The sequence below is a fragment of the Pseudomonas sp. GD04158 genome (assembly GCF_029834875.1).
GTDB lineage: Bacteria > Pseudomonadota > Gammaproteobacteria > Pseudomonadales > Pseudomonadaceae > Aquipseudomonas > Aquipseudomonas hydrolytica.
In genome coordinates, this window is record NZ_JAODYT010000008.1 from 1 (window position 1) to 109,872 (window position 109,872).

113 protein-coding genes are annotated in these 109,872 nt (G+C 64.5%); 46 read left to right on the top strand and 67 right to left on the bottom strand.

Annotation, left to right across the window (positions count from 1 at the left end; all coding sequences use genetic code 11):
• The 4 genes from N7333_RS05130 to N7333_RS05145 all read left to right on the top strand — a co-directional run.
• Positions 1-877, top strand: an 877-nt coding sequence (locus tag N7333_RS05130) for an insulinase family protein (RefSeq protein WP_347815285.1), incomplete at its 5' end; no start/stop codon positions are given.
• A gap of 288 nt (positions 878-1,165) precedes the next feature.
• Positions 1,166-2,350: a porin gene (locus tag N7333_RS05135; protein ID WP_279858560.1), complete on the top strand. Its 1,185-nt coding sequence runs from the start codon at positions 1,166-1,168 to the stop codon at positions 2,348-2,350.
• A gap of 308 nt (positions 2,351-2,658) precedes the next feature.
• Positions 2,659-3,144: a glutathione peroxidase gene (locus N7333_RS05140; protein ID WP_279858561.1), complete on the top strand. Its 486-nt coding sequence runs from the start codon at positions 2,659-2,661 to the stop codon at positions 3,142-3,144.
• Positions 3,141-3,599: a MarR family transcriptional regulator gene (locus N7333_RS05145; RefSeq protein ID WP_279858562.1), complete on the top strand. Its 459-nt coding sequence runs from the start codon at positions 3,141-3,143 to the stop codon at positions 3,597-3,599. The genes N7333_RS05140 and N7333_RS05145 overlap by 4 nt, the downstream gene beginning before the upstream one ends.
• On the opposite strand, the gene N7333_RS05150 is transcribed toward N7333_RS05145, so the two are convergent.
• Positions 3,589-5,910, bottom strand: coding sequence for a response regulator (locus N7333_RS05150; RefSeq protein WP_279858563.1), 2,322 nt, complete (start codon positions 5,908-5,910; stop codon positions 3,589-3,591). The genes N7333_RS05145 and N7333_RS05150 overlap by 11 nt on opposite strands.
• A gap of 108 nt (positions 5,911-6,018) precedes the next feature.
• On the opposite strand from N7333_RS05150, the gene N7333_RS05155 reads away from it, so the two are divergent.
• On the top strand, positions 6,019-6,909 hold the full coding sequence (locus N7333_RS05155) for an ATP-binding protein (RefSeq protein WP_003243774.1): 891 nt from the start codon (positions 6,019-6,021) through the stop codon (positions 6,907-6,909).
• Positions 6,906-7,388: a GAF domain-containing protein gene (locus N7333_RS05160; protein ID WP_003243776.1), complete on the top strand. Its 483-nt coding sequence runs from the start codon at positions 6,906-6,908 to the stop codon at positions 7,386-7,388. The genes N7333_RS05155 and N7333_RS05160 overlap by 4 nt, the downstream gene beginning before the upstream one ends.
• Before the next feature lie 38 nt (positions 7,389-7,426).
• Here N7333_RS05160 and guaD read toward each other — a convergent pair whose 3' ends face one another.
• The 5 genes from guaD to N7333_RS05185 all read right to left on the bottom strand — a co-directional run bounded on the left by guaD (position 7,427) and on the right by N7333_RS05185 (position 15,347).
• The gene (gene guaD, locus N7333_RS05165; protein WP_129483369.1) at positions 7,427-8,734 is read right to left on the bottom strand and encodes a guanine deaminase; all 1,308 of its coding nucleotides are present in this window, start codon (positions 8,732-8,734) and stop codon (positions 7,427-7,429) included.
• 117 nt (positions 8,735-8,851) lie between these two features.
• On the bottom strand, positions 8,852-9,682 hold the full coding sequence (gene xdhC / locus N7333_RS05170; protein ID WP_129483370.1) for a xanthine dehydrogenase accessory protein XdhC: 831 nt from the start codon (positions 9,680-9,682) through the stop codon (positions 8,852-8,854).
• Between the two features lie 281 nt (positions 9,683-9,963).
• Positions 9,964-12,360: a xanthine dehydrogenase molybdopterin binding subunit gene (gene xdhB, locus N7333_RS05175; RefSeq protein ID WP_279858564.1), complete on the bottom strand. Its 2,397-nt coding sequence runs from the start codon at positions 12,358-12,360 to the stop codon at positions 9,964-9,966.
• A gap of 27 nt (positions 12,361-12,387) precedes the next feature.
• On the bottom strand, positions 12,388-13,827 hold the full coding sequence (gene xdhA, locus N7333_RS05180) for a xanthine dehydrogenase small subunit (protein WP_129483372.1): 1,440 nt from the start codon (positions 13,825-13,827) through the stop codon (positions 12,388-12,390).
• A gap of 386 nt (positions 13,828-14,213) precedes the next feature.
• Positions 14,214-15,347, bottom strand: coding sequence for an alkane 1-monooxygenase (locus tag N7333_RS05185; protein WP_129483373.1), 1,134 nt, complete (start codon positions 15,345-15,347; stop codon positions 14,214-14,216).
• Between the two features lie 232 nt (positions 15,348-15,579).
• On the opposite strand from N7333_RS05185, the gene N7333_RS05190 reads away from it, so the two are divergent.
• From N7333_RS05190 to ligA, 4 genes are all read left to right on the top strand, one after another.
• Positions 15,580-16,239, top strand: a complete 660-nt coding sequence (locus N7333_RS05190) for a GntR family transcriptional regulator (RefSeq protein WP_012018967.1) — start codon at positions 15,580-15,582, stop codon at positions 16,237-16,239.
• A gap of 6 nt (positions 16,240-16,245) precedes the next feature.
• On the top strand, positions 16,246-19,734 hold the full coding sequence (gene smc, locus N7333_RS05195) for a chromosome segregation protein SMC (protein ID WP_129483374.1): 3,489 nt from the start codon (positions 16,246-16,248) through the stop codon (positions 19,732-19,734).
• 170 nt (positions 19,735-19,904) lie between these two features.
• The gene (gene zipA, locus N7333_RS05200) at positions 19,905-20,726 is read left to right on the top strand and encodes a cell division protein ZipA (protein ID WP_096826668.1); all 822 of its coding nucleotides are present in this window, start codon (positions 19,905-19,907) and stop codon (positions 20,724-20,726) included.
• A 60-nt stretch (positions 20,727-20,786) separates the two neighbouring features.
• Complete coding sequence (gene ligA / locus N7333_RS05205; RefSeq protein ID WP_129483375.1) at positions 20,787-23,147, top strand: NAD-dependent DNA ligase LigA; 2,361 nt, start codon at positions 20,787-20,789, stop codon at positions 23,145-23,147.
• Positions 23,148-23,288: 141 nt separating this feature from the next.
• On the opposite strand, the gene N7333_RS05210 is transcribed toward ligA, so the two are convergent.
• From N7333_RS05210 to nhaD, 6 genes are all read right to left on the bottom strand, one after another.
• Positions 23,289-23,657, bottom strand: a complete 369-nt coding sequence (locus tag N7333_RS05210) for a glutathione S-transferase N-terminal domain-containing protein (protein ID WP_003243796.1) — start codon at positions 23,655-23,657, stop codon at positions 23,289-23,291.
• 64 nt (positions 23,658-23,721) lie between these two features.
• Entirely contained in the window at positions 23,722-24,267 is a 546-nt protein-coding gene (folE, locus tag N7333_RS05215) for a GTP cyclohydrolase I FolE (RefSeq protein WP_003243798.1), read from the bottom strand.
• An 85-nt stretch (positions 24,268-24,352) separates the two neighbouring features.
• The gene (locus N7333_RS05220) at positions 24,353-24,910 is read right to left on the bottom strand and encodes a Smr/MutS family protein (RefSeq protein ID WP_012018962.1); all 558 of its coding nucleotides are present in this window, start codon (positions 24,908-24,910) and stop codon (positions 24,353-24,355) included.
• 109 nt (positions 24,911-25,019) lie between these two features.
• Complete coding sequence (locus N7333_RS05225; RefSeq protein WP_003243803.1) at positions 25,020-25,340, bottom strand: hypothetical protein; 321 nt, start codon at positions 25,338-25,340, stop codon at positions 25,020-25,022.
• An 80-nt stretch (positions 25,341-25,420) separates the two neighbouring features.
• The gene (locus N7333_RS05230; protein ID WP_003243805.1) at positions 25,421-26,017 is read right to left on the bottom strand and encodes a cysteine hydrolase family protein; all 597 of its coding nucleotides are present in this window, start codon (positions 26,015-26,017) and stop codon (positions 25,421-25,423) included.
• A 337-nt stretch (positions 26,018-26,354) separates the two neighbouring features.
• Positions 26,355-27,647 carry a sodium:proton antiporter NhaD gene (gene nhaD, locus N7333_RS05235; RefSeq protein WP_003243807.1) on the bottom strand — a complete coding sequence of 431 codons (1,293 nt, stop codon included), beginning with the start codon at positions 27,645-27,647 and terminating at the stop codon, positions 26,355-26,357.
• Between the two features lie 173 nt (positions 27,648-27,820).
• On the opposite strand from nhaD, the gene prmB reads away from it, so the two are divergent.
• Positions 27,821-28,741 carry a 50S ribosomal protein L3 N(5)-glutamine methyltransferase gene (prmB, locus tag N7333_RS05240; protein WP_096826665.1) on the top strand — a complete coding sequence of 307 codons (921 nt, stop codon included), beginning with the start codon at positions 27,821-27,823 and terminating at the stop codon, positions 28,739-28,741.
• Between the two features lie 53 nt (positions 28,742-28,794).
• On the opposite strand, the gene N7333_RS05245 is transcribed toward prmB, so the two are convergent.
• Both N7333_RS05245 and N7333_RS05250 read right to left on the bottom strand, forming a co-directional pair.
• Complete coding sequence (locus N7333_RS05245) at positions 28,795-29,601, bottom strand: hypothetical protein (RefSeq protein ID WP_129483376.1); 807 nt, start codon at positions 29,599-29,601, stop codon at positions 28,795-28,797.
• 36 nt (positions 29,602-29,637) lie between these two features.
• Complete coding sequence (locus N7333_RS05250; protein ID WP_129483377.1) at positions 29,638-30,630, bottom strand: alpha/beta fold hydrolase; 993 nt, start codon at positions 30,628-30,630, stop codon at positions 29,638-29,640.
• 123 nt (positions 30,631-30,753) lie between these two features.
• Between N7333_RS05250 and aroC the strand changes: the two genes are divergently transcribed.
• The 5 genes from aroC (at position 30,754) to N7333_RS05275 (ending at position 34,452) form a co-directional block, all read left to right on the top strand.
• Positions 30,754-31,845 (top strand): chorismate synthase, encoded by a 1,092-nt coding sequence (gene aroC / locus N7333_RS05255; RefSeq protein ID WP_129483378.1) that lies wholly within the window; start codon positions 30,754-30,756, stop codon positions 31,843-31,845.
• Positions 31,846-31,930: 85 nt separating this feature from the next.
• Positions 31,931-33,103 (top strand): MFS transporter, encoded by a 1,173-nt coding sequence (locus N7333_RS05260; RefSeq protein ID WP_129483379.1) that lies wholly within the window; start codon positions 31,931-31,933, stop codon positions 33,101-33,103.
• Positions 33,100-33,636 carry an acireductone dioxygenase gene (locus N7333_RS05265; protein WP_012018356.1) on the top strand — a complete coding sequence of 179 codons (537 nt, stop codon included), beginning with the start codon at positions 33,100-33,102 and terminating at the stop codon, positions 33,634-33,636. The genes N7333_RS05260 and N7333_RS05265 overlap by 4 nt, the downstream gene beginning before the upstream one ends.
• Positions 33,637-33,703: 67 nt before the next feature.
• Positions 33,704-33,895, top strand: a complete 192-nt coding sequence (locus tag N7333_RS05270) for a PLDc N-terminal domain-containing protein (RefSeq protein WP_129483380.1) — start codon at positions 33,704-33,706, stop codon at positions 33,893-33,895.
• A gap of 8 nt (positions 33,896-33,903) precedes the next feature.
• Positions 33,904-34,452, top strand: coding sequence for a histidine phosphatase family protein (locus N7333_RS05275; RefSeq protein WP_252576778.1), 549 nt, complete (start codon positions 33,904-33,906; stop codon positions 34,450-34,452).
• Positions 34,453-34,582: 130 nt separating this feature from the next.
• Here the strand turns inward: N7333_RS05275 and N7333_RS05280 are convergent, their stop codons facing one another.
• The 4 genes from N7333_RS05280 to N7333_RS05295 form a co-directional block, all read right to left on the bottom strand.
• The gene (locus tag N7333_RS05280; protein WP_003243825.1) at positions 34,583-35,035 is read right to left on the bottom strand and encodes a MarR family transcriptional regulator; all 453 of its coding nucleotides are present in this window, start codon (positions 35,033-35,035) and stop codon (positions 34,583-34,585) included.
• A 96-nt stretch (positions 35,036-35,131) separates the two neighbouring features.
• Positions 35,132-35,446, bottom strand: a complete 315-nt coding sequence (locus N7333_RS05285) for an I78 family peptidase inhibitor (RefSeq protein WP_252576779.1) — start codon at positions 35,444-35,446, stop codon at positions 35,132-35,134.
• Positions 35,447-35,478: 32 nt separating this feature from the next.
• The gene (locus N7333_RS05290; protein WP_012018875.1) at positions 35,479-36,129 is read right to left on the bottom strand and encodes a DUF480 domain-containing protein; all 651 of its coding nucleotides are present in this window, start codon (positions 36,127-36,129) and stop codon (positions 35,479-35,481) included.
• A 48-nt stretch (positions 36,130-36,177) separates the two neighbouring features.
• Positions 36,178-36,744 carry a TetR/AcrR family transcriptional regulator gene (locus tag N7333_RS05295; protein WP_012018874.1) on the bottom strand — a complete coding sequence of 189 codons (567 nt, stop codon included), beginning with the start codon at positions 36,742-36,744 and terminating at the stop codon, positions 36,178-36,180.
• A gap of 90 nt (positions 36,745-36,834) precedes the next feature.
• On the opposite strand from N7333_RS05295, the gene N7333_RS05300 reads away from it, so the two are divergent.
• From N7333_RS05300 to N7333_RS05310, 3 genes are read left to right on the top strand one after another with little or no spacing between them, the layout of a single operon-like run.
• Complete coding sequence (locus N7333_RS05300; protein WP_129483383.1) at positions 36,835-37,566, top strand: SDR family oxidoreductase; 732 nt, start codon at positions 36,835-36,837, stop codon at positions 37,564-37,566.
• Positions 37,567-37,609: 43 nt separating this feature from the next.
• The gene (locus N7333_RS05305; RefSeq protein WP_129483384.1) at positions 37,610-38,203 is read left to right on the top strand and encodes a 2-hydroxychromene-2-carboxylate isomerase; all 594 of its coding nucleotides are present in this window, start codon (positions 37,610-37,612) and stop codon (positions 38,201-38,203) included.
• Positions 38,204-38,249: 46 nt separating this feature from the next.
• The gene (locus tag N7333_RS05310) at positions 38,250-38,465 is read left to right on the top strand and encodes a DUF3820 family protein (protein ID WP_003243834.1); all 216 of its coding nucleotides are present in this window, start codon (positions 38,250-38,252) and stop codon (positions 38,463-38,465) included.
• A gap of 138 nt (positions 38,466-38,603) precedes the next feature.
• On the opposite strand, the gene N7333_RS05315 is transcribed toward N7333_RS05310, so the two are convergent.
• The 3 genes from N7333_RS05315 to N7333_RS05325 all read right to left on the bottom strand — a co-directional run bounded on the left by N7333_RS05315 (position 38,604) and on the right by N7333_RS05325 (position 41,489).
• Positions 38,604-38,852, bottom strand: a complete 249-nt coding sequence (locus N7333_RS05315; RefSeq protein WP_003243836.1) for a hypothetical protein — start codon at positions 38,850-38,852, stop codon at positions 38,604-38,606.
• A gap of 199 nt (positions 38,853-39,051) precedes the next feature.
• The gene (locus N7333_RS05320; protein ID WP_129483385.1) at positions 39,052-39,939 is read right to left on the bottom strand and encodes an SDR family NAD(P)-dependent oxidoreductase; all 888 of its coding nucleotides are present in this window, start codon (positions 39,937-39,939) and stop codon (positions 39,052-39,054) included.
• On the bottom strand, positions 39,936-41,489 hold the full coding sequence (locus tag N7333_RS05325) for an NAD(P)/FAD-dependent oxidoreductase (RefSeq protein WP_129483386.1): 1,554 nt from the start codon (positions 41,487-41,489) through the stop codon (positions 39,936-39,938). The genes N7333_RS05320 and N7333_RS05325 overlap by 4 nt, the downstream gene beginning before the upstream one ends.
• 116 nt (positions 41,490-41,605) lie before the next feature.
• Here N7333_RS05325 and N7333_RS05330 point away from each other — a divergent pair, with 116 nt between their 5' ends.
• Positions 41,606-42,313, top strand: a complete 708-nt coding sequence (locus N7333_RS05330; RefSeq protein ID WP_129483387.1) for a TetR family transcriptional regulator — start codon at positions 41,606-41,608, stop codon at positions 42,311-42,313.
• Between the two features lie 111 nt (positions 42,314-42,424).
• On the opposite strand, the gene N7333_RS05335 is transcribed toward N7333_RS05330, so the two are convergent.
• From N7333_RS05335 to fnr, 4 genes are all read right to left on the bottom strand, one after another.
• Positions 42,425-43,261 (bottom strand): metal-dependent hydrolase, encoded by an 837-nt coding sequence (locus N7333_RS05335; protein ID WP_129483388.1) that lies wholly within the window; start codon positions 43,259-43,261, stop codon positions 42,425-42,427.
• A 224-nt stretch (positions 43,262-43,485) separates the two neighbouring features.
• On the bottom strand, positions 43,486-44,304 hold the full coding sequence (locus tag N7333_RS05340; RefSeq protein WP_003243844.1) for an ion transporter: 819 nt from the start codon (positions 44,302-44,304) through the stop codon (positions 43,486-43,488).
• A 93-nt stretch (positions 44,305-44,397) separates the two neighbouring features.
• The gene (locus tag N7333_RS05345; RefSeq protein WP_012018866.1) at positions 44,398-44,946 is read right to left on the bottom strand and encodes an adenine phosphoribosyltransferase; all 549 of its coding nucleotides are present in this window, start codon (positions 44,944-44,946) and stop codon (positions 44,398-44,400) included.
• A 44-nt stretch (positions 44,947-44,990) separates the two neighbouring features.
• A complete protein-coding gene (fnr, locus tag N7333_RS05350; RefSeq protein ID WP_003243847.1) occupies positions 44,991-45,725 on the bottom strand; it encodes a fumarate/nitrate reduction transcriptional regulator Fnr in 735 nt (244 codons plus the stop codon).
• 152 nt (positions 45,726-45,877) lie between these two features.
• Here fnr and N7333_RS05355 point away from each other — a divergent pair, with 152 nt between their 5' ends.
• Entirely contained in the window at positions 45,878-46,321 is a 444-nt protein-coding gene (locus tag N7333_RS05355) for a hypothetical protein (protein WP_003243848.1), read from the top strand.
• A gap of 27 nt (positions 46,322-46,348) precedes the next feature.
• On the opposite strand, the gene hemN is transcribed toward N7333_RS05355, so the two are convergent.
• The 14 genes from hemN to ccoN (N7333_RS05425) form a co-directional block, all read right to left on the bottom strand.
• On the bottom strand, positions 46,349-47,731 hold the full coding sequence (gene hemN / locus N7333_RS05360) for an oxygen-independent coproporphyrinogen III oxidase (RefSeq protein ID WP_129483389.1): 1,383 nt from the start codon (positions 47,729-47,731) through the stop codon (positions 46,349-46,351).
• Between the two features lie 166 nt (positions 47,732-47,897).
• Positions 47,898-48,581 (bottom strand): sulfite exporter TauE/SafE family protein, encoded by a 684-nt coding sequence (locus N7333_RS05365; RefSeq protein WP_003243851.1) that lies wholly within the window; start codon positions 48,579-48,581, stop codon positions 47,898-47,900.
• Complete coding sequence (ccoS, locus tag N7333_RS05370; RefSeq protein WP_012018862.1) at positions 48,574-48,780, bottom strand: cbb3-type cytochrome oxidase assembly protein CcoS; 207 nt, start codon at positions 48,778-48,780, stop codon at positions 48,574-48,576. The genes N7333_RS05365 and ccoS overlap by 8 nt, the downstream gene beginning before the upstream one ends.
• Before the next feature lie 75 nt (positions 48,781-48,855).
• Positions 48,856-51,264 (bottom strand): heavy metal translocating P-type ATPase, encoded by a 2,409-nt coding sequence (locus N7333_RS05375; protein ID WP_279858568.1) that lies wholly within the window; start codon positions 51,262-51,264, stop codon positions 48,856-48,858.
• An 8-nt stretch (positions 51,265-51,272) separates the two neighbouring features.
• Positions 51,273-51,791, bottom strand: a complete 519-nt coding sequence (locus N7333_RS05380; protein WP_012018860.1) for a FixH family protein — start codon at positions 51,789-51,791, stop codon at positions 51,273-51,275.
• Positions 51,792-51,804: 13 nt separating this feature from the next.
• A complete protein-coding gene (gene ccoG / locus N7333_RS05385) occupies positions 51,805-53,217 on the bottom strand; it encodes a cytochrome c oxidase accessory protein CcoG (RefSeq protein ID WP_129483391.1) in 1,413 nt (470 codons plus the stop codon).
• 158 nt (positions 53,218-53,375) lie between these two features.
• Entirely contained in the window at positions 53,376-54,371 is a 996-nt protein-coding gene (gene ccoP / locus N7333_RS05390; RefSeq protein ID WP_003243861.1) for a cytochrome-c oxidase, cbb3-type subunit III, read from the bottom strand.
• Positions 54,368-54,562: a CcoQ/FixQ family Cbb3-type cytochrome c oxidase assembly chaperone gene (locus N7333_RS05395; RefSeq protein WP_003243863.1), complete on the bottom strand. Its 195-nt coding sequence runs from the start codon at positions 54,560-54,562 to the stop codon at positions 54,368-54,370. Before N7333_RS05395 ends, ccoP (N7333_RS05390) begins: the two co-directional genes overlap by 4 nt.
• Positions 54,563-54,568: 6 nt before the next feature.
• Complete coding sequence (ccoO, locus tag N7333_RS05400; RefSeq protein WP_012018857.1) at positions 54,569-55,177, bottom strand: cytochrome-c oxidase, cbb3-type subunit II; 609 nt, start codon at positions 55,175-55,177, stop codon at positions 54,569-54,571.
• Positions 55,177-56,619 (bottom strand): cytochrome-c oxidase, cbb3-type subunit I, encoded by a 1,443-nt coding sequence (gene ccoN / locus N7333_RS05405; protein ID WP_012018856.1) that lies wholly within the window; start codon positions 56,617-56,619, stop codon positions 55,177-55,179. Before ccoN (N7333_RS05405) ends, ccoO (N7333_RS05400) begins: the two co-directional genes overlap by 1 nt.
• A gap of 345 nt (positions 56,620-56,964) precedes the next feature.
• The gene (gene ccoP, locus N7333_RS05410) at positions 56,965-57,891 is read right to left on the bottom strand and encodes a cytochrome-c oxidase, cbb3-type subunit III (RefSeq protein ID WP_096826642.1); all 927 of its coding nucleotides are present in this window, start codon (positions 57,889-57,891) and stop codon (positions 56,965-56,967) included.
• A complete protein-coding gene (locus N7333_RS05415) occupies positions 57,888-58,067 on the bottom strand; it encodes a CcoQ/FixQ family Cbb3-type cytochrome c oxidase assembly chaperone (protein ID WP_012018853.1) in 180 nt (59 codons plus the stop codon). Before N7333_RS05415 ends, ccoP (N7333_RS05410) begins: the two co-directional genes overlap by 4 nt.
• Positions 58,068-58,072: 5 nt before the next feature.
• Entirely contained in the window at positions 58,073-58,681 is a 609-nt protein-coding gene (gene ccoO, locus N7333_RS05420) for a cytochrome-c oxidase, cbb3-type subunit II (protein ID WP_279858569.1), read from the bottom strand.
• Positions 58,681-60,120, bottom strand: a complete 1,440-nt coding sequence (ccoN, locus tag N7333_RS05425) for a cytochrome-c oxidase, cbb3-type subunit I (protein ID WP_279858570.1) — start codon at positions 60,118-60,120, stop codon at positions 58,681-58,683. Before ccoN (N7333_RS05425) ends, ccoO (N7333_RS05420) begins: the two co-directional genes overlap by 1 nt.
• Before the next feature lie 101 nt (positions 60,121-60,221).
• Here ccoN (N7333_RS05425) and N7333_RS05430 point away from each other — a divergent pair, with 101 nt between their 5' ends.
• From N7333_RS05430 to N7333_RS05450, 5 genes are all read left to right on the top strand, one after another.
• Entirely contained in the window at positions 60,222-60,896 is a 675-nt protein-coding gene (locus N7333_RS05430; RefSeq protein ID WP_279858571.1) for an alpha/beta family hydrolase, read from the top strand.
• 394 nt (positions 60,897-61,290) lie between these two features.
• Positions 61,291-62,700 carry a circularly permuted type 2 ATP-grasp protein gene (locus N7333_RS05435; RefSeq protein WP_003241025.1) on the top strand — a complete coding sequence of 470 codons (1,410 nt, stop codon included), beginning with the start codon at positions 61,291-61,293 and terminating at the stop codon, positions 62,698-62,700.
• Between the two features lie 3 nt (positions 62,701-62,703).
• Positions 62,704-63,654: an alpha-E domain-containing protein gene (locus tag N7333_RS05440; RefSeq protein ID WP_003241023.1), complete on the top strand. Its 951-nt coding sequence runs from the start codon at positions 62,704-62,706 to the stop codon at positions 63,652-63,654.
• Positions 63,651-64,448 (top strand): transglutaminase family protein, encoded by a 798-nt coding sequence (locus N7333_RS05445; protein WP_129483393.1) that lies wholly within the window; start codon positions 63,651-63,653, stop codon positions 64,446-64,448. Before N7333_RS05440 ends, N7333_RS05445 begins: the two co-directional genes overlap by 4 nt.
• Before the next feature lie 111 nt (positions 64,449-64,559).
• Positions 64,560-64,949 (top strand): VOC family protein, encoded by a 390-nt coding sequence (locus N7333_RS05450; RefSeq protein ID WP_129483394.1) that lies wholly within the window; start codon positions 64,560-64,562, stop codon positions 64,947-64,949.
• A 77-nt stretch (positions 64,950-65,026) separates the two neighbouring features.
• Here the strand turns inward: N7333_RS05450 and N7333_RS05455 are convergent, their stop codons facing one another.
• A complete protein-coding gene (locus N7333_RS05455; protein WP_177491226.1) occupies positions 65,027-65,806 on the bottom strand; it encodes a cytochrome c in 780 nt (259 codons plus the stop codon).
• 26 nt (positions 65,807-65,832) lie between these two features.
• Positions 65,833-66,192, bottom strand: coding sequence for a rhodanese-like domain-containing protein (locus tag N7333_RS05460; RefSeq protein WP_129483396.1), 360 nt, complete (start codon positions 66,190-66,192; stop codon positions 65,833-65,835).
• 688 nt (positions 66,193-66,880) lie between these two features.
• Here N7333_RS05460 and N7333_RS05465 point away from each other — a divergent pair.
• Together N7333_RS05465 and N7333_RS05470 are read left to right on the top strand one after the other, a co-directional pair.
• The gene (locus N7333_RS05465; protein ID WP_129483397.1) at positions 66,881-68,086 is read left to right on the top strand and encodes an acetyl-CoA C-acetyltransferase; all 1,206 of its coding nucleotides are present in this window, start codon (positions 66,881-66,883) and stop codon (positions 68,084-68,086) included.
• A gap of 161 nt (positions 68,087-68,247) precedes the next feature.
• Positions 68,248-70,392, top strand: a complete 2,145-nt coding sequence (locus N7333_RS05470) for a 3-hydroxyacyl-CoA dehydrogenase NAD-binding domain-containing protein (RefSeq protein ID WP_129483398.1) — start codon at positions 68,248-68,250, stop codon at positions 70,390-70,392.
• A 96-nt stretch (positions 70,393-70,488) separates the two neighbouring features.
• On the opposite strand, the gene N7333_RS05475 is transcribed toward N7333_RS05470, so the two are convergent.
• From N7333_RS05475 to N7333_RS05485, 3 genes are read right to left on the bottom strand one after another with little or no spacing between them, the layout of a single operon-like run.
• The gene (locus N7333_RS05475; RefSeq protein WP_003241009.1) at positions 70,489-70,755 is read right to left on the bottom strand and encodes a PepSY domain-containing protein; all 267 of its coding nucleotides are present in this window, start codon (positions 70,753-70,755) and stop codon (positions 70,489-70,491) included.
• Between the two features lie 54 nt (positions 70,756-70,809).
• Positions 70,810-71,010, bottom strand: coding sequence for a type III secretion system co-regulatory protein PtrC (gene ptrC, locus N7333_RS05480; RefSeq protein WP_003241007.1), 201 nt, complete (start codon positions 71,008-71,010; stop codon positions 70,810-70,812).
• Between the two features lie 21 nt (positions 71,011-71,031).
• Positions 71,032-71,145, bottom strand: a complete 114-nt coding sequence (locus tag N7333_RS05485; protein ID WP_277425981.1) for a PA2485 family small membrane protein — start codon at positions 71,143-71,145, stop codon at positions 71,032-71,034.
• A gap of 296 nt (positions 71,146-71,441) precedes the next feature.
• Between N7333_RS05485 and N7333_RS05490 the strand changes: the two genes are divergently transcribed.
• The gene (locus N7333_RS05490; protein ID WP_003241003.1) at positions 71,442-72,167 is read left to right on the top strand and encodes an amidotransferase; all 726 of its coding nucleotides are present in this window, start codon (positions 71,442-71,444) and stop codon (positions 72,165-72,167) included.
• Between the two features lie 42 nt (positions 72,168-72,209).
• On the opposite strand, the gene N7333_RS05495 is transcribed toward N7333_RS05490, so the two are convergent.
• From N7333_RS05495 to acnB, 9 genes are all read right to left on the bottom strand, one after another.
• Positions 72,210-72,452 (bottom strand): hypothetical protein, encoded by a 243-nt coding sequence (locus N7333_RS05495; RefSeq protein ID WP_129483399.1) that lies wholly within the window; start codon positions 72,450-72,452, stop codon positions 72,210-72,212.
• A gap of 8 nt (positions 72,453-72,460) precedes the next feature.
• Positions 72,461-72,655 (bottom strand): hypothetical protein, encoded by a 195-nt coding sequence (locus tag N7333_RS05500; protein ID WP_129483400.1) that lies wholly within the window; start codon positions 72,653-72,655, stop codon positions 72,461-72,463.
• Between the two features lie 145 nt (positions 72,656-72,800).
• Complete coding sequence (locus tag N7333_RS05505; protein WP_129483401.1) at positions 72,801-73,523, bottom strand: 1-acylglycerol-3-phosphate O-acyltransferase; 723 nt, start codon at positions 73,521-73,523, stop codon at positions 72,801-72,803.
• A gap of 161 nt (positions 73,524-73,684) precedes the next feature.
• Positions 73,685-74,914: an alanine transaminase gene (gene alaC, locus N7333_RS05510; protein ID WP_003240994.1), complete on the bottom strand. Its 1,230-nt coding sequence runs from the start codon at positions 74,912-74,914 to the stop codon at positions 73,685-73,687.
• A 153-nt stretch (positions 74,915-75,067) separates the two neighbouring features.
• A complete protein-coding gene (locus N7333_RS05515; RefSeq protein WP_003240992.1) occupies positions 75,068-76,180 on the bottom strand; it encodes a polysaccharide lyase family 7 protein in 1,113 nt (370 codons plus the stop codon).
• Positions 76,181-76,418: 238 nt separating this feature from the next.
• Complete coding sequence (locus tag N7333_RS05520; RefSeq protein ID WP_003240990.1) at positions 76,419-76,997, bottom strand: ANTAR domain-containing response regulator; 579 nt, start codon at positions 76,995-76,997, stop codon at positions 76,419-76,421.
• A 19-nt stretch (positions 76,998-77,016) separates the two neighbouring features.
• Complete coding sequence (locus N7333_RS05525; RefSeq protein WP_129483403.1) at positions 77,017-78,228, bottom strand: CmpA/NrtA family ABC transporter substrate-binding protein; 1,212 nt, start codon at positions 78,226-78,228, stop codon at positions 77,017-77,019.
• Positions 78,229-78,453: 225 nt separating this feature from the next.
• On the bottom strand, positions 78,454-78,663 hold the full coding sequence (locus N7333_RS05530; protein WP_003240985.1) for a YgdI/YgdR family lipoprotein: 210 nt from the start codon (positions 78,661-78,663) through the stop codon (positions 78,454-78,456).
• A gap of 144 nt (positions 78,664-78,807) precedes the next feature.
• Positions 78,808-81,408 carry a bifunctional aconitate hydratase 2/2-methylisocitrate dehydratase gene (gene acnB / locus N7333_RS05535; RefSeq protein WP_129483443.1) on the bottom strand — a complete coding sequence of 867 codons (2,601 nt, stop codon included), beginning with the start codon at positions 81,406-81,408 and terminating at the stop codon, positions 78,808-78,810.
• A 403-nt stretch (positions 81,409-81,811) separates the two neighbouring features.
• Here acnB and N7333_RS05540 point away from each other — a divergent pair, with 403 nt between their 5' ends.
• The gene (locus tag N7333_RS05540) at positions 81,812-82,288 is read left to right on the top strand and encodes a DUF1289 domain-containing protein (protein ID WP_003240981.1); all 477 of its coding nucleotides are present in this window, start codon (positions 81,812-81,814) and stop codon (positions 82,286-82,288) included.
• A gap of 58 nt (positions 82,289-82,346) precedes the next feature.
• Here the strand turns inward: N7333_RS05540 and N7333_RS05545 are convergent, their stop codons facing one another.
• Complete coding sequence (locus N7333_RS05545) at positions 82,347-83,210, bottom strand: universal stress protein (protein ID WP_012018837.1); 864 nt, start codon at positions 83,208-83,210, stop codon at positions 82,347-82,349.
• 157 nt (positions 83,211-83,367) lie between these two features.
• Between N7333_RS05545 and N7333_RS05550 the strand changes: the two genes are divergently transcribed.
• Positions 83,368-84,021 (top strand): tRNA-(ms[2]io[6]A)-hydroxylase, encoded by a 654-nt coding sequence (locus N7333_RS05550; RefSeq protein ID WP_003240976.1) that lies wholly within the window; start codon positions 83,368-83,370, stop codon positions 84,019-84,021.
• A 128-nt stretch (positions 84,022-84,149) separates the two neighbouring features.
• Here N7333_RS05550 and lpxH read toward each other — a convergent pair whose 3' ends face one another.
• Positions 84,150-84,878: a UDP-2,3-diacylglucosamine diphosphatase gene (lpxH, locus tag N7333_RS05555; RefSeq protein ID WP_129483404.1), complete on the bottom strand. Its 729-nt coding sequence runs from the start codon at positions 84,876-84,878 to the stop codon at positions 84,150-84,152.
• Positions 84,879-84,882: 4 nt separating this feature from the next.
• On the bottom strand, positions 84,883-85,380 hold the full coding sequence (locus N7333_RS05560) for a peptidylprolyl isomerase (protein WP_003240971.1): 498 nt from the start codon (positions 85,378-85,380) through the stop codon (positions 84,883-84,885).
• Between the two features lie 159 nt (positions 85,381-85,539).
• On the opposite strand from N7333_RS05560, the gene N7333_RS05565 reads away from it, so the two are divergent.
• Together N7333_RS05565 and cysS are read left to right on the top strand one after the other, a co-directional pair.
• Complete coding sequence (locus N7333_RS05565; RefSeq protein WP_129483405.1) at positions 85,540-87,207, top strand: glutamine--tRNA ligase/YqeY domain fusion protein; 1,668 nt, start codon at positions 85,540-85,542, stop codon at positions 87,205-87,207.
• Positions 87,208-88,593: a cysteine--tRNA ligase gene (cysS, locus tag N7333_RS05570; protein ID WP_129483406.1), complete on the top strand. Its 1,386-nt coding sequence runs from the start codon at positions 87,208-87,210 to the stop codon at positions 88,591-88,593. It begins immediately after the preceding gene.
• 93 nt (positions 88,594-88,686) lie between these two features.
• Here the strand turns inward: cysS and N7333_RS05575 are convergent, their stop codons facing one another.
• A complete protein-coding gene (locus tag N7333_RS05575) occupies positions 88,687-88,974 on the bottom strand; it encodes a DUF3509 domain-containing protein (RefSeq protein ID WP_003240963.1) in 288 nt (95 codons plus the stop codon).
• Between the two features lie 53 nt (positions 88,975-89,027).
• Positions 89,028-89,249 carry a hypothetical protein gene (locus N7333_RS05580; protein WP_003240961.1) on the bottom strand — a complete coding sequence of 74 codons (222 nt, stop codon included), beginning with the start codon at positions 89,247-89,249 and terminating at the stop codon, positions 89,028-89,030.
• A gap of 457 nt (positions 89,250-89,706) precedes the next feature.
• Here N7333_RS05580 and dnaX point away from each other — a divergent pair, with 457 nt between their 5' ends.
• The 4 genes from dnaX to N7333_RS05600 all read left to right on the top strand — a co-directional run bounded on the left by dnaX (position 89,707) and on the right by N7333_RS05600 (position 93,541).
• On the top strand, positions 89,707-91,779 hold the full coding sequence (gene dnaX / locus N7333_RS05585) for a DNA polymerase III subunit gamma/tau (protein ID WP_129483407.1): 2,073 nt from the start codon (positions 89,707-89,709) through the stop codon (positions 91,777-91,779).
• A 26-nt stretch (positions 91,780-91,805) separates the two neighbouring features.
• A complete protein-coding gene (locus tag N7333_RS05590) occupies positions 91,806-92,132 on the top strand; it encodes a YbaB/EbfC family nucleoid-associated protein (RefSeq protein WP_003240957.1) in 327 nt (108 codons plus the stop codon).
• A 209-nt stretch (positions 92,133-92,341) separates the two neighbouring features.
• On the top strand, positions 92,342-92,941 hold the full coding sequence (gene recR / locus N7333_RS05595) for a recombination mediator RecR (RefSeq protein WP_129483408.1): 600 nt from the start codon (positions 92,342-92,344) through the stop codon (positions 92,939-92,941).
• Between the two features lie 30 nt (positions 92,942-92,971).
• The gene (locus tag N7333_RS05600) at positions 92,972-93,541 is read left to right on the top strand and encodes a DUF4157 domain-containing protein (protein ID WP_096826624.1); all 570 of its coding nucleotides are present in this window, start codon (positions 92,972-92,974) and stop codon (positions 93,539-93,541) included.
• On the opposite strand, the gene N7333_RS05605 is transcribed toward N7333_RS05600, so the two are convergent.
• Both N7333_RS05605 and N7333_RS05610 read right to left on the bottom strand, forming a co-directional pair.
• Entirely contained in the window at positions 93,522-94,028 is a 507-nt protein-coding gene (locus tag N7333_RS05605) for a GNAT family N-acetyltransferase (protein ID WP_232460455.1), read from the bottom strand. The genes N7333_RS05600 and N7333_RS05605 overlap by 20 nt on opposite strands.
• An 8-nt stretch (positions 94,029-94,036) precedes the next feature.
• Positions 94,037-94,474, bottom strand: coding sequence for a rhodanese-like domain-containing protein (locus N7333_RS05610; protein WP_012018886.1), 438 nt, complete (start codon positions 94,472-94,474; stop codon positions 94,037-94,039).
• Between the two features lie 97 nt (positions 94,475-94,571).
• Between N7333_RS05610 and ftrA the strand changes: the two genes are divergently transcribed.
• Together ftrA and N7333_RS05620 are read left to right on the top strand one after the other, a co-directional pair.
• On the top strand, positions 94,572-95,540 hold the full coding sequence (gene ftrA / locus N7333_RS05615; protein WP_129483409.1) for a transcriptional regulator FtrA: 969 nt from the start codon (positions 94,572-94,574) through the stop codon (positions 95,538-95,540).
• A 76-nt stretch (positions 95,541-95,616) separates the two neighbouring features.
• Positions 95,617-96,765 (top strand): acyl-CoA dehydrogenase family protein, encoded by a 1,149-nt coding sequence (locus N7333_RS05620; RefSeq protein ID WP_129483410.1) that lies wholly within the window; start codon positions 95,617-95,619, stop codon positions 96,763-96,765.
• Positions 96,766-96,958: 193 nt separating this feature from the next.
• Here N7333_RS05620 and N7333_RS05625 read toward each other — a convergent pair whose 3' ends face one another.
• Positions 96,959-97,906, bottom strand: coding sequence for an AraC family transcriptional regulator (locus N7333_RS05625; protein WP_012018883.1), 948 nt, complete (start codon positions 97,904-97,906; stop codon positions 96,959-96,961).
• Between the two features lie 327 nt (positions 97,907-98,233).
• Here N7333_RS05625 and N7333_RS05630 point away from each other — a divergent pair, with 327 nt between their 5' ends.
• From N7333_RS05630 to N7333_RS05655, 6 genes are all read left to right on the top strand, one after another.
• Positions 98,234-98,380: a hypothetical protein gene (locus N7333_RS05630; RefSeq protein ID WP_177491211.1), complete on the top strand. Its 147-nt coding sequence runs from the start codon at positions 98,234-98,236 to the stop codon at positions 98,378-98,380.
• A gap of 19 nt (positions 98,381-98,399) precedes the next feature.
• Complete coding sequence (locus tag N7333_RS05635) at positions 98,400-98,699, top strand: antibiotic biosynthesis monooxygenase (RefSeq protein WP_129483411.1); 300 nt, start codon at positions 98,400-98,402, stop codon at positions 98,697-98,699.
• 114 nt (positions 98,700-98,813) lie between these two features.
• Positions 98,814-100,103, top strand: coding sequence for an FAD-binding oxidoreductase (locus N7333_RS05640; RefSeq protein WP_129483412.1), 1,290 nt, complete (start codon positions 98,814-98,816; stop codon positions 100,101-100,103).
• An 18-nt stretch (positions 100,104-100,121) separates the two neighbouring features.
• Positions 100,122-100,679, top strand: a complete 558-nt coding sequence (locus N7333_RS05645) for an XRE family transcriptional regulator (RefSeq protein WP_012018880.1) — start codon at positions 100,122-100,124, stop codon at positions 100,677-100,679.
• Between the two features lie 28 nt (positions 100,680-100,707).
• Entirely contained in the window at positions 100,708-102,054 is a 1,347-nt protein-coding gene (locus N7333_RS05650) for a glutamine synthetase family protein (RefSeq protein ID WP_129483413.1), read from the top strand.
• 23 nt (positions 102,055-102,077) lie between these two features.
• On the top strand, positions 102,078-103,445 hold the full coding sequence (locus tag N7333_RS05655; RefSeq protein ID WP_129483414.1) for an aspartate aminotransferase family protein: 1,368 nt from the start codon (positions 102,078-102,080) through the stop codon (positions 103,443-103,445).
• An 87-nt stretch (positions 103,446-103,532) separates the two neighbouring features.
• Here N7333_RS05655 and N7333_RS05660 read toward each other — a convergent pair whose 3' ends face one another.
• The 6 genes from N7333_RS05660 to N7333_RS05685 form a co-directional block, all read right to left on the bottom strand.
• Positions 103,533-104,549, bottom strand: a complete 1,017-nt coding sequence (locus N7333_RS05660) for an alpha/beta hydrolase (protein ID WP_129483415.1) — start codon at positions 104,547-104,549, stop codon at positions 103,533-103,535.
• A gap of 33 nt (positions 104,550-104,582) precedes the next feature.
• Positions 104,583-104,843, bottom strand: coding sequence for a DUF2790 domain-containing protein (locus N7333_RS05665; RefSeq protein WP_003240936.1), 261 nt, complete (start codon positions 104,841-104,843; stop codon positions 104,583-104,585).
• A gap of 57 nt (positions 104,844-104,900) precedes the next feature.
• Complete coding sequence (locus N7333_RS05670; protein ID WP_003240934.1) at positions 104,901-105,326, bottom strand: organic hydroperoxide resistance protein; 426 nt, start codon at positions 105,324-105,326, stop codon at positions 104,901-104,903.
• Between the two features lie 241 nt (positions 105,327-105,567).
• On the bottom strand, positions 105,568-106,065 hold the full coding sequence (locus N7333_RS05675) for a methylated-DNA--[protein]-cysteine S-methyltransferase (protein WP_003240932.1): 498 nt from the start codon (positions 106,063-106,065) through the stop codon (positions 105,568-105,570).
• 4 nt (positions 106,066-106,069) lie between these two features.
• On the bottom strand, positions 106,070-106,948 hold the full coding sequence (locus N7333_RS05680) for a DNA-3-methyladenine glycosylase (RefSeq protein WP_129483416.1): 879 nt from the start codon (positions 106,946-106,948) through the stop codon (positions 106,070-106,072).
• 241 nt (positions 106,949-107,189) lie between these two features.
• The gene (locus N7333_RS05685) at positions 107,190-108,203 is read right to left on the bottom strand and encodes an AraC family transcriptional regulator (protein WP_252576758.1); all 1,014 of its coding nucleotides are present in this window, start codon (positions 108,201-108,203) and stop codon (positions 107,190-107,192) included.
• A 101-nt stretch (positions 108,204-108,304) separates the two neighbouring features.
• On the opposite strand from N7333_RS05685, the gene N7333_RS05690 reads away from it, so the two are divergent.
• The gene (locus N7333_RS05690) at positions 108,305-109,780 is read left to right on the top strand and encodes an NAD(P)/FAD-dependent oxidoreductase (protein ID WP_177491213.1); all 1,476 of its coding nucleotides are present in this window, start codon (positions 108,305-108,307) and stop codon (positions 109,778-109,780) included.
• Positions 109,781-109,872 lie beyond the last annotated feature (92 nt).

Genomic DNA, 109,872 nt, shown 5'->3' on the forward strand with positions numbered 1-109,872 from the left:
GGGCGTCGCCTTGCAGCTGGGCGTCGAGCCGGGCGCCTGGAGCCTGGCGCTGCACGGCGCTGCGGCCCTGTTGCCGGCCTGTAGCGCGCGGCTGTTGCCGCTGTTGCTGGCGCCGCTGACCGAGGTGGCCGAGTCGGTGCCGGAAGGCCTGCTGCTGCGCCAGTTGCTGCAGCGCCTGCCGGAGCTGGGCGGTGCCCGGAGCGGCTTGGGCCTGCAAGGGCTCAGCGTCGGCCTGGGTGAGAGCGAGCGGGCGCAGTTGGAGGCGCTGTTCGCCGCGGTCGAACCCTTGGCCGCCGGGCAGCCGCAGGCGGCGTCAAACCACGAGCTGCTGTGGCGTGAGGTGGCGCAGCCGGGTGGTGATGCGGCGCTGGTGCTGCTATGCCCGCTGGCGGATGACGAGCCGCGCTGCGAGGCGGCCTGGCGCCTGCTCGGGCAACTGCTGCAGGGGGCTTTCTATCGCCGTCTGCGCGGCGAGCTGCAACTGGGCTATGCGCTGTTTGCCGGCTACCGCCAGGTGCAGGGCGAGCGCGTGCTGCTGTTCGCCCTGCAGTCGCCGATGTGCGATGCGGCCGGCATCTTCGCGCATATCCGCAGCTTTCTCGACCAGCAGCGCCAGCGGATCGCCGAGCTGCCGGATGCGGAGTTCGAGCGCTGCCGCGAGGAACTGGCGCAGGCTCTGCGAACGCCCAAGGGCAATGTGGCGCGTGCCGAGCAACTGTGGCAATTACAGCTGGCTGGACTGAATGAAGAGCGCCCGCAACGGGTGCGCCAGGCATTGGCTGAGCTGACGCAGGATGAGCTGCAGGCGGCCTATGCGCAGTTGTTGCAAAGCGGCAGCTGGCGGGTGCTGGCCAGCAGGCCTGGGCCACACGCCTAGGCGCGATTTTTCTTCTCCCTCGATTCCTCGGCGGCCTGTGGGGCGCGCAGCGCACCCAACGGGATGGATGCGCCGTGCGCTTCTACGCCCAAGGATTGTGTCGGTACTACGACCTTTCGCCCGCTACCGGTAGCAGCCCGGTCGCGGGTCGCCCGGGGCAAGCCGGGCAGGGCGCGCCAAAGCAGCAGGCAAACGCTGCCAAGGCAGCGTATGGCCTGCCCTGGCGCCTTTCGATAATCGCCTCCGACCCGACTGCCCTGGCGGTCGACCACTCAAGCGGAGAGCGTTATGCACAACAAGAAGATCGCCAACCCCCGGTTTCTGCCCCTTGCCCTGGCTGCGGCCGTAGCGCTGGTCGGCTCCCAGCAGGCCGCCGCCGAAATCGTCCTGTACGACAAGGACGACACCACCTTTTCCACCGACGGCTATATCAACGCCTTCTACGTCAACAGTGACGTCGATCGCGAGGGCGAGCAGTTCGACCGTCGTCAGTCGCGGGTGAAGATGGGCTTTCTGCCCAACTGGATCGGCTTCAACTTCGGCAAGCAGATCGACGATCTCAAACTGGGCGGCCGCTCCTCGTTCTGGGTGACCATCAACGACAGCGAAGCCAACGGCACCGACACCGCCATCGACGTGCGTCAGTTCTACGGCACCGTCTCCAGCCCGGAATGGGGCGAGGTGCTGGTGGGCAAGGACTTCGGTCTGTTCTCGCGCTCCAACATCTTCCTCGACGAGCTGCTTGCCGGGTACGGCAACGTCTCCGACACCCTTGGCCTGGTGGATGGCAACGGCGTGTCCTTCGGCAATATCGGCACCGGCTACCCGTATCCGTTCCCGACCTCGCAGATCACCTACCGCAACAACAACCTGGCCGAAGGCCTGCGTGTGGCGGTGGGCATCATGGACCCGGTCGACACCAACGACGACAGCCCGACCGGCAAGGCCTATCAGGAAAACCCGCGTTTCGAATCGGAAGTCAGCTACCAGTTCGATGTGGGCGGCTCGACCATCTACACCTGGGTCAACGGCGCTTACCAGACCTCCGAAAACACCGACGACACCGTCGACAAGGTCACCTCCAAGGGCCTTGGCTATGGCGTGCAGGCCAAGTTCGGCGGCCTGTCGCTGACCGGTTCGGGCTTCCAGGCCAAGGGCATCAACCCGTTCTTCACCAACAACCTGGGCGAGCCGACCCTGCGTGACATCGACAGCGACGGCTACCTGTTGCAGGGTTCCTACACCTGGGGCAAGAACCGCGTGGCGCTGTCCTACGGCAAGACCGAGGACGACGGCAACGGCCTGGGCGTGGCAGCGGACTACGAGACCCGCGGCATTGCCTACTTCCGCACCATCAACGACAACCTCAAGCTGGTGGCCGAGTACAACCAGTACCAGATCGATGCCGCCGCAGGCAGCGGTCTGAACGAGGACACCGACACCTTCGCCGTGGGTGCCGTGCTCAGCTGGTAAGCACCGTTGCACAAGGCCGGGCAGGGGGCGACCTCTGCCCGGTCTTTTTTCGGAACATGGGCACATGGCTCTGGCTTGGCGGCGTGCCCCCGGAACGACGAATGACTCGCAAGGCCCATCGTCTGGTGACTTGATCCTGTGCCCCTCAGATACAGGGCGGAGCCTCCATAGGTTCCTGTTGGCTGTCGGTCTCTTTGGGTTTGGATGAGGGGTAATCCACGCGCCTTATATTGCTGAAATTAAATTGCATGCAATTTAATTGCTCGCTATTTTGCTCCCAGCTTCCAGCCCACTCAGGACGATTCCTCATGAGCAACGCACTTTTCGATATCCCGGTCACCACCATCAAGGGCGAGCAGAAAACCCTGGCCGACTTCGGCGGCAAGGCCGTGCTGGTGGTCAACACCGCCAGCAAGTGCGGTTTCACTCCGCAGTACAAGGGCCTGGAAAGCGTCTGGCAGCAGTACAAGGACCAGGGCCTGGTAGTGCTCGGCTTTCCCTGCAACCAGTTCGGCAAGCAGGAGCCGGGTGACGAGGGCGCGATCTCCGAGTTCTGCGAGCTGAACTTCGGCGTCAGCTTCCCGCTGTTCAAGAAGGTCGACGTCAACGGTGCCGCCGCTCACCCGCTGTTCGTGCAGCTGAAGAAGCGCGCCCCCGGCCTGCTCGGCAGCCAGGGCATCAAATGGAACTTCACCAAGTTTCTGATCGGCAAGGATGGCCAGGTGGTCAAGCGCTTCGCCCCGACCACCAAGCCCGAAGAGCTCTCCAGCGAGATCGAAGCCCTGCTCAAATGACCGCTTTCGATACCGCCGGGCTGCAGCTGGACAACCAGCTGTGCTTCAAGCTTTACGCCGCCTCGCGCGCGGTCATACGCGCCTACAAGCCGATGCTCGATGCTCTCGGTCTGACCTACCCGCAGTACCTGGCGATGCTGGTGCTGTGGGAGTGGCAGGAGCAGGCCCCCGAGCAGCCGACGCTCAAGGCGCTCGGGCAACGCCTGCAGCTGGATTCGGGCACCCTCACGCCCTTGCTCAAGCGCCTGGAGCAGATGGGGCTGGTGCTGCGTCGCCGCGCCGAGGCGGATGAGCGTGAGGTGCATCTGACCCTGAGCGAGGCAGGCAGGGCGTTGCGGGCGCAGGTCGCGCCGCTCAAGGCGCAGCTGCTGTGTCAGCTGGGCGATGATGACCTGCTGGAAATGGATGGCCTGCGCCGCAGCCTGGATCGTCTGCTGGCCCGGTTCAGCGCGTGACTTCCACGGGCAGCCAGCTGTCGAGCATGGCGGCCAGTTCCTCGCGGCGGAAGGGTTTGGCCAGGTAGTCGTTCATGCCGGCGGCGCGGCAGCGCTCGCGTTCGTCAGACAGGGCGTTGGCGGTCAGCGCCACGATGGGCAGCTCCGGCCAGCGACCGTTGGCGCGAATGCGGCGGCTGGCCTCGTAGCCATCCATAACCGGCATGTTGCAATCCATCAGCACCAGATCGACGGGCTCCCGTTCGAGTGCTTCCAGCGCTTCGCCGCCATGGCCGGCGACCAGCACCTGGCAGCCCAGCTTGGCCAGCATGCCCTTGGCCACCATCTGGTTGACCGGATTGTCCTCCACCAGCAGCACGCGAGCCGAGCGCTCGCGCTGAGGCTGTGCCTGAGTCTGGCTCTGGGCGTCCGCGGTATCGCTGTGAAAGGTGTGCCGCAACACCTGCAGCAGCCCGCTGCGGGCCAGCGGCCGGGCGATCTGCTGCAGCGGGGCGAGACGCAGGGCTTGATCGTTGGGCAGGAAGTTGCCGTAGGCCGTGACCAGGAGGATGGGCGTGTCCACCGCAGGGCGTATGCCGAGCAGGCATTCGGGGCAATCGCTGATCAGCAGGTCGGCCTCGATGCCCAGCAGGCTGGCATCGGTGTCCAGGCGCTGGTAGTCCAGGCCCCAGGTCGGCAGCCATTGGCTGAGCATCTGCTGCAGGCCGCTGCTGGCGGGGGTCAGGGCGACGATACGACCTTGCAGGCGCGGTTGCGGGGCGGGCCCGCCATGGGCAGGTAGCGGCAGCTGCGCATAGAACTCGCTGCCGAAACCTTCTTTCGATTGCAGGCTGAGGCTGCCGTGCATGGCTTCGCAGAGGCGGCGGGTCAGCGCCAGGCCGAGGCCGGTACCGCCGTATTCGCGCGTGATGCCGACCTCGGCCTGGGCGAACGGCTGGAAGATGCGTGCCTGGGCATCTGCGGCGATGCCGATGCCGGTGTCGCGGACGCGGATGCCGACGCCTTCGGCAGTGCACACCACCTGCAGATCGACGCGGCCGAAACGGGTGAATTTCAAGGCGTTGGACAGCAGGTTGCTGACGATCTGGCGCACACGGGTCGGGTCACCGACGACCTGTGCCGGCAGCTGCGGATCGATCAGGCAGGTCAGCTCCACCGCGCCGGCGGCGTTCTGCGACAGCAGGCTGGCAGTTTCCTCGGCCAGCACGCCGAGGTCGAAGGGAATCTGTTCCAGCTCCAGCTGCCCGGCCTCGAACTTGGAAAGGTCGAGAATGTCGTTGAGCAGCTCCACCAGCACCTTGCCGGAGTCGTGGGCGATGCCCAGCTGCTGCCGTTGCTCGGCGCTGAGCGGGCCATCCAGGGCCAGGGCGAGCATGCCCAGCAGGCCATTGAGCGGGGTGCGAATCTCGTGACTCATGTTGGCCAGGAAGGCCGAGCGGGCCTGGGCCATGTTCAGCGCCGTGGTGCGCGCCACCTCCAGCTCGGCATTGGAGCGGCTGAGGCGGGCGTTGGTGGCCTTGAGTTCGGCGGTACGTGCCGAGACGATGTTTTCCAGCTCGGCCAGGTACTGGGTCAGGCGGTCTTCCGCATGGCGGCGCTGCTCGATCTCCTTGGCGATGCTCGACAGCTGGCGATTGGTGACCTCCACCAGCGTGCCGATCTCGTCGCGCTCATGGCCCTTGGGGCAGGGCACCGGGCGGTGCTGCGGGTCCTGCGGGTTGCGTTCGCTCAGCGCGCGGATCACGCCGACCAGGGGCTTGGTCAGCATGAAGTAGAACAGCACCAGAAGAATCAGCGAGAGCAGCAGGCTGCGGGCGAAGCCGGTCAGCAGGGTCAGTAGCGAGCGCCGCAGAAAGTGGCTGCCGAAGGCGTAGGTGTCCACCTCCAGATGCAGCACGCCAAGCGCCTCGTTGGGGGCATGGGCGACGTAGAGTGGATCGGAGAACTGTCGCTGGGCGCCGAACAGGCTGTCGCTGAACACCCGATAGCGGCTTTCGCGACGCGGGCGGCTGACACTGGCCAGCACCAGGCCGCTGTTGTCGATCAGTTCGGCGCGGGTGACGGCAGGCGAGCGCAGCAGGCCGAGCACCAGCTCCTGGGCCAGTTCGGCGTCGATGTTGTAGGCGATACGGGCGGCCGGGTTGTGGCTGATTTCCAGCAGCGCGCGAATCTCGCGGTTGATGGAGGCCTCTTCGCTGGCATAATCCACGGCCACTTGAGTGACGCTGAGCAGCGTGCCGAGGATAAACGCCACCAGCACGGTAAGGCCGGCCTGTTTGAATGACAGGCGGTGGGTGAGCGAAATATCCATCAAGGCGGTTATGGTCTCTGATCCTGAGCGCCTGCCAAGCATAGCCGATAGCGGCGCTATATCGCAGACTCCGCAACGTGCGGTTCTGCGCAAAAGGAGTAGTGGATCGTGGATTCCCGATTGCAGAGTTTTCTAATCCGCGCCGAGCAGGTGCTGGAGCGTCTCGAGCCCTTGTTGCCGGCTCTGCGCCCCGAATTGGACTGGCAGCAGTGCGTGGCGGCCCGCTGGGTGCGCGATGGGCGCAGCGGCTTTCTGCAGCCGTTGGACGTCAGCCTGGACCTGTCCTTGAGCGACCTGCTCGGTGTCGACGCCCAGCGCGAGCAGCTGGCGCGCAACACCCGCCAGTTCGTCAAAGGCCTGCCGGCCAATCACGCCCTGCTGTGGGGCGCGCGCGGCACCGGCAAGTCGTCGCTGGTACGGGCGCTGCTGGCCGAGCATGCCGCGGCCGGGCTGCGCCTGATCGAAATCGAGCGTGATCATCTGGCCGACCTGCCGCGCGTGGTTGCCTTGCTGGCCGGGCTGACGCAGCGCTTCGTGCTGTTCTGCGACGACCTGTCGTTCGAAGCCGGCGAGGGCGACTATCGCGTGCTCAAGACCGTGCTTGACGGTTCGCTGGAGCAGGCGCCGGACAATGTGCTGCTGTATGCCACGTCCAATCGTCGTCACCTGGTGCCCGAGCGTCAGAGTGACAACGAGAACTGGAAGATGGTCGACGGCGAGCTGCATCCCAGCGAGGCGGTGGAAGACAAGATCGCGCTGTCGGACCGTTTCGGTCTGTGGCTGTCGTTCTACCCCTTCAGCCAGGACCACTACCTGATCGTGGTGCGTCACTGGGTCGGCGTGCAGGCGCGCCAGGTGGGCCTGGACTGGGCCTGGGACGAGGCGCTGGAAAAGGCCGCCATTCGCTGGGCGCTGGCTCGGGGCAATCGCAACGGCCGCTGCGCTTATCAATTCGCCCGCCACTGGGTCGGGCTGCAACTGTTGGAGCAACAACCATGATCGACCTTTCCCAGACTGGCGCCGGGATGGATGGCTATCCGCTGCTGGCTGCGCAACTGGAGGCGCTGCTGGCGGGCGAGCGCGACTTCATCGCCAACGCCGCGCAGTTCTCCGCTTTTCTCTTTCATGAGCTGGCGGATCTGAACTGGGCCGGTTTCTATCTGGTGAAGGACGGCGAACTGGTACTCGGGCCGTTTCAGGGCAAGGTGGCCTGTGTACGCATTGCCTTCGGGCGTGGCGTTTGCGGCGCGGCAGCGGCCAGCCTGCAGACGCAGCGCGTGGAGGATGTGCATGCGTTCGCCGGCCATATCGCCTGTGACAGCGCTTCGAACAGCGAACTGGTGGTGCCGCTGGTCAAGGAAGGGCGCCTGATCGGGGTGCTGGACCTGGACAGCCCGTCGGTCGGGCGTTTCACCGAGGTGGATCAGGCGGGTATCGAAGCGCTGGCGGCGATCTTCCTGGCGGCCAGCGACTGCTGAGGCGCCGGCTTGAGGTGGCTGCGTTGTAGACCCGGTGTTCAGGCTTCGCGTTGGTGCACCGACACGCCAGTGGCGAAGGTTTCCTTCACTGCGCGGTCATCGCCGAGCATGGTCAGGGCGAACAGGCGTTCCTCCAGGCTTCTGGCCTGCTGCATGCGGTAGCTCATCAGCGGTGTGGCGTTGTAGTCCAGCACCAGGAAGTCGGCGTCCTTGCCGGGCAGGAAGTTGCCCAGCTTGTCGTCCAGATACAGTGCATTGGCACCGCCCAGGGTGGCCAGGTACAGCGACTTGAACGGGTCGAGTTTCTTGCCCTGCAGCTGCATGATCTTGTACGCCTCGTTCAGCGACTGCAGCTGGCTGAAGCTGGTGCCGGCGCCGACATCGGTACCCAGCCCGACGCGCACGCCATGGGCTTCCAGCTTGTTCAGGTCGAACAGGCCGCTGCCGAGGAACAGGTTGGAGGTCGGGCAGAAGGCCACGGCCGAGCCGGTTTCGGCGAGGCGCGTGCACTCGTCGTCGCACAGGTGCACGCCATGGGCGAACACCGCGCGCGGGCCGATCAGCTTGTGGTGGTCATAGACGTCCAGGTAGCCCTTGCGCTCGGGAAACAGTTCCTTGACCCATTCGATTTCCTTGCGGTTCTCGGACAGGTGGGTGTGCATGTACAGATCCGGGTACTCGCCCAGCAGCTTGCCGGCCAGCTCCAGCTGCTCTGGCGTGCTGGTGGGGGCGAAGCGCGGGGTGACCGCATAGTGCAGGCGGCCCTTGCCGTGCCAACGCTCGATCAGTGCCTTGCTCTCGGCGTAGCCGGACTCGGCTGTGTCGGTCAGGTAGTCCGGGGCGTTGCGATCCATCAGCACCTTGCCGGCGATCATGCGTAGGTTGAGCTTGTCGGCCTGCTCGAAGAAGGCGTCCACCGACTGCGGATGCACGGTGCCGAACACCAGGGCGGTGGTGGTGCCGTTGCGCAGCAGTTCCTTGAGGAAGATCGCCGCCACGTCGCTGGCATGGGCCTTGTCTTCGAACTGCCGCTCGGTGGGGAAGGTGTAGGTGTTGAGCCAGTCCAGCAGTTGCTCGCCGTAGGAGGCGATCATGCCGGTCTGCGGGTAGTGGATGTGGGTGTCGATGAAACCGGGGGTAATCAGCGCGTCGCGGTAGTGTTGAACCTCGACGCCGGCCAGCTTCGGCAACAGCTCGGCGGCGGGGCCAACCTGGGCGACCTTGCCGTTTTCGATCAGCAGGATGCCGTCCTCGAAATATTCATAGGACTGCTCGACACCGACCACGGCGGGGTCGGCGAGGCTGTGCAGGATGGCGGCGCGGTAGGCTTTGGTATTGATGGTCATCTGTTACGTCTCGATTGAGCGGGGCAGTGCGTAGGGTGTGCTGTGCGCACCACTGGCAATGCGGTGTTATTGGTGCGCGCGGCGCACCCTACTGGGCGCACTGCGAATTAGGCAGAGTCAGGACCGGCGCGAGGCGGGCAACAGCTTGGCGACGCTGGACTCACCCTTCTTCGCGTCCTGGCCGAAGCTGGCGTTATAGGTGGCGATCACCTCGCCGGCGATGGACACGGCAATCTCCACCGGCAGCTTGCCTTTCACTTCGGGCAGGCCCATGGGGCAGCGCATGCGCGCCATCAGGGTGTCCGCGAAGCCGCGTTCGCGCAGGCGGTGCTCGAATTTGACGCGCTTGGTCTTCGAGCCGATCAGGCCGTAGTAGGCGAAGTCGCCGCGTTTGAGGATCGCCGCGGTCAGCTCCAGGTCGAGCTGGTGGTTGTGGGTCATGACGATGTAGTAGCTGCCGGGCGGCATGTTCTCCACCTCGTCGACCACCTCGTCACCCACGATCTTCTCCACGCCGGCGGGGATGTGCTCGGGAAATTCGTTTTCCCGCGAGTCGATCCAGCGCACCTTGCACGGCAGGCTGGCGAGCAGCGGTACCAGCGCGCGACCGACATGGCCGGCGCCGAACACGGCGATCTGCGCCTGGGGCTGGCCCATGGGCTCGAACAGCAGCACGGTGGTGCCGCCGCAGCACTGGCCCAGGCTGGCGCCGAGGGAGAAGCGCTCCAGGCGAGTGTCCTGGCTGCGGCTGGCGAGCATCTCGCGGGCCATTTCCATGGCCTTGTATTCCAGATGGCCGCCGCCGATGGTCTCGAAGATGCGCTCGGCGGTGACCACCATCTTCGAGCCGGCATTGCGCGGCGTCGAGCCGCGTTCTTCGATGATGGTCACCAGCACGCAGGCTTCACCTTTTTGCTGCAGCTCGGCGAGGGCACTGATCCAGCTCATTTGCTCAGCCTCCAGGAAGGCGTGGTCTGTCCCGGGCGCGGCAGGCGCCAGTTGCTCGGCGACGGATCGAGAATCGGCTCCGGCGCCGGGCGAGCGGGGCGGTTATTCGGTTCGGTGTGTTTTGTCATTGTTGTACACCTGTTTAATTCGAACTACATGGCTGTTCACCCCTCTCCCGCTTGCGGGAGAGGGGCGGGGGAGAGGGTGGCCTGTTCGATCGAGTCGTCCGAGCCTCCCTCTCCCCAACCCTCTCCCATGAATGGGAGAGGGAGCCGATCGTGTTACGCCGGTTCAACCTCGGCAGCGCTGGCAGCCTTGGCCGTCGTCTTCAGCTTGCGCATCTGTTCCACACCCCAGAGCACGCGCTCAGGCGTGGCCGGGGCGTCGATCTGCGGTTGCACCTTGTAGTCGGCCAGGCTGGCCACGGCGTCCTTCAAGGCGCACCAGGCGGCGATGCCGAGCATGAAGGGCGGCTCGCCCACGGCCTTGGAGTGGAACACGGTGTCTTCCGGGTTCTTGCGGTTCTCCACCAGCTTCACGCGCAGGTCGATGGGCATGTCGGCGATGGCCGGGATCTTGTAGCTGGCCGGGCCGTTGGTCATCAGCTTGCCCTTGGCGTTCCACACCAGCTCCTCGGTGGTCAGCCAGCCCATGCCCTGGACGAAGGCGCCTTCAACCTGGCCGATGTCGATGGCCGGGTTCAGCGAATCGCCGACGTCATGCAGGATGTCGCCACGCAGCATGCGGTATTCGCCGGTCAGGGTGTCCACCAGCACTTCCACGCAAGCCACGCCGTAGGCGTAGTAATAGAAGGGGCGGCCGGCCGCCTTGTCGCGGTCGTAGTAGATCTTCGGCGTACGGTAGAAGCCGGTGGAAGACAGCGAGACCTGACCGAAGTAGGCCTTCTGGATCATCTCCTCGAAGGACAGGAAGTGGTCGCGCACGCGCACCTGGCCGTTGCGGAATTCCACATCTTCCGGGGTGACCTTGTACTCGCGCACCAGGAAGTCCACCAGGCGCTGCTTGATGGTTTCGGCTGCGTTCTTCGCCGCCATGCCGTTGAGGTCGGCGCCGCTGGATGCGGCGGTCGGCGAGGTGTTGGGCACCTTGTCGGTGTTGGTGGCGGTGATCTGGATGCGCTCGATATCGACTTGGAACACTTCGGCGACGACCTGGGCGACCTTGGTGTTGAGGCCCTGGCCCATCTCGGTGCCGCCGTGGTTCAGGTGGATCGAGCCGTCGGTGTAGATATGGATCAGCGCGCCGGCCTGGTTGAGGAAGGTGGCGGTGAAGCTGATGCCGAATTTCACCGGGGTCATGGCCAGGCCTTTCTTCAACACAGGACTCTTGGCATTGAAGGCGCGGATTTCTTCACGGCGCTTGGCGTACTCGCAGCTCTGCTCCAGCTCGGCGGTCATCTCGTGGATGACGTTGTGCTCGACGGTCTGGTGGTAGTGGGTGACGTTGCGCTCGGTCTTGCCGTAGTAGTTGAGCTTGCGCACTTCCAGCGGGTCCTTGCCCAGGCTGCGTGCGACGGCGTCCATCACTTCCTCGATGGCGACCATGCCCTGCGGGCCGCCGAAGCCGCGGTAGGCGGTGTTCGTGGCGGTGTTGGTCTTGCAGCGATGACCGTTGATGGTGGCGTTGCCGAGGAAGTAGGCATTGTCGGAGTGGAACATGGCGCGGTCGACGATGGAGCCGGACAGGTCCGGTGAGTAGCCGCAGTTGCCGGCCAGGTCCATCTCGATGCCATGCAGCAGGCCGTCGTTATCGAAGCCGACGTCGTACTCGACATAGAAGGGGTGACGCTTGCCGGTCATGCTCATGTCTTCCATGCGCGGCAGACGCATCTTGGTCGGCCGGCCGGTGAGGTGGGCGATCACCGCGCACAGGCACGCTGGGCCGGCGGCCTGGGTTTCCTTGCCGCCGAAACCACCGCCCATGCGGCGCATGTCGATGACGACCTTGTTCATCGGCACGCCGAGCACCTCGGCCACCAGCTTCTGCACCTCGGTGGGGTTCTGCGTCGAGGTGTAGACCAGCATGCCGCCGTCTTCGGTGGGCATCACCGAGGAAATCTGGGTTTCCAGGTAGAAGTGCTCCTGGCCGCCGATATGCAGGCTGCCCTGCAGGCGACGCGGGGCGCTGGCCAGCTTGCTGGCCGAGTCACCGATGCGGTGGGTGTGGCTGGCGAGCACGAAATGCTTCTTGCGGTAGGCCTCGACCACATCGAGCACCGGCTCCAGGTCCTCGTACTCGACGATCGCGGCCATGGCCGCCTTGCGTGCGGTCTCCAGGCTGTCGGCGGCCACTGCCAGCACCACCTGGCCAACGTACTCGACCTTGCCGTCGGCCAGCAGCGGGTCGCCGGCAACTACCGGGCCGATATCCAGCTGGCCCGGTACATCGTCCTTGGTGATGGCGATGGCCACGCCCGGAAACTCGTAGCAGGGGCGGGTGTCGATGCGCAGGATGCGCGCATGGGCGCGATCCGACTGGCGCGCATAGACGTGCAACTGGTTGGGGAATTCCAGACGGTCGTCGACATAGACCGCCTCGCCGGTGACATGCTTGTCCGCGCTCTCGTGCTTGACGCTGCGGCCGACGCCGCTGGTCATGCCGGCGCGGAACAGGGCGGCCAGCTCTTCCTGGGATTTGTGTTCGATATGACTGGACATCTTCGTCTCCAAAAAAATGCTGCGCGCTCAGGCGTAAGCCGTGACCCGGGTTTCGATTTCGGGTGACTGCTGTTCCAGGAAGAACTTGCGCAGCAGGTTCTGGGCAGTGAGCAGGCGGTATTCCTTGCTGGCGCGGAAATCCGACAGCGGGGTGAAGTCCTCGCCCAGTGCTTCGCAGGCGCGTTCGATCACGCCGGGATACCAGGCCGAGCCGACCAGGGCCGCTTCGCAGGCGCTGGCGCGTTTGGGGATGGCGGCCATGCCGCCGAAGGCGATGCGCGCGTCTGTCACCACGCCGTCGACGATAGTCAGGTTGAAGGCCGCGCAGACGGCGGAGATGTCGTCGTCCAGGCGCTTGGACACCTTGTAGGCGCGGAACGCCTGGTTGGCCTGGGAGCGCGGCACGATGATCTTCTCGATGAATTCGGCTTCCTGGCGGGCGGTCACCTTGTAGTCGAGGAAGTAGTCCTGCAGCGGCAGGATGCGTCGGGTGTTGCCCCGGCGCAGGGCGATCTGCGCGCCGAGGGCGATCAGCAGCGGCGGGGCGTCACCGATGGGCGAGGCGTTGCCGATATTGCCGCCCAGGGTGCCCTGGTTGCGGATCTGCAGCGAGGCGAAACGGTGCAGCAGCTCGCCGAAGTCCGGGTACTCGCGCGACAGCGCTTCGTAGCAGTCGGACAGCGCCGCGGCAGCGCCGATTTCGATGGCGCTGTCGGTCACTTCGATGCGCTTCATATCCTCGATATGGCCGACGTAGATCATCACCGGCAGTTCACGGTGGAACTGGGTGACTTCCAGGGCCAGGTCGGTACCGCCGGCGAGCAGGCGGGCTTCCGGGTTGGCGGTGTAGAGGTCGGCCAGGTCGGCCACGGTCAGCGGCACCAGGCAGCGCTTGTCGCCGCTGTTGAGCTCGGCGGTTTCGCGCGGGGCGATGGCCTTGAGCCGGGCCACGGTGTCGGCTTCGAAGGCGTCGAACTGGTCCGGCTGCTTCTGGCAGCAGGCCTGCTCGGCGGCGTCGATGATCGGGCGGTAGCCGGTGCAGCGGCACAGATTGCCGGCCAGGGCTTCCAGCGTGGCGCCCTTGTCGAAGCCGGTGGAGTTCTTCTGCAGGGCGAACAGCGACATGATGAAGCCGGGGGTGCAGAAGCCGCACTGCGAGCCATGGCAGTCGACCATCGCCTGCTGCACGCTGTGCAGCTTGCCCTGATGCTTGAGGTCTTCGACGGTGATCAGCTGTTTGCCGTGCAGGCTGGAGACGAAGGTCAGGCAGGAGTTGAGGGTGCGATAGCGCACGCGCTCGCCATCGAGCTCGCCCACCACCACGGTGCAGGCACCGCAGTCGCCGGAGGCGCAGCCTTCCTTGGTTCCGGTCTTGCCAACGTGCTCACGCAGATAGTTGAGCACGGTGACGTTGGGGTCCAGGGCATGCTCGGTGCGCAGCTCCCGGTTGAGTAAAAACTGGATCAAGGACGACCTCCAGGCACTTTATTGTTATGACTCGGTTGGCTGGCCAGGTGATGCACGCACTGCAGGGCCCTGGCGCGGGCTGCCATGGGGTCAATCTAGAGTTTTCTGACTTTTGGGTCAACAAATATTTGACCCTGTGGTCAGCTGCTTGTCATGCAAATCGGTTATGAGGCCGCCATGCGTTCAGCGTAGCGACTTTCATGCCAGCGCAGGCGCTGCCAGAGGGTAGGGTGCGCCATGCGCACCGCTGTTCAACTAAGCAGCAGGTGCGCACGGCGCACCCTACAAAGCCAAATCGCTGCATCAACAAGCAAATACGACATAGCCAAAACAAAACCCCGGGAGCCTGCGCTGCCGGGGTTGGGATGGGGAGGGTGGCTCAGGGCTTACGTCAGCTGCGATTCGCTCAGCTGATGTTCCTCGCCGGCGTAGTAGGCGCGGACCTTGGGGTCCATCACCGCGCGCCACAGCGGCGGGAAGAGGGCGAGTACGATCATCCCCGCATAGCCATTGGGCAACTGCGGGCTGTCGTCGAAATGGCGCAATACCTGATAACGGCGTTTGGCGTAGGCGTGGTGATCGGAGTGACGCTGCAGGTGGAACAGGAACAGGTTGGTAAGCAGGAAGTTGCTGTTCCATGAATGGTGCGGATTGGTGCGCTCGTAGCGGCCGTTGTCCAGTTTCCGCCGGTGCAGGCCGTAATGCTCGACGTAGTTGACGATCTCCAGCAGGGTGAAGGCCATCACCGCCTGGCCGAGGAAGAACAGCGCGCCGAGTGCGCCTAAGGCCAGGGTGAAGCCGAGCAGCAACAGCGCGCTTATTGCGTACCACCAGATCAGTTCGTTGCGCCAGTGCAGGGCCGGCAGGCCGCGGCGCCCCAGGCGCTCGGCCTCCAGCTTCCAGGCGTTGAGGAAGTTGTGCTTGTAGGCGTGCGGCAGAAAGGCGTACAGGCTCTGGCCGAAGCGCGAGGAGGAGGCGTCCTCGGGCGTGGATACGTGCACGTGGTGGCCGCGTACATGCTCCACCTTGAAGCCGGCGTAGCACACCGCCGCCAGCAGCAGGCCCCCGGCATTCTGTTCCAGACGCGGATCCTTGTGGATCAGCTCGTGCGACACGGTGATGCCGATGGCCCCCATCACCGTGCCGACCGACAGCACCCAGCCGAGCTGGCCGACCCAGCTCCAGCCTTCGTAACTGACGAAAATCCAGCCGCTCCAGATCAGCATCGCCAGCAGCAGCGGCACTGTCGCCAGGCTCAGCAGGCGGTAGTAGCCCTGAGCCTCAAGCGCCGGTACTTCCTCGCGTTCGTCCGGGTTGGCCGGGTCGCGACCCACGACGAAATCCAGCAGCGGAATGACGCCGAACACCACCGTGATCACCAGCCAGGCCCAGGCATCGGCGTGCGCGCTGCCCAGCGACCAGTAGTAGCTGAGGGGTATGCCGAGTACCGGGATCAGCCAGATCCAGTAGCCGACTTTCTTCAGTGCGATCATCCAGTGCGAGGGCAGGCGTTCGAACATGGGGGCTCCGCTTGATTCTTGTTATGAATGCATTGGTAGGATTGTAGGACAATCGTCTTCTGCGACTACCCCTGACAGCCCGACCTTTCGAACGGAAAGCACCGCGCCCGGACGCTTGGCCCGGTAACACCCTGTGTTACACTCGCCGCCAGTTTTTTTGGCTCCCGCCCAGCCGTGGCGGGGCTCCCAGACTCGACCGCCCGCCCCTGGATCGACGCAAATAAGGAATGTCATGACGTTCAAGGCCCCGGACAGCCTCGCCGAGCAAATTGCCCATTACCTGGCCGAACGCATCATTCGCGGTGAGCTCAAGGAACGCGAGCGCATCCAGGAGCAGAAGGTCACCCAGGCGCTCAATGTCAGCCGTGGTTCCGTGCGCGAGGCGCTGCTGATTCTCGAGCGCCGCCACCTGATCGTGATCCTGCCGCGCCGCGGCGCCCAGGTCACCGAACTGACTCCGCACAAGGTGCAGAGCCTCTACGGCCTGGTGATCGAGCTGTACATCCTGCTGGCGCGCGCGGTGGCCGACCGCTGGCAGGCCGAAACCGATCTGGCGCCCTTCCTCGATATCCAGCGACGTCTGCAGGACAGCCTCGAGCGCAGCGATATCGGCGCCTTCGTCGAGAACAGCTTCGACGTCATGCGCGCCGCCTTCCCCTTCGCCGACAACCCCTACCTGCAGGAAACTCTGGAGAACCTGCTGCCGGCCATCAGCCGCACCTACCACCTGGCGCTGGAGCGGCGCAAAGGCGAGATGGGTCAGTTCATGAACACCTTCGCCAGCCTGCTGCAGGCGATCATCGCCCGCGATCACGCCCGCGCCCGCGAAGTGCTGCAGGCCTACGGTCAGCACAACTGCCAGCTGGTGCTGGCGACCCTGGCCGAGCGCTAAGCCCAGATGCGCCTGAAAAGCATCAAGCTGGCCGGCTTCAAGTCCTTCGTCGATCCGACGACGGTGAGCTTTCCCAGCAACATGGCGGCGGTGGTCGGGCCCAACGGTTGCGGCAAGTCCAACATCATCGACGCCGTTCGCTGGGTGATGGGTGAAAGTTCGGCGAAGAACCTCCGTGGCGAGTCGATGACCGACGTCATCTTCAACGGCTCCAACACGCGCAAGCCGGTGACCCAGGCCTCCATCGAGCTGATCTTCGACAACAGCGACAACTCGCTGGTGGGCGAATACGCCGCCTTCGCCGAGATTTCCATCCGCCGCCGGGTGACTCGCGACGGGCAGAACACCTATTTCCTCAACGGCACCAAGTGCCGTCGCCGCGATATCACCGATATCTTCCTCGGCACCGGCCTGGGGCCGCGCAGTTACTCGATCATCGAGCAGGGCATGATCAGCAAGCTGATCGAGGCCAAGCCCGAGGAGCTGCGCAATTTCATCGAGGAAGCCGCCGGCATCTCCAAGTACAAGGAGCGCCGCCGCGAGACCGAGAACCGTATCCGCCGCACCCAGGAAAACCTGGCGCGCCTGACCGACCTGCGCGAGGAGCTGGAGCGCCAGCTCGAACGTCTGCACCGTCAGGCCCAGGCGGCGGAGAAGTACCAGGAATACAAGGCCGAGGAGCGTCAGCTCAAGGCCCAGCTGCTGGCCCTGCGCTGGCAGACCCTGAATCAGCAGGTCGGCAGCCGCGAGCAGGTGATCGGCGACCAGGAAGTGGCCTTCGAGGCGTTGGTGGCCGAGCAGCGCAGTGCCGATGCCGCCATCGAGCGCCTGCGCGATGGCCATCACGAACTCTCCGAACGGTTCAACCTGGTGCAGGGCCGCTTCTATTCCGTGGGTGGCGATATCGCTCGCGTCGAGCAGAGCATCCAGCATGGCCAGCAGCGTCTGCGCCAGTTGCAGGACGACCTGCGCGAGGCGGAAAAGGCGCGCCTGGAAACCGAATCGCACCTTGGCCATGACCGCACCCTGCTGGCCACTCTGGGCGAAGAGCTGGAGATGCTCCTGCCCGAGCAGGAGCTGACCACCGCCGCTGCCGAGGAGTCCGCCGCCGGCCTGGAAGAGGCCGAGGCCGCCATGCATGGCTGGCAGGAGCAATGGGACGGTTTCAACCAGCGCAGCGCCGAGCCGCGTCGCCAGGCCGAGGTGCAGCAGTTGCGCATCGCCCAGCTGGAGCAGAGCCTGGAGCGCCTGGCCGAACGCCAGCGCCGACTGAACGAAGAGCTGCAGCAATTGGCGGCCGACCCCGAAGACGCCGCCATTCTCGAACTGAACGAACAGCTCGCCGCCGGAGAGCTGGAGCACGAAGCCCTGCAGCTGGCCGAAGAGCAGCAGGCCGAGCGCCTGCAGCAATTGCGCGAGGAGTTGCAGCAAGCCGGCCAGGCGCAGCAGCAGGCTCAGGGTGAACTGCAGCGGCTGAACGGCCGTCTGGCGTCACTGGAGGCCCTGCAACAGGCCGCGCTCGATCCCGGGCAGGGCGCAGGCGACTGGCTGCGCGAGCAGAACCTGCTGCAGCGTCCGCGCCTGGCCGAAGGGCTGCGCGTGGAAGCCGGCTGGGAGCTGGCGGTGGAAACCGTGCTCGGCGCTGACCTGCAGGCCGTGCTGCTGGACGATTTCGCCGGGCTGGATTTTGCCAGCCTGGAGCAGGGCGAGCTGCGCCTGGCCAGCCCGGGCACCGCTGGTGGCCGTCGCGCCGGCAGCCTGCTGGACAAGATCGAGTCGAGCCACGATCTGTCGCCCTGGCTAGCCAGTGTGCGCCCGGTGGAGTCGCTGGAGCAGGCTCTGGCGGCTCGCGCGCAGCTGGCCGATGGCGAAAGCCTGATCAGCCGCGACGGCTACTGGGTCGGCCGGCATTTTCTGCGCGTACGCCGCGCCGCCGAGGCGGACAGCGGTGTACTGGCCCGCGGCCAGGAACTGGAACGCCTACAGCTTGAGCGCGAGGAGCGCGAAGCGGCCCTGGCGCAGCTGGATGAACGCCTGATGGCGCTACGCGACGAGCAACGCCGCCAGGAAGAACAACGCGAGCAGCAACGCCGCCAAGGCCAGGAACTGGCGCGCCAGGTGAGCGAGCTAAAGGCGCGCCTGTCCGCCAGCCAGGCCAAGGCCGAGCAGTTGGGACTGCGTCGCCGCCGTCTGCAGGACGAACTGCAGGAAGCGGCCGAGCAGCGCGAGATCGAGCAGGAGCAACTGGGCGAAGCGCGCCTGCAACTGCAGGATGCATTGGACGCCATGGCGCTGGATAACGAGCAGCGCGAAAGTCTGCTGGCCAGCCGCGACAGCCTGCGTGAGCGCCTCGACCGTGTGCGCCAGGAAGCGCGTCAGCACAAGGATCACGCTCACCAGCTGGCGGTACGGGTCGGTTCGCTCAAGGCGCAGCACGACTCCACCCGCCAGGCGCTGGAGCGTCTGGAGATGCAGGCCGAGCGCCTGCACGAGCGGCGTGAGCAGTTGTCGCTGAATCTGGAAGAGGGCGAGGCGCCTCTGGAAGAGCTGCGCATCAAGCTCGAGGAGCTGCTCGAGCGGCGCATGGCGGTGGACGAGGAACTGCGCCAGGCGCGCCTGGCGCTGGAAGATGCCGACCGCGAACTGCGCGATGCCGAGAAGCGCCGTACCCAGGCCGAGCAGCAGGCGCAGATGCTGCGCAGCCAGCTCGAGCAGCAGCGCATGGACTGGCAGTCGCTCAACGTGCGACGCAAGGCCCTGGCCGACCAGCTCGCCGAGGACAATTACGACCTGCACGGGGTGATCGCCACCCTGCCGGCCGAGGCCACGGAAAGCGCCTGGGAAGAAGAGCTGGAGCGCATGGCCGCACGCATCGCCCGGCTCGGGCCGATCAACCTGGCAGCCATCGACGAGTATCAGCAGCAGTCCGAGCGCAAGCGCTACCTGGATGCGCAGGACGCGGATCTGGTCGAGGCCCTGGAAACCCTGGAAAACGTCATCCGCAAGATCGACAAGGAAACGCGCAATCGTTTCAAGGACACCTTCGATCAGATCAATGGCGGTTTGCAGGCACTCTTTCCAAAAGTTTTCGGTGGCGGCAACGCTTATTTGGAACTCACCGGCGAAGATTTACTCGATACCGGTGTAACCATCATGGCGCGGCCCCCGGGCAAGAAGAACAGCACCATTCATTTGCTCTCCGGTGGAGAGAAAGCGCTGACGGCGTTGGCGCTGGTGTTTTCCATCTTCCAGCTTAATCCGGCGCCGTTCTGCATGTTGGATGAAGTGGATGCGCCGCTGGACGACGCCAACGTGGGTCGCTATGCGCGTCTGGTCAAGGAAATGTCGGCGACGGTGCAGTTCATCTACATCACTCACAACAAGATCGCCATGGAAATGGCCGATCAACTGATGGGGGTCACCATGCACGAGCCGGGCTGCTCGCGCCTGGTGGCGGTGGATGTCGAAGAGGCGCTGGCGATGGTGGAGAGCTGATGCGTCTGCCTGTGTAAAGTTGCCTTTCGTCGTGCTAGCTTATTGCCCACTTTTGTTACACGCGGAAAACGTCAGATAGAACATGGAGTTGGCGTCGCGTTTTATAGTCAAGTTGTGATCCGGTTGATTGGATCTTTTTTTCACCAGAATTTTTAGGGGTCGGGTATTTCATGGAATTCGGTCTGCGCGAATGGCTGATCGTTATTGGCATCATCGTTATCGCTGGCATTCTCTTCGACGGCTGGCGCCGCATGCGCGGTGGCAAGGGCAGGCTCAAGTTCAAGCTCGACCGCAGCTTCGCCAACATGCCCGACGATGACAGCGACCCCGACCTGCTCAGCCCGCCGCGTGTGGTCAAGCGTGAGATGGAGCCGCAACTGGACGAGGACGATCTGCCCTCGATGAGCGCCAAGGAGCTGCCGCGCCGCTCGCGCAACGAACCGCAGCAGGGCGACCTCAATCTGGCCGTCGACGAGCCGGTACCGACTCTGCTCAATCCGGTCGACGACAAACCCCAGGAGCCGAAGAAATCCGCCAAGCCCTCGGCCGAAGCCGCGCCGGTGGAGGAAGTGCTGGTGATCAACGTCGTTGCCCGCGACGACCTCGGCTTCAAGGGCCCGGCATTGCTGCAGAACATCCTGGAAAGCGGTCTGCGCTTCGGCGAAATGGACATCTTCCATCGTCACGAGAGCATGGCCGGTAACGGCGAGGTCCTGTTCTCCATGGCCAACGCGCTCAAGCCCGGTACTTTCGATCTGGACGATATCGAAGGCTTCAGCACTCGCGCGGTGAGCTTCTTCCTCAGCCTGCCCGGTCCGCGTCATCCCAAGCAGGCCTTCGACGTGATGGTCGCAGCTGCCCGCAAGCTGGCCCACGAACTGGGCGGCGAGCTGAAGGATGACCAGCGCAGCGTGATGACCGCGCAGACCATCGAACATTACCGCCAGCGCATCGTCGAGTTCGAGCGCCGGCAGCTGACACAGAAACGCTGACCCGTACACGAAGTCAAAAGAGAGCAGCCAAGGCTGCTCTTTTCGTTTGAGAGACCGAGCATGACCGACGCCGCCCAACGTATTTCCGAACTGCGCAACGAACTGGATGCGCACAACTACCGTTACTACGTGCTGGACGAACCGAGCGTGCCCGACGCCGAGTACGACCGTCTGTTCCGCGAGCTGCAGGCGCTGGAAGCCGAGCATCCGGAGCTGGTCACGCCCGAGTCGCCGACCCAGCGCGTCGGTGGTGAGGCGCTCAGCGCCTTCGGCGAGGTGCGCCATGAAGTGCCGATGCTCAGCCTGGGCAACGCCTTCGAGGAAGACGACCTGCGCGCCTTCGACCGCAGCGTACAGAGCGGCCTGGGCCTCGCTGGCGGGGACCTGTTCGGCGGCGGCGCCGAGCTCGAGTACAGTTGCGAACCCAAGCTCGATGGCCTGGCCGTCAGCCTGCGCTACGAGAATGGCCAACTGGTGCGCGGCGCCACGCGCGGCGATGGCAGCACCGGCGAGGACATCAGCGCCAATGTGCGCACTATCCGCAACGTGCCACTCAAGCTGCAGGGCGATGGCTGGCCGCAGGTGCTGGAAGTGCGTGGCGAAGTATTCATGCCCAAGGCCGGCTTCGAGGAGCTCAATGCACGCCAGGCCGAGGCCGGCGGCAAGACCTTCGCCAACCCGCGCAACGCCGCCGCCGGCAGCCTGCGCCAGCTCGACCCGAAGATCACCGCCAGCCGCCCGCTGGAGTTCTGCTGCTATGGCGTTGGCCAGGTCAGCGGCGAGCTGCCGGGCACTCAAGTGGCCATGTTGCAACAGCTCAAGGCCTGGGGCATTCCGATCAGTCGCGAGCTGAAACTGGCCAAGGGTGTGGAGGCCTGCCTGGATTACTACCGCGATATCGGTCAGCGGCGCATGAGCCTGGCCTATGACATCGATGGCGTGGTGTTCAAGGTCAACAATATCGAGGATCAGCAGCAGCTGGGCTTTCGCGCGCGCACGCCGCACTGGGCCATCGCCCACAAGTTCCCTGCGCAGGAAGAGCTCACCGAACTGCTCGACGTGGAGTTTCAGGTGGGGCGCACCGGTGCAGTCACCCCGGTGGCGCGGCTCAAGCCGGTCAAGGTGGCGGGCGTGATGGTGGCCAACGCCACCCTGCACAACATGGACGAAGTGGCGCGCCTGGGTGTGATGATCGGCGACACGGTGATCATCCGCCGCGCCGGCGACGTGATCCCGCAGGTGATGGCGGTGGTGCCCGAGCGTCGCCCGGCCGATGCGCGGCCCGTGCATATCCCCGAGCAGTGCCCGGTGTGCGGCTCGGCGGTGGAGCGCACGCAACTGATCAAACGCAGCAAGGGCAAGGCCAGCGTCAGCGAAGGTTCGGTATACCGCTGCGTCGGCCGGCTGAGCTGCCAGGCGCAGCTCAAGCAGGCGATCATCCATTTCGTCTCGCGTCGCGCCATGGATATCGAGGGCCTCGGCGACAAGACCATCGAGCAACTGGTGGACGAGAAGCTGATCGGCTCGCCGGCCGACCTGTACAAGCTGAGCTTCGAGCAGATCATCGGTCTGGAAGGCTTTGCCGAGGTTTCCAGCAACAAGCTGCTGGCAGCCATCGAGAACAGCAAGCGGCCGAGCCTGGCGCGTTTCATCTATGCCCTCGGCATTCCCGACGTGGGCGAGGAAACGGCCAAGGTGCTGGCCCGTTCGCTGGCCTCGCTGGAGCGTGTGCGTCAGGCGCTGCCCGAGGTGCTCACCTACCTGCCGGATATCGGCCTGGAAGTGGCCCACGAGATCCACAGCTTCTTCGAGGATGCGCACAACCAGCAGGTGATCAGCGCCTTGCTCGGCGAGTGCGGCCTCGAGTTGCAGGACGAAGGCGAGCTGAGCGCCGAGTTCTCCGCCGTGGCCACGCTCGGCGGCATGCTCGACAAGCTGAACATTCCCACTGTCGGCCCGGGAGCGGCGCAGAAGCTGGCCGAGCGCTTCGGCAGCCTGGAAGGCGTGCTCAATGGCGACTGGCTGGACATGCGCCAGGCACTGCCCGAGAGGCAGGCCAAGGCGGTGCGCGAGTTCTTCGACGAGACGGCCAACGCCCAGCGTGCCCGCGCCATCGAGCAGCAGCTGCGCGAGTTCGGCATGCACTGGGAAAGCGAGAAGAAGGTCGCCGAAGGTCTGCCTTTGGCCGGCCAGACCTGGGTGCTGACCGGCACCCTGGAGGTGATGAGCCGCGACGTCGCCAAGGAAAAGCTGGAAAGCCTGGGTGCCAAGGTGGCCGGTTCGGTGTCGGCCAAGACCCACTGCGTGGTCGCCGGCCCCGGCGCCGGCTCGAAGCTGGCCAAGGCCAGCGAGCTGGGGGTGAAGGTGCTGGATGAAGCGCAGTTTCTCGAGCAGCTCAAGAGCTACGGCATTGAAGCGTAGGGCGGGTGAACCCGCTCTACGACCTCCCGGATTGCATCCGGGCTACGAACTGAGCGATACGATCCCGGTGCGCACGGCGCACCCTACATCCGTCGACACCAACCGTAGGGTGCGCCATGCGCACCTTGGCCTCTGCGATCCTCAAGCGGCGAAGCGCTGATCCAGATAGGCGATGATCGCCTTGGACTCGTACAGCCAGGTGCTCTGGCCGTTTTCCTCGATGCGCAGGCACGGCACCTTGATGCGTCCGCCTTGCTGCTCCAGCGCCTGGCGGTGCTCGGCATCGTGCTTGGCGTCGCGCAGTTGTACCGGCAGGTTGAGGCGGTGCAGGGTGCGCCTGACCTTGACGCAGAACGGGCAGGCGTGGAACTGGTACAGCGCCAGATTGGCCGTGGCGCGCTCGACTTCGGCTTGCGCCTCGGGGCTGCGCTTGAGCTTGCGCGGGCGGCTGATCCAGTCAACGAACACGACCAGCTGGCCCAGGCCGATACGAAGGGCTTTGAGCAACATCTTTCTAACTCCTGAAATGCCGACGGCCGTTCACCGAAGTGAGCGGCCGTCGTCTTGAGCGGGATCAGCGAACCAGATTGAGGAATTCGCCGCGAGTCGCCGGGTTGGTGCGGAATTCGCCGAGCATCACCGAGGTGACCATGGAAGAGTTCTGCTTCTCCACGCCGCGCATCATCATGCACATGTGCTGCGCTTCGATGACCACCGCCACGCCGAGGGCACCGGTGACCTGCGCGACCGCTTCGGCGATCTGGCGGCTGAGGTTCTCCTGGATCTGCAGGCGCCGGGCGTACATGTCGACGATGCGCGCCACCTTGGACAGGCCGAGCACCTTGCCGTTGGGGATGTAGGCGACATGGGCCTTGCCGATGAACGGCAACATGTGGTGCTCGCACAGCGAGTACAGCTCGATGTTCTTGACCAGCACCATTTCGCTGTTGTCGGAGCTGAACAGCGCGCCGTTGGTGACTTCCTCCAGCGTCTGCTGGTAGCCGCGGCAGAGGTACTGCATGGCCTTGGCGGCGCGCTTGGGCGTATCCAGCAGACCTTCGCGGGTGGCGTCTTCGCCGAGCTGGCCGAGGATCGCTGTGTAGTGTTGTTCCAGGGACATGGAAAATCCTGTTGGGTATCGAAGGGCGCAGGGTAGGGCGCCGTCAGGGGCCTGACAAGAGCGTCAGGTGCCAATGCGACGCAGGTTACTCGTCGCGGCCATCCATCATGGTGCGCTTGAGCAGGATATACACGGCGCCGGTGCCACCGTGCTTGGCCTGACAAGAGGTGAAGCCCAGCACTTGCGGGTGCTGGCGCAGCCAAGTGTTCACATGACTCTTGATCATCGGCTTGCGCCCGTCCATGCGCACCGCCTTGCCATGGGTCACGCGCACGCAGCGCACCTCTAGCCTGGCGGCTTCGGCGAGGAACTCCCACAGCGTGTCACGCGCTTTCTCGACACTCATGCCGTGCAGGTCGAGGCTGCCGTCGAAGGGAATCTGGCCGAGCTTGAGCTTGCGCATCTGCCCTTCCTGCACGCCATTGCCGGCCCAGTAGAGCGGGTCCTCGGCGCCGACGTCGATGACGAACTGGTCGGACAGGCCGTCCACCTTGGTCTCGCCCTGGCTGATGGTTGCCGCCTGGCGCAAGGTCGTGAACTGCTTGCGGTCGGGTTTGGGTTTGCCGGTGTCGGCACGGTCGTGCTTGATCGGCTTGACGCCGCGCAGCTCGGCCTTGAACAGGGAAATGTCGTCGTCTTGCATCGGAAGCTCCGCGAAACAGGCGGGCATTTTAGGGCGTGCCGCTCCTGGCGGCCACCCTGTGGGCCAGCGCGACGCGAGACCCAATAGCTGCGTGCTGTTTTCTACCTGCTCAGTCGCGCTTTTTCATCAGGTGTGGCGACAGGCTGAGATCGCTGGGGCGGCGCAGACGCCTGCGGCAGCGGCGCCAGAAAGCGATGCCGGCCCAGAGCAGGAACAGGCCGAGCAGCAGCAGAGCAATGGCTTCGCCAGTGGAGTCGTTGAGGCCGCCCAGGGCCGGCGCTCGTCCCACCAGCGAGGCGACACCGGCCATGGCCAGGAGAATGCCGAGGGTAGCCAGCAGCGCGCCCAGGCCTGCACCGACACGCAGCCGCCAGCTCTTGGGCTGGCGTGGACGCAGTCGGCGTGCATCGAAATCATCGGACAGCTTCATGCCGATTTCCTTTGGCTTGTCGGCGCTATGACCGGTCGGTGTCCCCGGGGTTCCGCCGGTTCGTCACGGCCATTGCCGACTCAGATCAGCGATTTGGCCTGGGGCACCAGGGTGGCGAAGTTGTCGCCCAGGGCAATCATCTCGATGCGATGCACTTCGGCGGCGGCGATCACGCTGCCGTCCGGAGCGGGCAGATCACGCGTGGCGCAGGCGGCATCGACCAGGGTGCAGCGATAACCATAGTCCTTGGCGGCGCGTACCGTGGTGCTGACGCTGGAGTGGGTCATGAAGCCGCAGACGATCAGGTCCAGGTGGCCGAGCGCCTGCAGGCGGTCGTGCAGTTCAGTACCGGCAAAGGCGTTGGGCAGACGCTTTTCCACCACGATTTCACCGGCCAGCGGAGCGGCTTCCGGCAGGTGGCGACCGCGCGGGCCGCTGGGGTCGAGCAGGCCGCCGGGAATGCCGAGGTGTTTGACGTGAACGATGTCGGTGCCGGCTGAGCGGGCAGCGGCCAGCAGGCTGGCGATCTCGGCGAGGGCGGGGTCCAGGCCGGGCAGGGCGAGCACGCCGCTGCGATACTCTTCCTGGGCATCGATGATCAGCAAGGTCGCATTGCTCAGGCTGGCCGGTGCGTGACCACGACCGGTGAGCTGGAACATGGTTTGCGGAAGGGACATCTCGGACTCCTGGCTGATGGTGATGATGTGCCATTGTCCGCTTGCCAGAGCGCTCTGTGAACCTCTATCTGCGTCAATGCTTGCTCGCCCGCCAAGGGCGGAGCAGAATCGGAACTGCTCCAAAGGAATCGGAGTCGTACGCAAAAGGAGTTGCTCATGTCACTTTTTTCGCAGTTTTCCTCGCATTTCTGGCTGCTGTTCTCCGTGGCGGTCGCCATCGCCGTCCTGCGCGAGTTGCGTCGCCCGCCGGATGAGCCGCGCTGATCCGGCGTCGGCTCGCAAACCTAGTGCTTGACCGGCGTGTTTCTCTGCCAGGCCATGGCGGCGCGCTGCCGCGTCAGCCGCCCAGGCCCAGCCACTGGAACTGCAGGTACCAGATACCGAGCGAGCCGAGGAAGTTGACCAGGATCGCCGGCAGAAACTTCAGGTGCACGCCGAAGCTGTAGCTCTTGTCCAGCGTCATGGCCATCACCCCGGCCGCTGAGCCCACCACCGTCAGCGAACCGCCGATACCCACCATCAGCGCATTCAGCGCCCATTGATCCAGACCCAGATTGGGGTTGGACATCAGCGCGGCAGCCTCCACCGGTACGTTGTCCATCACCCCGGAGGCCACGCCCAGCACCACGTTGACCAGGGTCGGATCGAGCAGCTCGAACAAGCGCGAGATATAGGACAGCCAGCCGACGTGGTTGAGGCAGGCCACCGAGGTGATGATGCCGATGAAGAACAGCAGGGCGTTCCACTCCACCTTCTGCAGCTGCTCGTGCCAGCGCGTCTCGATGCCCAGGCGGGTGAGCAGCCAGCTGTACAGCGCCACCAGCCCCAGACCGATACCGATGGCGAACTCGATGCCGACCTTGAGCACGATGTTGCACAGCACCGCGCCGATCACGGCAATGAAGCCCACCAGCGCCAGGCCGGCGCCGCCCGGTTTGAGCCGGCTCTCGCTGGCATCCACCTTGCGGATCAGCTGCTGGCCGTCCAGCTTGTTCAGGTAGAACAACTGCAGGGTGGCGGCGAACAACAGCCAGCCGATCAGCGCCGAGGGGATCAACAGCAGCAGGCCGGCGATGCTGATCTTGCCGGCCAGTACCACCATCAGGCTGGTGGAGGTGCCGAGGAACCAGACCCCGGAGTTGGACGCCACCACAATGTTGCACAGCGCCACGTGGGTGTAGCGCGGGTGGCTGGAGATGCTGGTGATGGTCTTGCCGAAGATCATCGCCGTGGTGAAGTTGTTGAGAAAGGGCGACAGGGTTGCCGACAGCGCACCGGTGGCCCAGAACATGCCGCGGGCGCCGAGGCCCTTGCGCAGCAGGTAGCCGTTGAGCGCGGTGAATACGTTTCGCTCGTTGAGCAGCTCCACCACCATCCACATGAAGGCCATGAAGGCGATCAGGCCGAACAGCTCTTCCTTGGTTTCGCTCTGGGCGTGGAGGAAGTACTGGAAGCCGTTGGGATCGGTCAGGGCGTAATGCAGGCCGATGACGATCAGGCCGGACATCATGAACATGGCCGGCTTGAACTTATCCATCTCCAGTTGTGCTTCAAAAACTATCAGCGTCATGCCAATAAGGAATATCGCCAGCACGAGCAAGCCCGTGAGCGAGAAGGGGTCGATGACCATGGAAAATCTCGTTGAGAAGGGATGGGAAGGGTTAAGAATTCGTTGCAAATTATAACGATGTGACCCGGATCCTGGCAGCGGTCAAATGGCGACTTCACGACATTTATCTGTGGCCATGCGTCCTTCGTGCGGTCTGGGCTAAACTTCCGCGTTTTTCACCCCGGAGACCGCCCGTGACTGCTCCCGCTACCCGTTTACGTACTCTGCGCGACTACATCCGTTGGGCCGTCAGCCGCTTTCAGGCCGAGCAGCTGTTCTTCGGCCACGGTACCGACAACGCCTGGGACGAGGCTCGCCAACTGGTGCTTGGCGCACTGCATCTTCCCTGGGAAATATCCGATGCCTACCTCGATTGCCGCCTGGAAGACGACGAGCACCTGCATCTGCAGGGCCTGCTCAAGCGCCGCATCGAAGAGCGCGTGCCCACCGCCTACCTGCTGGGTGAAGCCTGGTTCTGCGGCCTGCCGTTCAGGGTCGATGAGCGCGTGCTGGTCCCGCGTTCGCCGATCGCCGAGCTGATCGAGCGTCATTTCGCCCCCTGGCTGCCGCAAGAGCCGGCCCGGGTGCTGGACCTGTGCACCGGCTCCGGCTGCATCGGCATCGCCTGCGCCTACGAGTTTCCCGAGGCGGAGGTGGTGCTGGCCGATCTGTCGTTCGAGGCGCTGGAAGTGGCCAACCAGAACATCGAGCGCCATGGCCTGGAAGAGCGCGTCTACTGCGTGCAGGGCGATGGCTTCGCCGGCCTGCCTGGGCAGCGCTTCGACCTGATCGTGTCCAATCCGCCCTACGTGGATGCCGAGGACTTCGCCGACATGCCGGCCGAGTACCAGCACGAACCGGCCATGGGCCTGGCCTGCGGCGACGACGGCCTGGATCTGGTACGGCGCATGCTGGCCGAGGCGGCCGATCACCTGACCGAGCGCGGTCTGCTGATCGTCGAGGTGGGCAACAGCCAGGTGCATGTCGAGGCGCTGTATCCGGAAGTGGATTTCACCTGGCTGGAGTTCGAGCGCGGCGGCCACGGCGTGTTTCTGCTGGCGGCCAAGCAGTGCCGCGAGCATCAGGCGCTGTTCCGTTCGCGTATCTCGGCGTGACGCGATGCGCACGGCGCACCCTACCCTAAGGTGCGCCGTGCGCAGCAATCATCTCAGCGCGTGGCGATCCAGATCAGTAGCCCGGCCTGGAACAGGGAAAAAGCCACCAGGCAGGTGATGGTGAAGCGCAGGCCACTGTCCTCGCGCTTGAGGCGTTCGAGTTTTTCCTCCAGCTTGCGCAGCTTGACCTCCTGTTCCTGCAGGCGTTGATCGGCCTGCTGCAGCATGGCCGCGGCGTCCAGCAGTTCGATGATCTGCACCTTCTCCGTTTGCCAATCGCCATGCAGCGAGCTGACCCGCGCAGCACTGTAGAAAGGCTTGAGCTGCAATGGGTCGCTGTACTCGATGGTAAAACCCTGCGCCTTCAGCGCGTGGTCGCGGCGCGCGCGGGCGGCCTCGTTGAAGTTGTCCTTGGTGGGCAGGGCGCCGCCTTCGACCTGATAGTGAGCGTAGCGCTGGCGCGCCCAGGCGATGCCCTGGGCGAGCAGGAAACGACCCAGACCGCGGTTGGCGGGCTCGACGCTGAGACCCTTGTCCGGACCGAAACGCACTTCCTTGCGTTGGTGGTCGGCCCATACCTCGAGCAGGTTCTGCTCGCGATGCGTGCGCTGCCCGGGCACTTGCAGACTCAGGCGCAGCAGGCTGAGGTCCTTGGCGTGACGCTCCACCCGGCCGAGCTGGATGAAGCGCAGCGGGCGCGGCCCGGTTTCCCGATCCACCGGCAATGCGGCCAGGCGCAACAGGCTGAACTGCTCAGGCGCCAGGTCGGCCCAGGGATGAGCGATGGCCGGCGTTTCGCCAGGCTGCTGAGCATCGGCCTGGGCGAGGGTTTCGGTGGAGGGGGCGGGTTGTTCGCTCATGGCTGTCCTGGGCGCTGATACGACTGTCATGGCAGGTTATCGACCATTTTGCTCCGTACTGGAGCGAATGAAACGGACGATGTGTTCACCGAGCGCACGCGCCAACGGTAGCTGAGGATCGTTGTAGGAGGCCAGCTGTTCCTGCCAGGGTAGGGGGGTGATGCGCATGACGTGGTTCATGCCGGGGATCAGCGCCAGTTCGGCATCCGGTTTGGCCTGCTTGAGAATCTCGGCGTTGTCCACCCCGACCTGGGCGTCGTGACCGCCCTGCACAATCAGCGCCGGAATCTCCAGTGCGGCAAAGGCTTCGGCCGGGTTCTGCCGCAGCAGGCTGATCAGGTAGGGCTGCACGCTGGGACGAAACAGCACCTGCAGGGGTTCGGGCACATCGGCCTGCTCCTGCCCGCGGATCAGGCTGGCGAGGATGCGCCGGCTCTGCGCCAGTTGCGCAGGCGGCAGGCGCATGGCCAGTTGTGCGTCGAGCACTTGGCCGATGGGGTAGGCGGGACCGGCGATCGATACCAGGGCATCGGCGCCGCTGCGGGCGGCGGCCAGGCTTGCAATGAGCGCACCTTCGCTGTGGCCGACGAGGATCAGCCGGTCGAAGCGCGGGTCGCGTTTGAGCAGCTGTCCCCAGCCTTCGGCATCGGTCACGTAGCGCTCGACGCTGAGGTTGCGCTCATCCGGTGTGGCTTTGCTGCTGGCGGCCACGCCGCGCTTGTCGTAACGCAGGCTGGCGATGCCATTGCGCGCCAACACCTGGGCCAGCTTCTTCAGCGCATCGTTGTGGCCGCCCGCGGGGTTGTTGCCGTCGCGGTCGGTGGGGCCGGAGCCGGCGATCAGCAGCGCCACCGGCACCGGCGCGTCGCTTTGCGGCACCAGCAGACTGCCGTACAGGGTGCCCTGGTCGGTGTCGAGGCTGAGGGGGAGTTGCCGGATAGTGCTGGCCTGGGCCAGGCCGGTGATCAGGGTGAGGGACAAGAGCAGTGCTTGCAGCATGATGGGGGTAGGGTAGTGGCAGACTGGCATTGGACGCTAGCCGAGCACCAAGGTTCGGGGTGAACTGGAAGATCGCCACGGGTATACTCGCCCACCTCGTTAAACGGCCTGCGCAGCGGCAGGTCGGGGCTGAATTTCGCGGAGCGTCGTCCCATGTCCGGCAATACCTACGGCAAGCTGTTCACCGTCACCACCGCTGGCGAAAGCCATGGCCCGGCCCTGGTCGCCATCGTCGACGGTTGCCCACCGGGCCTGGAATTGTCGCTGGAGGACATGCAGCGCGATCTCGACCGACGCAAGCCGGGCACCAGCCGCCACACCACGCAGCGCCAGGAAGACGACGTGGTGGAGATTCTTTCCGGCGTGTTCGAGGGCAAGACCACCGGTTGCGCCATCGGTTTGCTGATCCGCAACACCGACCAGAAGTCCAAGGACTACTCGGCGATCAAGGATCTGTTCCGTCCGGCCCACGCCGACTACACCTACCACCACAAGTACGGCATCCGCGACTACCGTGGCGGCGGCCGCAGTTCGGCGCGCGAGACCGCCATGCGCGTGGCCGCCGGCGCCATCGCCAAGAAGTACCTGGCCACGCAAGGGATCCAAGTGCGCGGCTATATGAGCCAGCTCGGCCCGATCGAGATTCCGTTCAAGACCTGGGACAGCGTCGAGCAGAACGCCTTCTTCAGCCCCGATCCGGACAAGGTGCCTGCGCTTGAGACCTACATGGATCAGTTGCGCCGCGACCAGGATTCGGTCGGCGCGAAGATCACCGTGGTAGCCGAAGGGGTGATGCCGGGGCTTGGCGAGCCGATCTTCGACCGTCTGGACGCCGAGCTGGCCCATGCGCTGATGAGCATCAACGCGGTCAAGGGCGTGGAGATCGGCGCAGGTTTCGCCAGCGTCAGTCAACGCGGCACCGAGCACCGCGACGAGCTGACGCCCGAAGGCTTCCTGACCAACAACGCCGGCGGCATTCTCGGCGGTATTTCCAGCGGTCAGCCCATCGTTGCCCACCTGGCGCTCAAGCCCACCTCCAGCATCACCACGCCGGGGCGCTCGATCGACATCGACGGCAACCCGGTAGAGGTCATTACCAAGGGGCGCCACGATCCCTGTGTAGGCATCCGCGCCACGCCGATCGCCGAGGCGATGATGGCCATCGTGCTGATGGATCATCTGCTGCGTCATCGCGCGCAGAACGCCGAGGTGCGTGTGGCGACGCCGGTGCTGCCGCAGCTGTGAGCGCGGTAGGTTGGGTGGCGCGCAGCGATACCCAACAACCGCTGCCCCGGCTATCGCTGCGCTCGACCCAGGCTAAGACCGGGCCATGATTCACGCGTTGCCCTACTGGCGCCTGTCCGGCTTCTACTTCTTCTACTTCGCCCTGCTCGGCGCCACGGCGCCGTTCCTGGCGCTGTACTTCGATCACCTGGGTTTCTCGCCGGCGCGCATCGGCGAGCTGGTGGCCATTCCCATGCTGATGCGCTGCCTGGCACCGAACCTGTGGGGCTGGCTCGGCGATCACACCGGTCAGCGCCTGCTGATCGTGCGCCTCGGCGCGCTGTGCACGCTGGTGTGCTTCGCCGGCATCTTCATCAGCCACAGTTATGCCTGGCTGGCTTTGATCATGGCGGCGCACGCGTTCTTCTGGCACGCGGTGCTGCCGCAGTTCGAGGTCATCACCCTGGCGCATCTGCGCGAGCAGGCCGCGCGCTACAGCCAGATTCGCCTGTGGGGCAGCATCGGTTTCATCGTCGCGGTGGTCGGCCTGGGCCGCCTGTTCGAATGGCTGAGCCTGGATGCCTACCCCTGGGCGCTGATACTGATCATGGCCGGCATCGTCGCCGGCAGCTTCTGGGTGCCCAACGCCCAGCCGCTGCTGCGCCCCGGCAGCGCCGAACAGGGCGGTTTCCTGCGTCAGCTGGGCCGCCCCGGCATTCTCGCCTTCTATGCCAGCGTCGGGCTGATGCAACTGAGCAACGGGCCCTATTACACCTTTCTCACCCTGCATCTGGAGGCGCTCGGCTACAGCCGCGGGGTGATCGGCATGCTCTGGGCGCTGGGGGTGGTGGCGGAGATCCTGCTGTTTCTGATCATGGCGCGGCTGCTGGAGCGCTATTCGCTGCGCGCGGTGCTGCTGGCCAGCTTCCTGATCACCGCCGTGCGCTGGCTGCTGCTGGGCAACCTGGCCGACCAGCTGGCGATCCTGCTGCTGGCTCAGTGCATGCACGCCGCCACCTTCGGCGCCTTCCATGCCGCCAGCATCCATTTCATCCAGCGCAGCTTTGCCGACCGTCAGCAGGGCCAGGGCCAGGCGCTGTACGCCACCCTGGCCGGTATCGGCGGTGCCCTCGGCGCGCTGTATGCGGGCTACAGCTGGAGCAGCCTCGGCCCGGCCTGGACCTTTGCCCTAGCCAGTCTGGCAGCGCTGGCTGCAGCGGTTATCATTGCCCTTCGTCTGCCGCCTGAGCGGCCCCTGACTTCAGCGAGTACCTCATGACCAGCCTCAGCGTTCATCTGCACAGCTCCCCGAATCTGCCGAACAAGGTGCTGACCCATGCCGAGGACATCGCCAGCACGCTGGCCGCGGTCGGTATCGCTTACCGCCAGCTGGAGCTGCCGGCAGCCTTGCGACCGGGCTGCGAGCAGGCCGAGTTCGAGGCGGCCTACGGCCTCTGGCTGCAGCGGCTGATGGAGGAGGGGTATCCGCATCACGAGCTGTTCAACCTGCAGCGCAACCACCCGCAGAAGCTGGAGATGCGTGCGCGGCATCTGGACGAGCAGATGCAACCGACCGCCAGTGCCTGGCTGTTTCTCGGCGGTTTCGCCCAGCTCAGCCTGCATCTGGATGGCTACGTGTATGTGTTGCAGGGCGAGCGTGGCGATCTGCTGGAGTTGCCCGCGGGCACCCGCCACTGGTTCGACCTGGGCGAGGAACCGCACCTGCTGGCGCTGCGTCTGAGCGCCAGTGACGAGGCGCCTCAACCCACGGGCGATGACATCGCCAGCCGTTTTGCCCGTCTGGGCGAGTGAGGCAGGGGGAACCCTGGCAAAGCGATGACGATCCTACGCATACCACCCCTTACGCAGGAGCATCCTCATGGGTTCCACCCTCAACGGGCTGATCGGCCTGGTCATTCTGGCTCTGGACATCTGGGCCATCATCAACGTGGTGAAAAGCAACGCCGAAATCGGCATCAAGATTCTCTGGATTCTGCTGATCGTGCTGCTGCCGGTGCTGGGCCTGATCATTTGGGCGCTGATGGGGCCGCGCGGCAACGTCCGAGTCTGATCCTGTGCCTGCTGGCGCTGCTGCTGGCCCCGCTCTGGGCCCTGGCGGCAGAGCAGGAGGAGCAGGCTTGGCAGGCGTTGCGCGAGGGACGCGCGCTGCTCATCCTGCGTCATACCACGGCGCCGGGCACTGGCGATCCCGCCCATTTCCAGCTGGGCAACTGCAGCACGCAGCGCAATCTCAGCCAGCAGGGGCGTGAAGAGGCAAGGCGCTGGGGCGCGCTGTTGCGCAGCCAGGGCATCGGGCGGCCACGCCTGTTCAGCAGTCGCTGGTGCCGGGCGCTGGATACCGCGCGGGAGATGGGTCTGGGCACGGTACAACCGCTGCCGGCACTGGATTCCTTCTTCGCGCTACCCGGCAATGGCAGCGAGCAGACGTCGCAACTGATCCGCACCATCAACCTTATGCCGCCCGGAGAACCACTGGTGCTGGTGTCTCATCAGGTCAATATCACGGCCCTGACGCGCATCTTTCCGGCTTCCGGCGAAGGCTTGATCCTGGCTTTGCCGCTGCGCGCGGCGCCGCAGGTGCTGGCGCGTATCGCGCCGCCTCGATAGTGGTCGTGCATCAGCAGATCGGTCGCGCTGCTGCATTTGGCGCAAGTTGAACGAGCCAATGGAGCGCAGTCACCCTCTTTAGAGCCCAACTAGGGCTCGTCATAAGTAGCGATGGCTCCGTTGCCTACAGTCAGAGAGCGTCTTGCAGGTGCTTACGCAGCGTGATCAGGTCATCGCGCAGTTCACCGAGTTGCTCCATGCTCTGGCCGGTGGCCTTGAGGATGCAGGCCGGGATGGCCTTGGCCTGTTCGTGAAGGGCGCGGCCCTTGTCGGTCAGATGCAGTTGAACGACCCGTTCGTCCTGGCTGCTGCGCTGGCGCTGCAACAGACCTTCGCTTTCCAGGCGCTTGAGCAGGGGGGTGAGCGAGCCTGGGTCGGTCAGCATGCGCGCGCTGATTTCGCTGACGGTGATCCCTTCGTTCTCCCACAGCACCAGCATGGCCAGATACTGCGGATAGGTCAGCCCCAGCGCTTGCAGCAGCGGCTTGTAGGTCTTGGTCATCAGCAGCGAGGTGGAATAGAGGGCGAAGCACAGCTGGTTGTCCAGCATCAGCTCGGCACAGGGCTGTACTTGAGTGGTCATGACGGTTGCCTTTGCGGTTGCGATGGGCATAAAGCTAGCGCGCTAATGATCATCGCGCCAGAGGATGGTGCGGGCAGTGCCCGCACCGAAGCCCGATCAGCCGCAGGAAACGCGGGTGATCACGCGCTGATCGTCGACGTTGAGGTTCAGGCGCTGGCCATTGTATTCCAGGGTCACCACGCTGCCTGGGGTCAGCACGCGGGCGGTGCTGGCACCGGCCTGCTGACGGGCCTGTTCAAGCAGCTCGGGCGTGGCCACTTTGCCTTGCAGATGCTCCACGGCCGCGGATGTGCAGCCCTGGCTGGGATCGGCGGGCTTCGCCGCCGGTTCGGATTTCTCGGCTGTGCTGCTGCAGCCGGCGGCCAGCAGGGCGGTGGCGAGAATCAGGCTGAAACGAGTCTTGAGGTTCAACGCTATGGGCTCCTTGTCCATGATCTTTTGCATTATTGCGCGCCTTCGAGGCGGGCCAGGCGTTCTTCCAGGGCAGCGATACGCGCCTCCAGTTCGACCAGACGATCTTCGCTAGGTGCCGAGGCGTCGCCACGGCTGGCTGGACGGCTGAGCAGCAGACTTTCCAGATCGGCGGGCTCGCCCAGCAGGTGCATGTAGCGATCCTCGCGCTGCCCGCTCTGGCGCGGCAGCAACACGGCCAACCCACGAGCGATGAGGCGTTCCAGCTGATGCTGGACCTCGTCCACATCGTCGAAGTCGTGCATGCGGTTGCTGCGCGTGAGCAGTTCGTTGAGGGTCTGCGGGCCGCGCAGCATCAACAGGCCCAGTAGCACCGTCTGCGGCTTGACCAGTTCCAGCTGCTTGTCGCAGCGCTGTTCCCAGCGGTCGGCGCGGCTGCCCATGACCAGGTGCACCAGCTTGCGCCCCTCGAGGCTGCGCAGGTAACGGCCGACCTCACCGGTTTCCAGCTGCATCAGCGGTTCGCGGCTGGTCTTCTGGTTGCAGGCCAGTTGCACGGCATTGAGGGTCAGCGGGTAGGTTTCCGGCGTGGTCAGCTGCTTCTCGATCAGGCAGCCGAGGATACGTACCTCGACGGCATGCAGCGGCGTTTCACCAACCAGCGGGGAGGGGGCGAGAGACATGGATCGATCCTGGCAGAAAGAACCTGCCTAGGGTAACGGCATCCGCGCTCAGCCGACAGGCTTCAATGTGTGTTCGAGCATGTCCAGGCTGGCCGCCAGTACCTGCTGGCGAGATTCCTGACTGGCCATCATGCGCGCCAGCAGCAGGCTGCCCAGGCATTGCGCGAGAACGGTCCAGGCCAGTTGTGCATCGCCGATGATCTCGGCCCAGGTTTCCTGCAGCTGCAGGATCTGTTGCTCGGTGCGCTGCCGCACGCTTTCGTCGGCGCGGGCGATTTCCGCACCCAGGGTAGGCAATACACAGCCTTTGTCGGGCTGCTCGACATGCGCCAGGCTGAGATAGGCCGCCAGGCAGCGTTGCAGCCTGTCGCGTCCGGCTTCGCCCGGCGCGCCGCCGAGCCGCGCCAGGCTGTTGCGCAGTTCGCGCTCGACCAGCTCGGCGAACAGGGCGTCCTTGCTCGGAAAATGGCTGTAGAAGGCTGCGCCGGTCAGGCCGATGGTCTTCATCAGGGCATCCACACCGGTCACGGCAAAACCTTGCTGCTTGGCAATGGCGCCGCTGCTGGCCAGCAGGCGCTCGCGGGTTTCGGCCTTGTGTTCGGCGGAATAACGCATGAATGGCTCCGTGAAGAGGGTGGCTTGACCTGCTCGGAAGCGTAGCATAACGTTCGTTAAGCTAACGATCGTTAGTTAATGGAGAAAGCCATGAGCGAGAACAAGAAGGTCGCCTTGATCATCGGCGCCGGCGACGCCACCGGTGGCGCCATTGCCCGACGTTTTGCCCGCGAAGGCTATGTGGCCTGCGTTACCCGCCGCAGCCTGGACAAGCTGCAGCCGTTGCTGGAGGACATCCGCAGCGAAGGCGGCGAGGCCCATGGTTTTGCCTCCGATGCGCGGCGCGAGGAGCAGGTGGCCGAGCTGGTCGAAAGCATCGAGCGTGACATCGGCCCCATCGAGGTGATGGTGTTCAACATCGGCGCCAACGTGCCGTGCAGCATTCTCGAAGAAACCGCGCGCAAGTATTTCAAGATTTGGGAAATGGCCTGCTTCGCCGGCTTTCTCACCAGCCAGGCGGTGGCCAAGCGCATGGTCGCGCGCAGACGCGGCACCATCCTGTTCACCGGTGCCACGGCCGGGCTGCGTGGCGCCACCGGATTCGCCGCCTTTGCCGGCGCCAAGCACGGCATACGCGCGCTGGCGCAGAGCATGGCGCGCGAGCTGGGACCGCTGAATATCCATGTCGCCCATGTGGTGGTGGACGGCGCCATCGATACCGCCTTCATCCGCGACAGCTTTCCCGAGCTGTACGCCAGGAAGGATCAGGATGGCATTCTCGATCCCGAGCATATCGCCGACAGCTACTGGTTCCTGCACGCTCAGCCGCGCGACGCCTGGACCTTCGAGCTGGATCTGCGTCCATGGATCGAGCGCTGGTAACCTGCCCTGAACCCATAACCACAATAACGAGCGAGTGAAAGCCATGAGCAAGACGGTGGAGTTTTTCTTCGACCTGGGCAGTCCGGCCTCCTACCTGGCCCATACCCAGCTACCTGATCTGTGTCGCGACGCCGGGGCTGAATTGGTCTATCGGCCGATGCTGCTGGGCGCGGTGTTCCAGGCTACCGGCAACGCCTCGCCGGCGATGATTCCGGCCAAGGGGCGCTACATGCTGCGCGACCTGGCACGCTTCGCCGAGCGCTACGGCGTACCGATGCGCTTCAACCCGCATTTCCCCATCAATACCCTGACGCTGATGCGCCTGCTGGTGGCCGTTCAACTGCATCAGCCGGAGCGCTTCGACGATGCCTTGCAGGCGCTATTCCGGGCGATCTGGGTGGACGGTATTCACATGGGCGACCCGGCCAAGGTGGCCGAAGTGCTGACGGCGGCCGGCTTCGACGCCCAGGCGTTGCAGGCGCAGATCGCCGAACAGCAGGTCAAGGACGCGCTCAAGGCGAGCACCGAAGAGGCGGTCAAGCGCGGCGTATTCGGCGCACCGACCTGTTTCGTCGATGGCGAGATGTTCTTCGGCCAGGATCGCCTGGAGTTCGTACGCGAAGCACTGCGCGACTGATGTCTGGCACAATGGCGGGGTTCTTTTTCCGCCATTCGAGCCACCGATGAACCCCGAAGCGCTGAAACTCCTGGTGACCCGCCGCATGCCCTACGGCAAGTACAAGGACCGGCTGATCGCCGACCTGCCGGGCCATTACCTCAACTGGTTCGCCCGCACGGGCTTTCCCAAGGGCGAGCTGGGCCAGCTGCTCGCGCTGATGCAGGAGATCGACCACAACGGCCTCAAGCCGCTGCTCGATCCGTTGCGCGACCGTTCGTAGCCTGGATGAAAATCCGCGGGAGACTTCGAACTCTCCCGGATGCCCGTAGGGTGCGCCGTGTGCATCGCCCCTGCACATTGCAGAAGGAGCCACTGCAAGCCATCGGTGCGCGCGGCGCACCCTACGTCTGGGTTGGCCTCAATGCCAATTGCGGCCGTGATCCAGCTTCTGATCCACCAGCCATTTGCCATGGGCGATGGACGCGTGCTGGGCCTTGTGCAGATCATCCATGAAGGCGTAATCCACCGGCAGGGTCTGGCGTTTGCTGGTGTTGCCGTCGGGGTCGGTGATCTGGCATCCGCCGGCCCAGGGCGTGGGCAGGCCGGGATGTTCCATGACACTGGCGCGGATGACGTGATCGCGATGGGTGCAGGTAAGCGCGCTCATGAGGCCACCTCGTGGATCAAGGCGCCGCCCTCGGCGTCGACGCTACACCGAGGTTCCAGCCGGGAGCCGGTAGCGGCGCCGCGTGGATGAGTGGTGCGTCTGTTCCCCTACCTTAGTCCAGATGTCGCGGCCGCGAGCGTTGCCCGACAAACGCGCAGGGCCGGCAACGGCCGGCCCTGCGTCTGCTGCTGACGAGCCTCTACTCGGCAGCCTCACTCACCTTGTTGAGGTTTCTCGGCTTCGGCGCAAAGCGCGCCGCCAGGCGCATCGAGACGGTCACCAGGCGCTGATACAGCGCCGGCATGCTGCGCTGCATCCAGTCCAGGGCATGGGCATCGGCACCGATCAGAATGCGCCGTTTGTTGGCCAGCACTCCGTTTACGATGACCTTGGCCGCCTGTTCCGGCGTGGTGCGCAGCAACTGGTCGTTGAACTGCTGGCGCGCCTGCTCGGTTTCCTGGCCGGTGACCTTGGTCAGGCTGTCGTTCACCCGCGCCGTCTTGGCGATGTTGGTCTTGATGCCGCCCGGATGCACGCAGCTGGCGGAAACGCCGCAGTCGGCCATGTCCAGTTCCTGGCGCAGCGATTCGGTAAAGCCGCGTACGGCGAACTTGCTGGCGTTGTAGGCGCTCATGCCCGGCTGGGAGAACAGGCCGAACACGCTGGAGACGTTAATCACGTGTCCCTGGCCGGCCGCCTTGAGGTAGGGCAGGAAGGCCTTGGTGCCGTTCACCACGCCCCAGAAGTTGATGTTCATGATCCACTCGTAGTCGGCATGGTCGTTGCCCTCCACGGTGCCGCCCTGAGCCACGCCGGCATTGTTGAAGATGGCGTTGACCCGGGCGAACTCGCTGACTACCTGCTCCGCCCAGGCCTCGACCGCAGCGCGGTCGGCAACGTCGACGCGTTGTCCGCTGACGGTGACGCCGAGCTTGCGGGCCTGCTCGACGGTTTCCTGGAGGCCCTCGACATTGACGTCGGACAGCGCCAGGTGGCAGCCCTGGCGCGCCAGGTGGTAGGCGAGGGCGCGGCCGATACCGGAGCCGGCGCCAGTGATGGCGGCAACCTTGTTCTCGAAGGATTTCATGCGCTGACCTCCTGCGCGGCGAGGGTGATGGCATTGCTCTGCGCCGGATGCGCGGCGTGCTTGCGGCTGAAGTGGTAGGCATGCGGATCGAAGTTGCGCGTCAGCATGCGAAAGCGCCAGGTGAAGCCCGGCCACACCGTACAGTTGCGTCCGCTGACCGGGTGCAGATACCAGCTCATGCAGCCGCCGGCGTTCCATACGGTGCTGCCGAGGGTGCCCTGGATCTTGCGGTTGAAGGCGTCCTGCGCCTCGCGCTTGGGTTCCAGGCTCTGCAGTTGGCCCTCTTCGAGCTGCCTGAGGGCGCCGAGCACATAGGTGATCTGCGACTCGATCATGTAGACCATGGAGTTGTGGCCCAGGCCGGTGTTCGGCCCCATGAGGAAGAACAGGTTGGGGAAGCCCGCGGTCATGGTGCCCTTGTAGGCTTCCGGACCTTCGGGCCAGGTGTCGAGCAGATCGACGCCGCCACGGCCGAACACCGTGCCGCGCGGCAGCGGGTCGCTGGGGGTGAAGCCGGTGCCGAAGATGATGGCATCCACTTCGCGCTCCTGGCCGTCGGCGGTGCGCACGGCGCCCGGCAGGATTTCGGCGATACCGTCGGTGATCACCTCGACGTTGGCCTGGGTCAGCGCCGGGTAGTAGTCATTGGAGATCAGCACCCGCTTGCAGCCCATGGTGTAGTCCGGGGTGACCTTGGCGCGCAGCACCGGGTCCTTGATCTGCTTCTTGATGTACAGCTTGGCGATGCCCTGGGCCATGCGCAGCAGGCGCGGGGCGAAGGCGAAGGCGATCACCCGGCTTTCCAGGATGCCGTACAGGGCGCCGCGCCAGAGTTTCTGCACCAGCGGAAAGCGCTTGAAGCGCTGGCGTTCGCCATCGCCAATGGCGCGATCGGGCTTGGGCATGATCCACGGCGCGGTTCGCTGGTAGAGATCGAGCCGCGCCACCTGCTTCTGAATCTGCGGCACGAACTGGATGGCCGAGGCGCCGGTGCCGATCACCGCCACGCGTTTGCCGCTCAGGTCATAGTCGTGATTCCACTGCTGCGAGTGGAACACCTCGCCAGTGAAGGTCTCCAGGCCCTTGAGCTTGGGGATCGAGGGTGTCGACAGGGCGCCCATGCCGGAGACCACGAATTGCGCGCTGTACTGGTTGCCGGCACGGTCCTGCAGGTGCCACAACTCGGCGTGCTCGTCCCAGCGCATCTGTACCACTTCGGTGCCCAGCAGGGTCTTGTCCTGCAAGCGGTACTTCGCCCAGCAGCCTTCCAGGTAGGCCTTGATTTCCGGCTGCCTGGCGAACATCCGCGTCCAGTTCGGGTTGGGCTCGAAGGAAAAGGAGTACAGGTGCGATTGCACGTCGCAGCCGCAACCCGGGTAGTTGTTCACCCGCCAGGTGCCGCCGACGCCGGCTTCCTTTTCGAACAGCAGGAAGTCCTGCTCGCCCTGCTGCTTGAGGCGGATGGCCATGCCGAGGCCGGAGAAGCCGCTGCCGAGGATGGCGATCTTGCAATGGCGGGCAGCGGTAGGGGGTGACACGGGCGCATTCATGGCCGGACTCCTGCTTGTCGTTCTTGTTGGTGTCTACATCTGTATACCAAGGTAGACATGTGTATACTTTGCGGCAAGCCATAGAATCGACAAACCAACTTTAGGTAGGGGTAAGGATGCACAACGACGATGCGCAGGTACGCGACAGGGCCAGCGAAGCGCCTGGCAAGCGCCTGCTGATGGAAGCGGCGTTACGTCTCACCTCGACCAGCCGCAGCCTCAGCAGCCTGGGCCTGCGCGAGCTGGCGCGCGAGGCGGGGCTCAACCCCAACACCTTCTACCGTCACTTTCGCGATGTCGACGACTTGGGCCTGACCGTGATCGGCGAGATCACTCGGCTGCTGCGTCAACCGCTGCGCGATTTGCGCCGCGAGGCCGCGCAGCGCGCGGTCAAGGATGACTGGCCCCTGCTGCCCAAGCTGCTGGGTATCGATCTCGGGCGCGGGCGGCGGGTGTGTCACGAGACGGTGCAGCTGTTCTTCGACTTCGTCGCCGAGCATCCGGAGGCGTTCATCATCGGGGTGCGCGAGCTGCATGGCGCGTCGCCCGTGTTGCGCGAGGCCCTGCGCCAGGTGATGGACGACTTCGCCGATGACATGGCCGAGGACATCGTCGAATTCAAGCTGCTGCCGGATATCGTCAGCGCGGCGGCGGTGCGCCAGGTTTCGGGGCTGATCAGTCGCAGCCTGTTCGAGCAGTCGCTGGACTACATCGGCCAGCCGCAGCGGCGCGAGGCGATCTGTGCGCTGGCCGAGGAGCAGATCGTCATGCTGTTCACCGGCGCCAGCATGTTGCAGAGCATGGGGCAGCTGCGTCTGGGCTGACGCAGGATGCGCTGCGCATCCGCAGCGGCACGGCGAAGGCGGGTGCGTAGGGCGCCCCCGACCTGGGCTGCGGGCCATGAAAAAGGGCGGCCAAGGCCGCCCGAAGGGACATCAGCTGCTGAAGCCGAGGCGCTCGCGCCAGCGTTTCTCCAGCTTCTCGGTATCGTGATCCTTGGGGTGGAAGCCGGGGCGGTAGTAGTCCAGGTAGGGGCCGATCAGCTTGGTGAAGAAGCCGTTGCGCGGGCCGAACAGTTTCTTCAAACCGAAGCCCCAGCTGCGCCAGTTGAACAGCTGACCGTCCTTGCGCAGCAAGTGAATCTGGAACCAGCCAATCACGCCGAGGAACATCACGGTGGTCAGCAGCATCACCAGCGTACGGGTGAAGTAGCCGCCATAGACCTTCTGGTACACGTCGTAGCACACCGCCTTGTGCTCGTTCTCCTCGATGGCGTGCCACATCCACAGCTGGTACAGCTTCGGATCGTTCATCTGCGTGGTGAGGTCTTCGCGCTTGAGCAGTTGCTCGGCCATGGTCGCGGTGAAGTGCTCCAGCGCGCAGGTGGCGGCCAGGCGCTGTTTCTTGGTGCTGAAGCGGGTCGTCCACTCGAGCAGTACCTTGATGCGCAGCTCCAGGCGCTCCAGGTCGATATTGTGCTCGTTGGCATAGTCGTTATAGGCCGCATGCTCCTTGGAGTGCATGGCCTCCTGGCCGATAAAGGCGCTGATGTCCTTCTTCAGCTGCGGCTCGCTGACCTGGTCGCGCACCGCCCGCACGCTGTCGACGAAGAATTTTTCGCCATAGGGGAACAGCGACGACAGGTTGTTCATGAAGTGGCTCATGAAGGGATCGTCGAAGAACCAGTACTTCGGCGTTTCGGCGAAGCTGAAGTCCATGCGGCGAACCGGAAAGCTGGATTTCGGCTGGGGCAGGGTAGCGCTTGCATTCATCGTTCGAGTCCTCTTCTGGGGAGTCGGTGCTCCCGATTGTTGTGCGGCTCTGGTTGACAACATCGGGGTTGCAGGCGGTTAGCCTCAACGGACCAACTGTGTCATTGAACGATGTAACTATCGGACGTGGCGGCGGCGGGCGCCGCCAACTTAAGGCGGGTGTGTCGGGCAATCGCCCGAGGCGAAACGGCGGGCATGGCCCGCCATCTCGACAGAAGGCGGGGTCAGGGAGCGTTGCGCCGCAGCTCTGCCACTTCGCTGCGCAGCGCGCGCAGTTCGTCGAGGATCGCCTGCTCGCGGGCAGCTGCCGCCAGCTCCTCGGTGCTGGGCTCGTGGGTGCTCTGCATGGCGTTGACGATCACGGCGATGAACAGGTTGAGCATCATGAAGGTGGCGATGAGGATGTAGGGCACGAAGAACATCCAGGCCAGCGGGTGCTGCTCCATCACCGGGCGGACGATGCCCATCGACCAGCTTTCCAGGGTCATCACCTGGAACAGGGTGTAGAGGCTGGCGCCGATGCTGCCGAACCACTCGGGGAAGCTCTGGCCGAACAGCTGGGTGGCCATCACCGCGGCCACATAGAACACCAGCCCCATCAGCATGACGATGCTGCCCATGCCCGGCAGCGAGGCGAGCAGCGCCTGCACCACCTTGCGCATGCTCGGGTTGATCGACACCAGGCGCAGCACCCGCAGTACGCGCAGGGCGCGCAGTACGGCGAAGGGACCGCTGGCCGGTACCAGGGCGATGCCCACCACCAGGCAGTCGAACACCGCCCAGGGATCGCGCAGCAGACCGATGCCGCGCGCGGTGAAGCGCAGCGCCAGCTCGATGACGAAGCAGGCGAGGATCAGGCTGTCGAGGATCAGCAGCGGCCGGCCCCAGTCGGCCATGATCGATGGCGAGGTCTGCATGCCGAGAATGGCCGCGTTGACGACGATCAGCAGGGTGACCAGGCGCTGTACGGCGGTGCCGTCCATCAGCTGTCCCAGGCGCTGGCGCCAGTCGGAGGGGGATTGGTTCAATTCGAGTTCGTGCATGGCGGTATCGGTGGGAATCGAGTCGTTGGCCGGGGAAATCCGCTGCAGCGGCCCGTCGGGCCTGCGGGGCGCGGGGCCATCAGCGGCCTGTGTCTAGCGGTCGTCGAGGGCGAAGGCAGTCAGGGTGAAGGTGGGAATCGCCGCGTCCTGCAGCTTCTGCGAGCCACCCAGCTCCGGCAGGTCGATGATCGCGGCGGCCTCGAATACGCTGGCGCGCATGCGCCGTACCAGGTTGGCCGCGGCGATCAGGGTGCCGCCGGTAGCGATCAGGTCATCGAAGATCAGTACCGAGTCGCCCTCGCACAGGCTGTCGCTGTGCACTTCGAGAAAGGCTTCGCCGTATTCGGTCTGGTAGCTCTCGCTGAGAACATCCGCCGGCAGCTTGCCCTGCTTGCGGAAGAGGATCAGCGGCTTGTTCAGTTCGTAGGCGATGATCGAGCCGATCAGGAAACCGCGCGCGTCCATCGCGCCGATATGGCTGAACTCGGCCTCCACGTAACGCTGGATGAAACTGTCGGCGACCATGCGCAGCGCACGCGGTGATTGGAACAGCGGGGTGATGTCGCGGAAGACCACGCCCGGCTTGGGGAAGTCCGGTACCGGGCGGATCAGGGTCTTGATGCTGAATTCGTCGAAAATCATCGCGGGTTCCTGAAATGCGCTGAGCCCGCGGCTGGCGATCGGGCTCAGATCTCGAGGTTGCCGCCGGCCAGGGCACACAGCTCGATGGGGTCGAGAATGTGCACTTCCTTGCCTTCGGCTTCGAGCAGCTTGTTCTGTTGGAAGCGGGTAAATACGCGAGACACCGTCTCCACCGCAAGGCCCAAATAGTTACCAATTTCGTTGCGCGACATGGCCAGGCGGAACTGGTTGGCGGAGAAGCCGCGGGCGCGGAAGCGCGCGGACAGGTTAACCAGGAAGGTGGCGATGCGCTCGTCGGCGGTCTTCTTCGACAGCAACAGCATCATCTGCTGATCATCGCGGATCTCGCGGCTCATGATGCGCATCAGCTGGCGGCGCAGCTGCGGCAGCTGCAGGGCCAGGTCGTCGAGGCGCTCGAAGGGAATCTCGCAGACCGAGGTGGTTTCCAGGGCCTGGGCCGAGACCGGGTAGCGCTCGCCGTCGACCCCGGACAGGCCGACCAGCTCGCTGGGCAGGTGGAAGCCGGTGATCTGCTCCTCGCCGCCATCGCTCAGGCTGAAGGTCTTCAGCGCACCGGAACGCACGGCGAACACGGAACCGAAGGCATCGCCCTGGCGGAACAGGAACTCGCCCTTCTTCAGCGGGCGGCCGCGCTTGACGATTTCGTCCAGCGCGTCCATGTCCTCCATGTTCAGCGAAATGGGCAGGCATAGGGCAGACAGGCTGCAGTCCTTGCAATGGGCTTGATGCTGCGCACGCATTTTGATGCTCTCGGACATCGTTGGGCTTCCCGGTTAAACACGCAATGCTCGTAAGGTTAACCCAGGGGGCGGGTAGGGGCCAGTCGTATAAAAGCCTGACCGAATCCTCAAGTCGGACCGGCGCCGGCCGATCAAGAGGAGAGCCATGGTCCAAAGCAGGGAGCTAAGCGATGCGTATCGACTCAGGCGGGCCACTGGGCAATCTCGTCCAGGCCATGCAGCGACAAAACACCGCAGCCGAGCGCAGCCCGGAGGAAGTCCGCGAGGGATTGCGGGTGAGCCTTTCCGAACTGGGCAAGAGCATGGCGGAGAAGGCCGAGCGCAACCGTGACATCGACGACAGCGACCTGCCCAAGGCGATCAAGGATCTGCTCAAGATGATCCGCGAACTCAGGGCCCAGATCGCCGAGAAGCAGGCGCAGATCGACGCGGTGATGCGCGACCAGAGTCTCGACCCTGAAGCCAGGCGCCTGCAGCTGGAGTCGCTGCAGACCGAGCTGGCCTCGCTCAACGGCGCTCTGGCCTCGGCCAATGCCAATCTGGTCAAGCTGATGCGCGAGAACGGCCTCAGCCCGGAGCAGATGCAAACGGCGGCCTCGCTGGCGATGTCCTGAAGACGCCCGTAGGCATCGGCTGCTGGTTCAGATCACCCGTGAAAAGCGCTGGCGCACCTGGTCGTTGAGATAACGGTCGAACAGCATGCACAGCGAACGCACCAGCAGCCGTCCGGCCGGGCGCACCTCGATACCCTGCGCATTCAGTTCGATCAGGCCGTCGCGATGCAGCTGCTCCAGCTGCGGCCAGAGACTGGCGAAGTACTCGTTAAAGTTCACGCCGTGGGCCTGCTCGATATCGCTGAAGCGCAGTTCGAAATGGCAGATCAGTTGCTGGATCACCGAGCGGCGCAGGCGATCGTCGGCGTTGCAGTGCAGGCCGCGGCGCGTTGCCAGCTGGCCGTTGCCCAGGGTCTGCTGATAGCTGGTGATATCGCTGTCGTTCTGGCTGTACAGGTCGCCGATCTGGCTGATGGCCGACACCCCCAGGCCGATCAGGTCGCAGTGGCCATGGGTGGTGTAACCCTGGAAATTGCGCTGCAGGGTACCTTCCTCCTGAGCCACGGCCAGCTCGTCGTCGGGCAGGGCGAAGTGGTCCATGCCGATGTAGCGGTAGCCGGCGCGGGTCAGCTGTTCGATGCTGGCTTGCAGCATGACCAGCTTGTCGCCCGGGCTGGGCAGGTCATCGTTGTTGATGCGCCGCTGCGGCATGAAGCGCTCCGGCAGGTGCGCGTAGTTGAACAGCGACAGGCGGTCCGGCTGCAGGGCGATCACTTCGGCCACGGTCCGCGCGAAGCGTTCCGGCGTCTGCTTGGGCAGGCCGTAGATCAGGTCGATGTTCACCGAGCGGAACTGCAGGGTGCGCGCCGCCTCGACGATGGCGCGGGTTTCTTCCAAGGTCTGCAGGCGATTGACCGCGCGTTGCACCTCGGGGTCGAGGTCCTGTACGCCGAGGCTGACGCGGTTGAAACCCAGCTCGCGCAGCAGGCCCATGGTCGACCAGTCTGCCTCGCGCGGGTCGATCTCGATGCTGTAGTCGCCGGAATCGTCGTCGAGCAGATTGAAATGCTGACGCAGGTGCAGCATCAGCCGACGCAATTCGTCGTGGCTGAGGAAGGTCGGGGTGCCGCCGCCGAAGTGCAGCTGTTCGATCGGCTGGTCCTTGTCGACGTAGCGGCTGACGATCTCGATTTCCCGCTCGAGCTTTTCCAGATAGGGCAGGGCGCGACCGCGGTCCTTGGTGATCACCTTGTTGCAGGCGCAGTAGTAGCAGATGTGCGCGCAGAACGGCACGTGCACGTACAGCGACAGCGGGCGCCGGGCCTTGCGGCTGTCACGCAGGGCGTGCAGCAGGTCGAACGGGCCGATGTCGTCGTGAAACTGCACGGCGGTCGGGTAGGAGGTGTAGCGCGGGCCGGCGAGATCGTAACGGCGGATCAGGTCGGCATCCCACTGGATGGCATCGAGCATGGGAAAGAATCCTGGACAGGCTTTGCGGCCAGTCTAGGGATGCAGGGGACAAGGGGCCTTGACCTGAATCAAGGGCGCGTGGGGCGCCGATGTCTTGTCGCTGTGTAGCCCGGATGCAATCCGGGATGTTGGGCGCCTTGCTCCCGGATTACATCCGGGCTACGTGTCAGTGCCCCATCAGCCAGTGCTGATGCGGGCCGGGCAGGGTCCAGATGCCGAACAGGATGACCAGCAGGCCGCCTGCCATGCGCACGCCGCGTTTGCGCAGCAGGGCGGTGAGGCGCTCGGCAGCCAGCCCGGTGGCCAGCAGCACCGGCCAGGTGCCCAGGCCGAAGGCCAGCATCAGCAGGGCGCTATCCACCGCGTTGCCCTGGCTGGAGGCCCACAGTAGGGTGCTGTAGACCAGCCCGCACGGCAGCCAGCCCCATAGCCCGCCCAGCACCAGGGCGCGTGGCAGGCTGGTGACCGGCATAAAGCGTCGGGTCAGCGGTTGAATGTGGCGCCACAGGCCGCGGCCGAGCGCCTCGATACGGGTCAGGCCACTCCACCAGCCGGCCAGGTACAGACCCATGGCGATCAGCAGCAGCGCTGCCAGGGTGCGCATGATCACCTCGGCCTTGCTGCCGGCAACGGCCCAACCGGCCAATCCCAGAAGCAGGCCAGCCAGGCTGTAACTGAGAATGCGCCCGAGGTTGTAGGCCAGCAGCAGCTGCAGGCGCCTGCCGCGTTGTTCGGGAGGAATGGCCAGGGTCAGCGCGCCCATCAGGCCGCCGCACATGCCCAGGCAGTGGCCGCCGCCGAGCAGGCCGAGAATCAGTGCCGACACCAGCAAGGGCGTCAGTTCAAGCATCGGGTTTGTCCTGCTTGCTCGGCTCTTCGGCCTGTTCGACCCCCGCCTTGTGCAGCGGGTCTTCGTCGTCGAACAGAATGCTGTGCGCCGGGCCGTCGAGGTCATCGTACTGGCCGCTGTCCACCGCCCAGAAGAACAGCCAGATGGCGAAGCCGACCAGGGCGATGGCGACGGGAATCAGGATGTAGAGGGCGGACATGCTGTCTCCATGGTGGGCATCTGGGTAGGCGCGAGCGCTGCTCGCGAACCGCTTGGTTGCGAGCAGCGCTCGCACCTAGGTGTTCGGGGTGCGGCTCAGGCGCAGCGCGTTGAGTACCACCAGCAGCGAGCTGAGCGACATGCCCACGGCGGCCCAGATCGGCGTGATCCAGCCCAGCGCGGCGAAGGGCAGCACCAGGCCATTGTACAGAGTCGCCCAGGACAGGTTCTCGATGATGATGCGCCGCGTGCGCCGGGCAAGCTTCAGCCCTTCCACCAGGCTGCTCAGGCGGTTGGACAGCAGCACCGCATCGGCGCTGGTCTTGGCCAGATCGGACGCCGAGCCCATGGCCACGCTGATATCGGCGGCGGCCAGTACCGGCACGTCGTTGACCCCGTCGCCCAGCATCAGCACGCGGCGACCCTCGCCGTGCAACTGCTTGAGCACCGCCAGCTTGGCATCCGGGGTCAGGCCGCCGCGGGCGTCCTCGATACCGAGCTGGCGCGCCACTTCGCCGACCATCGGCGAGCTGTCGCCGGACAGCAGGCGGATGTGCCAGCCCCGGGCCCGCGCCGCGGCGATCAGCTGCGCGGCGTCGTCGCGCAGGCGGTCATCGAGAACGAACCAGGCCAGCGGCCCTTGTTCGTCGCCCAGCAGCAGCCATTGGCCGTGCTCGCCGGCAATCGACGGCACGGCTTGGCCGCTCAGGGCGCAGACGAAAGTCGCCTCGCCGATACGCAGCAGGCGGCCTTCGACACGGCCCTGCAGGCCCTGGCCGGGATGGCTGTCGACGGATTCCGCGGCATGCGGCGCCTGGCTGAACGCGCGCGCGATGGGATGCTCGGAGCGATTCTCCAGCGCTGCGGCGAGCGCCAGGCAGGCGCCTTCATCGAGTTCGCGCAACGGGTGGATGGCCTTGAGCGTCAGGCGCCCCTCGGTGAGGGTGCCGGTCTTGTCCAGCACCAGGGTGTCGATCTGGTTGAGGCCTTCGAGCACATGGCCGCGCGTCAGCAGCATGCCCAGCTTGTGCAGGCTGCCGGTGGCGGTGGTCAGTGCCGTGGGCGTGGCCAGGGCAAGGGCGCAGGGGCAGGTAGCCACCAGCAGCGCCAGCACCACCCAGAAGGCGCGGCCGGAATCGATCTGCCACCAGGCCAGGCCGACCAGGGCGGCGGCTATCAGGATAAACAGCAGGAACCATTGCGCGACCCGGTCGGCGATCTCGGCCAGACGCGGCTTTTCGCTCTGCGCACGCTCCAGCAGGCGGACGATGGCGGACAGACGGGTGGCGTCGCCCAGCGCCTGCACCTGTACGGTCAGCGGGCCTTCGACATTCAGCGTGCCGGCGGTGACGCCGTCGCCGATGCCGCGCGGCTGCGGCAGGTATTCGCCGGTCAGCAGCGATTCGTCGACGCTGGACTGGCCGGCCAGCACCTGACCGTCGGCCGGGATCAGCGAGCCGGGCTGCACCAGCACCTGCTCGCCGATGCGCAGTTCGCTGAGCAGGATGCGCTGGCTCTGGCCGTCGGCGTCCAGGCGCAGGCATGACGCCGGCAGCAGTTGGACCAGTTGCGCCGTGGCCGTCGCCGTGCGTTCGCGGGCGCGGCGCTCCAGATAGCGGCCGGCGAGCAGGAACAGGGCGAACATGCCCACGGCATCGAAATACAGCTCGCCCTGACCGGTGATGGTCGACCAGATGCCGGCCACGTAGGCGCCGCCGATGGCCAGCGAAACGGACACGTCCATGGTCAGGTGGCGGGTGCGCAGGTCACGTAGGGCGCCGCGGAAGAACTGGCCGCAGCAATAGAAAACGATGGGGGTGGTGAGGAACAGGCTGGTCCAGCGCAGGATCTTGTCCAGCTCCGGTGACAGGTCGACGTTGAATTCCGGCCAGGTGGCCATGGTCGCCATCATCACCTGCATCCACAGCAGGCCGGCCACGCCCAGTTCGCGCATGCGCCGGCGGTTCTCCGCGGCCAGACGTTCGGCCGCTTCGTCGGGTTGCCAGGGATGGGCGGCGTAGCCGATGCGGCGCAATTCGGCGAGCAGCTTGCTCAGGGGGATCTGGCTATCCTGCCAGCGCACCTGCAGGCGGTGATTGGACAGGTTCAGATGCGCCTCGGCCACGCCAGGCACGCCGCGCAGGTGTTTCTCGATCAGCCAGCCGCAGGCGGCGCAACTGATGCCTTCGATGAGCAGCTGGGTTTCGCTCAGCTCGCCGTCCTGCTGGACGAAGGGCTGCTGCACCTCGCTGCGGTCGTACAGCGCCAGCTCGTCCGGTAGGGCCTGAGGCAGGGCCTGTGGGTTGGCGGCGTTCTCGCTGCGGTGCTTGTAGTAGTGTTCCAGGCCTCCGGCGACTATGGCCTCGGCCACCGCCTGGCAACCGGGGCAGCACATCTCGCGGGTCGCGCCGAGTACCTTGGCGTGGAAGCTGCTGCCGGCAGGCACCGGCAGGCCACAGTGGTAGCAGGGAGTGGGGGCGGGCATCGGCAGGATCAGTAGGAGGGGTTGTCGCCCAGCTCGATGGTCTGGCCGTCGGCGATGGTCTCTTCCTCGAACAGGCGCCACTGCTGGCTGCCTTCCTCGCCGAGCAGTTCGACGAAGCGCCGGCCGGTGACCATGTCGACCATCTGCCCGCGGTACATGCCGTCGGCGCTCGGCTGCAGGATGATGCGGCGGTCGCGCTCGGGCTGGGTCGGCGAGATCAGGTTGAGTACCAATTGCTGCGGGCGGCTGTTGCCTTCGAGCTGCAGCTCGACGGTACCGGTGGCCTCATCCAGCACCATCTGGCCGTGCAGTTGCAGGCGCTCGGCCAGCTTTTCCCGCTCCAGCGACTGGTTGATGCCCTTGCCGACGTCGTAGTAGTCGTCGGAGATCAGGCCCGGCGGGTTCTTGGTGGCGATGGTGAGCAGGGTCAGGCCCTGCACTACCGAGTAGCCCAGCAGGAACAGGATGAACCAGGGCCAGAACTGCTTGTACCAGGGTTTGACTGGCGATGGTGCTTGTTCGGTCATGCTTTTACCGTTGTCAGCGGACGCTTGGGCCGATGAAACGGCTGTCGGCGTCGTTCTTGATACTCGGGTCGTCCACGGATTGTACGTGGAAGACGATGTTGTTGGCGCTGGAGGGCAGCTTCTCCGGGGAGATCGACAGCTCGACCGGGAAGGAGTAGACCTCGCCAGCCAGGGCGCGAACCTCGCGCTTGCCTTCATAGACCAAGCCGTCCAGGCCGTCGGCGGTGATCACGTAGGTCATGTCGCGCTGCGCCTTGTTCATGATCTTCAGGGTGTAGACGTTCTCGATATGGCCGCGCTCGTTCTCGCGGAACAGCACGCGGTCCTTGAGCACGTCCAGCTCCACCAGCGGACGATGGGCAACGGCCCAGGCGAACAGGCCGATCATGGCCACCAGCGCGACGGCGTAGCCTATCAGGCGCGGCCGCATCAGGTGGGTCTTCTGCCCGGAAAGATTGTGTTCGGTTGTGTAGCTGATCAGCCCCTTGGGGTAGTTCATCTTGTCCATGATGCTGTCGCAGGCATCGATGCAGGCGGCGCAGCCGATGCACTCGATCTGCAGGCCGTCGCGGATGTCGATGCCGGTGGGGCAGACGTGCACGCACATCTTGCAGTCGATGCAGTCGCCCAGGCCCTGCGCCTTGTAGTCGGCGTCCTTCTTGCGCGGGCCGCGCTTTTCGCCGCGGCGCGGGTCGTAGGAGACGATCAGGGTGTCCTGGTCGAACATCACGCTCTGGAAGCGCGCATAGGGGCACATGTAGATGCACACCTGTTCGCGCAGGTAGCCGGCGTTGCCGTAGGTGGCCAGGGTGAAGAAGCCGATCCAGAAGTAGGCCCAGCCACTGGCTTCACCGGTGAAGATCTCGATGACCAGCTCGCGTATGGGTGTGAAGTAGCCGACGAAGGTGATCGCCGTGAGCAGCGAGACGCCCACCCAGATACCGTGCTTGGCCGCTTTGCGGCCCAGTTTCGCGCCGCTCATGGGCTGCTTGTCCAGCTTCATGCGCTGGTTGCGGTCGCCCTCGGTGACTTTCTCGGCCCACATGAACACCCAGGTGAACACGCTTTGCGGGCAGGTGTAGCCGCACCAGACGCGGCCGGCGAACACGGTGATGAAGAACAGGCCGAAGGCGCAGATGATCAGCAGCCAGGACAGCAGCATGAAATCCTGCGGCCAGTAGGTAGCACCGAAGATGTGGAATTTGCGTTCCGGCAGGTTCCACCAGACGGCCTGGCGGCCATCCCAGTTCAGCCAGACGGTACCGAAGAACAGCAGGAAGAGGAGGGCGCCCCCCGCGAGTCGAAGGTTGCGAAACAGGCCGGTGAATGCACGGGTGTAGATCTTCTCGCGACTGGCGTAGAGGTCGACGCTGGCATTCTTGGCAGAAGGAGGGGTGATGTCCTGGACGGGAATCTGTTCGCTCATCAATGCATACCAAAGCGGTTGGTTAGCAGCCCAGGCCGATACGTGCCGGTCAGGGTCGGTTCACGGTAGATATATGGTACGCCTGAAAGACAACGCCCGGGTGCGACCAGCAGTCGCGTCCCGGGCGTTCATTGACCCTTGTCAAAAGAGTCGCGCTATTACTGCTCTTGTGCCTTGTGCGACAGGCTGTACACGTAGGCGGCCAGCAGGTGCACCTTGTCGTTGCCGAGGAATTCTTCCTGGGCCGGCATGTTGCCGTGACGACCGTAGCGGATGCTCTGCTGCAGTTGCGCGTAGCTGCTGCCGTAGATGAACGCTGCCGGGTTGGTCAGGTTCGGTGCGCCCATGGCCGGGGTGCCCTTGCCGTCGGCGCCGTGGCAGGCGAAGCAGGTACCGGCGAAGACCTTCTGGCCCGCTTCGATATCGGCTTCCACGCCTTCCGGCAGTTCGCGACCGCCCAGTTCCTTCAGCACATAGGCAGCGACGTTGCGCACGCCGTCTTCGCCGATGGCCGGGCCTTGAGCCGGCATGGCGCCCTGGCGACCCTTGAGGATGGTGGTCTTGATGGTTTCCGGTTCGCCGCCCCAGCGCCATTCGCTGTCGGTCAGGTTGGGGAAGCCGTAGCTGCCCTTGGCGTCGGAGCCGTGGCACACCGAGCAGTTGGAGGCGAACAGGCGACCGCCCATTTTCAGGGCTTGCGGGTCCTGCGCGACTTCTTCGATCGACATCGCGGCGTACTTGGCGAACAGCGGGCCGTATTGCTCGTCGGCGCGCAGCATCTCCTTCTCCCACTGGTGCACGCCGGTCCAGCCGGCATGACGCACTTCGCCACCGGCAACCTGCACGCCAGCCGCGAAGGGGGTCTTGTTCTCGCTGTCGAGGTAGTCGTAACCCGGCAGCAGACCCTTGAAGTTGCCCAGGCCCGGATACAGGGCCAGGTAACCCAGAGCGAACACGATGGTGGCGACGAACAGCATGAACCACCACTTCGGCAGCGGGTTGTCATACTCCTCGATGCCGTCGAAGCTGTGGCCGACGGTTTCCTCGGTGGTTTCCTGGCGCTGGCCCTTGCGGGTGCCGAAGATCAGCCAGGTCAGGGCGAAGATGGTGCCCAGAGACAGAATGGTTACGTACCAACTCCAGAACGTGGTCATTGGTTATTGCTCCTGGAAGAGTCTTGGTCACGCTTGGACTCGGGCTTGGCTTCGGGGTCGTCGGCGAAGGGCAGGTTGGCCGCCTCGTCGAAGCTGGATTTGCGCTTGCTGCTGTAAGCCCAGAGCACCACGCCGATGAAGGCGATGAACACCACCGCCGTGCCGATACCGCGAATAGTCCCGATGTCCATAGCGTCTTACCGTTTGTTCTTGATGGAAGTGCCGAGAACCTGCAGGTACGCGACCAGCGCGTCCATCTCGGTCTTGCCCTTCACGGCGTCGCGAGCACCGGCGATGTCTTCATCGGTGTAGGGGATGCCGAAGCCGCGCATGACTTCCATCTTCTTCGCGGTGTCGCGACCGTCGAGGGTGTTCTCCACCAGCCAGGGGTAGGCGGGCATCTTCGACTCCGGCACGACGTTGCGCGGGTTGTACAGGTGGGCGCGATGCCACTCGTCCGAGTAGCGGCCGCCGACGCGGGCCAGGTCCGGACCGGTGCGCTTGGAGCCCCACAGGAAGGGGTGATCCCAGACGCTTTCGCCGGCGACGGAGTAGTGGCCGTAACGCTCGGTCTCGGCGCGGAACGGACGGATCATCTGCGAGTGGCAGCCGACGCAGCCTTCCTTGATATAGATGTCGCGGCCTTCCAGTTGCAGCGCGGTGTAGGGCTTGAGGCCTTCCACCGGCTCGTTGGTGACGTCCTGGAAGAACAGCGGAACGATCTGGGTCAGGCCGCCGATGCTGACGGCGATCACCATCAGCAGCGCCATCAGGCCGATATTCTTCTCGATGATTTCGTGTTTCATCAGTGAGCTACTCCGGCGGGAATCTGCGCGGCCGCTTCGTATTCAGCCGGCTTGGCGGCACGCACGGTGCGGTAGGTGTTGTAAGCCATCAGCAGCATGCCGGTGACGAAGAAGGCGCCGCCGATCATGCGCACCACGAAGCCGGGGTGGCTGGCTTCCAGCGCTTCGACGAAGGAGTAGGTCAGGGTGCCGTCTTCGTTCACCGCGCGCCACATCAGGCCCTGGGTGATGCCGTTGACCCACATCGAGGCGATGTACAGCACGGTGCCGATGGTGGCGAGCCAGAAGTGCGCGTTGATCAGGCCGATGCTGTGCATCTGCTCGCGGCCGAACACCTTGGGAATCAGGTGATACAGCGAGCCGATGGAGATCATCGCTACCCAGCCGAGGGCGCCGGCGTGTACGTGGCCGATGGTCCAGTCGGTGTAATGGGACAGGGCGTTGACGGTCTTGATGGCCATCATCGGGCCTTCGAAGGTCGACATGCCGTAGAAGGCCAGGGACACCACCAGGAAGCGCAGGATCGGGTCGGTGCGCAGCTTATGCCAGGCGCCGGACAGGCTCATCATGCCGTTGATCATGCCGCCCCAGCTCGGTGCCAGCAGCACCACGGACATGGCCATGCCCAGGCTCTGCGCCCAGTCAGGCAGCGCGGTGTAGTGCAGGTGGTGCGGACCGGCCCAGATGTACAGGGTGATCAGCGCCCAGAAGTGCACGATGGACAGGCGGTAGGAGTAGATCGGACGCTCGGCCTGCTTGGGTACGAAGTAGTACATCATCCCCAGGAAGCCGGTGGTCAGGAAGAAGCCCACGGCGTTGTGGCCGTACCACCACTGGATCATGGCGTCGGTGGCACCAGCGTACATGGAGTACGACTTGAACATGTTCACCGGCATGGCTGCGCTGTTGACGATGTGCAGCATCGCGGTGACCAGGATGAACGCCCCGAAGAACCAGTTGCCCACATAGATGTGCTTGGTCTTGCGCTTGACGATGGTGCCGAAGAACACCACCAGGTAGGTGATCCAGACGATGCCCAGCAGGATGTCCACCGGCCACTCGAGCTCGGCGTATTCCTTGGAGCTGGTGTAGCCCATGGGCAGGGTGATCACGGCGAGCACGATGACCGCTTGCCAGCCCCAGAAGGTGAAGGCAGCCAGACCGTCGGAGATCAGGCGCGTCTGACAGGTGCGCTGGACCACGTAGTACGAGGTCGCGAACAGGGCGCATCCGCCGAAGGCGAAGATCACCGCGTTGGTGTGCAGCGGGCGCAGACGGCCGAAGCTGGTCCACGGCAGGTTTAGGTTGAGTTCCGGCCACACGAGTTGTGCGGCGATGAACACGCCTAGACCCATCCCAATGACCCCCCAGATCACCGTCATAATGGCGAACTGGCGGACCACCTTATAGTTATAAGCAGTCTGACTGATTGCTGTGCTCATGCTAGGGGTTCCACGGTTAATGGAGTTTTATGGGGCAAAAATCGGCGGCAAGTATGGAGAAAGCAGGTAGCCATTGCAACGCGACATGCCGACGCCAACGGGGTTTCAGAGCCCTTGCCGGGTCATGCAGGATGACTTGAGCAACAGCCCTGGCAGCTTTTTGCGCAACCAGTTTGCGCAGCGCTAAGAAAGGATCGCCTTGGAGTTGTGACAGATGGCGACTGAAAGGCAGCTTAGCCCAGATCGGAGAATTTGCCGGGCGGCTGGTCGGCAGGTGCGACACTGAGTCGCACATATATATAGAGGGGCCGGCGACCGACGGTCGGTCGCCGGTGCAGCGGGGTATTACTTGGCGTCGCCCTGGCTCAGCTTGAGCACGTAGGCGGCCAGCAGGTGGGCCTTGTCGTTGCCGAGGAAATCACCCTGGGCGGGCATGTTGCCGCTGCGACCATAGCGAATGGTCTGTTGCAGTTGGGCGAAGCTGCTGCCGTAGATGAAGGCGCTCGGTTGAGTGAGGTCCGGCGCACCCATGGCGGCCATGCCGGTGCCGGCCGGGGTGTGGCAGGCGGCGCAGGTGCTGGCGAAGATCTGCTTGCCGGCCGCGACATCCGCCTGGGTGCCTTCCGGCAGCTCGCGGCCGCCCAGTTCCTGCAGCACGTAGGCAGCGACGTTACGCACGCCATCTTCGCCGATCACCGGGCCTTGCGCCGGCATCATGCCCATGCGGCCGTTGAGGATGGTGGTCTTGATGGCCTCCGGCTCGCCGCCCCAGCGCCAGCTGCTGTCGGTCAGGTTGGGGAAGCCGTAGCTACCCTTGGCGTCGGAGCCATGGCACACCGAGCAGTTGGAGGCGAACAGGCGACCGCCCATCTTCAGCGCCTGCTCGTCTTTCGCCACTTCTTCGATGGGCATGGCCGCATATTTGGCGAAAATCGGCCCGTACAACTCATCGGCACGATTCATTTCGCGCTGCCACTGGTTGACCTGGGTCCAGCCGTCCTCGTAGCCCGGCAGCAGGCCCTTGAAGTTGCCCAGGCCCGGGTACAGCAGCAGATAGGCCACGGAAAACACCAGGGTGCCGAGGAACAGCATGAACCACCACTTCGGCAGCGGGTTGTCGTACTCCTCGATGCCATCGAAGGAGTGCCCCATGGTCTGCTCGGTCGGGTTCTTGTGCACTTCGCTCTTGCGGGTGGCGAAGATCAGCCAGAACAGCGCGACCAGCGAACCCAGGGTCAGCAGGGTGATGTACCAGCTCCAGAAGGTGGTCATGCTTGGATCCTCGAAACGGCGGGCTTGGGCTCATCGGCGAAGGGCAGGTTGGCCGCTTCGGCGAAGGCGTCGCGGCGCTTGCCGCTGTAGGCCCAGAGGGTGACGGCGGTGAAGGCGAGCAGAACCAGCGCGGTGCCTAGGCCGCGCAGGGTGCCGATATCGATAAGCTCGAACATGGCGCTCACCTTTTGTTCTTCACGGCGGTGCCGAGCACCTGCAGGTAGGCGACCAGGGCGTCCATCTCGGTCTTGCCCTTGACCGCGTCACCGGCGGCGGCGATGTCGGCGTCGCTGTAGGGCACGCCCAATGTGCGCAGTGCGCTCATCTTCTTGGCGGTGTCCTTGCCGTCGAGGTTGTGCTCCACCAGCCAGGGGTAGGCGGGCATGATCGACTCCGGCACGACGTTGCGCGGGTTGTACAGGTGGGCGCGATGCCACTCGTCCGAGTAGCGGCCGCCGACGCGGGCCAGGTCCGGACCGGTGCGCTTGGAGCCCCACAGGAAGGGGTGATCCCAGACGCTCTCGCCAGCGACGGAGTAGTGGCCGTAGCGCTCGGTCTCGGCGCGGAACGGACGGATCATCTGCGAGTGGCAGCCGACGCAGCCCTCGCGGATGTAGATGTCGCGACCTTCCAGTTGCAGCGCGGTGTAGGGTTTGAGGCCATCGACCGGCTCGTTGGTGACGTCCTGAAAGAACAGCGGAACGATCTGGGTCAGGCCGCCGATGCTGACCGCCAGGATCATCACCAGGGCCATCAGGCCGATGTTCCTCTCGAGAATCTCGTGTTTCATCAGTGGGCTCCTTCTACCGAGAACTGCGCAGCGGCTTCCATCTCGGTGGATTTGGCGCTACGTACGGTCAGCCAGACGTTCCAGGCCATCAGCAGCATGCCGGCGAAGAAGATCGCGCCGCCGATCACCCGCACCACGAAGCCGGGGTGGCTGGCTTCCAGCGCTTCGACGAAGGAGTAGGTCAGGGTGCCGTCCTCGTTCACCGCGCGCCACATCAGGCCCTGGGTGATGCCGTTGACCCACATCGAGGCGATGTACAGCACGGTGCCGATGGTGGCCAGCCAGAAGTGGCTGTTGATCAGGCCGATGCTGTGCATCTGCTCGCGGCCGAACACCTTGGGAATCAGGTGATACAGCGAGCCGATCGACACCATGGCAACCCAGCCGAGGGCGCCGGCGTGCACGTGGCCGATGGTCCAGTCGGTGTAGTGGGACAGGGCGTTGACAGTCTTGATGGCCATCATCGGACCTTCGAAGGTCGACATGCCGTAGAAGGCCAGGGACACCACCAGGAAGCGCAGGATGGGGTCGGTGCGCAGTTTGTGCCAGGCACCGGAGATGGTCATCATGCCGTTGATCATGCCGCCCCAGCTCGGCGCCAGCAGGACCAGCGACATCACCATGCCCAGGCTCTGCGCCCAGTCAGGCAGCGCGGTGTAGTGCAGGTGGTGCGGGCCGGCCCAGATGTACACCGCGATCAGCGCCCAGAAGTGGACGATGGACAGGCGGTAGGAATACACCGGACGCCCAGCCTGCTTGGGCACGAAGTAGTACATCATTCCCAGGAAGCCGGCGGTCAGGAAGAAGCCCACGGCGTTGTGGCCGTACCACCACTGGATCATCGCATCGGTCGCCCCCGCATACAGCGAGTAGGACTTGGTCAGGGTGATCGGGATTTCCAGGTTGTTGACCACGTGCAGGATGGCCACGGTGAGGATGAACCCGCCGAAGAACCAGTTGCCGACGTAGATGTGGCTGACCTTGCGCTGCATCACCGTGCCGAAGAAGACGATGGCGTAGGAGACCCAGACGATGGTGATCAGGATGTCGATCGGCCATTCCAGCTCGGCGTATTCCTTGGAACTGGTCCAGCCCAGGGGCAGGCTGATGGCCGCGAGCACGATCACCAGTTGCCAACCCCAGAAGGTGAAGGCAGCCAGCTTGGGCGCGAAGAGCGTCGTCTGACTGGTGCGCTGTACCGCGTAGTAGCTGGTGGCGAACAGGGCGCAGCCGCCGAAGGCGAAGATCACCGCATTGGTGTGCAGCGGGCGGAGCCGGCCGAAGCTGGTCCAGGGCAGGTTGAAGTTGAGGTCGGGCCAGGCCAGCTGGGCGGCGATGAAAACGCCGAGTCCCATGCCGACGATGCCCCAAACCACGGTCATAATGGCGAACTGGCGAACCACCCTGTAGTTGTAGGCGGAACGGGTTGTTGTGTTCATGTCTGGGTTTCCATCCACGGTTATGGCAGAGCGGCCGATAACCGTGGTGCCCGCAGGCATGAGCAAGCCACGGACACCACGGATATCGACGCGAGGCAAGCATGAGCAAAGGGCCATCTGGGTTTATTGACGCCGGTCAATGGGAGCAGGGGCTGCCCTGGTTGTGGGACGAACCGCCGCAGGTGGCGCGCAGCACGCTGATCCTGGCCCATGGCGCGGGCGCACCGATGGACAGCCCGTTCATGCAGCACATGGCGCAGGGTCTGGCGGCGCGCGGCGTGCGCGTGGTGCGCTTCGAGTTCGCCTACATGGCGCAGCGCCGGGTGGACGGACGCAAACGGCCGCCCAATCCGCAGGCGCAGCTGCTGCAGCAATGGCGCGAGGTGCATGCCCAGGTGCGCCAACGGGTCGCAGGGCCCGTGGCCATCGGCGGCAAGTCCATGGGCGGGCGCATGGCCAGCCTGCTGGCCGACGAGCTGGACGCCGCTGCGCTGATCTGTCTGGGCTATCCCTTCTATGCCGCCGGCAAGTCGGAGAAGCCACGAGTCGCCCATCTCGCCGAGCTGCGCACGCCGACGCTGATCGTTCAGGGAGAGCGCGATGCCTTGGGCAATCGCGAGGCCGTCGCTGGCTATGACCTGTCGCCGGCCATCGCGCTGTACTGGCTGCAGGCGGCCGATCATGATCTCAAGCCGCTCAAGGCCTCCGGCTTCAGCCATGAGCAACACCTCGACAGCGCGGCTCAGGTCATCGCCAGGCAACTGGGAGCAAGTTGACGGGGAATGTGGCCGTTCTGCGGTCCGGATGAGAGTCGGGGCGTTAGCAGGAAGGGTCCTGTGGCCAAGCCCCTTCAGAGTCTTTTTCGTGGCGCGACCGCTGCAAAAGCGGTTGCGCTTGACCGAGCGGTCACGCAATGTGACAGCTAAGTGTCCCGGCCCGTGTCAGCGCGGGCTTTGCAGGCTTTTTGCCTGCATTGGCGGGCCGCTTGCCGCCCTGCGGAGCCAGCGGTGCCACGCAATAGGGCGGAGCGTCATGACGGAAAGATTGCGCCGCACCGAGATGGTGCGTTTTGTTCGGTTTGTTTGCGCAACTGATTGAAATTAAAGGAATAAGAGCGCTGGCTCGGGCCTTGCAGAGGATGCTGCAAGTCCGGGTGACAAGGAGTACGGCATGGCCCGCACCTTTTATGACGAGATGTACGACGCGAGCGGCGCTGTCCGTCCGCACTACCGCGAATTTGCCCGCTGGCTGGCAGAGACGCCGGACGATCTGCTGGCCCAGCGCCGACGAGAAGCCGACCTGCTGTTCCACCGCGCCGGTATCACCTTCACCCTCTACGGGGATGACCAGGGCACCGAGCGCCTGATCCCCTTCGACATCATCCCGCGCGCCATCCCTGCCAGCGAATGGCGCATCGTCGAGCGCGGCTGCATCCAGCGAGTGCAGGCGCTCAACCTGTTTCTCGCCGACCTCTACCATGACCAGCGCATCATCAAGGCCGGCATCATCCCGGCCGAGCAGGTACTGGCCAACGAGGGCTACCAGATGGCCATGCAGGGCCTGGACCTGCACCGCGACATCTACGCGCACATCGCCGGGGTCGACCTGGTGCGTGACGGCGACGGCAGCTACTACGTGCTGGAAGACAACCTGCGCACACCCAGCGGCGTCAGCTACATGCTCGAGGACCGCAAGATGATGATGCGCCTGTTCCCCGAGCTGTTCGCCGCGCAACGCGTGGCCCCGGTGGATCACTACCCGAATCTGCTGCTCGATGCGCTGAAGAGCTCCAGCCCGCTGGACAATCCCACGGTGGTGGTGCTGACGCCGGGGCGCTTCAACAGCGCCTACTTCGAGCACGCCTTCCTCGCCCGCGAGATGGGTGTGGAACTGGTGGAGGGCGCCGACCTGTTCGTGCGCGACGACAAGGTCTACATGCGCACCACCGCCGGCGCGCGGCAGGTGGACGTGATCTACCGCCGCCTCGACGACGCCTTCCTCGATCCGCTGGCCTTCAACCCCGAGTCCATGCTCGGCGTCGCCGGCCTGCTGTCGGCCTACCGCTCGCGCAACGTGGTGCTGGCCAACGCCATCGGCACCGGCGTGGCCGACGACAAGTCGGTCTACCCCTACGTCGGCGACATGATCCGCTTCTACCTGGACGAGGAGCCGATCCTCAAGAACGTGCCGACCTGGCAGTGCCGCAAGCCGGAGGAACTGTCCCACGTGCTGGCCAATTTGTCCGAGCTGGTGGTCAAGGAGGCCCAGGGTTCCGGCGGCTACGGCATGCTGGTCGGCCCGGCGGCGAGCAAGGCCGAGATCGAAGCCTTCCGCGAGCGGCTCAAGGCCAAGCCGGAGGCCTATATCGCCCAGCCGACGCTGAGCCTGTCGACCTGCCCGACCTTCGTCGAGCGCGGCATCGCCCCACGTCACATCGACCTGCGCCCGTTCGTTCTGACCGGCCGCGAAACCCGCCTGGTGCCCGGCGGCCTGACGCGCGTGGCACTGCGCGAAGGCTCGCTGGTGGTCAACTCGTCGCAGGGCGGCGGTACCAAGGACACCTGGGTGGTGGAGGACTGACCCATGCTTTCGAGAACTGCCTCCGATCTTTACTGGATGTCGCGCTACCTGGAGCGCGCCGAGAACCTGGCGCGCATGCTCGACGTCAGCTATTCGCTGTCACTGATGCCGCAGGACGGTCGTGGCGACGGCCTGGATGAACTGGCCATGCCGCTGCTCATCACCGGCACTCTGGACGACTACCTGGAGCGCCACGGCCCGTTGCACGCCGAGCGCATGCTGCACTTCTTCGCCCTCGATGCGAGCAACCCGGGCAGTATCTACTGCTGCCTGCAGGCCGCGCGCAGCAACGCTCATGCGGTGCGCGGGCGGATCACTGCGGACATGTGGGAGAACATCAATGCCTCCTGGCTGGAGATGCGCGGCATCGCCGAGCAGGGGCTGGGACGCTACGGCATCAGCCGTTTCTGCGAGTGGGTCAAGGAGCGTTCGCACCTGTTCCGCGGCGCCACCTTCGGCACCATCATGCGTGGCGAGGCCTATCGCTTCATTCGCCTGGGCACCTTCATCGAGCGCGCCGACAACACCCTGCGCCTGCTCGATGCGCGCTACGAAATGCTTGGCGAGGAAATCGACGAACTGGAAGAGCGCACCGCGCGCAGCTATTACCAGTGGAGTGCGCTACTGCGTGCACTGTCGTCATTCGAGGCCTTCGCCGAGATCTACCGCGGCTCGCCGCGCACGCGCAAGGTGGCCGAGCTGCTGCTGTTGCGCCCGGACGTGCCGCGCTCGCTGCGCGCCTGCCTGGAAGAACTCAACCTGATGCTTGCCGGCCTGCCCGGCGAGAACGGTCGCCCGGCGCAGCGTCTGGCCGCCGAGCTGGATGCCCGCCTGCGTTACACCAGCATCGGCGAGGTGCTCGACGAAGGCCTGCACGCCTGGCTCACCGACTTCATCCTGCTGGTGCGCCAGCTGGGCAACACCATCCATACGTCCTACCTGGAGGTCGCATGAGACTCTCGATCAGTCATGACACCACCTACCGTTACGATGATCAGGTGCGCGCGAGCATCCAGTACCTGCGCCTGACGCCGCACGACAGCGAGCGCCAGCAGGTGCTCAGTTGGCAGCTCGACCTGCCGCGCCCGGTGCATGCCCAGCTCGATCCCTACGGCAACATCCTGCACGTGTTGACCCTGGACGAGCCGCACGAATCCATCGTCATTGGCGCCCGCGGTCAGGTGGACATCGACGAAAGCTGCGAGGCCGAGCACGAGCGCCAGTCGGCATTGCCATTCCTGCGTTTCACCCGCCTGACCCAGGCCGACGACGCCATCCGCGAATTCGCCGCGCAGCAGAGCAAGGCGCGTACGGATCGCAACGGCCTGATCGACCTGATGCATGCGCTCAATGCCCATATCGCCTACCAGCCGGGCATCACCGAGGTGGACACTAGCGCCGCCGAAGCCTTCGCCGGCCGGCGCGGCGTCTGCCAGGATCACACCCATGCCTTTCTCGCCTGCGCGCGCAGCCTCGGCGTGCCGGCGCGCTACGTCTCGGGTTATCTCTACACCGACGACGCCGAGCACCTGGCCAGCCATGCCTGGGCCGAGGCCTGGCTGGACGATGCCTGGTACAGCTTCGACGTGACCAACTGCCTGGCGCGTCCAGAGCGCCACCTCAAGCTGGCGGTCGGCCTGGACTACCTCGATGCCTGCCCGGTGCGCGGCATGCGCCGGGGTGGTGGTTGCGAGCAGATGCACGCGCAGGTGCAGGTTGCGCCGTTGTTGCAGGTGCGCCAGCAGTGAGTCGCTCGGCGGGCGAGCGGGGCTGAACGAAGCCCGGCGGTTGCGAGTCTTTCCCTAATATCGGTGCGCGCCAGTTTGGTCGAGGCGCGCCAGATGAGGAGGACTCGAACGATGATTGCCTACACCATGGTGGGAACGCGGGATCTGCCGCAGGCCCTGCGCTTCTATGACCCGCTTTGCGCCGAAATGGGCCTGCAGGTCTGCTGGAAGGACGAGGCCTCGGTCGGCTACGGCCGGGTCGAGGATCTGGCTTTTCCACGTTTCTACGTCGGCTATCCCTACGACGGCAACCAGGCCAGCGTCGGCAATGGCGTGATGACCGCTTTCCAGTTCGCCGAGCCGGAGCAGGTCGACCGCCTGCACCGTCTCGCGCTGAGCAGCGGCGGACGCGACGAGGGCGCGCCGGGCTATCGTCCGCGCTACGGCGAGGGCTTCTACGCGGCCTACGTCAGGGACCCGGACGGCAACAAGCTGGCCTTCGTCGTCTATCCGCGCGGGTAGGGTGCGCCGCGCGCACCATCCTCTTCAGGCTGCCGAAGATGCGCGTGGCGCGGGCGGCCCTGCTTACCCGCCGGCATCTACTGACGTTCGCTGCGCTGATCCCGAATATCGGCCATGTGCGCCAGATAGGTGATCAGCTCGGTCAGCTCCTGCTCGCTCAGCACCTGCTGGGTGAACCCCGGCATGCGCCCCTGCGGCCAGCGCCGCAGGCTCTGCGGGTTGCGGATGTACTGGCGCAGGAAATCGCCGGTGAAGTACTCGGTCGGGTTGTGCGGGATGTTCAGGTCGGGGCCGAACTCGGAGTCACCCGCACCATTGAGGCGATGGCAGGCCATGCAGTTCTTCTGATACAGGGCGAAGCCGGTACGGACTTCGGCGCTGGCGTCCGCTGCCGGCAGCAGGGCGGGGAAGCGCTGTTCGACCGCGGCGAGCTGGCGAATCCGGGCGACCTGGAAGGGCCACTGCTCCGGGCCGATCTGGCTGGCGGCCGGATCGGTCCAGACCAGATAGAAGGGACCGGCGCTGGGCTTGCCCTTGGCCAGCGGTGGCCACGGATGCTGCGGGTCTTCGATGGCCAGCCAGGCCTTGGCACCCTCGCGCGCCAGCAGGGTGGCGGCCGGCAGTTCGGCGGCAAACCCGTCCAGGGCCACGGCCTGCAAGTGGTCGCCCGCGCTGACGCCGTCCAGCAGGGCGCTTATGGGCACCGCGCGGTAACGCATGGGCCGCTTGTAGCTCACGTCTTCGTCTATCTCGATATCGCGTGCCTGCGGATGGTCGAGCAATTCGCTGCTGCTCCAGCTGCGTTGCCCGCCGCTCAGTTGCACCTCGAGCTGCGCGGCCTGCGCCGTCCCGCTCATGACCAGCAGCGCAAGAAACAGTGCTTTCACTGGTCGGCCTCCAGCAGAGGCAGCAGATCGTCATAGGCGCCGGCATTGATTACCTCGCGGTAACCCAACTCTTCCAGGCTTTGCTTGGCCAGGCCCGAGCGGCGGCCGCTGCGGCAATAGAGCACCAGGGGCCGGTCCTTGTCCGGTGCGATGCTGGCGATCTGCGCAGCGATCTCGTCATGACCGATGCGAATCGCGCCCGGCAGGGCACCGGCGGAAAATTCCTCCGCGCTGCGCACGTCGATCAGCAGGCTGTCGGCTCGTTGCAGGCTGGCGAGGGCGGCGGCATGGTCCGCTTCTTCGGCTTGAGCACCGAGCAGGGTGAGCAGACCGCTCAATAAGATGGCAAGACGCATGTCAGGCTCCGGGGTGGACTGGTGCCCTATCTTTGCCCGAGCTCCGCGTGCCGTCCAGACGGAGACATGAGTCAAGCGCCCGCCCTGCGCGTAACGCACCACGGCGTCGCACAGCAGCGGGGAGGGTGGACGTTCAGCTGACCAGACGGGTCAGATTGGGAAGGATCAGGATGAGTGCCGTGGCGAAAAGGATTACACCAGCCTGGCGATATTTCGGCTGTTTGAACATGGCCGCATGCCTTTTGTTGTTATGGGAGTGGCGTCGGGCGCCTGCATCACTGTCCGACAGGTCGCTGCGTCACACCTGGGCGTTACTCTGATTCACCGCCCCGGCATGACCCGGCGACGGCTCCCTGTACCCGTTTTTTCCGCACGGGTGTCGAGGTAACTCTAGGGCTGGCGTCACAGCTTGCTTAGATGGTTTGGTTGCTAACGAAGTACTGTTAGGAAGCTGGGGCTATGTAGGAGGTCCTCCACAACAATGCAGGCCTTGAGGCAGACAGCTTGCTTGCCCTTGCAGGTGTCCGCTCGAGCAAACGACCGTTCGTCTGAGCTCAGCGGTCAATGGTGCTGAGCGCTTAGGTCATTGAGCGCTGATGCCCCGGCGCTATGGTAGTCAGGCTCAATAAGAACAGGCGCGGCCGGTTCGTAATGTTCCGCCAGCGCCGTATCAGTCTCCGAGGACGCCATGACCGAAGCATATATTTTCGATGCGGTACGCACACCGCGCGGCAAGGGCAAGAAGGACGGCGCGCTGTACAGCGTCAAGCCGGTGCTACTGGTCGCCGGCCTGTTGAACGCCTTGCAGGCCCGCAACGACCTGGATACCAGCCAGGTGGACGACATCGTGTTGGGCTGCGTGACGCCCGTGGGCGATCAGGGCGCCGATATCGCCAAGACCGCCGCCATGGTTGCGGACTGGGATGTCAGCGTCGCCGGTGTGCAGCTCAACCGCTTCTGCGCCTCGGGCCTGGAGGCGGTGAACATGGGCGCCATGAAGGTGCGCTCCGGCTTCGAGGATCTGGTGGTGGTCGGTGGCGTGGAGTCCATGTCGCGCGTGCCCATGGGCTCTGACGGGGGCGCCTGGGTGATGGACCCGGAAACCAACATCCACACCAATTTCGTCCCGCAGGGCATCGGTGCCGACCTGATCGCCACCCTGGAGGGTTTCAGTCGCGCCGATGTCGATGCCTTCGCCCTGCGCTCGCAGCAGAAGGCCGCGCGCGCCAGCGCCGATGGTTCGTTCGCCAGGTCGCTGGTACCGGTGACCGATCAGAACGGCATCGTGCTGCTGGATCATGACGAGTTCATTCGCGGCGACTCCACCCTCGAAGGTTTGGGCAAGCTCAAGCCCAGCTTCGAGATGATGGGCCAGATGGGCTTCGACGCCACCGCGCTGCGCGTCTACAGCCATGTCGAGCGCATTGACCATGTGCATACGCCGGGCAACAGCTCCGGCATCGTCGACGGCGCGGCGCTGATGCTGATCGGCTCCGAAGCCAAGGGCAAGGAGCTGGGCCTGAAACCGCGCGCGCGCATCGTCGCCACGGCGGTGACCAGCACCGACCCGACCATCATGCTCACCGGCCCGGCGCCGGCCACGCGCAAGGCACTGGCCAAGGCGGGGCTGTCCATCGACGACATCGACCTGTTCGAGGTCAACGAGGCCTTCGCCTCGGTGGTGATGAAGTTCATGAAGGACATGGGCGTGAGCGAGGACAAGGTCAACGTCAATGGCGGTTCCATCGCCATGGGCCACCCGCTGGGCGCCACCGGCTGCGCCATCCTCGGCACGCTGCTCGATGAACTGGAGAAGCGTCAGTTGCGCTATGGCCTCGCCACCTTGTGCGTTGGCGGTGGCATGGGTATCGCAACGATTATCGAACGTATTTAAGGAGCTATCACGGGCTACTGCGCTCGGCCATGCCGCGTTGGAAATCCTCCGGAAATGCTCATTTGCTACAGCAAACTCCGCTTTCCGAATGATTTCCGCCTAGCCTGACCTTCGCTCGTGACGCCCCTGAAGCGCTCCCCGAACATTGGGAAGTGAATGAAATGACTGACGCCATCCGTTACGAAAAGGGCCAGGACAATATCGTCGTCCTGACCATGGACATGCCCGGCCAGAGCGCCAACACCATGAACGCGGTCTACCGCGAGGCCATGGGCCAGATCGTCGATCGCCTGGAAGCGGAAAGGGACTCGATCGCCGGGGTGATCGTCACCTCGGCGAAGAAGACCTTCTTCGCTGGCGGCGACCTCAATGAGCTGATCAAGGTCACCCAGGCCGAGGCCCAGGGCTTCTACGAGATGATCCTCAGGATCAAGGGCCAGTTGCGCCGTCTGGAAACCCTCGGCAAACCTGTGGTCGCCGCCATCAACGGAGCAGCGCTGGGCGGCGGCTGGGAAATCGCCCTGGCCTGTCACCACCGCATCGCGCTGAACGAAAGCCACGTGCAGCTCGGCCTGCCGGAGGTCACCCTCGGCCTGCTGCCGGGCGGCGGCGGGGTGGTGCGCATGGTGCGCCTGCTTGGCCTGGAAAAGGCGCTGCCGTATCTGGCCGAAGGCAAGAAGGTGCGCCCCGAGGCAGCGCTCAAGGCCGGACTGATTCACGACCTGGCCAGTGACCGCGAGGAGATGCTGGCCAAGGCCCGCGCCTGGATCGCCGCCAACCCGGCGGCCAAGCAGCCTTGGGACGTGCAGGGCTACAAGATCCCCGGCGGCACGCCCAGTTCGCCGAACGTGGCGCAGATGCTGGCCATCGCCCCGAGCGTGCTGCGCGACAAGACCAAGGGCTGCTTCCCGGCGCCGGAGAAGATCCTGTGCGCCGCTGTGGAAGGTGCGCAGGTCGACTTCGACACTGCGCAGATCATCGAGGCACGCTACTTCACCGAGCTGACCTGTGGTCAGGTGGCGAAGAACATGATCGGCACCTTCTGGTTCCAGCTCAACGAGATCAACGCTGGCGGCTCGCGCCCGCAGGGCTACCCGAAAACCCAGACGAAGAAGGTCGGCGTGCTCGGTGCAGGCATGATGGGCGCCGGTATCGCCTACGTATCGGCAGCGGCCGGCATCGAGGTGGTGCTCAAGGACGTGTCCGTCGAAGCGGCGGAGAAGGGCAAGGCCTACTCGGCCAAGCTGCTCGACAAGAAGGTCGGCAAGGGCCATATGAGTGGCGAGCAACGCGACGCCTTCCTGGCGCGGATCAAGGCCACCGATAGCGAGGCAGACTTCGAGGGCTGCGACCTGATCATCGAAGCGGTGTTCGAGGACCGTGCGCTCAAGGGCAAGGTCACCGCTGCCGCCGAGGCCGCGGCGCTGAGCGATGCGGTGATCGCCTCCAACACCTCGACGCTGCCGATCACCGGTCTGGCGACTGCCGTGGCAAAACCGGAGAAATTCATCGGCCTGCATTTCTTCAGCCCAGTGGACAAAATGCCGCTGGTGGAAATCATCCGCGGCGAGAAGACCAGTGACGAGACCCTGGCGCGTGGCTTCGACTACGTCATGCAGATCAAGAAGACCCCCATCGTGGTCAACGACAGCCGCGGCTTCTTCACCTCGCGCGTGTTCGGCACCTTCACCAACGAAGGCCTGGCCATGCTCGGCGAAGGCGTCAGCGCCGCGATGATCGAGAACGAGGCGCGCAAGGCCGGCATGCCGGTCGGGCCGCTGGCGATCAGCGACGAAGTGTCCATGAGCCTGATGAACCATATCCGCCAGCAGACCATCAAGGACCTGGCCGCCGAGGGCAAATCCATCCCCGAGCATCCGGCCTTTGCTGTCATCGATCTGATGCTTAACGAGTACAAGCGTCCGGGCAAAGCGGCGGGCATGGGCTTCTACGATTACCCGGCCGGGGGCAAGAAGCACCTGTGGCCGGAGCTCAAGGCACGTTTCGAAAAGGCCGATGCACAGATCTCGCAGGAGGACGTGCGCGACCGCATTCTGTTCATCCAGGCCATCGAGACGGTGCGCTGCGTGGAAGAGGGCGTGCTGAAGTCGGTGGCCGACGCCAATATCGGCTCGATCTTCGGCATCGGCTTCGCCGCCTGGACCGGCGGTGCGCTGCAGTTCATCAATCAGTACGGGGTGAAAGACTTCGTCGCGCGGGCCCAGTACCTGGCCGAACAGTACGGCGAGCGCTTCCTGCCACCGGCGCTGTTGCTGGAGAAGGCGGCCAAGGGCGAAACCTTCTGAGGCAGAACGTCAGGCAGGTTCGGATGCGCCATGCGCACCGAGCGCCCCGCCTGCCGCACAAGCAGAAACGGCCCGCAAGGGCCGTTTCCATTTTGCTCAGTCTTCCAGCTGATCGCGGATCACCTGACCGCTCTTGCCGTCGATGCGGAACTCGTAGAGACGGCCGTCCTGTTTCAGGCCTTCGCCTTCCCAGTAGCCATCGCTGTCCGCCTCGATCTTGTGCAGTTCGGTGTAGCCGGCTGCACGAGCCTTGCTCAGGGCGTCCTCGATGCTGATCCAGTCGCTGCCGGGGCGATCCGCCACGGCGTTGCCGGCCAGTAACAGGCCGCCTGCAAGCAGGGTAGTGAGGTTGCGTATCTGCATGAGCCAGTTCCTCGTTCCGTTGAAGATGCCCGAGGAGTCTAGATCATCGCGACTTCACGCCGCCTGGCACCAGCCCTGGCGAATGCACACGGCTTCGTGGATCGCCAGCATCTCGCTGTAACGGGTCGGCATGCGCAGGGTCAGCATGCTGCCGTCATCGAGCTGCAGAGCGGCTTCGGTCTCGAACTGCAGGCCGCCGTCTTCCAGGTGGACATAGGTGACGCCGTAGGCGTCTTGGCTGAGTTGGCTGTGCATGGCTGCTCTCCTGCGCTTGTATCAGCTCGGACGAACGTCGCGGGCTGCGGGGGCAACCTGCTCGGTACGGGCCGGGGCGGCGGTCTGGAAGGCGGATGCAGCGGCAAAGCTGGCGAGTGCGGCGTAGATGCTCATGATCGATTTCCTTCTGTGCGATGTGGGCGACTGCCCGATGTGTCGATATTCGCTGCGCTCTAGCGATCACAGAAGTGAATGGCGTGCATGGTAACTATCGAGGCGGCTGATGGTGTTCGATCCGAGACTGGTTCAGCTTGGCTGTAAATTTTAATTTACGACTGTTCATGCCGTTGCACAGCGTTCGCCGAAGTCAAATGTGCTGACAAATCAGGGATGGCTATTTCCTTGTGCGAGGTCATGTGTTAAGAAAAACGCACAAATCACCCATCCGCGTGTTCACCACAGGAAACCCCATGTCACTGCGTATCTGCATCCTGGAAACTGACATCCTCCGCCCCGAACTGGTCGACCAGTACCAGGGTTATGGCCGCATGTTCGAGCAGCTGTTCGCTCAGCAGCCGGTCGCGGCGGAGTTCAGTGTCTACAACGTGGTGGAGGGGCATTACCCGCCCGATAGCGAGAAGTTCGATGCCTATCTGGTGACCGGCAGCAAGGCCGATTCCTTCGGCAGCGAGCCGTGGATCCAGACGCTCAAGGAATACCTGCTCGAACGCTACAAGCGTGGCGACAAGCTGCTGGGCATCTGCTTCGGTCACCAGTTGCTGGCATTGCTGCTGGGGGGCAAGGCCGAGCGTGCCGAGCAGGGCTGGGGCGTGGGCGTTCACAGCTACCGTCTGGAGGGCAAGCCCGAGTGGATGAGCCCGGCGCTGGACGAATTGCAGTTGCTGATCAGTCACCAGGATCAGGTCACCCGTCTGCCGGAGAAGGCCACGCTGCTTGCGTCCAGCGATTTCTGCCCGATTGGCGCCTATCACATCGAAGATCAGGTGCTGTGCTTCCAGGGGCATCCGGAGTTCGTCCACGACTACTCGCGCGCGTTGCTTGATCTGCGTCAGCAGCATCTCGGTGAGCAGGTCTATCAGCGAGGCGTGGACAGCCTCAAGCATTCGCAGCAAGGCAGCGCAGTGGCCGAGTGGATGATGCGCTTCGTGGCGCAGGGTAAGGAAGCCAAGGCCTGAGCCTGACCCGATCCAGAGAAAAGCCCGGGTTACCGGGCTTTTTCATGCCTGCTGGGTGAGCACGAAGTAGGGCGAGAGACGCTCGCTTCTGTTCGGCGGCGGGCTGCTCAACTGCCGCTTGAGGCTTTCGGCCAGATCCAGGTGGTGAGCCAGCTTGTGGCAGCATTCGATATTGCGCGCCACGGCGCCAGCCGAGCTTTTGCCGATACCGCCGAGCGCCAGCAGGGTGGTCAGCAGGGACAGGCTGGCGAGCATCAGCATGCGAGTGCGTTGCGTTCTGATCATGATCGTACTCACCCCTGCGAGAATGCGCCGAGCAGGGCGGGTAGGCGAGTGATCAGGCTGTGCAGTGGGCCGGGCTGCTCGATGGTCGGGGTGCTGGGCTGCAGGCTGGCGTAACTCACGACCAGCACCGTGGAGGTGCTGATCAGGTACAGGCCGATGCCCGCGAGGGCGCCGTTGCGGGCGGCTTGAGAGAGACGGGACATGTTCTGTGCTCCAGGTCAGGAGTGACGATGGGCACAGAGTCGCTGAAGTCATTTCGATTGAATAATGGATGCTCTTCAGATTAACTATCGACAGTTTTGATGGTTGGCGCGGGACGCCAACTGCCTCGACATCCCGCTACCAACCTCACGCCTTGGCCAGCTCCTGATCCAGGGTGGCGATGCACTCGCTCATGGCCTGCTGGCAGCGCTCCATCAGTGCCGGCATGTCGTCCAGGCTCAGGCCGGCCGTGGGGATCGCCGGCAGCGAACGGATGAGAATGCGGCCGCTGTGCCAGCGGTTCAGGCGCATGGACTTGGCGTAGTTGCTCACGCATACCGGGATGATCGGCACGCCGGCGGTGATCGCCATCTGAAACGCGCCTTTCTTGAACGGCAGCAGGCCGCGGCCGAGGTTGCGCGTGCCCTCGGGAAAGACCCAGATCGAGGTGTCGCGATGGCGCAGGGTCTCGGTAGTGGTCAGCATCGCGCGCTTGGCAGCGACGGCATTGCTGCGGTCGATCAGCACGTTGCCGGCCAGCCAGTACAGCTGACCGAAGAACGGCACCCACTTGAGGCTCTTCTTGCCGATGCTCACGGTGCGCTCCGGTACCACGCGGCCGAGCACGTAGAGATCGAAGTTGGACTGATGGTTGGCGATGATCACGCAGGAGCGCTGATGTTCCAGCAGCGGGCGCACATCGGTCTTCAGCTTCAGGCGCAGCAGGCACAGGGCAGGCAGCGAATAGAGGCGTGCACAGAGGCGGCTGTTGTCGGGGTTGAACGGGCGGCACAGACCGAGCAGCAGGCCGGCCAGGCCGGCGATAACGAAATGCACGCCCATGAGCAGCATGCGCAAAACGAAGAGCATTGGGGGAAACCGTCAGAGGAGGGGCGCGCAGTGTACGGGCGTTCACTCTGCCGGGCAATTACCCGAAACTACTGGTTGTGCGGTCTAACGTCCCGAATTGTCGCAGATCTTGTCTAGTTCGAGCGCCCAACAGAAAGGGCGCCTTGCGGCGCCCTATGCTGTTACTCGCTCTCGGCCTTGGCCGGCTTGCCCGGCAGCAAGCCGTCGGCACGGAACATCGCCTTGATGCCGCGCAGCGCCTGGCGCGTACGGTCCTGATTCTCGATCAGGGCGAAGCGCACGTGGTCGTCGCCATAGTCGCCGAAACCCAGCCCGGGCGAGACGCAGACCTTGGCTTCTGCCAGCAGCTTCTTGGCGAACTCCAGCGAGCCCAGATGGGCGTAGGCCTCGGGAATCTTGGCCCAGATGTACATCGAGGCCTTGGGCTTTTCCACCATCCAGCCGATCTCGTGCAGGCCCTTGACCAGCAGGTTGCGGCGCTGACGGTACTGCTCGGCGATATCGCGCACGCACTGCTGATCACCTTCCAGCGCCGCGATGGCAGCCACCTGCAGTGGGGTGAAGGTGCCGTAGTCGTGGTAGCTCTTGATGCGCGCCAGGGCGCTGACCAGCTCGGGATTACCGACCATGAAGCCGATGCGCCAGCCGGCCATGTTGTAGCTCTTGGACAGGGTGAAGAACTCCACCGCGATGTCCTTGGCGCCCGGCACCTGCATGATCGACGGTGCCTTCCAGCCGTCGTAGACGATGTCGGCGTAGGCCAGGTCGTGCACCACCAGTACGTCGTACTGCTTGGCCAGGGTCACCACGCGCTCGAAGAAGTCCAGCTCCACGCACTGCGCGGTGGGGTTGGACGGGAAGCCGAGGATCATCATCTTCGGCTTGGGAATCGACTCGCGGATAGCGCGTTCCAGTTCGGCGAAGAAGTCCACGCCCGGCACCAGCGGCACGGAGCGTACCTGGGCGCCGGCGATCACCGCGCCGTAGATATGGATCGGGTAGCTGGGGTTGGGTACCAGCACGGTGTCGCCATGGTCCAGGGTGGCCAGCATCAGGTGCGCCAGGCCTTCCTTGGAGCCGATGGTGACGATGGCTTCGCTTTCCGGATCGATCTCCACGTCGTAGCGGTCCTTGTACCAGCGCGAGATGGCGCGGCGCAGGCGCGGGATGCCGCGGGAGGTGGAGTATCCGTGGGTGTCTTCACGCTGGGCGACCTGCACGAGCTTCTCGACGATGTGCGGCGGGGTCGCACCGTCGGGGTTGCCCATGGAGAAGTCGATGATGTCCTCGCCGCGACGGCGCGCGGCCATCTTCAGTTCGGCGGTGATGTTGAAGACGTAGGGGGGGAGACGATCGATGCGCGCAAAGCGGCGCTTGGCGTTCTCAGCCATGATTTCCTCAGGAATACGTAAGCGCCCGGAACCGTCCGAGCGACGTTGGCCACATTTGGCGGCCTGGCGAGAAGATAAGCGCAGCGGGGGGATTCTGTCGAGCGTTGGCTGAGCCCCGCAGGGGGCTCAGCCAACCATCAATCGAGGCTGGCCTCAGGGATTGATGACGATGGAGAACTTCTTGGAAACGGTGTTGCCGTTGGAGTCGCGAATCTGCGCGGTGAAGTCATCGGGAATCGACGTGGCATTCTGCGGCTCGCCACTGAGCACGCCGTCGCTGCTCAGGGTCAGGCCGGCCGGCGGGAAGCCGCTGACCAGGCGCCAGGTCGTGCCGCCCACGCCGCCGCGCGATTCCAGCTGCACGGAGTAGGGGGTGCCAACCGATGCCGGCGGCAATGCGGAGAGCTGGGTGATGTGCAGCCTTGCAGCCGGGTGGCTGGTGGCCAGTCGATAGAACTTGACCAGCGCGCCATCTTCGCTGTTGTCGCTGCGGCTGTTGAGGAAGGCGCCTGCCTTGAAGTAGAAGGTGCGGCTGTCCCAGGCGGGGTCCAGCGGAACCTGCAGGACCTGCGAGCCATTGATGGTAACGGCCACCTCGGCCACGCCGTCACGGTTGCGCGCCATGCCCAGGCGATAGACGAACGCCTGGCCCAGCTGGATGCCCTCGGCCAGGTTGTAGCGCTTGGCCTCCTCGGCGCCCTCCGGGCTCTGCTTGACCCTGGCGAAGAGGCGACCGGTCTGGGCATCCATGTCGTACTGGTAGTACAGGGTGACCAGCGGCATGGCCTCGTAAGCGTGGATCTGGCCAACGGCGACCAGGCCGTTGCCTACCGGCACCTGCAGAACGCGCAGGCGTGCGTCCAGGTGAGCGCGGCCCTGACTGTCCCAGTTCACCGCATTGGAGCTGGGGTCGATCATCTGCCGCAGTTCGGCGCGGGCATAGTCGGCGCGAGCCGAAAGGGCGCCGTTGGCGGGGGCCCAGAAAGTCATGGCGCCGTCGGTGTCGGTGCGGAAGTAGGAGGAGGTGTAACCCTGCGGACCGCTGAGCCGGTCGGGATACAGGGTCTGAGCGCGGCCCTGGTTGCCTCCTTCCTCGTCCACCGGCAAGGTCAGCGACCAGTTTTCCAGTGCGAAGTTACCGCCGGGAGCCAGCTCCGGGCGCAGTTCGGCATGGCTGGCGAAACTCAGTAAAGAGCCTGTTACTGCAGCTCCAATCACGGCGGCGTAACTACGCTTGCTAGACGTTGCGACAAGATCGTTGTTCATCGTTGTTTTTCCTGAAGTCATGCTCTAGATGACCGGTCCGTCCGTTGCATCGGCGATGCAGGTTGGACCTGTCCATGGATAGGGTTCGCCGGTGATCGATAGCTCCCTGATTCCCGTTGAACCCCAAACATGACCCATGGCTGCGCGGGTGAGTTCAGCCTCGCTTCATCCCTTTGCTCTTTTTTCAGACGATCGGTTGCTTTGTGATGGCTTCATGGCATCAAAATTGCCGGCATGATCACCCTCCCAGCATGTCGTGCATGGCAATGATCTGTTCGGCCACCTGGATCAGCTTCTGCTGGCGACTCATGGCCTGCCGGCGCATCAGGGTATAGGCCTCCTCTTCGTTGCAGCTCTTCATTTTCATCAGCAGCCCCTTGGCCAGCTCGACGCGCTTGCGCTCGGCCAGCTGGGCGTCGCGCGCCTGCAGTTGGGCGCGCAACGCCTGATCGCTCTCGAAGCGGGCCATGGCCACGTCGAGAATCGGCTGCAGGCGCTGGGCGTGGATGCCCTCGACTATGTAGGCGCTGACACCACTCTGGATCGCCTGGCGCATCACGCCGGGATCGTGCTCGTCGGTGAACATGACGATCGGGCGCGGCTGGTCACGGCTGACCAGTACCACCTGTTCCATCACGTCACGGCCGGGCGACTCGGTGTCGATCAGGATCACGTCGGGGCGTACGGCCTCCACGCGCTCAGGCAGGTCGATGGTCAGCCCGGACTCGTCGATCACCTCGAAGCCGGCTTCGATGAGGGCGGACTTGAGGCGGCCGACCTTCTTCGGGGTGTCGTTGATCAGCAGGATACGCAGCATCGGTGACTCTCCAGAGCGGTTACAGGGCGACGGCGGGGCTGTCGGCCAGGGCGTGGAGGCGAAAGCTGCGGGCGTAGGCGACAGGGTCGCTGCCATCCCAGCAACTGCCGTCCCGCAGCATGGAACTGCGCATCTCCGCGGGGACGGGGATCTTGAGCGCCTCGGCGGCCTGTCGGTAGAGATTCAGTTGCTGCACCTGGCGAGCCACGCCCAGGTAGTCGGGGTCGCTGCGCAGCAGGCCCCAGCGCCGAAACTGGGTCATGAACCACATGGCGTCGGACAGGTAGGGCATGTTCACGGCGCCCTCGCCGTGAAAGCGCAGCGGGTGGGCATCCTGCCAGGCATGCCCCAGGCCATCCTGATACTGGCCGAGAAAGCGCGGAGTGATGACCGAGGCCGGTGCGTCGACGTAATCGCTGCCGCTGAGCAACTGGGCGGTGCTGCGCTTGTTCTCCTCGCTCTGATCGATGAAGCGCGCGGCATCGAGCACCGCCATGATCAGTGCGCGAGCGGTATTGGGATTCTGCTCGGCAAACGCGCGCCTGCAGCCCAGCACCTTTTCCGGATGATCCGGCCAGATCGCCTGGATGGTGGTGACGGTGCAGCCAAGCTGCTCATCGACGGCCTTGGCGGTCCAGGGTTCGCCAACGCAGAAACCGTCGATGCGCTTGGCCACCAGGTGTTCGATCATCTGCGGCGGTGGCACCACCACGCTGTCCACATCGCGCAGCGGGTGGATGCCCTGGCTGGCCAGCCAGTAGTAAAGCCACATGGCATGGGTGCCAGTGGGGAAGGTCTGCGCGAAGGTCAGTCGCGCTTCATTTTGGTGCACATGCTGGTGCAGTGCTTCGCCGCTGGTCACGCCGGCGCTTTGCAGCGTGTGCGACAGGTTGATGCTCTGGCCGTTCTGGTTCAGCCCCATGAGCACCGCCATGTCGGTTGCCGCGGCGCCACCGAGGCCGAGCTGCACGCCGTAGATCAAGCCGTACAGGCTGTGGGCGGCGTCCAGCTCGCCGCTGAGCAGGCGGTCGCGCAGGCCGGCCCAGGAGGCCTGGCGCTGCAGTTTGAGGCTCAGGCCGTACTTCTCGGCGAAGCCCTGGGTGGCGGCCACTATCACCGAGGCGGAGTCGCTCAGGGCCATGAAGCCGATGTTCAGCGCGCTCTTTTCCGGTGCATCGCTGCCGCCGACCCAGGCCAGGGCGTCGCCGCGAGGGATATGCTGTTCGCTCATGTCGCTTCCTTCATCCACGCAATGGGTGTCGAGCCGCCGGCTGGCGTCCGCCTGGCGGCGGAAGGCGCACAAAAAAGGCGTCGTACCGATCACGGCTTTAGAGGCCGAGTTCGAATACGACGCCGTTGTCGTTCGGGCCTTATCCGCCGCCGGAGAGGCTCACTGCCTGGAGAGAAAGCAAGGCATATGCCAGTGCTCAGAACGGTACGCGGTTGGCTGAGGTGTTCAGCGTTCCAGCATCTGTTTCACGTTGCTTTGCGGAATCTGCTGCTTGCGACCTTCGCTGTCGGTGAATTCGAGCATGCCGGTGTCCTTGTCCAGGCGTGGCTTGCCGTCACTGGTCAGCATCTGGCCGTCGGTGGTGGTGATGATGTACTCGCTGCTGCAACCGGCCAGGCCGAACAGGCACAGGGCGGCGATGATCCATGGCTTCATGACGTGCTCCTGAATGGTTGTCGGGGGGCTCCCACTTCGAAAGGTAGACGGTGGCGCAACGGCTGCAAGCCGGATGCGGCCGGGGGCTTTGCGCGCATAAAAAAAAGCCCCGCACTAGGCGGGGCTCTTCTTGCAACGCTGGGATCAGGCCTGAACGACCGGGATCTTGGCGTTGGCCGCGGCTTCACGGAAGTCGGCGATCTGGTCGAAGCTCAGGTAGCGGTAGATGTCGCCAGCCATGCTGTCGATATCCTTCGCGTAGGCCATGTACTCCTCGACGGTCGGCAGCTTGCCGAGAATCGAAGCGACTGCCGCCAGTTCGGCGGAGGCCAGGTACACGTTGGCGCCATCGCCCAGACGGTTCGGGAAGTTACGGGTGGAGGTCGAGACCACGGTGGAGTTGGCAGCCACACGTGCCTGGTTACCCATGCACAGCGAGCAGCCCGGCATCTCCATGCGTGCACCGGCCTTGCCGTAGATGCCGTAGTAGCCTTCTTCGGTCAGCTGGTGCGCGTCCATCTTGGTCGGCGGCGACAGCCACAGACGAGTCGGGATACCGCCCTTGACCTTGTCCAGCAGCTTGCCGGCAGCGCGGAAGTGGCCGATGTTGGTCATGCACGAACCGATGAACACTTCGTCGATCTTGTCGCCGGCCACGGTGGACAGCAGACGGGCGTCGTCCGGGTCGTTCGGGGCGCACAGGACGGGCTCCTTGAGCTCGGCCAGGTCGATTTCGATGACTTCGGCGTACTCGGCGTCCTTGTCGGCTTCCATCAGCACCGGGTTGGCCAGCCAGGCTTCCATCGCCTGGGCACGACGCTCCAGGGTGCGGGCATCGCCGTAGCCTTCGCTGATCATCCAGCGCAGCAGGGTGATGTTGGACTGCAGGTATTCGGCGATGGCCGCTTCCGGCAGCTTGATGGTGCAACCGGCAGCCGAACGCTCGGCGGAGGCATCGGACAGCTCGAACGCCTGCTCGACGGTCAGGTTGTCCAGACCTTCGATCTCGAGAATGCGGCCGGAGAAGATATTCTTCTTGCCTTTCTTCTCGACGGTCAGCAGACCTTTCTGGATGGCGTAGTAGGGGATGGCGTGGACCAGGTCACGCAGGGTGATACCCGGCTGCATCTTGCCCTTGAAGCGCACCAGCACCGATTCCGGCATGTCCAGCGGCATCACGCCGGTGGCGGCGGCGAAGGCCACCAGGCCGGAGCCGGCCGGGAAGGAAATACCGATCGGGAAGCGGGTGTGCGAGTCGCCACCGGTGCCGACGGTATCCGGCAGCAGCATGCGGTTCAGCCAGCTGTGGATGATGCCGTCGCCGGGACGCAGGGATACGCCGCCACGGGTGCGGATGAAATCCGGCAGGGTGTGGTGGGTGGTGACGTCGATCGGCTTCGGATAAGCAGCGGTGTGGCAGAAGGACTGCATCACCAGGTCGGCGGAGAAGCCCAGGCACGCCAGGTCTTTCAGCTCGTCACGGGTCATCGGGCCAGTGGTGTCCTGGGAGCCGACGGTGGTCATCTTCGGTTCGCAGTAGGTGCCCGGACGTACGCCTTCGACGCCGCAGGCCTTGCCGACCATCTTCTGTGCCAGGGTGAAGCCCTTGCCGCTGTCAGCCGGCTGCTCCGGCTTCTTGAACAGGTCGGAGGAGCCCAGGCCGAGCTCGGCGCGCGCCTTCTCGGTCAGGCCGCGGCCGACGATCAGCGGGATACGGCCGCCAGCGCGCACTTCGTCGAGCAGCACCGGGGTCTTCAGTTCGAAGGTGGTGATGACTTCGTCGGTGCCGTGCTTGCAGACCTTGCCGGCGTACGGGTAGACGTCGATCACGTCGCCCATGTTGATGTTCGACACGTCGAACTCGATCGGCAGGGCACCGGCGTCTTCCATGGTGTTGTAGAAGATCGGGGCGATCTTGGTGCCGAAGCAGAAGCCGCCAGCGCGCTTGTTCGGAACGTACGGAATGTCGTCGCCGAAGAACCACAGCACCGAGTTGGTGGCGGACTTGCGGGAAGAACCGGTACCGACCACGTCACCGACGTAGGCGACCGGGAAGCCCTTGGCCTTGATCTCTTCGATCTGCTTCAGCGGGCCGATGGCGCCTTGCTGCTCCGGCACGATGCCGTCGCGAGCCATTTTCAGCATGGCCAGGGCGTGCAGCGGGATGTCAGGGCGCGACCAGGCGTCCGGGGCAGGGGACAGGTCGTCGGTGTTGGTTTCGCCAGGCACCTTGAACACGGCCAGGCTGTACTTCTCGGCGATGGCCGGCTTGTTGGTGAACCACTCGCCATCGGCCCAGGACTGCAGCACGGCCTTGGCATTGGCATTGCCAGCCTTGGCTTTCTCGGCGACGTCGTGGAAGGCGTCGAACATCAGCAGGGTGTGCTTGAGTTGCTCGGCGGCAACGGCGCCCAGGGTGGCGTCGTCCAGCAGTTCGACCAGGGTGGCGATGTTGTAGCCGCCCTGCATGGTGCCCAGCAGCTCGACGGCGCGTTGCTTGCTGATCAGCGAGGAAGTGGCTTCGCCCTTGGCGATGGCAGAGAGGAAACCGGCCTTGACGTAGGCAGCTTCGTCCACGCCCGGCGGTACACGGTTGGTGATCAGGTCTACGAGGAATTCTTCTTCGCCAGCCGGCGGGTTTTTCAGCAGCTCGACCAGGCCTGCGGTTTGTTCGGCGTTCAGCGGCTGGGGCACGATACCCTGAGCGGCACGCTCTGCTACGTGTTTGCGATAGGCTTCAAGCACAGTTATTACCCTCATCAGTGGTCCCAAAGGGTTGTCCGGGACGCGATCCAGAAACCCATGAACCAGGCGCTTTTCGACTTTATGAGCCAATCAGCCGAGGTTTCACGAGTCTCTTGTAGAAGCTGCTTTCAAAGTTTTACGCCGGCAGGACGGTTCTGATGAGGGCCGACGCAGACGCTCGGGGGGACTCCGAGTGGCTGCGCCGCCATCGTACCTGCAGGATCGACTGTGCTCGTGACGCTTTGAAAACAGCTTCCAACGGACATTGGCGCCGTAAAAGGCGGGCCGATTCTAATGGAAAGCGCGAACAAAGTTAAGCCGATGTCCCCGTGTCGACAGGGGTGATCTGCGTTAGACAAAGGGCTAAGATGCCAGGCCGTTTTGCTGTTTATGTTGTTTCGCCATGTCCAATCAGCGCATCAAGACGCCCTGCGTGGGGCTGTGTTCGACCGTTTACGGCGATGTCGTGTGCCGCGGTTGCAAGCGCTTCCACCATGAGGTGATCAACTGGAACAGCTACAACGACGAGGAGAAGCGCGCCGTCTGGACGCGTCTGGAAGTGCTGCTGGTACAGGTGATGACGGCCAAGCTGGAGGTGTTCGACGAGCAGCGTCTGCGCACTCAGCTCGAGCAGCGGCAGATCCGCTTCGTACCGCAACAATCGCCCTACTGCTGGGCCTATCAGCTGATCGCGCGGGGCGCGCGGGTGATCAACCAGCTGGAAGCCTATGGCATGGTGCTGCTGCCGGAGTTTCGCAACTGGGCGCTGCCCGAGCTGCGCGATGCCATCGACAGGGAATTCTTCCTGCTCTCCGAGGCGCACTACGAGCGCTACATCGCGCCGAAGTTTCTGCGCGAAGGGCTGGAGCTGAGGGTTTAGCCCCTGAAACAAAAATGCCGCTCGATTCAGAGCGGCATTTTTCGTTTCGTTCATCGCTTCAGCGCTGTGCCACCAGTTCCTCGAGGTGGGCGATCACTTCGTCCGGCTTGAGCACCAGCACATCGCTTTCCAGGGCATCGAGTATGACTTCGGCGGTGTTGCCGATCAGTGCACCGGAGAGACCGGTGCGCGCCACGGTGCCAATGACGGTGACCACGGCGCTGAGCTGGTGCGCCATATGCGGTATCACCACGTCGGCGGGGCCCTCGATCACATGCAGACGGTCGTCGTGGATGTCGTATTCGGCCTGGAAGCTGCGGCATTGTTCGCGGTAGCGCGCCTCGATGGTTTCCTTGAGCTGGAAGGTGGGGTCGGCCGCCGACAGCATCGGCGTCGGATGGGCGGTGATCACGTGCAGCGTGCCCTTGGCCAGGCCGGCGATATCGTAGCCGTGGCTGATGATGCCGGCGTGCAGGGTGCGGTGTTCGTCATCGGCATTGCCGACGTCCACGGCGGCAAGAATGGTGCCGCCGGTCCATGGGCGGTCGGTCTTGACCATCAGCACCGGGCCCGGGCAGTAGCGCAGCAGCTTCCAGTCCTCGGGGGTGAGAATGGCCTTCTTCAACGGGTTGTCCGGCAGGTGTTGCTTGATCACCAGGCCGCAGCCCTCGGCCTGCTGCACGGCGATGATGGTCTGATGCAGGTTGTCGTGCCAGGCCTGCTGCGTGGAGACGGCATAGCCTTCTTCGCCGAGGCTGCTGCTGAGGTCGTTGAGCCAGGCGCCGTGGTCGCCTTTCTTGTCGCTAACCAGCAGATGCAGGCGCGACTGGGTGACTCCAGCTATCAGTTTTGCCCGCTTCAGTGCGAGGCCTTCCGGGTGCTGGGGGTCCATCACCACCAGAATGCTACGGATCGCTTGCATGGTCGTCTCCCTGAGAATGAATAGCGCTTATCCAACTATAGGTGCGTCGTTGCCAGCGGCATGTTGACCTGCATCAACGGCGTGCTGGTCGTCCGGCCTGCCACTCGTATAATGGCCCGCCATTTTCAACCTCGCCAGCACCGAGAGCGCTTCAAATATGATGTCAAATGCCCAGCATGTTCCGAGTAACGGTGAGGAATCGGTATCGATCCTGCAGGAGATCCTCGGCTTTCTGGGAGGCGTCGCCACGCCGGATGCCTGGCTGGACGAGGCCTTGCGCCAGCAGGAAATCCTCCTGCTCGACCACCGCAACCTGGAATACAAGGCAGCGCAGACGGCCCTGAGCCTGATGGGGCGCTACCTGACCAAGACCGAATTGACCGCGAGAATGTCACGTCTGGCCCGTGAGGAGCTGGTGCATTTCGAGCAGGTGAGCAAGATCATCCGCGCGCGTGGCATCGAGGTTCGCCATGTTTCGGCGTCGCGCTACGCGGCCGGCCTGCGCGCATTGCTGCGTGGTGGCGAAGTGGAGCGGCTGGTGGATGTGCTGGTGGTGGGCGCCTTTATCGAGGCGCGTTCGTGCGAGCGTTTCGCCGCCCTGGTGCCGCGTCTGGATGCCGAGCTGGCCAAGTTCTACGCCGGCCTGCTGGAAAGCGAAGGGCGCCACTACCGCGGCTATCTCAAACTCGCCTATCTGTATGGTGACGCGGCGGACGTGGATGCGCGTATCGAAGTGGTGCGCGCGGTGGAGCAGGAGCTGATCACTTCGCCGGACGAGCAGTTCCGTTTCCACAGCGGCGTGCCCGCATAAAACAGCCGCGAAGCGGCCATCTGGTGATCCGAAGGGCGGGAGAGGGGGAGCAGAGCCCTTCGGTCGTAGCCCGGATGAAATCCGGGGCGGTCCTCGGAGTTGCTCCCCGGATTTCATCCAGGCTGCAGTCAGGCTGGCGTCAGCTCGAACGGCGCCTGGTTGAACCCCTCTTCATCGACCTGCAGCGCCCAGCCCTGGCGATCCCAGTCCCCCAGCACGATGCGCCGTGCCGGTTGTCCGTTGACTTCCAGATCATGCACCGCCGGCCGATGGGTATGCCCATGGATCAGCGTACGCACACCGTACTCGCCCATCACCCTGACCACTTCCACGGGCGTGACATCGACGATTTCGCTGGTCTTCATCCGCGTCTGTGCGCGGCTTTCGTTGCGTAGCTTGCGCGCCAGCTTCTGCCGGGTGGCGAGCGGCAGGTTGCGCAGGATCAACAGCGACAGCGGGTTGCGCAGCCAGCGGCGCAGTTTCATGTAACCGACGTCCAGGGTGCACAGGCTGTCGCCGTGCATCAGCAGCACGGGCTCGCCATTCATCTGCACCCTGTGCGGATCGCTCAGCAAAGTGCAGCCCGCCTCGCGGCAGAAGCGCTTGCCGATAAGAAAGTCGCGATTGCCGTGCATCAGGTAGATGCGCGTACCGCTGTCGCTCAGCTCGCGCAGCGCGCCGGCGATTTCATGCTGGAAGGGCGTCATGCCGTCGTCGCCGATCCAGACTTCGAAGAAGTCGCCGAGGATGTACAGCGACTCGGCCTGGCGCGCGCGGGTGGCGAGAAAATGCAGAAACGCCCGGGTGATGTCCGGGCGTTTCTCTTCGAGGTGCAGATCGGAGATCAGCAGGATCATCGACTTACTCGGCTACGATTTCGGCCTTCTCGATGATCACGTCATCCACCGGCACGTCCTGGTGGCCGGCCTTCATGGTGGTGGCCACGCCCTTGATCTTCTCGACCACGTCCATGCCTTCGACCACTTCACCGAATACGGCGTAGCCCCAGCCCTGAACGGTCGGTGCGCTGTGGTTGAGGAAGCTGTTGTCGGCGACGTTGATGAAGAACTGCGCGCTGGCCGAATGCGGCTCCATGGTGCGGGCCATGGCGATGGTGCCGACCTTGTTGGCGACGCCGTTGTTGGCTTCGTTCTTGATCGGTGCGCGGGTCGGCTTCTGCTTCATGCCCGGCTCGAAACCGCCGCCCTGGATCATGAAGTTGCCGATCACGCGGTGGAAGATGGTGCCGTCGTAATGGCCGTCCTTCACGTATTGCTCGAAGTTGGCCACGGTTTCCGGGGCCTTGTCGGCGAACAGATTCAGGGTGATGACGCCGTGATTGGTGTGCAGTTTGATCATGATCGTATCCGTGATGAGGCAGGTTCGAGCCATTGGCTCTGGGGAAACAGCGCATGCCAGGGTGGCGTGCACCCTGTCAGGGGCTTGACAGGTTGGTTATGATACGGACTTTGCCCGAAGCGGCCTACCCTGTGCCGCGCCAGTATTGTTAAGGACCCCATGAGCAAGCCCACCGTCGAAAAAGCTGCCAACTTCCTGCGCCCCATCGTCCAGGCCGATCTGGACAGCGGCAAGCACGCCAAGATCGTGACCCGCTTTCCGCCGGAGCCCAACGGTTACCTGCACATCGGCCATGCCAAGAGCATCTGTCTCAATTTCGGCCTGGCCGAAGAGTTCGGCGGCCAGTGCAACCTGCGTTTCGACGACACCAACCCGGCCAAGGAAGACCAGGAATACATCGACGCGATCAAGGCTGATGTCGAGTGGCTGGGCTTCCAATGGGCAGGCGAAGAGCGCTACGCCTCCGACTACTTCGACCAGCTGCACGCCTGGGCGGTGGAGCTGATCAAGGCGGGCAAGGCCTTCGTCTGCGATCTCAACGCCGAGGAAATGCGCACCTACCGTGGCAGCCTGACCGAGCCGGGCAAGAACAGCCCGTTCCGCGACCGCTCCGTCGAGGAGAACCTCGATCTGTTCGCCCGCATGAAGGCCGGCGAGTTCCCGGACGGCGCCCGTTCGCTGCGCGCCAAGATCGACATGGCTTCGCCGAACATCAACCTGCGCGACCCGATCCTCTACCGCATCCGCCATGCCCATCATCACCAGACCGGTGACAAGTGGTGCATCTACCCCAGCTACGACTTCACTCATGGCCAGTCGGACGCCATCGAGGGCATCACCCACTCGATCTGCACCCTGGAGTTCGAGGATCATCGCCCGCTGTACGAATGGTTCCTGGAGAACCTCCCGGTGCCGGCGCAGCCGCGCCAGTACGAATTCGCCCGCCTTAACCTGAACTACACCGTCACCAGCAAGCGCAAGCTCAAGCAACTGGTTGACGAAGGCCATGTCAGCGGCTGGGACGATCCGCGCATGTCCACGCTGTCCGGCTACCGTCGCCGCGGTTATACCGCCGCCTCGATCCGCACCTTCTGCGACATGATCGGCGTCAACCGCGCCGGCGGCGTGGTGGACATCGGCATGCTGGAGTTCGCCATCCGCGAGGATCTCGACGCCAACGCCGCGCGCGCCATGTGCGTGCTCAAGCCGCTGAAGGTGGTGATCACCAACTACCCGGAGGGCAAGGTCGAGAACCTCGAGCTGCCGCGCCACCCGAAGCAGGACATGGGCGTGCGCGTGCTGCCGTTTTCCCGCGAGATCTACATCGACGCCAGCGACTTCGAGGAAACCCCGCCGGACGGCTTCAAGCGCCTGATCCCGGGTGGCGAGGTGCGCCTGCGTGGCAGCTATGTGATCCGCGCTGACGAGGCGATCAAGGACGCCGCCGGCAATATCGTCGAGCTGCGCTGCTCCTATGACGAGAATACGCTGGGCAAGAACCCCGAAGGCCGCAAGGTCAAGGGCGTGATCCACTGGGTGCCGGCCGCCGAGAGCGTCGAGTGCGAAGTGCGCCTGTACGACCGCCTGTTCCGTTCCGCCAACCCGGAAAAAAGCGAGGAGGGCGGCAGCTTCCTCGACAACATCAATCCGGATTCGCTGGTGGTGCTCAGCGGCTGCCGCGCCGAGCCGTCGCTGGCCCAGGCCGCGCCGGAAGAGCGCTTCCAGTTCGAGCGCGAAGGATATTTCGTCGCCGATCTGAAGGACTCGCAGCCCGGCAAGCCGGTGTTCAACCGCACCGTCACCCTGCGCGATTCCTGGGGGCAATAAATGGCGCTCTCCATCTACAACACCCTGACCAAGACCAAGGATGTATTCCAGCCGCTGGTCGGCAACCAGGTGCGCATGTACGTGTGCGGCATGACCGTGTACGACTTCTGCCACATCGGTCACGCCCGCGTCATGGTCGCCTTCGACGTGGTCACCCGCTGGCTGCGTCAGCGCGGCTATGACGTGACCTACGTGCGCAACATCACCGACATCGACGACAAGATCATCAAGCGCGCCAATGAGAACGGCGAGCCGTTCGAGGCGCTGGTCGAGCGCATGATCGCGGCGATGCACGAAGACGAGGCGCGCCTTTCCGTGCTGCGTCCGGACATCGAGCCGCGCGCCACCGGCCATATCGCCGGCATGCACCAGATGATCCAGACCCTGATCGACAAGGGTTATGCCTACGCGCCGGGCAATGGCGACGTGTACTACCGCGTCACCAGGTTCGAGACCTACGGCAAGCTCTCAAGGCGCAAGATCGACGAGCTGAAGATCGGCGCGCGTATCGAAGTGGACGAGATCAAGGAAGACCCGCTGGACTTCGTGCTGTGGAAGGGCGCCAAGCCAGGTGAGCCGAGCTGGGATTCGCCCTGGGGCAAGGGTCGGCCGGGCTGGCACATCGAGTGCTCGGTGATGTCCACCTGCTGCCTGGGCGAGACCTTCGACATCCACGGCGGCGGCCCGGATCTGGTGTTCCCGCACCACGAGAACGAGATCGCGCAGAGCGAGGCGGCCACCGGCAAGCAGTACGCCAACGCCTGGATGCACGCCGGCGCGGTGCGCGTGGATGGCGAGAAGATGTCCAAGAGCCTGGGCAACTTCTTCACCATCCGTGAGGTGCTGGAAAAGTACCACCCCGAGGTGGTGCGCTACCTGCTGGTGTCCAGCCACTACCGCAGCCCGATCAACTACTCGGAAGAGAGCCTCAAGGAAGCCAAGGGCGCCCTGGAGCGTTTCTACAACGGCTTGAAAGGTTTGCCGGAAGCAGCGCCTGCCGGTGGCGAGGCGTATGTGGAGCGCTTCGGTGCGGCGATGGACGACGATTTCAACTCGCCGGAAGCCTGCGCCGTGCTGTTCGAGATGATCCGCGAGGTCAACCGCCTGCGTGAGTCGGATGTGCAGGCTGCCGCCGGCCTGGCTGCCCAGCTCAAGCAGCTGGCCAGCGTGCTCGGTGTGCTGCAGCTCGAGCCGGAAGCCTTCCTCCAGGCGGGCGCTGCCGGCAAGGTCGATGCGGCCGAGGTCGAGGCGCTGATCGCCGCGCGCCTGCAGGCTCGCGCCGACAAGAACTGGGCGGAAAGCGACCGCATCCGCGATCAGCTCACCGCCATGGGCGTGGTGCTGGAAGACGGCAAGGGCGGCACCACCTGGCGTCTCGCCGAGTAAGCTTCGCGCCACACGACAAAGGCCGCTTGATAGCGGCCTTTGTCATTTGGGTTCGGTGTGCAGGAGGAGCAAGCCCGCGCAGCGGGCTCGGGCTCAGCTGCTGTGATAGTTAAGCACGCTGTCCTGTTCCTTGAGCGTCTTGCGCAGGTCGGCAGGGATGTTGCCGGCGCGTACGGCCAGTTCCAGGCGGATTTCTTCCAGGCTCTGGGCGAAGGCACCTTGGTCATCGAGCTGGGGCTTGGCCAGTACGCGGCTGTAAACGGTGCTGTCGCTCTCGTCGAGCAGGGCGAGGATGATGCTGCCGTCCGGCCTTGGTGAGCTGAAGCTGGCGCGCAGCGGGTTGAACAGGTGGTCGACGAGTTGCTGGTTGGTAAGTGCCATAACCTACTCCATCCTGAGACTGGCACCCTTCGACCTCAGGATGGGTAGATGGTTCAAGCAATAATTGACTGGCGAGTACGCTCGATCACTTGCTGCAGCGATTCGTCGTTGTATTGACCTGGGTAAAGACGCTGGCTGTACTGCGCGATACCGGTCTTGTCGACTAGGGTGAAGCTGAAGCTGCCCTTGCGCGCTGCCTGGATGCGGCAGTCGAACGGGGCGAATGCACGGGTCAGCGTGCTGATAGCTTTCTCGATCTGATGTTGAGTATTCATTGTGGGTGTTTCCTTCAAAGCATATGCGCTTCGTTGCGCGTTATGTTGCTCCATGAGGTCGGCCGCAAGACGGCCATAGCGTTGAACCTGATCGGAGCCTGATTAGCACGATAAAGTTCCATTGTTACGGTTCTTCGGCGTGGTCGGTACGTCGGAGGCAGGCAGAGGAACTGCGCCGGATGGCGAGTCGGCCTGATCAGTCAGCAGGTGGGATCGGGGAGGGCGGCAGCGCGGAGATGCGCTTGACGTTGAACCGGGAAACCAGCGGAGGGCGCGAGGCCCGAATGACTTACAGCGTGGTACGAACGGTGCGCATTATAATGCATTGTTCAAGAAATGAACAGCGCTATTTCCAGGTTGGTGCAAGACCCTGTCGGGCATGCCGGTGGCGGATGCAATTTGCCGGTTGCTCCGCTAGGATTAGCCCACTTTTGCTTTCCTCATATGACGGTTTTCCATGAGTTATCAGGTTCTTGCACGTAAATGGCGTCCGCGCTCGTTCCGCGAAATGGTCGGCCAGACCCATGTGCTCAAAGCCCTGATCAACGCCCTGGACAGCCAGCGACTGCACCACGCCTATCTATTCACCGGTACCCGCGGTGTGGGCAAGACCACCATCGCGCGGATCATTGCCAAGTGCCTGAACTGCGAAACCGGCATCAGCTCCACGCCCTGTGGCACCTGCTCGGTCTGTCGGGAAATCGATGAAGGGCGTTTCGTCGATCTGATCGAAGTGGACGCGGCCAGCCGCACCAAGGTCGAAGACACCCGTGAGCTGCTCGACAACGTGCAGTATTCGCCGAGTCGCGGCCGCTTCAAGGTCTACCTGATCGACGAAGTGCACATGCTCTCCACCAGCTCCTTCAACGCCCTGTTGAAGACGCTGGAGGAGCCGCCGCCCCATGTGAAATTCCTCCTGGCCACCACCGACCCGCAGAAGCTGCCGGTCACCGTGCTGTCGCGCTGCCTGCAGTTCTCCCTGAAGAACATGCCGCCGGAGCGGGTGGTGGAGCATCTGACTCACGTCTTGACCGCCGAGAACGTACCGTTCGAGGACGATGCGCTGTGGCTGCTGGGGCGTGCCGCCGACGGCTCGATGCGCGACGCCATGAGCCTGACCGACCAGGCCATCGCCTTCGGCGAGGGCAAGGTGCTGGCTGCCGATGTGCGCGCGATGCTCGGCACGCTGGATCACGGCCAGGTCTACGGTGTGCTGCAAGCGTTGATCGAAGGTGACGCGCGGGCGTTGATCGAGGCGGTACGCCATCTGGCCGAGCAGGGCCCGGACTGGAACGGCGTGTTGGCGGAGATGCTCAACGTCCTGCACCGCGTGGCCATCGCCCAGGCGCTGCCGGATGCCGTGGACAACGGCCAGGGTGATCGCGAACGCGTGCTGCAACTGGCCCAGGCGCTGCCGGCCGAGGACGTGCAGTTCTACTACCAGATGGGCCTGATCGGCCGCCGCGATCTACCGCTGGCGCCGGATCCGCGTGGCGGCTTCGAGATGGTGCTGCTGCGCATGTTGGCCTTCCGTCCGGCCGATGCCGACGATGCGCCAAGGATCACGCTAAAGCCCTTGGGGATCAGCCAGGCCACTGCTGATTCCCAACCGAAGCCAGTGGCCGGCACCGCTATGCCGGCTCCTGTGGTTTCTGCTCCCGCTGCTGCTGTGGTTTCAGCACCGTCTGTGCCCGTCTCTCCAGCAGTGGCCGAAGTCCGTCCGGTCGCGCCAGCTTCGAGCAGCGAGCCTGTCGTGAGTGAACCCGTCCCGCCTGTTGAGGCCCCGGTTGCGACCGCCCCCAGCCTGCTGCCCGAGCCAGAGCCCGAGATCGCTGCTCCTGCGGCTGCCGTCGATGTGCCCTGGGAGACCGCCAAGGCCGCGGAACCGGCAGTCGCAGCCGTTCAGCCTGTCGTCGCGCCAGAGCCTGTAGCGGTGGAGGTTGAAGCAGTTGCCGAGTCCGCTCCGAGCGAGGTCGTGCAGCCTGTGGTGGATGCTGACGGCGGTGACGACGAGCCACCGCCCGGCGACTACGACTATGTCGAGATGGACGCGGAAACGCTCGACTACGATTTCGGCCAAGCCGAGGCCGAGGCGCCAGCGGTTGCAGAACCCTTGCCGGCCGCCAAACCGGCTACCGGCCTGGCGGCAGAGTGGTTGTCGCTGTTCCCGCAGCTTGGCCTGGGCGGCATGACCGGCAGCATCGCCGCCAACTGCACGCTGATCGAAGCCAATGGCGACGACTGGCTGCTGCACCTGGACCCGGCGCACAGCGCGCTGTTCAATCCGACCCAGCAGCGCCGTCTCAACGACGCGCTGAACCAGCTGCAGGGGCGCAGCATCAAATTGCGCATCGAGCTGTGCAAGCCGGAGCAAGAGACGCCGGCGCAGGCCGCAGCCCGTCGCCGCGCCGAACGCCAGCGCAGCGCCGAGGCCTCGATCCATGCCGACCCGCTGGTGCAGCAGATGATTCAACAGTTCGCCGCCAAGGTGCGCGACGACAGCATCGAACCTATCGATACCCCCAGCTAACACCCCCGAACACCGAGGATACCGACATGATGAAAGGTGGCATGGCAGGCCTGATGAAGCAGGCCCAGCAGATGCAGGAAAAGATGCAGAAGATGCAGGAAGAGCTGGCCAATGCCGAAGTCACCGGCCAGTCCGGCGCCGGCCTGGTCAGCGTGGTGATGACCGGGCGTCATGACGTCAAGCGCATCACTCTGGATGACAGCCTGATGCAGGAAGACAAGGAAGTGCTGGAAGACCTGATCGCCGCCGCGGTGAATGACGCTGTGCGCAAGGTCGAGCAGAACAGCCAGGAGAAGATGGCCGGCATGACGGCGGGGATGCAGCTGCCCCCCGGCTTCAAAATGCCCTTCTGATCCTGTGACGCCCAGTCGGCACGCATTACTGCGTTGCGAAAGGCCCCGAGCATCCTCATTTACAGACGTAAACTCCGGTGCTCGCGGCCTTTCGCGCCTTGTACTGCATACCGTCTGGTCGCCCCGTGGTGATGGTGTGCAAAACGCACCCGTTCGTAGGGTGGGCTTTAGCCCACCAGATCATTGCCCGCCAACTTTGCAGGACTTCCATGAGCTTCAGCCCTCTGATTCGCCAGTTGATCGACTCCCTGCGCATCCTGCCCGGTGTCGGGCAGAAGACGGCGCAGCGCATGGCGCTGCAGCTGCTCGAGCGTGATCGCAGCGGCGGTCAGCGCCTGGCGCAGGCGCTGAATGCGGCGATGGAAGGTGTGGGGCACTGCAAGCGCTGCCGCAGCCTGAGCGAGGACGAGGTCTGCCAGCTGTGCCTGGACGAACGTCGCGACGACAGCCTGCTGTGCGTGGTCGAGGGGCCTATGGATGTGCATGCCGTGGAGCAGACCGGCTTTCGCGGCCGTTACTTCGTGCTCAAGGGGCACCTGTCGCCACTCGATGGCCTCGGTCCCGAGGCCATCGGCATTCCCGAGCTGCTGGAGCGGATCGAGGCCGGTGCCTTCAGCGAGGTGATCCTCGCCACCAACCCGACGGTAGAGGGCGAGGCCACGGCGCACTACATTGCGCAGATCCTCGCCGGCAAGGGCCTGGTCGCTTCGCGCATCGCCCATGGCATGCCCCTGGGTGGCGAACTGGAGCTGGTCGATGGCGGCACTCTGGCGCATGCCCTGGCCGGTCGGCGTCCGATCAGTCTGTAAGTCCTCGGAACCTTCCAACTCGGAGTGCCTGTGATCACCGACACTCTGCACCGTATCGCTCTGCTGCTCCTGCTGGGAGCGCCCCTGGTCGCCCAGGCCCAATGCCCGACCGGGCAGATACAGGTCTGTCTGGGCGGTTCCTGCCTGTGCGTGCCCGATCCGGTACGCGTTCGTGAAGACGGCCTGAACATGGCGGCGGCGCGCCTGGAAGCCTGGCTGCTGCAATCGCGTCAGGCGGCGCTGCGGGCCGGTACCGAGCCGATCCCTCTGATGATTCGCGCGCAGCTCGCGCCCTTCTACGACGATGCCTTGCTCGATGAAGTGCGCTTTCGCGTGGGCATCACCGACGAGATGGACGCCGCCACCGTCATGTTGCAGAACCCGGATGTGCAGGCCGTGACGCTGGTGGATGTGGTGGTGTTTCGCGATGCCGAGGCAGCCGCCAGCGATGCCGCGCTCTGGGCGCACGAGCTGTGGCATGTGCAGCAGTACCGCGACTGGGGCACGGCCGAGTTCGCCCGCCGCTACACCCGTGACTTCCAGTCGGTGGAAGGGCCGGCGTACGAGATGCAGGCGCGGGTCAGGCGGGCGCTGCGTTAGCGGAGCAGTCTGCTGCGCAGTGATGCTCTGCCAGGGCAGCCAGGGCGCTGTGGTCCATCGTGTAGGCGATCCACTTGGTATCGGGTTGTCCGCCCAGGCGCTGATAGAAGCGCTCGGCTTTTTGGTTTCCCGCCAGCACATCCCACTTCAATCGGCCCGCGCCGCGAGTCTTTGCCCAGCGGGCCACTGCGGCCAGCAACTGTTCGCCCAGTCCCTGGCTGCGTGCATCAGGGGCCACGTATAGCTCCTTGAGTCGAACCGTCGGGCGCAGGTCATAGGTGAAGGTGAGCTCCTGAGTTACGGCATAGCCGAGCAGTCGTTCCGAGGCCTGTGCCACGAATATCCGGCACTGGGGTTCAGGTGCGAATGCGCGGGCAGTCAGTTGCTCCTCGTCCACCGCGAAATCCTCCAGGTAGTCCTCGAAGCGCGCCAGCTCACGCATCAGCGGGAGCAGGGCGGGCACATCCTCGGCCCGCGCCTCGCGCACACATGGGCTCAACATGCGCAGGTAAAGGTAGGGCGGGCTTGCTGCGGGCTTTGCGCGCCGGTCAGGCTCAGGCCTTCGTCCAGCCAACCCGTGACACCGCCGAGCATCTCCTTTACCGCGAAACCCAATCCGGCCAGGCGCACGGCAGCGCGGTGCACGCCATTGCAGTGTGGGCCGGCGCAGTAGACGACAAACAGTGTGTCGCTTGGATATCCGGCCATGAACTCCGCGCTCATCAGGCGATGGGGGATGTTGATCGCGCCGGGTACGTGGCCAGCGGCGTAGGCGGCTTCTCCGCGCACGTCGACCAGCACGTAGTCGACCTCGCCCGCCTGCTGGCTGGCATGCACGTCCGAGCAGTCGGTCTCGAAGGCCATGCGCTGGGTGAAATGGGCAATTGCGGTTTCCGGGCTGGCAGCAGGGTGCTGACGAACGAGGCTGGGCATGGTGACTCTCCATCGGTTGAGTGATGGCGCCACTGTATCCAGCGCGCATCCTGCTCTAAAGTGGCGTGCAAGACAGTAACTGGTAAGTTTCCGCCAAATGCACGACGATCCCGGCCTGGTGGCCATCCTGGCTTACGATGGCCTCTGCACCTTCGAGTTCGGCATTGCCGTGGAGATCTTCGGTCTCCCCCGGCCCGAGTTCGATTTCCCCTGGTACCGCCATTGCATCGTTGGCCTGGACAACGGCCCCATGCGCGCCATGGGCGGTATCCAGATACTCGCCGAGGCAGGACTGGAGCGCCTGGCCGAGGCGCGCACCATTGTCATCCCCGGCTGGCGTGACCGCGCCGAGGTTCCCCCCGAGCCTTTGTTGTCCGCCCTGCGCGACGCTCATGGACGTGGCGCTCGGCTGGTTTCCATCTGTTCCGGCGTTTTCGTCCTGGCTGCCAGCGGCTTGCTGGACGGTCGACGCGCTACTACCCACTGGCGCTACGCCGAGGAGCTGGCACGTCGTTTCCCCGCTGTCGAGGTGGATCCAGACGTGCTTTATGTCGATGCCGGCTCGCTCATCAGCTCGGCTGGTAGTGCCGCCGGTATCGATGCCTGCCTGCACCTGGTGGCGCGAGACTTCGGTACCCAGGTTGCCAACACCGTAGCCCGGCGCCTGGTGATGTCGCCTCAGCGGGCCGGTGGCCAGGCACAGTTCATTCCGGCCCCGGTGGCCCGGGCGCCGCGCAGCGACCTCTCCACCCTGATGCAATGGGCGCGGCAGCACTTGCATAAGCCTCTGGAAGTGAGCCAGCTGGCACGTCGCGCTGCCATGAGCGAGCGCACCTTCCTGCGCCGTTTCAGTGAGGCCACAGGCATGACGCCCAAGGCCTGGCTGCAGCACGAGCGCCTGGCACGTGCCCGTGAACTGTTGGAGAGCGGCACGGATGGCAGTGAGCGCATCGCTGAGCTGTGCGGTTTTCGCTCGGTGGAGAGTTTCCGTGTGGCCTTTCGCAACGCTGTCGGGCTACCGCCTTCGGCTTACCGCGAGCGTTTCGGTGTGACGCACGCATCCTGATCCGCGGGTAGTCTCAGCTTGAAAACCAAGCAAGCGCTAGGTTAGGGTGGCCGAAACAATAACGGGAGAACCCCGCATGGCCGCCCCTCAGTCGTACTTCGATGATTCCCATCAGCTGATTCGCGACTCCGTTCGGCGTTTCGTCGAGCGTGAGATCCTCCCGCATATCGATGAGTGGGAGGAGACCGAGGAGTTCCCTCGCGAGCTTTATCGGAAGGCGGGCGCGGCGGGCATCCTCGGTATCGGCTATCCCGAACAGTACGGCGGCAGCCATGAGGGCGATGTGTTCGCCAAGGTCGCGGCCAGCGAGGAGTTGATGCGCTGCGGTTCCGGCGGCCTGGTGGCCGGGCTCGGTTCGCTGGATATCGGCTTGCCGCCCATCGTCAAGTGGGCCAAGCCCGCCGTGCGCGAGCGCGTGGCGCCGCAGGTGCTGGCCGGCGAGAAGATCATGGCACTGGCGGTGACCGAGCCCTCCGGTGGCTCCGACGTGGCCAACCTCAAGACCCGCGCCGTGCGCGATGGTGATCACTACCGCATCAGTGGCAGCAAGACCTTCATCACCAGCGGCGTACGCGCCGACTACTACACGGTGGCGGTGCGCACGGGGGGCGAAGGTTTTGGCGGCGTCAGCCTGTTGCTGGTGGAGAAGGGCACCCCGGGTTTCAGCGTCGGCCGCAAGCTGAAAAAAATGGGCTGGTGGGCGTCCGACACCGCCGAGCTGTTCTTCGACGACTGCAAGGTGCCGGTGGAGAATCTGATCGGCGTGGAGAACGCCGGCTTCGCCTGCATCATGGCCAACTTCCAGAGCGAGCGTCTGAGCCTGGCGATCATGGCCAACATGACTGCGCAGCTGGCGCTGGAGGAGTCGCTGAAATGGGCGCGCGAGCGCCAGGCGTTCGGCAAGCCGGTGGGCAAGTTTCAGGTGCTCAAGCACCGCCTGGCCGAGATGGCCACGCAGCTCGAGGTGTCCCGCGAATTCACCTACCGCCAGGCCGCGCAGATGGCGGCCGGCAGGAGCGTGATCAAGGAAATCTCCATGGCCAAGAACTTCGCCACCGATATCGCCGACCGCCTTACCTACGATGCCGTGCAGATCATGGGTGGCATGGGTTACATGCGCGAATCTCTCGTCGAGCGGCTGTACCGCGACAACCGCATCCTTTCCATCGGTGGCGGCACGCGCGAGATCATGAACGAGATCATCGCTAAGCAGATGGGGTTGTAGAGGCGGCATTTGGGCCTCAATGGCGCGAATCTCTCGTCGAGCGGCTGTATCGCGACAATCGCATCCTTTCCATCGGCGGTGGCACGTGCGAGATCATGAACGAGATCATCGCCAAGCAGATGGGGTTGTAGCCGCGGCCTCAGCCGTGATCAGCCTGGTACTGGTCGCGGAAGGGCTCGCGCAAGGCTGGATCTCAGGAAGCTTGCTGATTCTGCGCCGCCTGCCGCAGGCGGGCGATATCGCGCTGCGGCGGGGCGCCGAACAGGCGGCTGTATTCGCGGCTGAACTGCGAAGGGCTCTCGTAGCCCACGCGGTAGCTGGCCGCGGCCGCCTCGAGGTTATCGCACAGCATCAGCCGGCGAGCCTCCTGCAGGCGCAGTTGCTTCTGATATTGCAACGGGCTGAAGGCGGTGACGGCCTTGAAGCGATGATGCAGGGTCGATGGGCTCAGGTTGACTTCGCGGGCCAGCTCTTCGATGCGCAGCGGCTGGTCGAAGTTCTTGCGCAGCCACTCGATGGCCCTGGAGATGCGCTGGCTCTGGCTGTCGGCGACCACCACTTCATGCAGGCGGTGGCCCTGCGGGCTGAGCAGCATCCGATAGAAGATCTCGCGCAGGGCCAGTGGCGCCAGCATGGCGATGTCGCGCGGGGTTTCCAGCAGACGCAGCAGGCGGATCACTGCATCCAGCAGGCGCGGATCGAGGCGGTCGAGAAACAGTGCGCGTTGCGAGGCTGCATCAGGCGCCGGGATGGGCGGCATCTCGGTCAGCAGGCTGCTGATCAGGGCCGGGTCGATCTCCAGCGCGAGACTCAGGTACGGCGCCTCCGGACTGGCTTCGATCACCCGGCCGGTGACCGGCAGCATCACCGACGCTACGAGGTAATTGAGCGGATCGTAGACATAGAGCTCGTCGCCCAGACGTATCTCCTTGCGACCCTGCGCGATGATGCACAGGCAGGGATCGTAAACCGTCTGCATCGGCAGGCTTGGCGAGGTGGCGCGCGCCAGTTTTAGGCCTGGAATGGCCGTGAGGTGCAACCCGTCGTCAGGCACGAAGCGCTCAACCAGGCGGGCCATTTCGTGGCTGAGTTCAGCGAGTGGGGTATCGAGGGTTGCAGCGGTAGCAAGGGGTGACTGCATGATGAGCCTCCTGGAAGTCAGCGAAGCCTAGCCAGGTTTTTCAGGCAAGTCATGAGGGGTAGCAGGATTAGGCAAATATTTGCCAGTAATGGGCAAATGGCGGGTGATACAGAGTATTTCAAGCTGTCTTGCAACTTTGTGCACCTGCCTGGTGCAAATTCCGAGGCTGCAGTTTTAGGCAAGAATCTGCCAGTAATCGACTAACGCCCTGGTGACCTTCCTCTTAATCTCTGTAGCCATCGCGCCGTTCCTCTGTGTCGGCCCGAAGCCATGCATTAGCGATGTACCCGCTGAGCGGTGCCCCACCTGTCAATCAAGGAGCGAACCATGTCCAGCAAATGGTTGATCGCGCCACTGACGCTACTGCTGCTTGCCACGGCCTGGCTCGATTCCCGAGTAGGTGGCAATGCGGCTTTCTCCGAGCCGCAGGCAGCGCCCCATGTGTTGCAGCGACACGCTGCCGGTATGTACTGACTCATTCCAGGAGGTTGCCATGAGCATCATTCACCGTATGACCGTTCGCGCCCGTCAGGGTCGCTCGACCCGGTTGGGGCAGTGCCTGGCGCGGCTGGACGACGTAGGTCGGGACATTCCCGGTTGCCTGCGCCTGCGGATTTTCTCGCTGCGCAGTGATCCGCTGACCTGGCAGGTAGAAGGGCAATGGCGCTCGGCGGCGGCGCGAGAAGCCTTTCTCGGCAGCGAAGGTCTGCGCCGGGTATTGGCGCAGGCGATAGACGAAGCGCTGTTCACCCACCTCGAATGTGCTGTGGAGCTGCAGCAGCAGGTGGCCTGACTCGGCTGCGGGTAGTCTTTCGCAGGGTGCCCTCGAGCCGCTCGAGCTTGCCTTTGTGAATTTATCTCTATAGATTTTCATGAAATTAATTATTTTAAATTTCATGAGTCGTCTATGTTTCGCCACGCCAGTGAGCACGTCGACAGCTACTACGCCCATAGCTGCAAGGAGCGACTGACGCCGTATCCCGCTTTGCAGGGGCAACTGCAGTGCGATGTGCTGGTCATCGGCGCCGGCTTCAGTGGCCTGCATACCGCCTTGCGCCTGGCCGAGGCTGGGAAGCGGGTGATCGTTCTGGAAGCCAGTCGCGTGGCCTGGGCCGCCTCCGGACGCAATGGCGGGCAGGCGATTCTCGGCTGGTCCTGCGATATGCCGCCGCTGGAGAAAACGCTCGGCATCGAGCGTGCTCGCCGCCTGTGGGACGGCATGGCCTGGGCTGCGCGGGAGCTGCGCGAATTGCCGCAGCGCCATGGCTTCGATTGCGATTACCGCCGTGGCCATCTGTGGACGGCGGTGCTGCCAAGGCGGGTGGCGTTGCTGCATGAATGGCAGGAGGAGGCCGCCTACAAGTGGGGGCACCGCGCGCTGCAGTTCGTCTCCCGTCAGCAGATGCCGGAGTGGGTCGCCAGCGAGCGCTATCACGCCGGCCTTTACGACCCTGAGGCCGGGCATCTCAACCCGCTCAAGCTGGCGCTTGGCCTGGCCGAGGCTTTCATTCGCGCCGGTGGGCAGATCTTCGAACAGAGTCGCGCGCTGAGTCAGGACAAGCAGGGTTCAGGCTACCGCGTGCGTACCGAGCAGGGCAGCGTGCAGGCCGACAATCTGGTGCTGGCCTGCAATACCTATATCGACGATCTGGAGCCACGCCTGGCGCGGCGCATCCTGCCAGTCGGCACCTACCAGATCGCCACCGAACCGTTGGGCGCCGAGCGGGCCGAGGCATTGCTGCCGCGCAATGCCTGCGTCACCGACAACCAGTTCGTGCTCGACTATTTCCGCCGTACGCCGGATCACCGCCTGCTGTTCGGTGGCGGTTGCACCTATCTGGGCGGCTTGCCGAAGGACATGGCGGCGGCGACGCGGCCGTTCCTCGAACGCGTCTTCCCGCAACTGTCGGGCGTGGCCATCGACTTCGCCTGGGGCGGGCATATCGACGTCACCCGTGCGCGTACGCCGGATGTCGGCGGCGAGAATGGTCGCTACTGGCTGCAGGGCTTCTCCGGGCATGGCGTGTTGCCCACGCTCGCGGCTGCGCGGGCGGTCAGTGACGCGATTCTCGGCAATGACGATGAACTGGCGCTGTACCGGCAACTGCGCAATCCCGCCTTTCCCTTCGGCGAGCGCCTGGCGGCTCCCCTGGAGGCCATCGGCAAGGCCTGGTATCGCCTGCGGGACTACTTCTGAAATGGGCAGCTTCCGATGATGGACAAGCATGAAGAAATGGCGGCGCTGGCCGTCCTGATTCACGACCTGCGCAAGCACAAGAAGGTCACCCTCAACGAGCTGGCCGAACGCATCGGCCGTTCCGTGGGCTTTCTGTCACAGGTCGAGCGTGGCCTGTCGCGCCCCACAGTGGCGGACCTGACGGCGATCAGCGAGGCGCTCGACGTGCCCACCACCTATTTCTACAACCTGCCCAAACCCAAGGCGCTGGATTGGGTCACCCGCCCGGACGAGCGCCGCACCCTGTACCTGGCCGGTGGCATCACCGACATCATGGCCTCGCCCACCCTGCAGGGCGCCTTCATGGTGGTCGACAGCCTGCTCGAACCTGGCGCCAGCAGTGGCGAGCGACAGATGAGCGACCGTTCGGAGCAGGCCGGCTACGTGCTCGAAGGCCAGCTGACCCTGTGGCTGGGCGAGGACGAACAGAGCGCCACCCTGTATCCCGGCGACGCCTTCCAGGTGCCGAGCTACGCGCGCCTGCGCTATGCCAACCAGGGTGAAACGCCTGCGCGCGTGCTGTGGATCTACACCTGAACCTACTCGTGAACCGGAAACAATCATAATGAACGCCACCCGAGTCGAGCTGCTCGATGAAGTCCGCCAATTCCGCCAGGCCCACCCCGAGGTGCGCTTCGTCGACCTGATCTGCCTGGACATCCCCGGACATTTCTACGGCAAGCGCTATCCCATCGAGATGCTGGAAAAGGTCGCCGCCGGCAGCGCCCTCAAGCTGCCGCAGAACTGCGTGCTGTTGGGTGCCCAGGGCGGGCTCTACGAGATCGGCGACTATTGCTTCCATGACGGAGACCCGGACGCGCCTCGCCGCTTGATTCCCGGCACGCTCAAGCTGGTGAACTGGGAGCGCCAGCCGCTGGGGCAGATGCTGATCAGCTCCGACGGCACCGAAGCGCCCATCGAGTTCGAGCCGCGCGAGGTGCTGGCGCGCGTGGTGCAGCGCCTGGCAGCGCGCGGCATTCGTCCGGTGGTGGCCTTCGAGCTGGAGTTCTACCTGTTCGACAAGGCGCTGAAGGACGGTCTGCCGCAGTACCCGCGCGATGATCTGAGCGGCGATGCCGACGACCAGCCGAACATGCACATCGAGCGTCTCTCGCGCTTCGCCGAGGTGCTCGACGACATCACCGAAACCGCGCGTCTGCAGGGCATCGATACCACGGTGATCACCGCCGAGATCGGCCCGGGGCAGTTCGAGATCAACTTCAGCCATAATGCCGACCCGATGCAGGCGGCCGACTGGTCGGCGCTGTTCTGCCGGCTGACCCGTGGCGTGGCGCTCAAGTACGGCCATCGCGCCAGCTTCATGGCCAAGCCCTACCTGCAGTATCCAGGCAGCGGCATGCATATCCACGTCAGCCTGTACGACGAGGCCGGCAACAACCTGCTGGCCCGCGACGAGCAGCGTCCGTTGCGGCATGCCGTGGCCGGTTGCCTGGAACTGCTGCCGGAGCTGATGCCGATCTACGCACCGAATCACAACAGCTACCGTCGCTTCGGCGCCCAGGTGAACTCGGCGAGCAAGGCCAGCTGGGGCTTCGAGGATCGCGACGCCTGCGTGCGCATCCCCGAGTCGGACACGCGCAACCTGCGCCTGGAGTTCCGCCTGCCGGGGGCCGACGCCAATCCCTATCTCGTGCTGGCGGCTTTGCTGACCAGCATCGAGCAGGGGCTCGACGCCCAGGTCGAGCCCATCGCACCGCTCAATGACGACCGCCAAAGCGGCGTCGACTTTCCCAAGGACATGCTCGACGCCGTGCGCCGCATGCAGGCCAGCGAGCGCGTCGCGGCCGGCCTCGGCAGCGAGTTCGTCATGGTCTATTGCGAGAACAAACGCCAGGATCACCTGGCCTTCATGCACGACATCAGCCCGCGCGAATACCGCTGGTACCTGTGATGTCACGGATCGAAGGAGGCGACATGAACCACTCGAAAACCGCACACTGGCAGGCCCTGAGCCAGGCCCACCACCTGGCGCCGTTCAGTGACTACAAGCAGCTGGCCGAGAAGGGCCCGCGCATCATCACTGAAGCGAAGGGCGTGCACCTGTGGGACAGCGAGGGCAACAAGATCCTCGATGGCATGGCCGGCCTGTGGTGCGTGGCGGTGGGCTATGGCCGCGAGGAGCTGGTCGAAGCTGCTTCCAAGCAGATGTTGCAGCTGCCGTTCTACAACACCTTTTTCCAGACCGCCCACCCGCCGGTGCTGGAGCTGGCCCACGCCATCTCCCAGCTGGCACCGGCCGGCATGAACCACGTGTTCTTCACCGGTTCGGGCTCCGAAGGCAACGACACCATGCTGCGTCTGGTGCGCCACTACTGGGCGTGCAAGGGGCAGCCTGCGAAGAAGATCATCATCGGTCGCGAGAACGGCTACCACGGCTCCACCGTGGCCGGCGCCAGCCTCGGCGGCATGAAGTTCATGCACGAGCAGGGCGACCTGCCGATCCCCGGCATCGCCCATATCCCGCAGCCCTACTGGTTCGGCGAGGGCGGCGACCAGTCGCCGGAGGAGTTCGGCATCTGGGCCGCCGATCAGCTGGAGAAGAAAATTCTCGAGCTGGGCGAAGAGAACGTTGCCGCCTTTATCGCCGAGCCGATCCAGGGCGCCGGTGGCGTGATCATCCCGCCCGAGACCTACTGGCCGCGGATCAAGGAGATCCTGGCCAAGCACGACATTCTGTTCGTCGCCGATGAAGTGATCTGCGGCTTCGGCCGTACCGGTGAGTGGTTCGGCAGCCAGTACTACGACCTCAAGCCGGACCTGATGACCATCGCCAAGGGCCTCACCAGCGGCTACGTGCCGATGGGTGGGCTGATCGTCAGTGACAAGGTGTTCGAGGTGATCGAGGCGCATGGCGACTTCAACCACGGCTTCACTTACTCCGGCCACCCGGTGGCGGCGGCGGTGGGGCTGGAGAACCTGCGCCTGCTCCGGGAAGAAGGCATCGTACAGCGGGTGAAGGCAGACACCGCGCCTTACCTGCAAAAGCGCCTGCGTGAACTGGCGGATCATCCGCTGGTGGGCGAAGTGCGTGGCGTCGGCATGCTCGGCGCCATCGAGCTGGTGCAGGACAAGGCCACGCGCAAGCGTTTCTCGGGTGATCTAGGGGTGGGCATGATCTGCCGTGGCCACTGCTTCAACAACGGTCTGATCATGCGCGCCGTGGGCGACACCATGATCATCGCGCCACCCCTGGTGATCAGCTCTGCCGAGATCGATGAGCTGGTGGCGAAAGCGCGCAAGTGTCTGGATCTGACCTGGGAGCAGGTTCGCGGTCTGGCGTAATTCAAGAAGGTGCGCGCGGCGCGCACCGGCCAGCCAAATAAAAACCCCGCGACCGGTGACGGTGGCGGGGTTTCGTTTTTCAGCCGCTTACTTGAGGCTGTTCTTCAGCGTTTGCGCGGCCTGATCCATGGCGGAGCGTACCGCCGGGACTTCAGCCAGCACGTTGAGCAGGCCGTAGTCGTGGATCATGCCGTTGTAGCGTACGGTGGTCACCGGCACACCGGCGGCGTCCAGGCGGCGGGCGTAGGCTTCGCCTTCGTCGCGCAGCACGTCCATCTCGGCGGTCTGCACCAGCGCTGGCGGCAGGCCCTTGAGCTGTTCCAGGCTGGCGCGCAGCGGCGATGCATGGATCTCGTTACGCTGCTTGGGGTCGGTGGTGTAGTTGTCCCAGAACCATTCCATCATGCCGCGGGTCAGGAAGTGGCCGTCGGCGAACTGGTTGTAGGAGGCGTTGTTGAAATTGGCATCGGTCACCGGCCACAGCAGCACCTGAGCGCGCAGTTTGGGTGTGCCGGCTTCCTTGGCCTTGATGGCCACCACGGCCGCCATGTTGCCGCCGACGCTGTTGCCGGCCACGGCCAGACGCGAACCGTCGACACCGATCTTGCTGCCGTTCTCAGCCACCCACTTGGTGGCGGCGTAGGCCTGGTTGATCGCGGTCGGATACTTGGCCTCCGGCGATCGCGTGTAGTCGACGTAGATCGCCGCGGCGCCGGAGCCCACCACCAGATCACGGATCAGACGTTCGTGAGTTGGGTAGTCACCCAGCACCCAGCCGCCGCCATGGAAGAACATGAAGCCGGGCAACACACCCTGGGCATCTTCAGGGCGTACCACTTTCAGGGTGATCGATTGACCGTTCACCTGGATCACCTGGGTGTCCACCTTGATGCCGGACAGGTCCACCTCGACGCTGGCCTGAGCGCCCACCAGCACAGCGCGGGCATCCTTGGGCGAGAGGGTTTCCAGCGGCTGGCCACCACCGCTTGCCAGCGCATTGAGAAAGCCCTGGGTGGTGCGCTCGACGCCGGCGCTGCCGGCGGCGAAGCTGCTGCTTACAGCCAGGGCAAGCAGCCCGGCGGTCAGAGTGCGCGAGATGTTCATGATCAAACTCCTGTAGGTAGAGGGCTGCCGGGATCAGTTCTGGTTGGCGCAAACGTTGGAGAGCTGCTCGTAGCTGAGCGTTTCCACTTCACCCGCACTGTTGCGGTAGGTCATCTTCGCCGTCACGACTTCGCACTGCGGGCTGTTGGGTACCTCGATGGAAATCACCTTGGCGATATCCAGATCCAGGCCGTAGCGGTACTGCGTGGCGTCAGCGCTCTGGGCGAAGGCGCCGAGCGATACGCTGAGCGAAAGGGCGGTCAGGGCGGTGGCGAACAGGGTGCGGGTTTTCATGGCGATTCTCCTCTTGGGCTGCGCTCAGGGAGGACCGTGAGCGCTTTGCCTTAGCTGTCAGATGATGGTCAAAGTGACGTCGATGTTGCCGCGGGTGGCGTTGGAGTACGGGCAGACGATGTGCGCGCGATCCACCAGGGTTTGTGCCGCTTCAGCGTCCAGGCCCGGCAGGCTGATGCGCAGTTCCACTTCGATGCCGAAACCGGTGGGAATCGGGCCGATGCCGACGGTGCCTTCGATGAAGGTGTCAGCCGGGATGCTCAGCTTGTCGCGGGCGGCGACGAACTTCAGAGCGCCGAGGAAGCAGGCGGAGTAGCCGGCAGCGAACAGTTGTTCCGGGTTGGTGCCGTTACCGCCTGCGCCGCCGAGTTCTTTCGGGGTGGTCAGAGCGATGTCCAGGATGCCGTCGGAGGAGACGGCACGGCCTTCACGGCCGCCAAAGGCTTCAGCGGTAGCGCGGTAGAGAACGTTTTCGATAGTCATGGCGGTAATCCTCGATTAGGTAGTTGAAATGGATTGGCTCGCTAATGTTTTGTGCGCTAACCGTTTCCATGGAGTGAACTCTATTGCGCAAATGTTTTGTGCGCAATGTAAATATTAAGATTACTTGGCTATAAGAAAATTGCTTAATGGAATAAGTGCGCTGACGAGGTATCGGTGATACCCCCGGCTTGGCAGGAGAAAGGTGACGCGTCTTTCCGGGGGGAGCTGCCAGGCTTGCCCGTCAAAGCGCCAGCTGTGTCTGCTGCGATAGCAGCGCGCCCTCCAGTTCCAGCAACTGCTGCTTGCGCGGCAGGCCGCCGGCGTAGCCTGTCAGGCTGCCGTTGCGGCCGATCACTCGATGGCAGGGCACGATGATGGAGATGGGGTTGGCACCGTTGGCCGTGCCTACTGCGCGCACGGCATGGGGCCGGCCAATGACGCCGGCCAGCTCGGAATAGCTGCAGGTGCGGCCGTAGGGGATGGCCTGCAGGGCCTGCCAGACCGCCTGCTGAAAGGCCGTGCCGCGCGGGGCCAGGCGAACCTCGAAACGTCGGCGTTTGCCGGCAAAGTACTCGTCGAGCTGGCGGCACACGGCATCCAGCTCGCGGCTGGCGGGTTGCCAGCTTTCCTCGATGCGCCAGGGACGACTGTCCAGTTCCATCAGTAGTAGCTGCAGACCGTTTTCGTCGGCGGCAAGCAGCAGGGGGCCGACCGGGCTGTCGTGATAGCGATAGTGCATGGCTTCAACCTCCCGAATAGCAATGCCAGAGATGTGCGGCGGCATAAGCCCGCCATGGGCGCCAGGCTTCGGCGCGCAGGGTCAGGCGCCGTGCGTCGATGCCCGCCGCGCCCCACACCGGAGCCTTGAGCAGGCCCAGGTCGCTGGCAGGAAAGGCGTCGGCTTCGCCGAACGCGCGCAGGGCAATGTAGTGCGCCGTCCATGGGCCGATGCCGGGCAGGGCGCACAATTGCTCGATCAGCGCCGCGCTGCCGTGCTCGATGCTCAGTATCAGGCTGCCGTCGGCGATGCGCGTGGCGAAGTGCTGCAGGCACTGCACCCGCTTGCCGGGCATGCCGATTCCGCTCAGATCCGCCTCGGCCAGCGCCTGGGGCGTCGGGAACAGGTGGCTGATGCCCGGTGCGGCCGGGGTTTGCAGACGCGTGCCGATACGCTGTACCAGGCGCCCGACTATGGTGACTGCGGCCTTGACCGTGACCTGCTGGCCGACGATGGCGCGTACCGCCTGTTCGAAGGGATCGAAGGCCACCGGCAGGCGCAGGCCGGGATTGCGCAGCAGCAACGGGGCGAGCAGTTCGTCAGCGCTCAGGTGACGGGCGATGGTCTCGGGCTCGCTGTCGAGATCGAACATGCGCCGCACGCGCTGCTCGAGCGGATCCAGATGTGCGGGCGAGGCGATGCGGCAGCGCAGCTCCAGGGCGTTCTGTCCCGGCAGTGGGGCCACGCGCAGCCAGCCGGGGGCGCCGTCGATGCAGAAGCCGCGGCTGTAGCTGTCCGCGCTCAGCGCCTCCAGCCCGGGGATCGCGCGCAGGGCGAAGTGGCTGTGGAACTGTTGCCAGTCCCAGGGCGGCTGATAGGGCAGAAGCAGGGTGATGATGTTCATGGCTCGCACCCTAGCTCGCCGTTGGCGAGTTGTCAGCGCGAAGATGACTTTCAAACTGCGACGACCGGGTCTATGTGCGGATGGGCGGTGCGCACGGCGCACCCTACGTGGGTCGCGGGTGAGCGAAGCGTACGAACGGGCCTTCCGAGGGCGCGCCGCGCGCACCAGGAACCCAAAGAAGCATGGCAACCGGGGCCCGGCTGGTTGACTGGTGCGCATGACTCAGGCGGCCCGCTAACCCCTATGCGCCGCGCTGATAGCGTCCCGGCGTGGTGCCTTTCCAGCGCTTGAAGGCATGGATGAAGTTCGACAGCTCGCCATAACCCAGGCGCTCGGCGATCTCCTCCAGGCTCAGGCCGCCGGCGGCCAGCAGCTCATCGGCCAGGGCCTCGCGCACTTCGTCCTGCAGCGCGCGAAAGCTGCTGCCTTCCTCAATCAGACGCCGGCGCAGGGTACGGCTGCTCAGGTGCAGGCGGCTGGCGACCTGCTCCATATCGGCCATCTGTCCCGGCGTTTGCAGGAGGAGCTGGCGCACCCGTCCGGCCATGCCCTGGTGCCATTGATGGCGAGCCAGCAGCGTCTGACATTGCCGCTCGCAGGCGCTGACCAGCTGCGAATTGGCCCTTGGCAGCGGGTCGTCCAGCAGATCGGCGGAAAAGCCGAGGCGATTGTGCTGCGCGCCAAAGCACGGCACCTGGCCGAAGGCTTCGACAAAGGGGGTCATATCGCTTGGCGTGGCCTGGCGCAGCTCCACCGAGCGGATCGGCAGCGGACTGCCCAGCAGTTCACGCACCACCACCAGCGCACCGAGCATGTCGCGCTGCACGATGAAGTCGTGCAGCGCCGGCGGTAAGGCGCTGTCGTCGAAGTGCAGGCTGGCCACGCCATCCTCCAGGTTCAGGCTGATGCGGGTGAAGGCGTAGGTCAGGCCGTGATAGCGCAGCCCCAGTTCGGCAGCCTGGCGCACCGTGGCGCTGCTGAGAATGGCATAGCCCCAGGCGCCATAGGTGGTCAGGTGGTAGCGTCGGCCAGCCTGCAGGCCCAGATCAACCAGCTCCGGCAACGCTTCGAGCAGGTTGGCGATCAGCCGCAGCTCGCGTTCGGCATCCACTTCGCCGTGCAGGCTGGCCAGTTGCATCGGGTCCAGACCGGTGTCCTTCAGGCAGGCGTCCAGATTCAGGCCGAGATCGAGGCCCAACTGGGTGAGCAACTGGATGCTGACGATGCTGCGGCGTGGGGGCCAGGGCGGCGACATGGCTTGACCGAAAATCACAATATTCTGACCGACTATGCCATAACCGAAGCCCGCTTGCGCAAGTAGCATCCTGTCATCGCCAATCGGTCGGGGAGACCACAATGCACAACAACCCCCGCACAGGCGCGCCTTGGCGCGTGCTGATCATCGGCAGCGGTTTCGCTGGCCTGGGGCTGGCCATGCAGCTGCGCAGGGCCGGTGAGGATGACTTTCTGATACTGGAGAAGGCCGCCGATGTCGGTGGTACCTGGCGCGACAACCATTACCCCGGGGCGGCCTGCGATGTGCCATCGCACCTGTACTCGTTCTCCTTCGAGCCCAAGCACGACTGGTCGCGCAAGTTCGCGCCGCAGGCGGAAATTCATGCCTATATCCGCCAATGCGTGGACAACCACCGGTTGCGTCCGCACATCCGCCTGAATGCCGAGGTACAGGGCGCCGAATTCGACGCCGAACGCGGGCTGTGGCGGGTCGAACTGGTCGGCGGCGAGCATCTGGAAGCGCAGGCGCTGGTCAGTGCCTGCGGTCAGCTCAATCGCCCCGCCTACCCGGCACTGCCCGGCCTGGAGAACTTCCGTGGCGAGGCCTTTCACTCGGCGCGCTGGCGCCATGACCTGGACCTCAGCGGCAAGCGTGTGGCGGTGATCGGCACCGGCGCCTCGGCGATCCAGTTCGTTCCGCAGATCCAGCCGAAGGTGGCGCAACTGAGCCTGTTCCAGCGTTCGGCGGCCTATGTGCTGGCCAAGCCCGATCGCGCCTACCGCGCCTGGGAAATCGCGTTGATGCGCCGTGTGCCGCTACTGCAGCGCGCCGATCGCCTACTCAAGTACCTGCACCATGAGGTGCGGGCGCTGGCCTTCATCAGCATGCCCTGGGTGATGCGCCTGATGCGTGGCAGCTTCACCCGCCATCTGGCGCGGCAGATGCCCGATGCCGCCAAGCGTGCCCGGTTGCAGCCGGACTACCCCATGGGCTGCAAGCGCATACTGATCAGCAACGATTACCTTCCGGCCTTGGCCCAGGCCAATGTCGATATCGTCGACTCGGCCATCAGCGAGGTGCGCGAGCATTCCCTGGTCACCGCCGACGGACGCGAGCACCCCTGCGACGTGCTGATCTACGGCACGGGCTTCACCGCCAGCGACTTTCTTGCGCCCATGCGCATTCGCGGCCTCGGCGGCCTGGAGCTGAATCAGGCCTGGAAGGAGGGTGCCGAAGCCTACAAGGGCATCAGCGTCAGCGGTTTTCCCAATCTGTTCCTGCTCTACGGGCCGAATACCAACCTCGGGCACAGCTCCATCCTCTACATGCTGGAGAGCCAGTATCGCTACGTGCTTGGTTGCCTGCGTGCGCTGCGCGAGCAACAGCTACGCTACCTCGACCTGCGAATGGATGTGCAGCGCCGCTACAACCAGCGTCTGCAGCACGCCACCCGCCGAACGATATGGGCGCAGGGCTGCAACAGCTGGTATCAGAACGCCTCCGGCAAGCACACCAACAACTGGCCGGGCTACACCTTCACCTATCGCCATCTGACCCGTACACCGGAGCTTGCCGACTATGACTGCGTCCGCTGATTTCACCGCCCCAGCCGCCGAGCAGATGTTGTTGCGCGGCGTGTTGCGCGGCGCGCTGCGCCTGCTGTTCCGCGGTCTGGTACGTCCGCCGA

What these genes read in the sequence shown, in the direction of transcription:
- N7333_RS05270 (WP_129483380.1), top strand. Translation starts at nt 33,704, where the DNA reads ATGGGTTCCACCCTCAACGGGCTGATCGGCCTGGTCATTCTGGCTCTG.
- N7333_RS05345 (WP_012018866.1), bottom strand. Translation starts at nt 44,946, where the DNA reads ATGATTTTCGACGAATTCAGCATCAAGACCCTGATCCGCCCGGTACCG.
- N7333_RS05620 (WP_129483410.1), top strand. Translation starts at nt 95,617, where the DNA reads ATGGCCGCCCCTCAGTCGTACTTCGATGATTCCCATCAGCTGATTCGC.
- N7333_RS05580 (WP_003240961.1), bottom strand. Translation starts at nt 89,249, where the DNA reads ATGAATACTCAACATCAGATCGAGAAAGCTATCAGCACGCTGACCCGT.
- N7333_RS05650 (WP_129483413.1), top strand. Translation starts at nt 100,708, where the DNA reads ATGAACGCCACCCGAGTCGAGCTGCTCGATGAAGTCCGCCAATTCCGC.
- N7333_RS05520 (WP_003240990.1), bottom strand. Translation starts at nt 76,997, where the DNA reads ATGCTGCGTATCCTGCTGATCAACGACACCCCGAAGAAGGTCGGCCGC.
- N7333_RS05670 (WP_003240934.1), bottom strand. Translation starts at nt 105,326, where the DNA reads ATGACTATCGAAAACGTTCTCTACCGCGCTACCGCTGAAGCCTTTGGC.
- N7333_RS05625 (WP_012018883.1), bottom strand. Translation starts at nt 97,906, where the DNA reads ATGCAGTCACCCCTTGCTACCGCTGCAACCCTCGATACCCCACTCGCT.
- N7333_RS05525 (WP_129483403.1), bottom strand. Translation starts at nt 78,228, where the DNA reads ATGAGCGAACAGCATATCCCTCGCGGCGACGCCCTGGCCTGGGTCGGC.
- zipA (WP_096826668.1), top strand. Translation starts at nt 19,905, where the DNA reads ATGGAATTCGGTCTGCGCGAATGGCTGATCGTTATTGGCATCATCGTT.
- N7333_RS05230 (WP_003243805.1), bottom strand. Translation starts at nt 26,017, where the DNA reads ATGTCCCTTCCGCAAACCATGTTCCAGCTCACCGGTCGTGGTCACGCA.
- ligA (WP_129483375.1), top strand. Translation starts at nt 20,787, where the DNA reads ATGACCGACGCCGCCCAACGTATTTCCGAACTGCGCAACGAACTGGAT.
- N7333_RS05325 (WP_129483386.1), bottom strand. Translation starts at nt 41,489, where the DNA reads ATGAATGCGCCCGTGTCACCCCCTACCGCTGCCCGCCATTGCAAGATC.
- N7333_RS05150 (WP_279858563.1), bottom strand. Translation starts at nt 5,910, where the DNA reads ATGGATATTTCGCTCACCCACCGCCTGTCATTCAAACAGGCCGGCCTT.
- ccoN (WP_012018856.1), bottom strand. Translation starts at nt 56,619, where the DNA reads ATGAGCACAGCAATCAGTCAGACTGCTTATAACTATAAGGTGGTCCGC.
- N7333_RS05445 (WP_129483393.1), top strand. Translation starts at nt 63,651, where the DNA reads ATGAGACTCTCGATCAGTCATGACACCACCTACCGTTACGATGATCAG.
- N7333_RS05260 (WP_129483379.1), top strand. Translation starts at nt 31,931, where the DNA reads ATGATTCACGCGTTGCCCTACTGGCGCCTGTCCGGCTTCTACTTCTTC.
- N7333_RS05690 (WP_177491213.1), top strand. Translation starts at nt 108,305, where the DNA reads ATGCACAACAACCCCCGCACAGGCGCGCCTTGGCGCGTGCTGATCATC.
- N7333_RS05640 (WP_129483412.1), top strand. Translation starts at nt 98,814, where the DNA reads ATGTTTCGCCACGCCAGTGAGCACGTCGACAGCTACTACGCCCATAGC.
- N7333_RS05575 (WP_003240963.1), bottom strand. Translation starts at nt 88,974, where the DNA reads ATGGCACTTACCAACCAGCAACTCGTCGACCACCTGTTCAACCCGCTG.
- N7333_RS05190 (WP_012018967.1), top strand. Translation starts at nt 15,580, where the DNA reads ATGACGTTCAAGGCCCCGGACAGCCTCGCCGAGCAAATTGCCCATTAC.
- N7333_RS05685 (WP_252576758.1), bottom strand. Translation starts at nt 108,203, where the DNA reads ATGTCGCCGCCCTGGCCCCCACGCCGCAGCATCGTCAGCATCCAGTTG.
- N7333_RS05185 (WP_129483373.1), bottom strand. Translation starts at nt 15,347, where the DNA reads ATGTTCGAACGCCTGCCCTCGCACTGGATGATCGCACTGAAGAAAGTC.
- N7333_RS05335 (WP_129483388.1), bottom strand. Translation starts at nt 43,261, where the DNA reads ATGAATGCAAGCGCTACCCTGCCCCAGCCGAAATCCAGCTTTCCGGTT.
- guaD (WP_129483369.1), bottom strand. Translation starts at nt 8,734, where the DNA reads ATGACCATCAATACCAAAGCCTACCGCGCCGCCATCCTGCACAGCCTC.
- ccoG (WP_129483391.1), bottom strand. Translation starts at nt 53,217, where the DNA reads ATGAGCGAACAGATTCCCGTCCAGGACATCACCCCTCCTTCTGCCAAG.
- N7333_RS05645 (WP_012018880.1), top strand. Translation starts at nt 100,122, where the DNA reads ATGGACAAGCATGAAGAAATGGCGGCGCTGGCCGTCCTGATTCACGAC.
- N7333_RS05470 (WP_129483398.1), top strand. Translation starts at nt 68,248, where the DNA reads ATGACTGACGCCATCCGTTACGAAAAGGGCCAGGACAATATCGTCGTC.
- N7333_RS05505 (WP_129483401.1), bottom strand. Translation starts at nt 73,523, where the DNA reads ATGCTCTTCGTTTTGCGCATGCTGCTCATGGGCGTGCATTTCGTTATC.
- N7333_RS05485 (WP_277425981.1), bottom strand. Translation starts at nt 71,145, where the DNA reads ATGAGCATCTACGCCGCACTCGCCAGCTTTGCCGCTGCATCCGCCTTC.
- N7333_RS05560 (WP_003240971.1), bottom strand. Translation starts at nt 85,380, where the DNA reads ATGATCAAACTGCACACCAATCACGGCGTCATCACCCTGAATCTGTTC.
- N7333_RS05635 (WP_129483411.1), top strand. Translation starts at nt 98,400, where the DNA reads ATGAGCATCATTCACCGTATGACCGTTCGCGCCCGTCAGGGTCGCTCG.
- N7333_RS05435 (WP_003241025.1), top strand. Translation starts at nt 61,291, where the DNA reads ATGGCCCGCACCTTTTATGACGAGATGTACGACGCGAGCGGCGCTGTC.
- N7333_RS05465 (WP_129483397.1), top strand. Translation starts at nt 66,881, where the DNA reads ATGACCGAAGCATATATTTTCGATGCGGTACGCACACCGCGCGGCAAG.
- N7333_RS05245 (WP_129483376.1), bottom strand. Translation starts at nt 29,601, where the DNA reads ATGAGCGAACAACCCGCCCCCTCCACCGAAACCCTCGCCCAGGCCGAT.
- N7333_RS05490 (WP_003241003.1), top strand. Translation starts at nt 71,442, where the DNA reads ATGTCACTGCGTATCTGCATCCTGGAAACTGACATCCTCCGCCCCGAA.
- ccoN (WP_279858570.1), bottom strand. Translation starts at nt 60,120, where the DNA reads ATGAACACAACAACCCGTTCCGCCTACAACTACAGGGTGGTTCGCCAG.
- N7333_RS05545 (WP_012018837.1), bottom strand. Translation starts at nt 83,210, where the DNA reads ATGCAAGCGATCCGTAGCATTCTGGTGGTGATGGACCCCCAGCACCCG.
- ccoO (WP_279858569.1), bottom strand. Translation starts at nt 58,681, where the DNA reads ATGAAACACGAGATTCTCGAGAGGAACATCGGCCTGATGGCCCTGGTG.
- xdhB (WP_279858564.1), bottom strand. Translation starts at nt 12,360, where the DNA reads ATGTCCAGTCATATCGAACACAAATCCCAGGAAGAGCTGGCCGCCCTG.
- N7333_RS05475 (WP_003241009.1), bottom strand. Translation starts at nt 70,755, where the DNA reads ATGCAGATACGCAACCTCACTACCCTGCTTGCAGGCGGCCTGTTACTG.
- N7333_RS05375 (WP_279858568.1), bottom strand. Translation starts at nt 51,264, where the DNA reads ATGCCCGCCCCCACTCCCTGCTACCACTGTGGCCTGCCGGTGCCTGCC.
- N7333_RS05320 (WP_129483385.1), bottom strand. Translation starts at nt 39,939, where the DNA reads ATGAAATCCTTCGAGAACAAGGTTGCCGCCATCACTGGCGCCGGCTCC.
- N7333_RS05280 (WP_003243825.1), bottom strand. Translation starts at nt 35,035, where the DNA reads ATGACCACTCAAGTACAGCCCTGTGCCGAGCTGATGCTGGACAACCAG.
- N7333_RS05540 (WP_003240981.1), top strand. Translation starts at nt 81,812, where the DNA reads ATGTCCAATCAGCGCATCAAGACGCCCTGCGTGGGGCTGTGTTCGACC.
- N7333_RS05440 (WP_003241023.1), top strand. Translation starts at nt 62,704, where the DNA reads ATGCTTTCGAGAACTGCCTCCGATCTTTACTGGATGTCGCGCTACCTG.
- N7333_RS05500 (WP_129483400.1), bottom strand. Translation starts at nt 72,655, where the DNA reads ATGTCCCGTCTCTCTCAAGCCGCCCGCAACGGCGCCCTCGCGGGCATC.
- N7333_RS05330 (WP_129483387.1), top strand. Translation starts at nt 41,606, where the DNA reads ATGCACAACGACGATGCGCAGGTACGCGACAGGGCCAGCGAAGCGCCT.
- dnaX (WP_129483407.1), top strand. Translation starts at nt 89,707, where the DNA reads ATGAGTTATCAGGTTCTTGCACGTAAATGGCGTCCGCGCTCGTTCCGC.
- folE (WP_003243798.1), bottom strand. Translation starts at nt 24,267, where the DNA reads ATGTCCCTGGAACAACACTACACAGCGATCCTCGGCCAGCTCGGCGAA.
- ccoO (WP_012018857.1), bottom strand. Translation starts at nt 55,177, where the DNA reads ATGAAACACGAAATCATCGAGAAGAATATCGGCCTGATGGCGCTGCTG.
- N7333_RS05225 (WP_003243803.1), bottom strand. Translation starts at nt 25,340, where the DNA reads ATGAAGCTGTCCGATGATTTCGATGCACGCCGACTGCGTCCACGCCAG.
- N7333_RS05145 (WP_279858562.1), top strand. Translation starts at nt 3,141, where the DNA reads ATGACCGCTTTCGATACCGCCGGGCTGCAGCTGGACAACCAGCTGTGC.
- smc (WP_129483374.1), top strand. Translation starts at nt 16,246, where the DNA reads ATGCGCCTGAAAAGCATCAAGCTGGCCGGCTTCAAGTCCTTCGTCGAT.
- N7333_RS05530 (WP_003240985.1), bottom strand. Translation starts at nt 78,663, where the DNA reads ATGAAGCCATGGATCATCGCCGCCCTGTGCCTGTTCGGCCTGGCCGGT.
- lpxH (WP_129483404.1), bottom strand. Translation starts at nt 84,878, where the DNA reads ATGATCCTGCTGATCTCCGATCTGCACCTCGAAGAGAAACGCCCGGAC.
- N7333_RS05630 (WP_177491211.1), top strand. Translation starts at nt 98,234, where the DNA reads ATGTCCAGCAAATGGTTGATCGCGCCACTGACGCTACTGCTGCTTGCC.
- N7333_RS05675 (WP_003240932.1), bottom strand. Translation starts at nt 106,065, where the DNA reads ATGCACTATCGCTATCACGACAGCCCGGTCGGCCCCCTGCTGCTTGCC.
- N7333_RS05160 (WP_003243776.1), top strand. Translation starts at nt 6,906, where the DNA reads ATGATCGACCTTTCCCAGACTGGCGCCGGGATGGATGGCTATCCGCTG.
- N7333_RS05355 (WP_003243848.1), top strand. Translation starts at nt 45,878, where the DNA reads ATGCGTATCGACTCAGGCGGGCCACTGGGCAATCTCGTCCAGGCCATG.
- N7333_RS05250 (WP_129483377.1), bottom strand. Translation starts at nt 30,630, where the DNA reads ATGCCAGTCTGCCACTACCCTACCCCCATCATGCTGCAAGCACTGCTC.
- ftrA (WP_129483409.1), top strand. Translation starts at nt 94,572, where the DNA reads ATGCACGACGATCCCGGCCTGGTGGCCATCCTGGCTTACGATGGCCTC.
- xdhC (WP_129483370.1), bottom strand. Translation starts at nt 9,682, where the DNA reads ATGAGCTGGATCAGTGCCCTCGCCGAGCTGCAGCAAAAAGGTGAAGCC.
- N7333_RS05265 (WP_012018356.1), top strand. Translation starts at nt 33,100, where the DNA reads ATGACCAGCCTCAGCGTTCATCTGCACAGCTCCCCGAATCTGCCGAAC.
- N7333_RS05495 (WP_129483399.1), bottom strand. Translation starts at nt 72,452, where the DNA reads ATGATCAGAACGCAACGCACTCGCATGCTGATGCTCGCCAGCCTGTCC.
- ptrC (WP_003241007.1), bottom strand. Translation starts at nt 71,010, where the DNA reads ATGCACAGCCAACTCAGCCAAGACGCCTACGGCGTCACCTATGTCCAC.
- N7333_RS05515 (WP_003240992.1), bottom strand. Translation starts at nt 76,180, where the DNA reads ATGAACAACGATCTTGTCGCAACGTCTAGCAAGCGTAGTTACGCCGCC.
- N7333_RS05380 (WP_012018860.1), bottom strand. Translation starts at nt 51,791, where the DNA reads ATGACCGAACAAGCACCATCGCCAGTCAAACCCTGGTACAAGCAGTTC.
- N7333_RS05290 (WP_012018875.1), bottom strand. Translation starts at nt 36,129, where the DNA reads ATGTCTCTCGCCCCCTCCCCGCTGGTTGGTGAAACGCCGCTGCATGCC.
- N7333_RS05295 (WP_012018874.1), bottom strand. Translation starts at nt 36,744, where the DNA reads ATGCGTTATTCCGCCGAACACAAGGCCGAAACCCGCGAGCGCCTGCTG.
- N7333_RS05135 (WP_279858560.1), top strand. Translation starts at nt 1,166, where the DNA reads ATGCACAACAAGAAGATCGCCAACCCCCGGTTTCTGCCCCTTGCCCTG.
- N7333_RS05140 (WP_279858561.1), top strand. Translation starts at nt 2,659, where the DNA reads ATGAGCAACGCACTTTTCGATATCCCGGTCACCACCATCAAGGGCGAG.
- N7333_RS05430 (WP_279858571.1), top strand. Translation starts at nt 60,222, where the DNA reads ATGAGCAAAGGGCCATCTGGGTTTATTGACGCCGGTCAATGGGAGCAG.
- N7333_RS05315 (WP_003243836.1), bottom strand. Translation starts at nt 38,852, where the DNA reads ATGAGCGCGCTTACCTGCACCCATCGCGATCACGTCATCCGCGCCAGT.
- N7333_RS05655 (WP_129483414.1), top strand. Translation starts at nt 102,078, where the DNA reads ATGAACCACTCGAAAACCGCACACTGGCAGGCCCTGAGCCAGGCCCAC.
- N7333_RS05460 (WP_129483396.1), bottom strand. Translation starts at nt 66,192, where the DNA reads ATGCGTCTTGCCATCTTATTGAGCGGTCTGCTCACCCTGCTCGGTGCT.
- N7333_RS05665 (WP_003240936.1), bottom strand. Translation starts at nt 104,843, where the DNA reads ATGAAAACCCGCACCCTGTTCGCCACCGCCCTGACCGCCCTTTCGCTC.
- N7333_RS05210 (WP_003243796.1), bottom strand. Translation starts at nt 23,657, where the DNA reads ATGTTGCTCAAAGCCCTTCGTATCGGCCTGGGCCAGCTGGTCGTGTTC.
- N7333_RS05340 (WP_003243844.1), bottom strand. Translation starts at nt 44,304, where the DNA reads ATGCACGAACTCGAATTGAACCAATCCCCCTCCGACTGGCGCCAGCGC.
- hemN (WP_129483389.1), bottom strand. Translation starts at nt 47,731, where the DNA reads ATGCTCGATGCCATCCAGTGGGATGCCGACCTGATCCGCCGTTACGAT.
- N7333_RS05310 (WP_003243834.1), top strand. Translation starts at nt 38,250, where the DNA reads ATGAACCCCGAAGCGCTGAAACTCCTGGTGACCCGCCGCATGCCCTAC.
- N7333_RS05395 (WP_003243863.1), bottom strand. Translation starts at nt 54,562, where the DNA reads ATGGACATCGGGACTATTCGCGGTATCGGCACGGCGGTGGTGTTCATC.
- N7333_RS05610 (WP_012018886.1), bottom strand. Translation starts at nt 94,474, where the DNA reads ATGCCCAGCCTCGTTCGTCAGCACCCTGCTGCCAGCCCGGAAACCGCA.
- N7333_RS05565 (WP_129483405.1), top strand. Translation starts at nt 85,540, where the DNA reads ATGAGCAAGCCCACCGTCGAAAAAGCTGCCAACTTCCTGCGCCCCATC.
- N7333_RS05415 (WP_012018853.1), bottom strand. Translation starts at nt 58,067, where the DNA reads ATGTTCGAGCTTATCGATATCGGCACCCTGCGCGGCCTAGGCACCGCG.
- fnr (WP_003243847.1), bottom strand. Translation starts at nt 45,725, where the DNA reads ATGTCCGAGAGCATCAAAATGCGTGCGCAGCATCAAGCCCATTGCAAG.
- N7333_RS05365 (WP_003243851.1), bottom strand. Translation starts at nt 48,581, where the DNA reads ATGCTTGAACTGACGCCCTTGCTGGTGTCGGCACTGATTCTCGGCCTG.
- ccoP (WP_003243861.1), bottom strand. Translation starts at nt 54,371, where the DNA reads ATGACCACGTTCTGGAGTTGGTACGTAACCATTCTGTCTCTGGGCACC.
- recR (WP_129483408.1), top strand. Translation starts at nt 92,342, where the DNA reads ATGAGCTTCAGCCCTCTGATTCGCCAGTTGATCGACTCCCTGCGCATC.
- N7333_RS05450 (WP_129483394.1), top strand. Translation starts at nt 64,560, where the DNA reads ATGATTGCCTACACCATGGTGGGAACGCGGGATCTGCCGCAGGCCCTG.
- alaC (WP_003240994.1), bottom strand. Translation starts at nt 74,914, where the DNA reads ATGGCTGAGAACGCCAAGCGCCGCTTTGCGCGCATCGATCGTCTCCCC.
- N7333_RS05220 (WP_012018962.1), bottom strand. Translation starts at nt 24,910, where the DNA reads ATGCAAGACGACGACATTTCCCTGTTCAAGGCCGAGCTGCGCGGCGTC.
- N7333_RS05660 (WP_129483415.1), bottom strand. Translation starts at nt 104,549, where the DNA reads ATGAACATCTCGCGCACTCTGACCGCCGGGCTGCTTGCCCTGGCTGTA.
- ccoS (WP_012018862.1), bottom strand. Translation starts at nt 48,780, where the DNA reads ATGTCCGCCCTCTACATCCTGATTCCCGTCGCCATCGCCCTGGTCGGC.
- N7333_RS05550 (WP_003240976.1), top strand. Translation starts at nt 83,368, where the DNA reads ATGATGTCAAATGCCCAGCATGTTCCGAGTAACGGTGAGGAATCGGTA.
- nhaD (WP_003243807.1), bottom strand. Translation starts at nt 27,647, where the DNA reads ATGGTCATCGACCCCTTCTCGCTCACGGGCTTGCTCGTGCTGGCGATA.
- N7333_RS05305 (WP_129483384.1), top strand. Translation starts at nt 37,610, where the DNA reads ATGAGCAAGACGGTGGAGTTTTTCTTCGACCTGGGCAGTCCGGCCTCC.
- N7333_RS05300 (WP_129483383.1), top strand. Translation starts at nt 36,835, where the DNA reads ATGAGCGAGAACAAGAAGGTCGCCTTGATCATCGGCGCCGGCGACGCC.
- cysS (WP_129483406.1), top strand. Translation starts at nt 87,208, where the DNA reads ATGGCGCTCTCCATCTACAACACCCTGACCAAGACCAAGGATGTATTC.
- ccoP (WP_096826642.1), bottom strand. Translation starts at nt 57,891, where the DNA reads ATGACCACCTTCTGGAGCTGGTACATCACCCTGCTGACCCTGGGTTCG.
- N7333_RS05680 (WP_129483416.1), bottom strand. Translation starts at nt 106,948, where the DNA reads ATGAACATCATCACCCTGCTTCTGCCCTATCAGCCGCCCTGGGACTGG.
- N7333_RS05455 (WP_177491226.1), bottom strand. Translation starts at nt 65,806, where the DNA reads ATGAGCGGGACGGCGCAGGCCGCGCAGCTCGAGGTGCAACTGAGCGGC.
- aroC (WP_129483378.1), top strand. Translation starts at nt 30,754, where the DNA reads ATGTCCGGCAATACCTACGGCAAGCTGTTCACCGTCACCACCGCTGGC.
- N7333_RS05590 (WP_003240957.1), top strand. Translation starts at nt 91,806, where the DNA reads ATGATGAAAGGTGGCATGGCAGGCCTGATGAAGCAGGCCCAGCAGATG.